This is a genomic window from Azoarcus sp. L1K30, assembly GCF_018122735.1.
GTDB lineage: Bacteria > Pseudomonadota > Gammaproteobacteria > Burkholderiales > Rhodocyclaceae > Parazoarcus.
Genome location: NZ_JAGRRD010000001.1, coordinates 3,143,190 through 3,258,532 on the forward strand (window position 1 = coordinate 3,143,190; position 115,343 = coordinate 3,258,532).

Genomic DNA, 115,343 nt, shown 5'->3' on the forward strand with positions numbered 1-115,343 from the left:
CTACGCGCAGATCAACGGGCGCAGCGTGCTGGTCGAGATCGATGGGCCCCTGCCAAACGGGCCACTGAACGCGCCGGAGGACTCGGACATCACCCAATTGCGGTGGGACACCGAAGCAAACTTCCCCATCGCTGCGGTTTTCCCGGGCGGCATCTCGAGCACGCTGCAGCACGACAGATTCACTGGCCACCTCACCGGGATACGGAATGACGCGGGGAGATCAACTCAGTTCGTCTTCAACCCACGCCAGCAACTCACCCGGATCCAGCGTAACGCCCCCGGTTGGCCCGCCCGGACGACGAAGTCTGCGGTCTACGACGCCCTCGGCAACCCTACCGAACTGAGCGCGGGAGATGGCCTTTCGGGCGCCACTGTTCCTTACCTGCGCCAGGCCTTCGATGTGCAGGGCCATCTCATCTGGCAAGCCAGGGCATTGGGCATCGCACACCAGTTCCGGTACGACACCGAAGGACGGCTTGCGGAGACGGTTCGGTCCGACGCGCGCATGCAAAGGCTGACGCGTTACCGCTATGACGACATCGGCCACCTCACCGACGTCAGCGACAACAGCGGCCGGCAGCAGCGTCTCCCGCCACCTTCCGCATTGCCGAGCCGGCGTATGCGCGACATGGCGCAAACACCCCGCCGCCTCACCCGGCAGGACGATTTCGGCCGCGTCGTCTTGACGGTCGATGCCGATCGCGGTGCAGAGCGACGTCAGTTCGATGCGGCCGACCGGCTCATCTCGATGCGCGATGCGCGCATCAACCTCGCCCAGTATGCCTACGATGTGCGCGGCCGGATCCGCCAACAGGACATCGTCGACGCCGGGACCGCTCAGAGCACCGCCACTCACTGGCACTACGACGGCGCGCACCTGGTCGAGATCGAATCCCCCACTCAGCGCGAGCGCTACACCTACGACACCCACGGCTGGCCCCAATCCCGCGCCGTCACACTGCAGACCGCCAAGAGTGCGCTCACTGCCGTGACACGTTATGAGCATGACGCAAGCGGCCAGCTCACCGCCACGTCGCTGCCCGATGGCAGCCGCATCGAGTATCGGCGCAACGGCCAGGGGCAGGTGGTGGCCGTCGAGCGCACGCTTGTGCAAACCCCCTGGCTGCGCTGGCTTTCACCCACTCAAGTCATAGTGGAGGACCTGTCCAGAGACCTGATCGGACTCGAACGCTACGTCACCGGTAATGGCATCGAAGCTCGCTATCAACGCAGCAGACAGGGCGATCTGGCACGCATTCTCTACCGCCGCACCGACCGCCGATATTCACGCTGGACGATGTTCGGCGCGCCTTTGCCCGGCCCGGGCGATTCCGCTCAGGCGCTGGTCGAGCGGATATTGGGCATTGGGTCCGCGCGGGCCGGCACAAGCGCGCAGATCGAAACCGCAGTGCCCGAACCGGCCTTGCCCGGTGCGCTGGGGCTGCCGCGAGACCCCGGCGCCATCGTCGATAATCGCTATCTGTGGGATGCGCGCGGCAACCTGCTCTACCAGCGCCACGAAACCGACTTCGGCACGCACCGAAGCCAGGCCTTTGACGCACGCGACCGCCTCATCGTCTCGGTTCGCACACCGACACAGGCAAACGAACACGAACAGTTCTGGCGCTACGCCTATGACGCCCAGGACCGGCGTGTGCTGCACCAGGCTGCGACTTCGCCTCAGACAGACCTCGTAACCGGCACCCACTCCGACGATTTCACCCCGCTGACGCATCGGCTTGCGACAGCCGGATACAGCGCCAGTGGCCAGGCACAAGAGACGACCGCGTTCCGCTTCGCGTGGGACGCCTTTGGCCGTCTGTCGCAAGCGACCCACACCTCGGGACGACACACCAGCTATCAATACGACCACCGGGGGCTGCGCAATCGCAAGACCGTCGACGGGCAGACGACCTACTTCATCCACGACGCCCAACGCCAGCCGCTGGCCGAGCTGGATCACGCGGGAAGGATCACCCGTCAGTACCTGTATCTCGCCGACCTGCCCATCGCCGTCATCGATACGCCTGATGGCATCCCGCCCGCGCCGGCCGAGCGCAGCGCGCTGGCCCGCATCGGCCATGACGTGGCGCGCATCGTCGAGGCCTGGCTGGGCCATCGCGACACGCTGGTCTGGCTCCATGCCAACCACCTGGGTGCCCCCGAAGCGGCGACCGACGCAAGTGGAAAGGTGATCTGGCGTGCCGACTACGCCCCCTTCGGTGCCGCCACCGTCGCCACCCGAGACGGCTTCGCCCTGCACTTGCGTCTGCCCGGCCAGTACTTCGACGCCGAGACTGGCCTGCACTACAACCGACAACGCTACTACGACCCGGAACAGGGGCAGTACCTCAGCCCTGACCCCCTCGGCACCCCCGACGGCCCGAACCCCTATGCCTACGCCAGACATAACCCGCTCACTTTCATCGACCCGGACGGGCTCATCCTGTTTGCGTTCGATGGCACGGAGAACAGCGACCCGGTGCTCAACCCCGGCATCGACACGCTGTCGAACGTCGTGCGTTTCCGCGACCTTTATGCTAGCGGAAGCTACCGCTATATCACCGGCGTCGGCACCGTCGACCGTAGCGACCCTGAGCATCCTATTGAAGCCCCGAACAGGAAGATCGGACCCGTCCCACGTCCGGACAAAGGCTTCAACTGGAGTGGGCCCGCTCGCATTGAACGCATGGTCAAGTATTTTGAAGACGAGGCTGAAAAGTTCGATGATGACCAAGCGCTCATGGATGTCGACATCATCGGCTTCAGCCGTGGCGCCGCTCAGGCGCGTGATTTTGCGAACATCATTGCGGGCAGCACGAACAATGGCTGGTTCAACTACACGTTGAAAGGAAGCAACATACAGCGATGCCAGCGGGTCAACCTGCGCTTTCTGGGCCTCTGGGACACCGTGCTGAGCACGAACTACTCGGGTTACGACTACCGACTCGGCATTCCAGCCGAATTCAAGTATGTCGCCCAGGCAGTGGCCCTCAATGAGTTTCGCGACAACACGCTGCCCGGCCTTCGCCCCGACCCGACCAATCTCGACACCTGGGGCGCCTTTCCCTTCGAGTCCATCATGGGCGGGCCGATTCCGGCGGAACAAACGCGCATCGAGAGAGGTTTCCTTGGCTCACACAGCGATATCGGCGGCGGTTTCACCGAGAACGAACTGTCCAAGGTGGCGTTGAGCTGGATGATCGCTCAAGCACAGAAGGCAGGGATAACCATGAAACCAGGGCCTGACTCGATCATTCGAAATCCAGTCCTTCACGACAAGAGCAACAATATTCAGCTTGGACAACCGACAAGAGCTTTCTGGTCGGAAGACCGCGACGTCCGCTATCTCGACGGGACGAAAGGCAAACAGCAAACCAGCCACTTTGATGGAATGAGCTATGCCGACACGCTCGACTTCATCGAATACTTCGACCGGTCGGCACTCGAACGTTCGGACGCTCCGGGCCGGGAAGGAGACATCATGACGAACCGTACTGGCACGGTGAACATGGCCGCCTATCTTGATTGGTTGAATGAACACGACTACGACATCAACCTCATTGTGGACTAGGCATTGGTAAATGAATCCCTTCATGAAGGCAAATCCACTTGACAGGCGATGTTTCCTGATTGCGACCTCAGCGGCGCTATTGGCCGGTTGCATGACCACGCCGAGGGAAAATGCCTCCCCGCAATCCGATGAGGCGCGGCGAATGATGGAGAAGTTCCGAGGCCTTTCGGGAATCGTTCTCAGGCTTGACGCTTTGACACCGCGATCAAACGTTTCAATCAAGGCAAGCGACGGTTTCTTCGTTGACTGCCCTGCATCGCTATCGCTGAGGACTGTTCATAACCTCACGTACACTCGAGATGATTACCCGATACCCAAGGCGATCGAAGTCACTTGGAGAGATGACGCAACAAGGTACCAAGGGCAGTGCAAGTATAAAAACGACAAGGTACTCGGAACGGCGACGGTTCCGGTCGCCGACCGTATCCCCGACGCCGTCCTCGACGAGATCCGCATCAATGGCGGCACCTTGCGGATCAAGATCCGTCTTGTCGATGATGGTGTGCTGATCGGGTGGGATATCGAGCGAATCATTACCAAGGAGAACTGGCGCCCTGGCATGTACGGTGTCATCGACTATCCAATGGCGGGCGGCGATTTCAAGGAGCGCCGGCGCGATGAGAACGGCAATTACACCGGCTGGTACATCGACAAGAACGGCCGCAAGATCGAAACAGACTATTGACGCGTCCCGGTACGGCCCGCTTTGGACATTCACTTGAAGCATCGCAGCGGACCACGCCTGCTTCACAGAACGAGCGGCGCTCAGTGGTCACCGCCCCATCAACCCTGGCCACCGAGTCAAGCTCAGGTTAGCGCAGATACATGCCCATAAAATTCGTTCGCAGGACAACTCAAGCCAGTCGGCGCCGCTTCCTGATCACGATCTCCAGCGCGCTATTGGTCGGCTGCATGAACACTCCAGAAAAGAATGCACCACCGTTATCCAGCGAGGAACGGAGAATCATGGAGAAATTCAAAGGCATTGGCGGTATCGTCCTTCGCCTGGATGCGGCAACGACCAAAGAGAACATCACGATGCAGGCAGACAATGGCATATTCATTGGGTGCCCGTCGCAGCTATCACCGACGAGTGTGGGAAACCAAACCTATTCCCCCGGCTACGTGCCCGTGCCCAGAACTGTTCGTGTCATCTGGCGCGATGTGACAGCGAAATACAAGGACCATTGTCAATACGAAGGTGGGGCAATCCTGGGCGACTACACCGTCCCCATCGCCGACCGAATCCCAGACGCAGTACTCGATGAGATCCGCAACAACGGCGGCGCCCTGCGGATCAAGATCCGCCTTGCCGATGATGGCGTGCTGATCGGGTGGGATATCGAGCGAATCATTACCAAGGAGAACTGGCGCCCCGGCATGTACGGTGTCATCGACTATCGAATGGCGGGCGGCGATTTCAAGGAGCGGCGGCGCGATGAGAACGGCAATTACACCGGCTGGTACATCGACAAGAACGGCCGCAAGATCGAAACAGACTATTGACGCATTCGTTCGCAATCAGCCCGGCGCGAGCCCGCCATACAGTCTCCATGCGTAGCGACAACCACCCTTGGTCGGCCCAACCGGAACGGCTACGACATCACCTTGAGCATTCGGTGGGCGCCCCGCCCATGACACGGAGGGCTACGGTTTCGACTGCCCTGCTTTCGAGCACGCTCGCCGCTTGCGTCAGCTTCCCGAGGTCTTGCGTGCTTCGAGCATGGCGATCAGATTGGCTGCGCGGGCGCGGCCTTCCTCGTTCGATACCGGCCCGCTCTTCTTGCGGTCGTTGATGCGGATATCGCCGCCCATCTCGGCGATGAAGCGCGAGGGTTCGCACACGCGCACCTCCTTGCCGGCTTTGCGCCGTTCGCACCAGGTGATGTTGAGACTGCGCTGGGCGCGGGTGATGCCGACGTACATCAGGCGCCGCTCTTCGTCGACCTTGTCCTCGTCGATGCTGCTCTGGTGCGGCAGGAAGCCCTCTTCCACACCGATCAGGAACACGTGCGGAAACTCCAGGCCCTTGGACGCATGCAGGGTGGCGAGCTGGACGCCGTCGAAATCCGGGTCTTCCTTGTCCAGCATCGAGATCAGCGCAATGGTCTGGGTCAGTTCGATCAGGTTCTTGCCATCTTCCGCGCCCTTGCGACCGAGCCAGTCGACGAAATCGCGTACATTGCTCCACTTGGTTTCCGCCTCGCGGGTGGTGCAGTGCTCGAACAGCCAGGCCTCGTAGCGGATTGCCGTCAGCAGATCCTCGAGCAGCTGCGCCGCGGGTTCGCGCGTCGCCCGATACTGCATGCGATTGATGAAGCCGGCGAACTGCTGCACGCCTTCGAGTTGCTTCGGACTCAAGTGCTGCGCGGCCCCCTCTTCGAATACCGCCGCAAACAGGCTGATGTGACGATGACCGGCGTAATTGCCCAGTGCCTCGATCGTGGCGGCGCCGACGCCGCGGCGGGGCACGGTGACTGCACGGATGAAGGCGAGATCGTCGTCCTCGTTCATCAACAGGCGCAAATAGGAGATCAGGTCGCGGATCTCCGGCTTGTCGAAGAAGCTCTGCCCGCCGGAGATCACATAAGGTATGTGCTGGTTGCGCAACTGCTGCTCGATGACCCGTGCCTGATGGTTGCCGCGGTACAGGATGGCGTAGTCCTTGAAGCGGGTGCGATGCTCGAACTTGTGTGCGGTGATCTTCATCGCCACGGTTTCGGCCTCGCGCTCGGGGTCGGGGCAGTTGGTGACGACGATCTGCTCGCCAATGCCGTGCTCCGACCACAGCCGCTTTTCGAACAGCTTCTGGTTGTTGGCGATGACCGTGTTGGCGGCTTCGAGGATGCGACGCGATGACCGGTAGTTCTGCTCGAGCTTGATCACCTTGAGCTTGGGGTAATCGACCTGCAGCAGTTTCAGATTCTCGACATCGGCGCCTCGCCAGGCGTAGATGGCCTGGTCGTCGTCGCCCACCGCGGTAAATGCGCCGCGCACGCCTGAGAGCAGGCGCAGCAGACGGTACTGGGCGCGGTTGGTATCCTGATATTCATCCACCAACAGATAGCGCAGACGATTCTGCCAACGCTCACGCACGTCCGGATTCTCGTCGAACAGGCGCACCGGCAAGGAGATGAGATCGTCGAAATCCACCGCCTGATACGCCCGCAGTGTGCGTTCGTATTCCTTGTACAGCAGCGCCGCCGTCGAGGCGATTTCGTTGTCCGCCAGTTGGGCAGCCTCTTCCGGCGTGATCATCGCGTTCTTCCACGACGAGATCTGCCACTGCATCTGCTTGGCGATGCCTTTGTCGTTGTCGCCGGAGACGTCGGACACGATCTGCACCGTATCCGATGCGTCGAGAATGGAGAACTGCGGCTTCAGCCCGCAATGCTGGGCTTCCTGACGAATGATGCGCACGCCGAGCGCATGAAAGGTGCACACGGTGAGGCCACCCGGCACCCGCCCGCCCATCAGGTGGGCGACACGCTCCTGCATCTCCTTTGCGGCCTTGTTGGTGAAGGTGATGGCAGCAATGTTCTGCGGACTGATGCCGCACTCGTTGATCAGGTGCGCGATCTTCTGCGTGATGACCCGCGTCTTGCCGCTGCCGGCGCCGGCCAGCACCAGACAGGGGCCATCCAGGTAGCGGATTGCTTCACGTTGCGGGGCGTTGAGAAGGGCTGACATCTGGGCGGAAACCGAAAAAGCAATGCCGCCCGGACAGGCGGCATGGCGCGAGTGTACCCGAAGCGGCGGCCATGTGCGGTCTCACGCGACCGCATTGCCGCCCGCGTCGATTACGCGGACCGCAGCGCACGCATCGAGCGGCGCTCAGAGCGCACCAAAGACCTTCTTCGCCAGGCCGCCGGCCGCACCCAGCGGATTCTTGCGGATGGCGCGCTCCTCTTCGGCAATCATCAGGTACAGGCCGTCGAGTGCCTTGCGCGTCACGTATTGCTCGATCTGCGCGTCCTCGCTCTTGACCAGGCCGGCACCCGCCGCCTTGCCCGCAAGCTTGTTGTACTGTTTGGAGAGCGCCAGCTTGTCGGTACTCTGCTTGACCGAAGGCAGGAACAGGGTCATCAGCTGATCCTGGGTCTTGTCGCGAAAATAGGCCGTCACCGAGTCATCGCCCCCGGTCAGGATGTTCTTCGCATCGGTGACGCTCATCTCTTTCACCGCCGCTGCCAGCAGTTCGCGCGCGGCGGGCACGGCGGCCTCGGCGGCCTGGTTCATCGTCGTCACCAGCTTGTCCAGGTCCTTGCCACGGCCCGCCATGCGCAGCAGAGGCTCGGCCTGGGCCAGTCCGTCGGGCAGGGGAATCTTCACCTTGGGATTCTTCAGGAAGCCACCGTCCCGCCCGAGCATGGCGACGGCCTGGCTCGCCCCCTGACGCAAGGCCTCCTTCAAGCCTCCGGACGCTTCCGTATCGGTAAGGGCCGCCAGTCCGCCGGCGGCCCAAACCGGTACGCTGACGAGCAGGAATACGATCGTTCTCAACATGTTTCGCACGGCATTCTCCAGAATCAATGTCGGACCAGTATGGAACGCCGATCGATCGCGACAAATTGCGGTTCTCATCCAGCCGCGACCTTGCGGGTGAAATTGAGGTATTTTGACGGGCGCCGCAAACCATTCGGGTGCCAGATACTCCAAAATCCTGACCTGCCCCCGGACCAACAATACAAAATGCCCAAATCGATCCGCATTCTGCTTCTTGCCCTTGCCGCCAGCTGCACGGCTCATGCCCAGAACATGCCCAGCGTGGCGGGCTGCGATATCCGCCGCGGCACGCTGTGCACAAGCCTGAACCTGAATGGCGCCAGCCTCGAGGGCGTCAATCTGATGAATTCGCAGTTCACGCGCAGCACGCTGGTTGATGCCAGGCTGCAAAAGGCCAACCTGAGCGAAGCCAACTTCTCCAGTACCGACTTGCGCAATGCCGACCTGCGCGAAGCGGCCATGGTCAGGATCAATCTGCGCAGTGCCCGCCTCAATGGCGCCAATCTCTCAGGAGCCAACCTGAGCAATGCCGTCCTGCAAAATGCAGACCTGACCGGTGCAGACCTGAGCGACGCGATCCTCACCGGGGCTGACTTCACCAATGCCAGACTCAACGGCGCAAAAATGAACAAGGTCGATCTGCAACGCGCCAACCTGCGCGCCGCACATCTGAAGGGCGCCTCGCTGGTGGGCGCCAACCTTCAGGGTGCGAACTTCACCCGCGCGTCGCTGATCGATGTCGATCTCACCGGTGCAAAACTGGAAGGCGCAATATTCCTGAGTGCGCAGACCACGGGCTGCATCGGTTGTCCGGACTGACATCCGACGCCCGCCCCTGGAGGTTGTTGGCGATCGTCAGCGGAGTGCGAACTCGAAGGTACTGACGACGCGAAGGCGCTTGCCGATGGTCCCCGATGAGTCCATATCGCTGCCATCATCATCGAGTACGCGAATGACGCCCTGATTGGCATTCTTCAGTGCTCCCAGCGTGGCCCCTGCGTCGGCCGCAAATTTCTTCGCCTGCTCGCGCGCGTTGAGCGTGGCCTCCTCAAGCAGTCTCGGCTTGACGTCGTTGAAGCCGCGTAACTGAAAACGCGGACCGCTCACCCCTTCGTTGCTGCCGGCCAACTGAACACCAGCCTGTATCAACGGATCCACCTTGTTCGCTGCTGCGGCCACGAGATCGACCCGCGCCGATTTCACCACCACCTTGCCGACGCCGTTGAATCGCAGTGCAACATTGGTAGCTCCCCACTCGCGTGCCAGCAGATCCTGCACCTCGAGCGGGCGAACCTCGACTTCATCGTCATTGAAGCCCTGCGCACGCAGGAAGTCGAGCACCTTGTCACGATCGGCCGCTAGCGCCTGCTGCACCTGCCCGAACTCGTTACCGGCGCGGCGAAATGCCAGCGTCCATGACGCGAAGTCGCTCTTTACATCGAGCTCCGCCAGCCCCTTGACGGTCACGGAACGGTCGGCACTGCGAAAAGCCTCCAGCCCCTTTCCGATCGACCAACCAGCAAGAACCAGCGCGCCCGAGAGCATCAACGCCGGAATGAAGCCGATGCGTCCGTCTGCCATGCCGACGGCCGCTCAGGCGACGCCCGCACCATGCGCCTGCTGATCCGCCCAGTAACTCGAGCGCACCATCGGGCCGCAGGCCGCGTTCTTGAAGCCCATCTTAAGCGCTTCGGTCTCGAACATCTTGAAGGTGTCGGGGTGTACATAGCGCAGCACCGGCAGATGGCCACCCGATGGCTGCAGGTACTGGCCGATGGTGAGCATGTCGACATCGTGCGCGCGCAGATCGCGCAGGACCTCGAGGATCTCATCGTCGGTCTCGCCCAGCCCCACCATCAAGCCGGACTTGGTCAGCACTTCGGGGTGACGCGCCTTGAACTGCTTGAGCAGTTCGAGCGAATAGGTGTAGTCGGAACCCGGCCGTGCCTGCTTGTAGAGGCGCGGTACGGTTTCAAGGTTGTGGTTCATGACGTCGGGCGGCGCCTGATCGAAAATGTCGAGCGCGATGTCCATCCGCCCGCGGAAATCGGGCACCAGCACCTCGATGGTGGTCTTGGGCGAGGCGCCGCGTGTCTCGCGAATGCACTCGACGAAGTGCTGCGCACCACCATCGCGCAGATCGTCGCGGTCGACCGAGGTAATCACCACATAGTTGAGGCGCATCGCAGCGATCGTCTTGGCCAGATCGACCGGCTCGTTGGCGTTGAGCGGGTCGGGGCGGCCGTGGCCGACGTCGCAGAACGGACAGCGGCGGGTGCAGATGTCGCCCATGATCATGAAGGTGGCCGTGCCCTTGCCGAAACACTCGTGGATGTTGGGGCAGGACGCCTCTTCGCACACGGTATGCAGCTTGTGCTCGCGCAGCGTGTCCTTGATCTCGTTGAAGCGCTCGGCCTCGGCACCTGCGCCGAGCTTGATGCGAATCCACTCGGGCTTCTTCAGGCGCTCGGCGGGCACGATCTTGATCGGAATACGGGCGGTCTTGTCTGCGCCACGCTGTTTGCGAACGGGGGTTTCCATGGTCTCTGTCTCTATTGTTGGAGTCGGTTTGATGTCGCCATTGTGCCCTTCAGGGCGCCGTGCTCATAGTGGGAACAGCCGCGGGCGGACGCTCGCCCGACGACAGCAGGCGCTGCAGGTTCTGCAGCACGCGCTCGCCGGCCCCGGCGACCGTTTCCGCCACGCCGAAGTCGCGCAACTGCACGGTCTTGAGGCCTTCATATCCGCAGGGATTGATCCAGCTGAAGGGGGTCAGGTCCATGTCCACATTCAGGCTGAGACCGTGATAGCTGCAGCCATTGCGTACCCGCAGGCCGAGCGCGGCAACCTTTGCGCCGTCGATATACACACCCGGCGCACCCTCCTTGCGCACACCATCGAGGCCATAGTCGGCAAGGGTGTCGATGAGCGCCTGCTCCATCAGTGACACCAGTTCGCGGACCTTGAGCCGGCGCCGGTGCAGGTCGAGCAGCAGATAGACGACGAGCTGCCCGGGGCCGTGGTACGTGATCTGACCACCGCGGTCGATCCTGACCAGCGGAATGCCTGCATCGTTGCGCAGCAGGTGCTCGGGCCGGCCGGCCTGGCCGAGGGTGTAGACCGGCGGATGTTCGAGCAGCCAGATCTCGTCGGCCGTGTCGGCGTTGCGCTCGGCGGTAAACACCCGCATGGCCTCGAGCGCGGGCTCGTAGTCCACGCACCCGAGGTGCTTGATGATCACAGCACCACCTTCACCATCGGATGCGAGGTGAGTTCGCGGTACATCGCGTCGACCTGCAGTTGCGACACGGCGCGGAAGGTGCAGGTGATAGCAAGATAATTGCCCTTGCTCGAAGGCCGCATCTCGACCGTCGCCGCGTCGAAGTCGGGCGCGTGGGTCAACACCACGTCGAGCACGGCCTGCGCGAAGCCATCGACCCGCGCCCCCATGATCTTGATCGGAAAATCGCAGGGAAACTCGAGCAGGGTCTGCCTGGCCTCGGGATTGTTCTGTTCACTCACTTCGCATCACCGTATTCTTGAAATCCTGATACCACGCGTGCATCTGCCGCCCCACCGGGCCTGGGCGGCCCGTCCCTACCGGTTTGTCGTCCAGACGGGTGATCGGCAGCACCTCCTTGGTTGAAGAACTCATCCACAACTCGTCGGCGTGGCGCACTTCGTCCTCAAGGATCTCGCGCACTTCGTGCTTCAGCCCATGCTTCACCGCCAACTCGAGAACAACGTCGTAAGTGATGCCGGGCAACATCAGGTGGCTCTTGGGCGGCGCCAGCATCACCCCGTCGCGAACCACGAAGATATTCGACGCCGAACCCTCGGTGAGGAAACCGTCGCGGAACAGGATGGTTTCGACACAGTCCTGATCCACCGCGTGCTGGCGCAACAGGCAATTCGCCAGCATCGACACGGTCTTGAGGTCGCAGCGCAACCAGCGGAAATCGGCGGCGCTGACACCCGCCACCCCCTCTTCGCGCTGGTGCGCAGGCGGGGTGACGAGCGCTTCGCTCATCAGGAACACCGTGGGGCGGATGACCTTGGGAAAGGCATGGTTGCGCTTGTCGTCTACACCGCGCGACACCTGCAGGTACACCGACTGATCCTGCCACGGGTTGCGATCGATCACCTCGCCAATGATCTCCCGCCATTCATCGGGCCGGTGCGGATCGGGCAGTCGTATGGAGGCCAACGTCCGTCCCAGCCGGGCAATGTGCTCATCAAGGCGGAATGGTCGCCGCGAATAGACAGGAATCACTTCGTAAGCACCATCGCCGAACAGGAAGCCGCGATCCATCGGCGACACCCGCGCTTCGTCCAGTGGCAGATAGCGTCCGTTGAGATAACACAGGCTCACGGCGTCCTCCCCGATTTTCTGGTCAGAGACTCTTGATCCACAACACCAGTGCGTCCCAGAAGCGGCCGAAGAAGCCCGCCACCGGCACGTCCTGCAAGGCCACGACAGGGTACTCGCCGAGCGCCTTGCCATCGATGCTCAGCTTGAGCGTGCCGATCTGCTGACCCTTCTGCAGCGGGGCCAGCACCGGCTGCAGGCTTTCGAGCTTGGCCTCGATCTTGTCGGCCTGGCCCTTGGGCAGCGACAGCACGAAATCGCTGGTGAAACCGGCAGCCACTTCGTTCTCCTGCCCCTTCCACACGCGGAACTGCGACAGCGCCTGATCGGCGGAATACAGCTTGACCGTGTCAAAGAACTGGAAGCCGAAATTGAGCAGCTTGAGCGATTCCTGTGCCCTCACGCTGTCGGACGCTGTGCCCAGCACCACCGAAATCAGGCGACGCGGACCGCGTAGCGCGGTGGACACCAAGCAGTAGCCCGCCGCACTGGTGTGGCCGGTCTTCATGCCATCCACGGTGCCGTCGAGCCACAGCAGGCGGTTGCGATTGGGCTGCGTGATGTTGTTGTAGGTGTACTCCTTCATGGAGTAGAGCGGAAAGTACTCCGGAAATTCACGGATGATCGCCGAGGCCAGCAGCGCGAGATCGTTTGCCGTCGTGTACAAGGCCGGATCGGGCAGACCGGTGGAGTTGGTGAAATGGGTGTTCGTCATGCCGAGGCGCTTGGCCTCGCGATTCATCATCGCGGCAAACGCCTCTTCGCTGCCAGCTATGAGCTCGGACAGCGCCATGCATGCATCGTTGCCCGACTGTACGATCACGCCACGGATCAGCTCCTGCACCGTCACCGGCTTGTTCGGCTCGATGAACATGCGCGATCCTTCCTGCCGCCATGCAGCCTCCGATACCGGCACAGGCTGATCGAGCGCAATGGTGCCGGCCTTGAGCGCGGTGAAGGTGAGGTAGGCCGTCATCAGCTTGGTCAGCGATGCCGGCTCGATACGCATGTCGGGATCCTTGCTGGCAAGCACCTGGCCGGTGCCGTGATCCACCAGCACCCAGGCGTTGGCGGCAAGCGCCGGCGCGGGAATGGTCTGGGCAGTTGCCGTCAGTGAGAGAAGCGAAAACAGGAAGGCAAGGAAAAAACGCATTGAGATAACCAGGAAATTGGAAGGAGAAAAGGCGGGCGAGGTGAAATTATAGGACGCCACCGCATGGCTGACCGCAACCGACAGTTTTTGTTTCAAGCCGATGCGAAATCAGCGCAACACGACAAAGGGTTTCACTTTCATCGTCGAGGCAATCCGGTCTGCCACCCGGCGCGCCTCGTCGACCGAGGCGTAGGGACCTGCATGCAGGCGAACACGATCGCCGTCGGCCAACAATTCCAGTCGTTCGGCGAACGCGCTCATTTCGCGCTCGATCGCGGCACGAAACCCTTCAGCGTTGTCCACCGACGAGAATGCGCCCAGCTGCAGGAACACGCCGCTCGTTGCCGCCGCCAGCGGTGTCAGGGGCTGCGTCTGGCGCACGACAGCCACGTCAGCCGCTGGATTCACTGCTGACGGTATCGACTTGCGCACGACGGGCGCGGCCGGTCCATCGCCACGCTTGGCCATGGAAGACGAATCGAATGCGCCAGGCAGGATCTGCTCGATCTCGACCTCCGCACTGCCACGGTTGATGTAGCCGAGCTTGAACGCCGCGGTATAGGACAAGTCCATCACCCGGTCGTCGTGAAAGGGCCCGCGGTCATTGATGCGCACGACGACCGACTGCCGGGTGGCCACGTTCGTGACGCGCGCATAGCTTGGAATCGGCAGCGTCGGATGTGCCGCAGTCATCGCGTACATGTCGTATGGCTCGCCGCTCGAGGTCGGCTGGCCGTGAAAGCGCCGCCCGTACCAGCTGGCCAGACCACGCTCCCGATACGGCGCAAGCTCGGTCGCCGGTACGTATTCCTTGCCGAACACCGAGTACGGCCGATTGGCAAACCGGTGCAGCGGCTCGAGCCGCGGCACGGCGTCGGGCACCAGCGCCAGATTGTCGGGCGGGACGTCGTCGGGTCCGTCATCCTTGTAATAGGCACCGCCACGACGCGTCGACTTTGCCGCCGACGATGCCGCCTGACCCGTCGTCGGCGACTGCGCGCCGGTCGCGTCCGGACGCACTGATGACTGCCCGCAGGCAGACAGCAATGCGCTTGCCGCAATCAGCGCCGCTACGCGCACGATACCCGTTTCGAATGTGATCGGCCGGAGATTCAATTCTTGTTCGCCAGTCTGCTGCGTTGCACGCTCATCAGGATACCGATACCGAGACACAAGGTCACCAGTGCCGTTCCCCCATAGCTGATAAATGGCAAGGGTACGCCGACGACGGGCAGGATGCCGGATACCATGCCCATATTCACAAAGGCATAGGTGAAGAAGATCATGGTCACCGCCCCGGCAAGCAGTCGCGTGCCCAGTGTGGGCGCACGCGCGGCAATGGTGAAGCCGCGTGCGAACAGGGCCAGGTAGATGAGCAGCAGTACGAGCGCACCGATCAATCCGAACTCCTCTGCCAGCACCGCAAAAATGAAGTCGGTATGGCGCTCGGGGAGAAAGGACAAGTGCGTCTGGGTACCATCCATCCAGCCCTTGCCGGCAATGCCACCGGAGCCGATGGCGATGGTGGACTGGATGATGTGGAAACCCTTGCCCAGCGGATCCTGCGTCGGGTCGAGCAGTGTGCACACACGGTGCTTCTGGTAATCCCGCATGCCCACCCATTCGACGTCGGGCTGACACAGCGCATCGCCAAACGCCACGATCGAGCCAATGCCGACAATGCCGACCACCGCCACCGGCACGATCAGCTTCCACGACAGCCCGGCAAAGAAGATGACGTAGAAGCCCGCCGCCGCAACCAGCAGGCTGGTGCCCAGGTCGGGCTGCTTGACGATCAGCCCCACCGGTATCGCCAGCAGGATCCCTGCCATGACGAATTCGCGCCAGCCGATTCGCCCCTCGCGTTGCTGGAAGAACCATGCAAGCATCAAGGGCATGGCGATTTTCATCAGTTCGGACGGCTGGATACGCGTCACGCCGATATCGAGCCAGCGTTGTGCGCCCTTCGACACCTCGCCGAACAGGGCCACACCAACCAGCAGGACAACCCCAAGCACATACAGCGGCAGCGCCAGCGACAACAGGCGCTGGCTCGGCAAGGACGCGGCACACCACATCACGCCGACGGCGACGGCCATGTGCGTCAGCTGCGAATCGAGTCGTTCCGGCGACGCACTCGACATCAGGATGAAGGCGTAGCCGAACAGCAGTGCCAGTATCAGCAGCAGCGCGGGATCGATCGGGCGCACCAACGCCTGCAGCAGGCGCAGCGGATGAAACCTGTTCTCGCTCAATCCGAACTCTCCACTGCGTCCGCATCCTCCGGCGCGGGCTGGTTGGGCCGCTTTCCGAGCAGGTGATAGTCAATCACCTGGCGCGCGATCGGCGCCGCCGACTGCGAGCCGAAACCGCCGTTCTCCACCAGCACCGCCAACGCGATTTTCGGATTGTCCGCGGGGGCATAGGCGATGAACCAGGAGTGGTCACGCAGGCGCTCCCGCACCTGGCCTTCGACGTACCTGCTACCCTTGAGCGAGTACACCTGCGCCGTACCGGTCTTGCCGCCGACCTCGTAAGGCGCGCCGGCAAACGCGCGGGCGCCGGTGCCCGACTTGTTGACCTCGACCATCGCGCGGCGCACGGCCGCCACATGCTCGGGCTTGAGCGCGATCTGCCGTACCGGCTCGGGCTCGATCATGCGTTTATTTCCCGTACGTGTGTCGACTACATAACGCACCACATGCGGCCGGAACACCTTGCCATCATTGACCAGGGCAGCCACCGCGTTGGCCATCTGCAAGGGCGTGTAGGCGTTGTATCCCTGCCCGATCCCCACCGATATGGTTTCGCCACCGAACCAGCGCTGCTGTTCAGGCCGGCGAAAGCGCTTCTTCTTCCATGCCGGCGACGGCAGCACTCCTTCGGCTTCTCCGGGAAGATCCAGCCCGGTTCTGGCGCCGAGACCGAACTGCGCCATGAAATTGGCAATGCCATCGATGCCGAGATCGTTGGCGAGTTGGTAGTAGTAAGTGTTGCACGACACCACGATCGACTTGTGCAGGTCCACGACGCCATGGCCTCCGACCTTGTCGTCCATGAAGCGGTGGCCAGCGAAATTGAAATACCCCGGATCAGCGATCGTCTGCGCTGCCGTGCGCTTGCCCGTCGTGAGACCGGCAAGCCCCATGAAGGGCTTGAAGGTGGAGCCCGGCGGATAAGCGCTGTAGATCGCGCGGTTGAGCAGCGGGTGATCCGGCGAGTCGTTGAGCTCCTTCCAGTCCTGGGTGGAGATGCCGTCGACGAAGAGATTGGGATCGAAGGTCGGCGTCGACACCAGTGCCAGCACCCCACCAGTGGTCGGCTCGATCGCCACCAGGGCGCCGCGACGGTTACCGAACGCGGTTTCGGCGATCTTCTGCAGTTCCATGTCGAGCGTCAGCTCCAGATCACTCCCGGTGACCGCCGGCGTGCTCGACAGCCGGCGCACCGCCCGACCGCCAGCATTGACCTCGACCTGCTCGAACCCGGTCTTGCCATGCAGTTCGGTTTCGTAGGAGAGTTCGAGCCCGCTCTTGCCGATATAGTCCGAACCACGATAGTTGGCCGCGTCTTCGCCCTCGTCGATGCGCTCGAGGTCGCGCTGGTTGATGCGCCCGATATAGCCCACCACATGCGATGCGCTGGCACCCAGCGGATAGTCCCGGAACAGCCGGGCCTGCACATCGACTCCCGGAAAGCGGTAACGCTGGGCGATGAAGCGGGCCACCTCTTCGTCACTCAGCCGATTGCGGATCGGAACACTCTCGAAGCTGCGACTCTCCTCGAGCAACTTGCGAAAACGACGGCGGTCACGGGCGTCGATGGTGAGCACTTCGCTCAGGGCGTCGATCGTCTGTTCGAGGCCATTGGTGCGTGCCGGCGTGATCTCCAGCGTGTACGCCGCATAGTTGCGCGCCAACACCACACCGTTGCGATCGACGATCATGCCGCGATTGGGCACGATCGGCAGGAGCGCGATCCGGTTGTCCTCGGCCCGCGTGTGGTAGTACTCGAACTGCCGCACCTGCAGATAATAGAAGCGCGCCGCCAGCAGCATGAAGCACACCAGCGCAAACGCGCCGCCGGCCACTACGCGGTGACGGAAACGGGACGTCTCCTGCTCGGGCGCATGAAAGGCAATCATGTCGCCGGACGTCAGATCGGCCGGTTGTCATCGCGCTCGACCGGCTGATACTGCGGCAGCAGCAACAGGTAAGTCATCGGCAACCACAACAGGACGCTGGTGAAACTCGACAGAAAATACGACCACCCCGGAAACTCCGCGCCCGCGATCAGACGCACGACCACCATCAGGGTCTGGGCCACCAGGAACATCGGCAAGACATGCAGCGCTTGCTGCAGCGCGGTGAACCACATCAAACGCCGCGCCAGACCATTGGCCAGATAGGCCAGCACGACGTAGGCCAGGGCATGCTGCCCCATCGCCGCACCCTGCCCGATATCGACCAGAAGGCCAAAGAAAAATCCCGCACCCATGCCGATTCGCAAGGGTTCGCGAATGCACCAGAACGCCAGCACCAGCGCCAGCCAGTCGGGCACGCCTGGCAAACGGCCGGTCGGCACATAGACCAGCCCGAGCGCCACCAGCAGGCTCAGATGGATGAACCACAGCCTCGCGGGCAACAGGATTCGGCTCGAACGATTGGTCGGTTGCATGATCAGCGCTTGGTCCGGGTACTGGGTGCCGCCACTTCCTGCTCCGCCGTCGGACGCGGCGGCGGCAGCGCCAGACGCCCCAGCACGAGCACCTGGGTACTGCGCTCGACGCCCGCGAGCGGACGGCACAGGATGCGCGCAAAGGCATCGGTATCGCGATCGACCGATTCAATCTCGGCCACCGGCAGGCCAGGCACGAAAACGCCGTCCAGCCCCGACGTGACGAGCGTATCGCCAGGCTGGATATCCGCCGTGGCAATGATGAACCTCACCTCCAGCCGCCCCTGGCCGGTACCGAAGAGCACGCCGCGCAAACCATTGCGCACCACCTGTACCGGAATCGCCTGCTCGCGGTCGGTCAGCAAAGTCACTTCGGCCTGGATCGGATAGACGCGGGTCACCTGCCCCAGCAGACCGGCCGCATCCACCACCGCCAATCCGGTTTCAACCCCCTGCTGTGCGCCACGGTCGAGGATGACCTTGCGCGAGAACGGATCGGGCGCATCGTAGAGCACGTCCGCCGCAATACTGCGCACGCCGACGCGCTGCGACATTTCCAGCAAACTGCGCAACTGGGCATTTTCACGTTCGAGCTGCGCATACCGCAGCAAACGATCGCCGGTGCCCAGCTGCTGCCGACGCAACTCGGCGTTCTCGAGTTGCACCTTCACCAGCGTGGCAAAGTACACCGAGGCATTGCGAACGAAGTCGGCAGGCGTCGCCGCAGCCATCTGCAAGGGGTAGGTCGCAACCGACAGCCCCTGGCGCAGGACTTCGAGATAGCGGAAACGCAGGTCGGCCACCAGGATCGCCAGGCATAGCGATACGAACACCAGCAGGCGAACCAGCGGTGCAGGGCCTCGATTGAAAATCGGGGGTGCTTGATGGCCGGCCAGGGTCATCGCGGAAATCCTGATTCAGGCGCGGCCTGACGACAAAGCCGCCAGGCGGTGCCGGTCAATCCGAGGTGAAGATGGAGCCGAGCTTGTCCATCTTGTCCAGCGCCATGCCGCAGCCCCGCGCGACGCAGGTCAGCGGCTCCTCGGCAACAATCACGGGGAGACCGGTCTCTTCCATCAGCAGCCGGTCCAGATCCCGCAGCAACGCGCCACCGCCGGTGAGCACCATGCCGCGGTCGGCAATATCGGCGCCCAGTTCGGGCGGAGTCTGCTCGAGGGCAATCTTGACGGCAGAGACGATCTGGTTGAGCGGCTCGGTCAGTGCTTCGAGAATTTCGTTCGATGAAATGGTGAAGCTGCGGGGAATGCCCTCGGCGAGGTTGCGCCCCTTGACTTCCATCTCGCGCACTTCGGAGCCGGGGAAAGCCGAACCGATCTCCTTCTTGATGTTCTCGGCGGTGGTGTCGCCGATGAGCATGCCGTAGTTGCGCCGGATGTAGTTGACGATCGAATCGTCGAACTTGTCGCCACCGACACGCACGCTGCCGGCATAGACCATGCCACCGAGAGAGATCACGCCGACTTCGGTCGTACCACCACCGATATCGACCACCATCGAGCCGAGCGCATCCGACACCGGCAGGCCGGCACCGATCGCTGCGGCCATCGGCTCTTCGATCAGGTAGACCTGCGAGGCACCGGCGGCGAGGGCGGCATCGCGAATGGCGCGACGTTCGACCTGGGTCGACCCGCAGGGTACGCAGACGATGATGCGCGGACTGGGCGAAAGCAGGCGCGAATCGTGCACCTTCTTGATGAATTGCTTGATCATCTGCTCGGTGACGACGAAGTCGGCAATCACGCCATCCTTCATCGGACGAATGGCAGTGATGTTGCCAGGCGTCTTGCCGAGCATCTGCTTGGCCGCATGGCCGACCGCCTGGATAGTGCGCTTGGCGTTGGGGCCGCCTTCGGTGCGGATGGCCACCACCGAGGGCTCGTCAAGCACGATACCCTTGCCACGCACGTAGATCAGGGTATTGGCGGTGCCAAGATCGATGGCTAGATCGCTGGAAAAATAGGAACGCAGAAAACCGAACATTGGGGATTCCGAAACCGGTGAGAAGATGCGCCACAGGGGGCAGGCCCCGAGCAAGGCCAAAGACGAATATGATAACCTACAAACCTTTGTGGATTCAGCAGGTTTTGTTACTTCATGTCGTTATCAAATGAACAGGTCGGGCGTCTCGCCCGTCTCGCCCGTCTCGAGATTTCCGCGACCGAGATCGATGCGACGCGTACCAAGCTGGACGGCATTTTCGCACTGATCGAGCAGATGCAGGCAGTTGATACCACAGGTATCGAGCCAATGAGTCATCCGCAAGACCTGGCGACGCGCCTGCGCGACGACGTCGTCACCGAAACCGACCGCCGGGCCGCCTTCCAGTCGGTTGCGCCGCAGACCGAGGCCGGGCTTTACCTCGTCCCCAAAGTCATCGAATGAACCTTCACGGCAGGGCAGCGCAGGCACGCTGCGTGCGCAGGCCCTCCCCGTGCCCCTCTTTCCAGCAAGCAGCCACGACATGATCAATGCTTCACTCCCCGCCCTGCGCCAGGCGCTGGACGCCAGGCAGATTTCCAGCGTCGAACTCGCCGGACTCTTCCTCGACCGCATCGAGGCCAGCAATCCGGCGCTGAACGCCTTCATCACCGTCGACCGCGACGGCGCCCTTGCCGCCGCTGCCGCCGCGGACTCGCGCATCGCACGCGGCGAGGCCGGCCCGCTGACCGGCATTCCGCTCGCCCACAAGGACGTGTTCTGCACCGAAGGCGTGCTCACGACCTGTGGCTCGAAGATGCTGTCGAATTTCGTCAGCCCCTACGACGCGCACGTGGTGTCGCTGCTGAAGCAGGCCGGCGCGGTCAGCCTGGGCAAGACCAACATGGACGAATTCGCCATGGGGTCGTCGAACGAGAACTCCTACTACGGCCCGGCACGCAATCCGTGGAATACCGCGCACGTCACCGGCGGCTCCTCGGGCGGCTCGGCGGCTGCGGTTGCGGCCCGCCTGGTGCCGATCGCCACGGGCACCGACACCGGTGGCTCGGTACGACAACCTGCCGCGTTCACCGGCGTGACCGGCATCAAGCCGACCTACGGCCTGGTCAGCCGCTTCGGCATGATCGCCTACGCCTCGTCGCTGGACCAGGGCGGCGCCTTTGGCGCATCCGCGGAAGATTGCGCGCTGCTGCTCGCGGCCATGACCGGCTTCGATGCGCGCGATTCCACCAGCCTCGAACGTGCGCCCCAGGACTACACTGCGGCGCTGGCGCAGGTCACTGCCGACAGGCCGCTTGCCGGGCTGCGCATCGGCCTGCCGCGCGAGTTCTTTGCCGAAGGCATGAGCGATGACGTACGTGCGGCCGTCGAAGCAGCCCTCGAACAATACCGCGCGCTCGGCGCCACGACGGTCGAGGTCAGCCTGCCCAACGCGAAGCTGGCCATTCCCGCCTATTACGTGATTGCGCCGGCCGAAGCGTCGAGCAACCTGAGCCGTTTCGACGGCGTGCGCTTCGGCCACCGCGCCGCCGACTATGGCGATCTCAACGACATGTACTGCAAGAGCCGGGCGCAAGGCTTCGGCGCCGAGGTCAAGCGCCGCATTCTCGTCGGCACCTACGTGCTGTCGCACGGCTACTACGACGCCTACTACCTGCAAGCGCAGAAGCTGCGTCGCCTGATCGCCGAGGATTTTCGCCGGGCCCTCACCGAATGCGACGTCATCGCCGGTCCGACCACGCCGACCACCGCGTGGGCACTGGGCGCGATGGGCGACGATCCGGTACAGATGTACCTTGCCGACATCTACACCATCGCCGTCAACCTGGCCGGGCTGCCGGGCCTGTCGCACCCCTGCGGTTTCGGGGCAGGCGCATTGCCCGTCGGACTGCAGCTGATCGGAGACTATTTTGCCGAATCCACGCTGCTGGCGACCGCACATGGCTACCAGCAGCACACCGACTGGCATCGGCAGCATCCTGCGGCATTCGTGTGAGACGGGCATGAAACATCGCATTTTCGCCCGTCGTCGCGGGGCGCTCGGTGCCCTTGCTGGCGCTTTGCTGCTGGCCGCCTGCGCCACACCATCGATTTTCGTTCCCGAGACCGCACCGGCGCCGAGCGACGAGACCCAGGCCGGCGGCCGTCTGAAGCCAATGCCGATCCGCCCGCTCAACGTGCAGGCCGACTGCCGCTTCAAGGACGAAGCCGGTTACGGCGCCAGTGCGCTGCTCGATGTCAGCTATTCGGAAGTGCACCGCTTCTCCGCGTCGGTCAGCGTGCCCAAGCGCGGCAGCTGCCACTTCGATCTCGCCGACTTCGAGCAGGTGCGCAAGGAGCCCCACGTCGAACTGCGGGCGCGTGACGGCTGCGTGGTGCGCATGTGGGAACAGGGCGATCAGGTCACCGTCGCCTTTGCCCAGTGTGCCAGCCGCTGCGACCGCGGCACCTTTGACTATGTATGGCCCATCCTGGTGGATCGGCCGAGCGGTCGCTGCAACTGACCGCCAGCACTCACGGATACAGACATGAGCAGATCGGATTGGGAAGTCGTCATCGGACTGGAAGTTCACGCCCAGCTCAACACCGCTTCCAAGATATTTTCCGGCGCCAGCACCGCCTTCGGCGCCGAACCCAACGTACAGGCCAGTGCGGTGGATGTCGCCCTGCCGGGCGTGCTGCCGGTCCTCAATCGCGGCGCGGTCGAGCGCGCGATCCGGCTCGGACTCGCGCTCGGTTCGCACATCGCCCCCAAGAGCGTGTTCGCGCGCAAGAACTACTTCTACCCCGACCTGCCGAAAGGTTACCAGATCAGCCAGTTCGAGCTGCCGGTGGTGCAGGGCGGCACCCTCACCATCCGTGTCGGCGAAGGCGATTCCGCCTACGAAAAGACCGTGCAGCTGACCCGCGCCCACCTCGAGGAAGACGCCGGCAAGAGCCTGCATGAAGACTTCCACGGCATGAGCGGGATCGACCTCAACCGCGCCGGCACGCCCCTGCTCGAGATCGTCTCTGAGCCCGACATGCGCTCGTCGGCGGAGGCCGTGGCCTATGCCCGCGCGCTGCACGCGCTGGTGCGCTGGATCGACATCTGCGACGGCAACATGCAGGAGGGCTCCTTCCGCTGCGATGCCAACGTGTCGGTGCGCAAATGGGGTGCCGAGCAGTTCGGTACCCGGCGTGAAATCAAGAACCTCAACTCCTTCCGCTTCCTGCAGCAGGCGATCGACTACGAGGTGCAGTGGCAGATCGACACCATCGAGGACGGCGGCACCATCCAGCAGGCCACCGTGCTGTTCGACCCCGAAACGGGCGAGACGCGGATGATGCGCTCGAAGGAGGATGCCCACGACTACCGCTACTTCCCCGATCCCGACCTGCTGCCGCTGGTCATCGACGAGGCCTGGATCGCCCGCGTGCGCGGCGAGATGCCGGAGCTCCCTGCGGCGATGAAGGACCGCTTCGTCGCCGAACTCGGCCTTTCGGCTTACGACGCCGCGGCGCTGACCGCCGCCAAGGAAATCGCCACCTACTTCCAGGCGGCGGTGGATGCCGCAGGCAGCAACATCGCCAAACTGTGTGCCAACTGGGTCATGGGCGAGCTGGCTGCCCGTCTGAACAAGGCCGACCTCGATATCAGCGCGTCGCCGGTGACGCCCGCCCAGCTTGCCGGGCTGGTGTCCCGCATCGCCGACAGCACGATCTCCAACGCCATTGCACGCAAGGTGTTCGATGCGCTATGGAATGGCGAGGGTGCGACCGCCGACGAGATCATCGACAAGCAGGGCCTCAGGCAGGTTACCGACAGCAGCGCCATCGAGGCCATGATCGACGAGGTGCTGGCGGCCAACCAGAAGTCGGTCGAGGAATTCCGCGCAGGCAAGGAAAAGGCCTTCAATGCGCTGGTGGGACAGGTCATGAAGGCGAGCAAGGGAAAGGCCAGCCCGGCCCAGGTCAACGAACTGCTGCGCCAGAAATTGGCGGGCTGAACCCGGCTTCGAACAGTTTGATCACCGGCGGCATGCCGTTGCCGTCGGTGATCTGCCCCTTCCCTTTCATCAGCTGCGGCTGCCGGGCCGATTCCATTTCGGGCCCGGCCTGACTATGCTTGGCCTACCTCGATCAATTCCGGAGTCATGGCCATGCGCATCCCTTCCCTTCCCCTTGCCTGTTTCCTGCTGTCGGTAGCAAGCGTAGGCCCCTGTCTGGCAGAGACGCCATCTGATCTGCCCAAGCGCAAACCGGGCCTGTGGGAAATGAAGACCACCATGGTCGAGATGGGCGGCATGGGGCAAACCTTGAGCATGTGCGTCGGTGCCCAGACCGATGATCTCCTCGTGCAGCAAGGTGACGAACAGTGCTCGCAGAAATCCTACCGCCGCAATGGAGACCGCATCGTGTTCAATGCGGTATGCCAGACCGAAGGCAGCACGGCGAAGATCGAGGGCAGCTTTTCCGGCGATTTCGTCAACCGCTACAGCGGCGAAGTCCGCAGCACCTACACACCGCCGCTGCAGGGCATGAAGACAATGACGCTGAAGCAGGAAGCGCGCTGGACGGGCGCCTGCAAACCCGGGCAAAAGCCTGGCGACGTGGTCATGCAGGGCATGAACGGCATCAACATCGAAGAGATGATGAAGAACATGCCGCAAGCCCCGCGGCGTTGAGACTGCGGGAGATGGCGGCAGACTTCCTGCGCTGAACGCCATCAGCCGACCGCCGTCGCCACGGTCTGGCGCGCCCGCCTACCGCCCGCTGTTCGCCATTCCACTCCCCTCGTGCGCGATGCTTGAGCCGCGTCAATGCAGAACCCGGATGTTCGGAACATGCTTATATGCTTCAATACTGACAAGACCGGAGAATCCCGGCCCAAAGTCATGTGGTGGAGACAAACATGCCGAACCTGCTGCAACTCATCGACTGGATGGGCGAGGATCGCAGCCTCGCATTCGGCGGTCTGCTGATCGGCGCCCTGTTCGGCGCCTGTGCCCAACGCTCGCGGTTCTGCCTGCGTGCGGCGGTGGTGGAAGTCGCACGCGGTCAGCTCGGCGCCAAGCTGTCGATCTGGTTGCTTGCATTCTCGGCAGCGATCATCGCCACCCAGTCGCTGCAGCTGGCGGGCATGTTCGACACCGCCAACGTGCGCCAGCTCTCGAATCGCGGCAGCTTGTCGGGCGCCCTGGTGGGCGGACTGCTGTTCGGCGCGGGCATGATCCTCGCCCGTGGCTGCTCCAGCCGCCTGCTGGTACTGGCGGCCAACGGCAATCTGCGCGCGTTGCTGTCGGGGCTGATCTTCGCGGTGACGGCGCAGGCCTCGATGACGGGCATCCTGTCGCCCCTGCGCGAGAGCATCGGCGCGTGGTGGACGATCAGTGGCGGTGGTGCCCGCGATCTGTTGGCCCTGTCCGGTCTCGGCCATGGTGGCGGTCTTGTGTTCGGCCTGCTGTGGCTGCTCGCGGGCGCGTGGTTCGGCGCCCGTCACCGAATCGGCGGCTGGGCCTGGGCAGGTGGCATCGGCGCCGGTGTGGCGGTGGCATTCGCATGGTGGTTCACCTTCGAGATGTCCGCACGCACCTTCGACCCCACACCGATCAAGAGCCTGTCCTTCACCGGGCCTTCGGCCGATGTCCTGATGCGGGTGCTGTCCCCGCCGGGCAAGTCGCTCGATTTCGACCTGGGGATGGTGCCGGGTGTCGTCCTGGGTTCCTTCCTCGCCGCGCTGAGCAAGCGGGAACTGAAGCTGGAGGGCTTTCAGGGCGGCCATGCGATGCGGCGCTACATTGCGGGCGCCGTGCTGATGGGGTTTGGCGGCATGCTGGCCGGAGGCTGTGCCGTCGGCGCTGGCATATCGGGTGCCTCGGTCTTTGCGCTCACCGCCTGGATCACCCTGTCAGGCATGTGGGCTGGCGCGAGTCTCACCGACTGGATCATCGACCGCAAGCTCGCCTCGCCGAGCGTTGCCACAATGGGTATCAGTCCCTGACGCAGGCACGATATCGGCGCGGCGCTATAATCGACTTCGTACAACGCAATTGCGAAGCCCATCATGTGCCAGCTGCTCGGAATGAACTGCAATGTGCCGACCGACATCTGTTTTTCGTTTGCCGGTTTTCGAGCGCGCGGCGGACTGACCGATCACCATCGTGACGGCTGGGGCATTGCCTTCTTCGAGGGCCGGGGCGTGCGCGCCTTTCTGGAGCCTTGCGCCAGCGCGGATTCTCCGCTGTCGGACCTGGTACAACGCTACCCGATTCATTCGCTCAACGTGATCGCGCACATCCGCAAGGCAACGCAGGGTGCCGTTCGTCTGGAGAATACGCATCCGTTTCAGCGCGAACTGTGGGGACGTTACTGGATTTTCGCCCACAACGGCAACCTGTGCGACTATCGCCCCGAGCTATCCGGCCGGTTTCGGCCGGTCGGCTCGACCGATTCGGAACACGCGTTCTGTCACATCCTCAACGTGCTGGCACGGCGCTTTCCCGAGGCCGCCCCGGCACCACGCGACCTGTATGCCGCACTGCGCGAACTGGCGATCGAGATTGGCAGCCATGGCGAGTTCAACTTCCTGCTCTCGGATGGCGATCGTCTCTACGCACATTGTTCTTCGCGCCTGGTCTATGTCATCCGGCAAACGCCCTTCCCGGTGGCGCATCTAGCTGATGAAGACATTGCCATCGATTTCAACCGGCTCACCACGCCCGATGATCGTGTGGCCGTCATCGCCACCACGCCACTGACCGACAACGAGACCTGGACGTCGCTGACGCCGGGCACGCTGCAGGCCTTCCATCTCGGCGCCCCCGAGAATCTGGGCGAATCCACCACAGTATCCGCGGCAATCGGCACCGGACTGCCGCATTGTGCGTAAATCTCCCTTATCCGGGCCATGCATACGCGCTAAAGTAACGGCTTGCGAGCCCCTTGCCGTATCGAGGTTGCCATGGATTGCCCACTTTGTAGCGACAGCGCCGACAACATCATCTGGCACGATGCGCTTTGTCGCATCATCGTGGTCGATGATCCGGACTACCCAGGCTTCTGCCGGGTCATCTGGAATGCCCATGTCGCCGAGATGACCGACCTGCCCCAAGTGGACAGGCAGCACCTCCTGAACGTGGTGATGGCGACCGAGGAGGCGCTGCGCGCCACGATGCGGCCGACGAAGATCAATCTTGCCAGTCTCGGCAACATGGTGCCGCACCTGCACTGGCACGTCATTCCGCGCTTTGCCGACGATCGGCACTTCCCCGAGCCGATCTGGGGCACGTCGCAACGCGCGGGACAACGCCGTTTACCGCCCGCACCGGTCGAGCTGAAGACGCATGTCGAACGCGTCTTGCTCGCGCGCAGCACTGCCTGATCAACGCCGACATCCGAATCCGGAGCTTTCATGGACTACCGCAATCCTGCCGAGTGTCTGAGTCTGTTGCAGAACGCCCACGTCAGCAAGACCGACGACACGCACGCCTTGCTGTCGAAAATCGTGCGCGGTCTGCTCGATGCACTGCCGGCGCCAAATCAGCACCTCGAAGTGCTCGAAACCGCCAGACCGATCATCGCCCGCGTCCAGACCGACATGAGCAGTCGCTATGCCGATCATCCTTTGCCACCGGACAGCGAGGAAAACGGGACTTTGCTCAACGTCGTCGATCTCTGGCACAACCTCGCGCGCTCCTACGCGCGCATCGCGCGTCACGATGCGCAGATGGGCACGCTGGAAGACCAGCACGCGCTGCTGGCACAGCGGCGGGTGCATTGTGCCGGCAAGATGCTGATGGAGTATTTTCGAGCGCATCGCGCCGTACCCGAGGGACTCTGGGCGGAGGTCCATGAGAGCTTTGCGGCCGCCGAAAATGCCAACGTGGCGCGCGCCAGGGTATCGGACCCGCTCAACGCGCTTTGGAAGGCACAGAGCGCAATGGAGGCCTATATCGCCGTCCTGCTCGTCGATCTGGCCAACCCTTTCGGGCGCACGGGGCACGAACTGAACTGGATTCAGCGCTGGGCGCAGCGCTTCGCTCCCTATTGCAGCCTGGAACCCGAAGTCGAAGGCCTCAAACCGACGTTGTACGGCCTCGACCTCGGCGCCGACCATGGTCTTCGTCCGCTTGGCCTGCTCAGCAAGACCGTGCGTTTGCGAAGTTTCGACGGCAACAAGCTGGCAGGCCAGATCAAGGCCGTGTTCAACCAGCTCAAACAAGGCGTCACCCCGGCCTCGCTCGGGCTTGGCGACGACTGTTCGCTCGAAGCCTGCGCACGCCTGCTGGTGTCGCTCTATCGGCCGTGGGGTCTGGCGTCGGCCGGGCGTCGCTTCCCTCGTAGGGGCAGCCGTGGAACCCTGGAACTGTGCGGCGACTGGCTGGCAATCGGCTTCCACGTCCAGGGCCGGCTTTTCGAGCAGCCCCGCAGCTATGGCACGGGTCACAATTTCAAGAGCGACATGAGCCTGCTCACCTTTGGCGAACGTGCACCAGAAGTGGCCGACTCGGCAAGGCAGAAGGCACGACAGGTCGACGCGGAGCGGCTCGGGTTGCTATGCGAACACTGGGAACTGATCGACCAGTCCGTGGGTGGCTTCCGGCTGCAACAGAGGCCTCACGCCGAGCGCCTCGTTCACCACCAGTTGGTCGGTATCAAGCCGCCAGACGGCGAGTATTTCCTGCTGGGACAGCTGAGCTGGCTGATGTATCGCGAGAGCGGTCTGCTCGAAATTGGCGTCTACGTGCTGCCCGGCATCCCCCGCGTCATCGCTGCACGTCCGGTCGCTTCGCGGCCGGGCCAACGCGAGCCGTATCAGCAGGCATTTCTGATCCCCGCCAACAAGGGTCTGAAGATCGACAACTCGATCATCCTCCCTGCGGGCTGGTACCGGCAGAATCGTGTGATCGAGGTTTTCAGCGAAGGTCAGACAACCCAGTTACGCCTGACCCGGGATCTGATCAAGGGCTCCAATTTCGAACAGGCGACCTTCGACGCTATCGCACCGGAAGCTTCGTGATCCGGGCACGCGGCAGGCGCACGCTGAATACACTGCCTTCACCAGGCGTGCTGCTGACCTTGAGTTCGGCCTGATGCCGGGTCAGGATGTGCTTGACGATGGCCAGTCCCAACCCGGTGCCGCCGGTTTCGCGCGAGCGCCCTCGATCGACACGGTAGAAGCGCTCGGTCAGGCGTGGAATGTGTTCGGCGGCGACGCCGATCCCCGTATCCCGGACTGAGAATTCGGCACCGTCATCGTCAATACGCCAGACGAGCTCGATTTTTCCACCTGCGGGCGTGTAGCGCACGGCATTGCTTGCCAGATTGGCAAAAGCGCTGTGGATCTCCTTGCCGCTGCCAAGCAATGCGCCTTCGCCGGACATACTTAGCGTCACGGTGTGGCGTCCGGCAGACAACAGCTCGGTGTCTTCCCGGATCTCGTGCATCAGCGCGACCGGATCGATCCGCTCCTCGGCCGGCGCCGGGGCGCCGGTCTCCAGCGCCGATAGCGTCAACAAGTCGTCGATCAGGCGCCCCATGCGGCTGGATTGATCCTGCGCCAGGCGCAGGAAGCGAATGACGTCTTCACGCGCAAAGTCGTCCAGTCCGTCAATCAGCGTCTCCAAGAAGCCGCCCACCACGGTCAGCGGCGTACGCAGTTCGTGCGACACGTTGGCCACGAAGTCCCTGCGCATCGTCTCCAGACGCTCGAGCTGGGAGATGTCGCGCGACAGCACCATCTTCTGGTCGTCGCCAAAGGGAATGATCTGCACCTGCAGGGTGAGGCCGTTGCGGCGTCCGGAATGCAGAATCAGCGGATCCTCGTGGTAACCGGACTGCAGGTAGTGCACGAACTCGGGCTGACGCACGAGGTTGGTCACAGGCGCTCCGAGATCCTGCTTGTGGTTCAGGCCGAAATGCTGCTCGGCCTTGAGGTTGATCCACTCGATGGTGTCACTGTCGGAGAGATACAGCACACCGTCCGGCATGGCCTGGCTGGCATCGTGAAACCGCTCAAGTGCAGAGGACATGCGTTCGCGCATATCGTATGACATCCGAGAACGCCGGTTCAATTCGGCAAAGACATGGCCCCAGCTGCCCGCAGCACGCGGCACCGGCGTTCCGATGGGCTCGCGCGACCACATCACGAGGCGGATGAGATTGCGGATATTCCACGCCAGAATGGCCAGCAATCCGACAATGATCACCACCAGACCAGCGATGACACCGCCGAAAATGGCCACCACCGCAGCGATCAGGCCCAACAGGATCAGTGCGGTAAGCGCACCGGTCCATAGGTATCGGACGGGTCGAATGAGATGCCTCCTGTTGGATCTAGCGCGCGAATTATCGCACGGCGGGCGACTGGTCCGGCTGTGCGGAGAAACGGTAGCCGCTGCCTCTCACCGTCTGCACCAGGGCATCGTGCATGCTGGGTTCGAGTGCACAGCGCAGGCGTCTGATGTGCACATCGACGGTGCGCTCCTCGACGAAAACATGATCGCCCCAGACCTGATCGAGCAGTTGGGCACGCGAATGCACGCGCTCCGGATGCGTCATGAGAAAGTGCAGCAGGCGGAATTCAGTCGGCCCCAGTGAAAGCGCCTGCTCACCGGCAGTGACGCGATGGGTTTCGGGGTCGAGCCTCAGCCCGCCAAGCTCAACCGGGTCCTCAGTCGCCTGCGGGGCGCGCCGGCGCAGCACCGCCTTGATGCGCGCTACCAGCTCACGCGGGCTGAAAGGCTTGGTGATGTAGTCGTCCGCACCGGTTTCCAGCCCATGCACCTTGTCCTGCTCCTCACCGCGCGCGGTCAGCATGATGATGGGTATGGCGCGCGTGCGCTCGTCCGCCCGCAGACGGCGGGCAAAGTCGATGCCAGAGGCGCCCGGCAGCATCCAGTCGAGCAGGACGAGGTCCGGTAGCGCATCGCGCACGATACGCTGAGCCGTTTCGGCGTCCGACGCACGAACGACATGATGACCCGCGCGCGCAAGATTGGCCGCAATCAATTCCTGAATGGCGGGCTCGTCTTCAACCAGCAGAATATTTGCAGGCATTGTGTTCACTCCCTTCGATCACGCGAGTGTATTTCAGCTGTTTGAAGTTTTGATGACACGTCATCCCCGTGAAACAGTGCAGGACCGCGCACGCGACTTTGGCTCCGGCCGAATCAGGTATCATTGACCCCCCACATTGAGGCATTGCGCAATGGCCGGACTGGACAAGGACACCCCGCTTCCCACCGCGATCACCCTGCATCGCAAGTCCCGCAAACTCGAGATCGCGTTCGACGACGGCAGTCTTTTCGAACTTCCCTTCGAATTCCTGCGCGTCTATTCGCCGTCGGCCGAGGTGCGAGGACACGGCCCAGGACAGGAAACCCTGCAACAGGGCAAACGCGACGTCACCATCGACACGATCGAGCCCGTCGGAAATTACGCGATCAAACCGGTCTTTTCCGACGGTCACGACAGCGGTCTTTACTCGTGGGACTACCTCTACATGCTTGGCCGCAATCATGCCGAGATGTGGCAGGACTACCTCGAGCGCCTCGAGCACGAAAACGGCACGCGCGACCCTGCCCTCGTAACGCCGCCGGCGCCCAAGAGCGGCTGCGGCAGCCACCACCATTGATACGTCCATGACACAAAACACCACCCACTTCGGCTTCGAGACGGTCGCCGAGGAACTCAAGCAGAAGAAGGTCGCCGAGGTGTTCTCGTCGGTGGCGCAGAAATACGATGTAATGAATGACCTGATGTCTTTCGGGCTGCATCGGATCTGGAAAGCCTTCACCATCCAGATCTCCGGCGTGCGCGCGGGCGACCGTGTGCTCGACGTCGCCGGTGGAACGGCCGATCTATCCCTGGCGTTCGCGCGCAAGGTCGGCGAACGCGGCCAGGTGTGGCTGACCGACATCAACCACGCCATGCTCTCGCGTGGACGCGACCGCGTCACCGACAAGGGCTACGCCCTGCCCGTTGCCCAGTGCAATGCCGAGAAACTTCCGTTTCCGGACGACTGGTTCGATTGCGTCACCGTCGCGTTCGGTCTACGCAACATGACGCACAAGGATGTTGCGCTCGCCGAAATGCGCCGTGTCCTGCGGCCGGGCGGGCGTCTGCTGGTCCTCGAGTTTTCCAAGGTGTGGAAACCCCTTGCGCCTGCCTACGACCTCTATTCCTTCAAACTGCTGCCATGGATGGGCGAAAAGGTGGCGAATGACGCCGACAGCTACCGCTATCTCGCCGAGTCGATTCGCATGCATCCCGGCCAGGAAGAATTGAAGGGAATGATGGAACAAGCAGGCCTTGCCCGTGTCGACTACTTCAACCTGAGTGCGGGCGTGGTTGCGCTCCACCGTGGTTACAAGCTTTGATCAATGGAGACATGCGCACAATGAAGCAATTTCTTTTTTCTCTCGCGCTGGCGGTGCTGACCTTCGGCTTCATCGCACCTGAGGCGGAAGCAAAGCGCCTTGGTGGCGGCAGCAGTTTCGGCATGAAGCGCTCGACGCCCCCGGCCGCCGTGCCACAGCAGAATCTCAGCCGTCCGGCTGCCGCGCCTGCCCCGGCAACGGCGCAGCCGCGGCGTTCGTGGATGGGGCCGATTGCCGGTCTGGCCGCGGGGCTTGGTCTGGCCGCGCTGTTTTCGCACCTAGGCATGGGCGAAGACATGGCCAATTTCGTCATGATCCTGCTGCTGGTGATGGGCGCCGTCATGCTGTTCAAGTTCCTGTTCCGGCGCAGTCAGCCGCAAGCATCGCACGGCATGCAGTATGCCGGCGCCACCCACGGTGGGGCACAGATCAGTCCCGCACCGGCTGCACACGCCTCCCCCAGCGGTGTCGCGCACGGGGCATCGGCCGCTGCGTCGGACTTAGATGCTGAAGCCTTTGCACGCCAGGCAAAGCTCAACTTCATCCGCCTGCAGACCGCCAACGACGCCGGCAATCTGGACGACCTGCGCGAATTCACCACGCCGGAAGTGTTCGCCGAGATCAGCATGCAGATTGCCGAGCGCAAGGGCGTGCCCCAGCACACCGCAGTCGTCGACCTCAACGCTGAAGTCATCGAGGTGGCCGAGGAGGACAGCCGTTACATCGTCAGCGTTCGCTTCAGCGGACTGGTGCGCGAAGAGGACGACGCAGCACCGGTGGCACTCGATGAAATCTGGCACCTGATCAAGCCCGTCAGCGGCGATTCGGGTTGGCGCGTTGCCGGGATCCAGCAGCGCAATTGAGCCATTCAGACGCGGGGGCACTCGCCCCCGTTCGCCCATGATCGACAGCATTTTCCTCTCCGCCACCAACCACCTTCTGGCCCAATCGGGCTGGGCGCGGATGCGCCTGCAACCGCATGCCGGCAAGCGGGCGCGACTGGATATCGCGCCGGTATCGATTGCGTTTTCGGTATCGTCCGATGGCCATCTGGCGAGTTGCAGCAGCGACGAAGAGCCCGACGTGTGTCTGCAGCTTCCGCTCAGTGAAACGTCGCGTGCGCTGACCGGCGGTATCGAGGCGCTGATGTCTAAGGTCAGGATTTCCGGCAACGCTGAATTCGCCGATGCGCTCGGTTTCGTCTTTCGCCATCTGCGCTGGGACCTGGAAGAAGATCTTTCCCACATGATCGGTGACATCGCCGCGCACCGGGTCGTGAATACCGGTATTGCGCTTGGTGCTGCGCAGAAACGGTTGGCAACGAATCTGTCCGGAAACCTGGTCGAATACCTGACCGAAGAAGTGCCCATGCTGACCACCCGGGCAATGCTTCCACGCTTTGACGAGGACATTCGGGCACTGCGCGACGCGGTGGCGCGACTGGAGAAAAGGGTAGACCGCCTGGCACCGGCAGGCAAGCGCTAGGCACCCCGGCAGCACAGGACAAAAAAAGAGGCAGCTTGCGCTGCCTCTTTTGTTTCATCCTGCCGCAGTGCGCGACCCGACGACGATCAGTGACGCTTGCGCAGTTTCTGGATCGCTGCGATCTGAGCGATCGCTTCCGTCAGTTCAGCCTGGGCCTTGGCGTAGTCAAGCTGGGCACTCTGGTTGGACAGTACTTCTTCTGCCCTTCGCTTCGCATCCAGCGCCTTCGCTTCGTCGAGATCCTTGCCGCGAATCGCGGTATCTGCCAGCACGGTCACCAGACCCGGCTGCACTTCAAGAATACCGCCGGCAACGAAGACCAACTCTTCTTCCGCCTGATTCGGAACCTTCACCCGGACCGCACCCGGTTTGATCCGGGTCATCAGCGGCATGTGACCGGGCAGGATGCCGAGTTCACCCGCCTCGCCAGGCAGCGCGACGAACTCCGCCAGCCCGGAAAAAATCTGCTCTTCCGCACTAACGATGTCTACGTGAACCGTCATAGCCATGGTATGTCCTCTTCAAAACCGCGCGACAACCCGTGCCGCGCGGGTAAGCGAATTACTGCAGCTTCTTCGCCTTCTCGATGGCCTCTTCGATACCGCCGACCATGTAGAAAGCCTGTTCCGGCAGGGAATCGCACTCGCCGCTGACGATCATCTTGAAGCCCTTGATCGTGTCGCTGAGCGAAACGTACTTGCCGGGGGAGCCGGTGAAGACTTCCGCAACGTGGAAAGGCTGCGACAGGAAACGCTGGATCTTACGCGCACGGGCCACGGCGAGCTTGTCGTCAGGCGACAGTTCGTCCATACCCAGAATCGCGATGATGTCACGCAGTTCCTTGTACTTCTGCAGCGTCTGCTGCACCTGACGCGCCACGTTGTAGTGCTCTTCGCCAACAACCAGCGGATCGAGCTGGCGGCTGGTGGAGTCGAGCGGATCGACGGCAGGGTAGATACCCAGCGCGGCGATGTCACGCGACAGCACGACGGTGGAGTCGAGGTGGAGGAAGGTGGTGGCCGGCGACGGGTCGGTCAAGTCATCCGCAGGCACATACACGGCCTGGATGGAGGTGATCGAGCCCACCTTGGTCGAGGTAATGCGCTCCTGCAGACGGCCCATTTCTTCAGCCAACGTCGGCTGGTAACCCACCGCGGAAGGCATACGGCCCAGCAGTGCGGACACTTCGGTACCGGCCAGCGTGTAGCGGTAGATGTTATCCACGAAGAACAGGATGTCACGACCTTCGTCACGGAACTTCTCGGCCATCGTCAGGCCGGTCAGTGCCACGCGCAGACGGTTGCCCGGGGGTTCGTTCATCTGACCGAACACCATCGCAACCTTGTCGAGAACGTTGGAGTCCTTCATCTCGTGGTAGAAGTCGTTACCCTCACGAGTACGCTCACCCACACCGGCAAACACCGACAGACCCGAGTGCTGCTTGGCGATGTTGTTGATGAGTTCCATCATGTTCACCGTCTTGCCCACACCGGCACCGCCGAACAGGCCGACCTTGCCGCCCTTTGCGAACGGGCAGATCAGATCGATCACCTTGATGCCGGTTTCGAGCAGTTCAACGGAAGGCGACAGTTCGTCGAACTTCGGCGCCTTCTGGTGAATCTGACGCAGCTCGTCCGATTCGATCGGACCGGCTTCGTCGATCGGGCGACCCAGCACGTCCATGATGCGACCCAGGGTACCGTGGCCAACCGGCACCGAGATGCCGGCACCGGTGGAACCCACCTTCATGCCACGGCGCAGGCCGTCGGACGAGCCCATCGCAATGGTACGCACCACGCCGTCGCCGAGCTGCTGCTGGACCTCGAAGGTCAAGCCGTCTTCGGCAAAGGAGTTGGCAGCGTCTTCGAGCTTCAGAGCCTCATAAATCTTGGGCATCGCGTCGCGCGGGAACTGAATGTCCACCACCGCGCCGATGCACTGAACGATCGTACCAGTACTCATCGTTTTTCCTTAATTCAATAATCCGTTAGACCGCCGCGGCGCCACCGACGATTTCCGACAGCTCTTTGGTAATGGCGGCCTGGCGGGTCTTGTTGTAGACCAGCTGAAGCTCACCAATCACGTTCTTCGCATTGTCGGAAGCCGCCTTCATCGCCACCATACGTGCGCTCTGCTCGGAAGCCATGCTTTCGGCCACGGCCTGATACACCAGCGCTTCGACGTAACGCACCAGCATTTCGTCGATCACGACCTGGGGATCGGGCTCGTAGAGGTAGTCCCACGAACTGTCGGGGGTTCCCAGCTTTTCACCGCTCAGGGGCAGCAACTGCTCAAGCATGGGTTCCTGCTTCATCGTGTTGATGAAACGGGTGTAAACCACATAGACCGCGTCGAGCTCGTCGTTCTGGAACGCATCGAGCATGACCTTGACCGGGCCGATGAGCTTTTCGAGGTGCGGCGTGTCGCCTAACTGCACGACATGCGATGCAACCTTGGCGCCCACCCTCTGCATGAAACCGAAACCCTTGTTGCCGATGCAGCAGGCACGGATCTCGGTTGCACCGGCAGCTTCCCATTCCTTCATCGCAGTCACGGCTACGCGCTGGACGTTGGTGTTCATGCCGCCACAAAGGCCCTTGTCGGTCGTCACCAGAATCAAGCCCACCCGCTTGACCTGATCCTTGCGGACCAGGAAGGGGTGTTGGTATTCAGTTACGTTGGCCTGAGACAGGTTCGCGGCGAGTCGGCGGATCTTTTCGGCATAGGGTCTGGCAGCACGCATCCGCTCCTGCGCCTTGCGCATCTTGGATGCAGCCACCATTTCCATGGCCTTGGTGATCTTGCGCGTGTTTTGCACGCTCTTGATCTTGGTACGGATTTCCTTACCGCTTGCCATATTCCGTCTCCGTCCGCAGCGTTAAGCCCAGCTCTTCTTGAACTCGGCGATTGCAGCGACCAGAGCCTTCTCGCCTTCGGCGTCGAGTTCCTTGGTATCGGCAATCTTCTTCACGAGATCAGCGTTCTTGGTCTTGACGAACTGCTGCAGGCCGGATTCGAAGGCCAGCAAGCGCGGCACCTCGACATCGTCGAAATAACCGTTGTTCACCGCGTACAGCGTGACGGCCATGTCCGAGATCGACAGCGGCGAGTACTGAGCCTGCTTCATCAGCTCGGTCACGCGACGACCGCGCTCGAGCTGCTTGCGGGTCGCATCGTCGAGGTCGGAAGCAAACTGCGCAAATGCAGCCAGTTCGCGGTACTGCGCAAGGTCGGTACGGATACCGCCGGAAAGCTTCTTGATGACCTTGGTCTGCGCTGCACCACCGACGCGGGACACCGAGATACCTGCGTTGATTGCGGGGCGGATACCGGCGTTGAAGAGGTCGGTTTCAAGGAAGATCTGACCGTCGGTGATCGAAATCACGTTGGTCGGAACGAACGCGGAAACGTCACCTGCCTGCGTTTCGATGATCGGCAGCGCAGTCAGCGAACCGGTCTTGCCCTTCACTTCGCCGTTGGTGAACTTCTCGACGTAGTCGGCGTTCACGCGAGCGGCACGCTCGAGCAGGCGGGAGTGCAGGTAGAACACGTCACCGGGGTAGGCTTCACGACCGGGCGGACGGCGCAGCAGCAACGATACCTGACGGTAGGCCCAGGCCTGCTTGGTCAGATCGTCATACACGATCAGCGCGTCCATGCCGCGGTCGCGGAAGTACTCGCCCATGGTGCAGCCGGCGTAGGCCGACAGGTACTGCATGGCAGCAGATTCGGAAGCAGTCGCGGCCACGACGATGGTGTATTCCATCGCGCCGTTCTCTTCCAGCTTGCGCACCACGTTGGCGACGGTCGAAGCCTTCTGACCGATTGCCACGTAGACGCAGAACATGTTCTGGCCTTTCTGGTTGATGATCGCATCCACCGCGACAGCGGTCTTGCCGGTCTGGCGGTCGCCGATGATCAGCTCGCGCTGGCCACGGCCGATCGGCACCATGGAGTCGACAGACTTGAGACCGGTCTGGACCGGCTGCGAAACGGACTGACGGTCGATCACACCCGGCGCGACCTTTTCGATCTTGTCGGTCAGCTTGGCGTTGATCGGGCCCTTGCCGTCGATCGGCTGGCCGAGTGCGTTCACCACGCGACCGATCAGCTCGGGGCCGACCGGCACTTCGAGAATGCGGCCGGTAGCCTTGACGGTGTCGCCTTCGGTGATGTGCTCGTATTCGCCGAGCACAACAGCACCGACGGAGTCACGCTCGAGGTTGAGCGCGAGGCCGAAGGTGTTGCCGGGGAATTCCAGCATTTCGCCCTGCATGACGTCGGTGAGGCCGTGAACACGGGTGATGCCGTCGGTGACGGAGACCACCGTGCCCTCGTTCCGCGACGTAGCGGCGAGCTGCAGGTTCTGGATCCGGCTCTTAATCAGATCACTGATTTCAGAGGGGTTGAGTTGCATAGATGTATGCTCCTAGTTCTTAAGCGCAGCGGCCATGTTCGCGAGCTTGCCGCGGACCGAGGCGTCGATCACTTCGTCGCCAATGGCGATACGGACCCCACCGATGAGCTCGGGGTCGATGCTGACACTCACGTCGAGCTTGGCCTTGAAGCGGGCTTCAAGGTCGGCTTTGAGCGAGGCCAGGGTCGCATCGTCTAGCGGGAAGGCGGAGGCGATTCGTGCCTCCATGACGCCCTCTTGTTCGTTCTTCAGTGCAACGAACAGGTCACGGATCTCCGGAAGCACTTGCAGACGTTCACTTTCCACGAGTACGCGGATGAAGTTCTGCTGTTCGGCGTTCAATTCACCCGCTACCTCGAGCATCAGCTTGTTGAGCTGATCCGCCGACATCTTGGGATCGTTGAAACACGCCTGCATGTCGGAATCGGCCGCCACGGAGGCGAGCCGATCCAGCACTTCCGACCAAGGCCCCAGCGCACCTGCCCCCCGAGCCAGCTCGAAGGCGGCATCGGCATAGGGTCGCGCGATGGTGACATTCTCGGCCATGACTTATTGCAGTTCCTGTTTCAGGTTGGCAAGCAGTTCTGCATGCACCTGGGTGTTGATCTCGCGACGCAGGATCTTCTCTGCACCGGCAACAGCCAGATGTGCGACCTGGTCGCGCAGGGCTTCCTTGGCACGCTGCGCGGCGACGCCGGCTTCGGCCTCGGCTGCTTCACGTGCTGCATTGATGATGCGGGCGGCTTCGCTACGGGCTTCGTCGACCAGTTGGCTCGCCTGCTTTTCAGCAGAGGCACGCACATCACCCGCAGATTCGCGAGCCTTGCGCAATTCCTCGACGACCTTCTTCTCGGCAAGCGCCAGATCCGCTTTTGCCTTATCCGCAGCTGTCAGCCCGTCAGCGATCTTCTTCGCACGGTCGTCCAGTGCCTTCACGATGGGCGGCCACACGAATTTCATCGTGAACCACGCCAGAATGAAGAACACAACGAGCTGGGCTATCAGGGTTGCGTTCAAATTCACTGTTCTTGGCCCTCAGGTATGTTGAGAGGAACTCGAACCGATTAAAGCTGGAACGGGTTGGCGAAGGCGAACATCATCGCGATACCGACACCGATCAGGAATGCGGCGTCGATCAGACCGGCAAGCAGGAACATCTTGGTTTGCAGCGCGTTCATCAGCTCGGGCTGACGGGCCGATGCTTCGAGGTACTTGGAGCCCATGATGCCGATACCGATACAAGCACCGATTGCACCCAGACCAATGATCAGACCAGCGGCCAGCGCGACGAAACCCAGAACGTTTTCCATGACAACTCCTTACTAAAGGTGATTAAGTTCAAAAACAGGTACTGCAATAAAAACCGGATTAGTGACCTTCGTGCGCCTGACCGATATAGACCAGCGTCAGCATCATGAAGATGAATGCCTGCAGGGTGATGATCAGGATATGGAAGACCGCCCAGATCGACCCGGCGATGACGTGACCGACAAAACCGAAGACGGTCGCGGTGGAACCAAGCAGGGCAATCAGGATGAAGATGAGTTCACCAGCATACATGTTGCCGAACAGTCGCATGCCGTGAGAGACGGTCTTGGCGACAAATTCGATGATCTGCATGGCGAAATTGATCGGATAGAGCAGCGGGTGGCTGCCGAAAGGCGCGGTGAAAAGCTCGTGGATCCAGCCTCCCAGCCCCTTGATCTTGATGTTGTAGTAGAGACACAGCAGCAGCACGCCGGAGGACATGCCCAACGTCGCGGAGAGATCGGCCGTCGGCACGATACGCATGTAGGCGTGATGCGGATCGCCGCCAGCGGAAGCGTAGACACCCTCCCAGATGCGCGGCAGCAGATCGACCGGCAGAAGGTCCATCGCGTTCATCAGGAAGATCCACACGAACACGGTCAGCGCGAGCGGCGCCACGAACTTGCGCGACTCCGCGCTGTGGATGATGCCCTTGGCCTGATCGGCCACCATTTCGACCATCAGCTCGACAAAACCCTGGAAACGCCCCGGCACGCCGGAGGTCGCCTTGCGCGCGGCAAGCCACAACAGGAACACTGTCAGCAGGCCGAGCGTGATCGAATAGAACATCGAATCGAGATTGATGACGCTCCAGTCAACGATGTTTTCTTGAGCGTGACCAGTGGAATTGAGGTGCGTCAGGTGATGAACGACGTACTCGGATGCGGTGGGTGCGTTGCCAGCCATAGTCAGGTCTTTACCAAAAATGCAAATAAATTCGCTTTCAGTGCCAGTACCAGCCCGATCAGGAGAGCGCCCCAATGGACGTCCCGATAAAGCACGAGTACTAACCCCAGTAATCCGACAATCGAGGCGAGCTTAATGAACTCGCCCGCAACAAAGGCAGTCACAGTGGCCGTGCCATTGCGACGCGTCGTCAGCATCAGCCGCCAGGCGAAGAACCAGCTGGGCAACACACAGGCCAGCCCGCCGGACGCAGCAGAAATCGCACCGCGCAGCCCGAAAAAAACGGCCGCAATGGCCGTTGCCAGAAGGGTTGCACCGAGCTGCAGCAATACTGCCTTGAGCATCCGTTCCTCACCGGCGAACCACACGTGGTGCGACCGCCCAAAATCCCGACAAGTCTAGGGGTTAACCGCAGTAAAGTCAAACCGAGCTTGCCTCGCAACAGCGCACGAACATGACTCGAAAGTCGCGCAGAATGGGCGTCTTGTGACTTATATAAGAGTTCTTGATTCAAGTATTGAAAAGAACGATATGATCACAGGCGAGCATTCTTCGGGAGGCCGGTCGCACGCCCCACCCCGCGGTGCTCGCTCACCGCGCCGGGGGCAGGTAGGATGCCGGCATCGGCACACCTTGCCCCGACTCGCGGAGTACTGATTGAGCCACCAGTTCGCGCTAATGCGGCAGCGCCGTTTTCTGCCATTCTTTCTGACCCAGTTCTGCGGCGCATTCAACGACAACGTGTACAAGAACGCGCTGGTCGTGCTGCTGACCTTCCAGGCGATGCGCTATACGACCATGGCGCCGGGCGTACTGGTTAACCTGTGCGCCGGCATCTTCATCCTGCCTTTCTTCCTCTTTTCCGCCACGGCAGGACAGCTTGCCGACAAGTACGAGAAGAGTCGACTGATCCGCGTGACCAAGCTGCTCGAGATCGGCATCATGGTACTGGCTGCGATGGCCTTCTCGCGCGAGTCGCTTGCGCTGATGCTGACCTGCCTGTTCCTGATGGGCGCCCAGTCCGCGCTGTTCGGCCCGGTGAAGTACGCGCTGCTGCCGCAACATCTGCGCGAGGATGAACTCGTCGGCGGCAACGCAATGGTTGAATCCGGCACCTTCGTTGCGATCCTGATTGGGACCCTGACCGGCGGCATCCTGATCAGTCTTGCTGACGGCATGATCTGGGTCTCGGTGGTCACGGTGCTGCTCGCCGGCCTCGGCTACCTCGCCAGCCGGGGCATTCCGCTTGCACCCGCGGCCTCGCCGACGCTACGCATCAACTGGAACCCGTTCACCGAGACCTGGCGCAGCTTCGGCTTCACCCGGCGCAACCGCACCGTCTTCCTCGCCATCCTCGGCGTATCATGGTTCTGGTTCTACGGCGCCGTGTTCCTGTCGCAATTCCCCGCCTACGCCAAGGACGTGCTCGGCGGCAACGAACACGCCGTGGTTCTGCTGCTGGCCGTGTTCTCGATCGGGATCGGCCTCGGCTCGCTATTGTGCGAGCGCCTGTCGGCGGGCAAGGTGGAACTCGGACTGGTTCCCTTCGGCTCCATCGGACTATCGCTGTTTGCCCTCGATCTGTGGTGGAGCAGCCCGCTTCCAGTGGCAACGACCGGGATTCCCATGGCACTGGGCGAACTGCTCCGGCATGCGGGCGTGTGGCGGGTACTCTTCGATCTGATCGCCATCGGCACCTTTGGCGGCTTCTTCATCGTGCCGCTTTACGCGCTGATCCAGAGCCGCAGCGAACGTGAGCATCGCGCACGCATCATCGCCGGCAACAACGTTCTCAACGCCCTGTTCATGGTGGTCGCCGCCGCCATGGGCGCAGGGCTGCTCGCTGCCGGCTTCAGCGTGCCGCAACTCTTCCTGGTCACGGCCATCCTCAACGCGGTCGTGACCCTCTACATCTACTCACTGGTGCCCGAGTTCCTGCTGCGCTTTCTCGTCTGGCTGCTCGTGCACACCGTGTATCGCTTGCGTGCCACGGGCATCGAACATCTCCCAGCAAACGGTCCGGCCGTATTGGTATGCAATCACGTGAGCTTTGTCGATGCACTGATCATCATGGCCGCATGCCCCCGGCCACTGCGCTTCGTCATGGATCACCACATCTTCCGCACACCGCTGCTGTCCTTCGTGTTCCGCGAAAGCCGCGCCATCCCGATCGCATCCGCAAAGGACGGTCCCGACGTGGCGCATGCCGCCTTCGATGCCATTGCCCTGGCGCTCGAGGCGGGAGAGCTGGTCGCGATCTTTCCCGAAGGCCGCATCACCGACAACGGTCAGCTCTACCCTTTCCGCAACGGCATCAGCCGCATTCTCGAACGTACGCCGGTCGACGTCGTGCCGATGGCGCTGCGTGGCCTGTGGGGCAGCTTCTTCTCGCGCAAGGACGGCCCCGCCATGTCGCGCCCGCTACGCCGCGGTATCTACAATCGCATCGAGCTCGTGATCGGGCCGCCCGTTGCCGCCGGTGATGCCACGCCGACCGTGCTACAGCATCGTGTCGAGCACTTGCGCGGCGACTGGCGCTGAAACCCGCCCCCGGAGAATCTCGTGAATAGCCTGATCTGGATACTGGCCGGCGCCATGCTCGGCCTGCTCGACGGCACCGGTGCAGCCGTTGCCGGCGCCATACTGGGGGGCATGATCGCCAGCCTGCGCAAGGAACGCGCCGATACGCTCGCACGCCACGAGGCGCGTATCGCCAGCCTCGAGCGCACGTTGAATGCGTTGAAGACGGAATTGGCCGACGCAGAGAGTGTCACCATCGCCGTGCCATCCGTTGCCCCTTCGCCTGCAGTCCGGATGGCATCCGAAGAAGGGTCCGCCGGCAAGGAAGCCGCACCGATTGAAGCGGTGGCAACCCGACAGCAGCCGGACACGGCCACCAACGCAGCGGTTCTCTCCACGCCTGATCGCGCCCACGCCGAAGGCGCACTCGACATCACGTATCGGTCGGCACCGCAGAGCGACCGGGTGGCCACCCGCGTCGACCTCGACGATCTGTATGCGCGCTGTCGCGACTGGTTCTTCGGCGGCAACACGCTGGTGCGCACCGGCATCCTGGTACTGTTTTTCGGCCTCGCCTTCCTCGTCCGCTATGCGATGGAGAACGCGATGCTGCCGCCCGAACTGCGCCTCGCCGGCATCGCCTGCGTCGGTATCGCGCTCGGGGCAGTCGGCTGGCGCCTGCGCCATCTGCGTCGCGGCTATGCGCTGAGCCTGCAGGGGGGCGGCATCGCCGTGCTCTATCTCACCGCGTTTGCCGCCCTGCGCCTGTACGGGATCATGCCGGCCGGCACCGCCTTCGCAGTGATGCTCGCGCTGGTCGGTGTCGCCGCCTTTCTTGCCATCCGCCAGGATGCCGCCATCCTCGCCATCATCGGTAGCGCCGGCGGTTTTGCCGCACCCATCCTGGCGTCGACCGGCGGCGGCAGCCACGTCCAGCTATTCACCTATTACGCCCTGCTCAATGCCGGCGTGCTGCTGCTGGCCTGGCGCAAGGCATGGCGCGGACTGAACTTGACCGGCTTCGTCTTCACCTTTGCCATCGGCCTGGCCTGGGGCGCGCGCTTCTATCACCCGTGGTATTTCAGCACCACGGAGCCCTTCCTCCTGCTGTACTTCCTGATGTACGTGGCAGCCGCAGTGAGCTACGCCTGGAAGCGGGCGCCGGCCCTGCGCGACCCGGTCGACGGCACCCTGGTGTTCGGGGTCCCGGTGGTCGGCTTCGGCTTGCAGGCTGCGCTGGTGCACGGCATGCCCTACGCGCTGGCCTGGAGCGCCGCCGCCGGGGGTGTCTTCTACCTCGTGCTGGCAGTTGCACTGAGGCGCGTGCGCAAACCCGATCTCGAACTCCTCGTCGCCAGCTTCCTTGCGCTCGGCATCGCCTTTCTCAGCCTCGCCATTCCGCTCGCATTCGACGGGCGCTGGAGCGCTGCGGCCTGGGCACTCGAGGGCGCGGCGCTATGGTGGGTCGGACGACGCCAGCAGCGCCGGCTGGCGGCTGCGAGCGGTCTGCTGTTGCAGGCTGGTGCGGGCGTGCTGTTTGCGGCTGACCTGGCACAGCACGACGGGCTGCGCAACCTGCCCGTCATGAACAGTGCGTTTCTCGGTAGCACGATGATTGCCGGTGCGGGATTCGTCAGCGCGTGGCTCGCGGCGCGCCAGCCACAGATAGCGAAATGCTCGCAGCGAATCACCCATGCATTGCTGGCCTGGGCATGGCTGTGGTGGCTCGGTGGCGCCTGGGCCGAGATCGACACCCATCTTGCGACCGGCTACCAGCCCGCCGCCGCGCTCGCGCTGTTCGCACTCAGCGGCGCACTCGCATGCGCGCTGGCGCCGAGGCTGACCTGGCCAGGCCTGCTCAGCGCCGGCCTGCTGCCGCTGGGCGGCATGATGCTGGCGCTGGGCCAGACCCTTGCATACGGGGTTCCGCCCTCGGGCTTCGGCGGCTGGCTGGCGTGGCCGCTCGGACTCGCGCTTCACGGTTTCGGCCTGCGCGCCCTCGACGGTGGCGGGGTGGATCGTCCGGTGCTCACCCTCGCCCATGCCGCCGGGGTGTGGGTGCTGGCCCTCGCCCTGTCGCAGGAAGCCGGTTTGCGGCTGGCCAGTATGACAGTCGGCAACGGCTGGCAGCTCGCCGCCCATGCGCTTCCCCCCGCACTGTTGCTGGCCGGGCTTGCCCGCATGGCTCGGAATGCAAACTGGCCGATGCGGCTGTGGAATGATGCCTATCAGCTGTGGGCAGCGGGGCCGCTGGCACTCGCGCTGGGCCTGTGGTCGCTGGGCGTCCATGCTTACGGCGACGGCAGTGCAGCCCCTTTCGCCTACCTGCCGCTGCTCAATCCGCTGGACCTGACGCTGGCGGCAGCGCTGGGTGCCGTCGCATGGTGGTTGCGACGGGGCGAGGCCGGGATCACACGCGTCGCCGGCCCCTTGATCCGCCTGCAGGGGGCGCTCGGACTGGTCGCCTTCATCGCCGCCAACGCCGCGCTGCTTCGCGCAATGCATCACATGACGGGCGTCCCGTGGGCGCTGTCACAGCTTCTGGGCGACGACACCACCCAGGCTGCGATGTCGCTGTTCTGGGCCATTCTTGGGCTGGGGCTGATGCTGTTTGCCAACCGCCGCGCAAGTCGCGCGACCTGGCTTGCCGGTGCCGGCCTGATGGCGGCGGTGGTGTGCAAGCTCTTCGTGGTGGACATGGCCGCCAGCGGCACGCTGACGCGCATCGTATCCTTCATTGGCGCAGGCATGCTGTTGCTGGTGGTGGGTTACTTCTCGCCACTGCCACCTAAAGCAGAGGCGGCGGAGCAGGTCGAAGCCGGGGGCTGAACGCCCGCAACGCGCGGAACGGTCCGCATTCGGGCCGCACGCCCTCAGCGCAGACGGCCGAGCAAGCCGTCGAGCTGGTCGAGACTGCCGAAGCGGATGGTAACCTCGCCCGCGCCTTTCTTGTTGGCCTTGATCTTCACCGTGGCGCCGATGGTGTCGGCGATTTCCTCTTCGAGGCGAACGAGGTCGCGGTCCAGCGGCTGTGCCGCCTTCTTCTGCCGCGGGTTCAGCGTGTGCTGCACCATGCGCTCGGTATCGCGCACCGACAGCTGTCTGGCGGCGACCAGATTGGCCAGTTGAATCTGGCTTGCACCGTCGAGTGGCAACAGGGCACGGGCGTGCCCCATGTCGATGTCGCCCGCCATCAGCAGCTCCTGCACCGGCTTGGCCAGATTGAGCAGACGCAGCAGGTTGGAGGCCGCCGGGCGCGAACGCCCTACCGCATCGGCCGCCTGCTGGTGGGTCATGGCGAACTCGTCGATCAGGCGCTGGATGCCACCTGCCTCTTCGAGCGGATTGAGGTCTTCACGCTGGATGTTCTCGATCAGCGACATCGCCAGGGCGGCTTCGTCGGGGATCTCGCGCACCAGGCACGGCACCTCGTCCAGTCCGGCAATCTGCGCGGCGCGCCAACGCCGCTCACCGGCGATGATCTCGTACGCATCCTCGCCGATCGGGCGGACGAGGATGGGTTGCATCACCCCCTGGGCCTTGATCGAGGCCGCCAGCTCTTCCAGCGAACCCGGGTCCATGCGCGTACGCGGCTGGTATTTGCCGGGCTGCAGCGCAGAAGTGGGTAGCGTCTGCAACTCGCCCTTGGCGGAATCGTCTTCGCGGTTGGCGGCCAGCAATGCATCGAGGCCGCGGCCAAGGCCTTTGAGTTTGGGTGGGCTCATGCGGTCGTCTTCGGTTTGGAGTGGCACATTGAATGAAGGGCGGCGTCTCTCACAGCGTCTTTACGCGCTCGATCATCTCGGCGGCAAAAGCCATGTAGGCCTGCGCGCCCTTGGCAGACTTGTCGAACACGACGCCGGGAATACCGTGGCTGGGTGCCTCGGCGAGGCGCACATTGCGCGGCACGATGGCAGAAAACACCTTGTCGCCGAAGTGCCCCTCGAGCTGCGCCGACACCTGTTGCTGCAGAGTCACGCGCGGATCGAACATGACCCGTAGCAGGCCAATGATCTTGAGGTCGCGATTGAGGTTGGCGTGGACCTTCTTGATCGAGCTGACCAGGTCGGACAGCCCCTCGAGCGCGTAGTACTCGCACTGCATCGGAATGATCACCCCATGCGCGGCGCACAGACCGTTGAGGGTGAGCAGCGATAGCGAGGGCGGGCAGTCGATGAGGATGAAGTCATAATCGGCATCGAAGGGCGCGAGTGCCTCGCGCAGGCGCTTTTCACGCTTGTCGAGATTGACCAATTCCACCTCTGCCCCCGCGAGATCACGATTCGCGGGAAGCACGTCATACCCCCCGGTGGACGAGGTGACCCGCACCTCGGCAAGCCCCGACAGGCCCACCAACAGGTGATAGACCGAGGTCGTGAGGCTGCGCTTCTCCACCCCGCTGCCCATCGTCGCATTGCCCTGCGGGTCGAGATCGATCAGCAGGGTGCGCTGACCGGCCTGATGCAGGGCAGCAGCGAGATTGACGCAGGTGGTGGTCTTGCCCACCCCGCCCTTCTGGTTGGCCACACAAAAAATACGCGCCATGGTCGAGTTCAATAACTTCCGGTTGAGGGACGCACACACGGTGTGCACGCCCCCAAGTGTAGTTCAATGCGGCAGCGCAGCACGCGCGCCGCAGGCAATTTAAGCAGCATGTCCTGCAGGGGTGCGACGAATAATCAGCAGGTGGCGCTCGGCATCCAGCCCCGGCACCGTAAGCGGATGCACCTCGCTCAGCATCCAGCCACCAGGTAGCGCCGCAAGCTCATCGGCCGGATGCACACCCTTCATCGCGTACAGCGCCCCACCCTCGGCCAAAAGATGTCCGGAGAGATTGACGAAATCGGCGAGGCTGGAGAAGGCGCGCGAAATCACGCCATCCGCCGCGCCGCCTGGCAGGCGTTCCGGCTGCACCTGCTCGACCCGCGCGTTGATCACGTTGAAGTTGGGGAGCTTCAGTTCGATTTTGGCCTGCTGCTGAAACGTCGCCTTCTTATTGACCGTTTCCACCGAGCTCACCACCAGTCCGCTGCGCACGATGGCGAGCGGAATACCTGGCAGGCCGCCGCCCGAACCGATATCGGCGAGTTTGCCCAGCTCACCCACCCAAGGCAGCACGGCAAGCGAATCGAGCAGGTGATGGGTCACCACGTCACGCGGATCGCGCAAGGCCGTGAGGTTGTAGACCTTGTTCCATTTCAGCAACAGCTCGCCGAACGCAAGCAGACGATCGACGGCGTCCTGCGGCAGCTCAAGGCCCAGCGCCGCAATGCCCTCATTCAGTTCGCGGGCGTGGGAAGCAAGCGCCCCGCTCATGCCAGCTTCCGTCCTGCATCCGCACGCGCAGCCAGATCGCGGCGCTTGAGCCACACCAGCAGCAGCGAGATCGCCGCCGGCGTGATGCCCTGGATACGACCGGCCTGGCCGATGGTTTCCGGCTTGTTGAGGTTGAGCTTCTGCTGCACTTCCTTCGACAGACCACGCACTTCCGCATAGTCGAGATCGGGCGGCAACCGGGTTGACTCGGCCTGCAGCTGACGGGCGACTTCGTCGTCCTGGCGATCGATGTAACCCTGGTACTTGGCTGCAATCTCGAGCTGCTCGACCACCTGCGGATCGGCCTCCGGGTGTTCCGGCGCGCCCGGCAGGCTCATCAGCGCCGCATAACTGGTTTCCGGGCGGCGCAACAGTTCGAAGTAGCGATATTCGCGCTCCAGCGGTTTGCCCAGCACCCGCATCTGCTCTTCGGCGGGAATCGCATCCGGTCGCGCCCAGCTCGACTTGAGGCGGGCCGATTCGCGCTCGATCGCCTCGCGCTTGGCGCAGAAGGCCGCCCAGCGCACATCGTCGACCAAGCCAAGTTCGCGACCCTGCTCGGTGAGGCGCAGATCCGCGTTGTCCTCGCGCAGCTTCAGGCGGTACTCGGCCCGTGAGGTAAACATCCGGTACGGCTCGGCCACACCCCGGGTGATGAGATCGTCGACCAGCACGCCGAGGTAGGCCTCGTCGCGGCGCGGGCACCAGGGCTCGCGCCCCTGCACCTGCAGCGCGGCATTGGCGCCGGCCAGCAAGCCCTGCGCCGCGGCTTCCTCGTAGCCGGTGGTGCCGTTGATCTGACCGGCGAAGAACAGCCCGCCGATGGACTTGGTCTCGAGACTGCTCTTCAGATTGCGCGGATCGAAGTAGTCGTATTCGATCGCATAGCCCGGGCGCAGGATGTTGGCATTCTCCAGGCCGCGGATGCTGCGTACGATGTCGAGCTGGACGTCGAACGGCAGCGAGGTCGAAATCCCGTTGGGGTAGATCTCGTGTGTCGTCAGCCCTTCCGGCTCGAGAAAGATGTTGTGGCTGTCCTTGTCGGCGAAACGATGGATCTTGTCCTCGATCGACGGACAATAGCGCGGGCCGACACCCTCGATCACGCCGGAATACATCGGCGAGCGGTCGAGGTTGGCGCGGATAATGTCGTGGGTGCGGGCGTTGGTGCTGGTCATCCAGCACGGCAGCTGCGCCGGGTGCTGGCTGACCGCGCCGAGAAAGCTGAACACCGGCACCGGACTGTCACCCGGCTGCTCGCTCATCACCGAAAAATCGATGGTCCGTGCATCGAGCCGTGGCGGCGTGCCGGTCTTGAGACGGCCCTGCGGCAGCGCGAGCTCTTTCAGGCGCTGGCCCAGCGATACTGCAGGAGGGTCGCCCGCGCGGCCCGCCGAATAGTGCTGCATGCCGACGTGGATCAAGCCGTTGAGGAAAGTGCCGGCGGTCAACACCACGGTAGGCGCCTCGAAGCGCAGGCCGATCTGGGTGACGACGCCGGTGACGCGGTCGCCGACCACGGTAAGGTCATCCACCGCCTGCTGGAACAACATCAGATTGGACTGGTTTTCCAGCCGCTTGCGGATCGCCGCCTTGTACAGCACACGGTCGGCCTGGGCACGGGTTGCGCGCACCGCAGGTCCCTTCGACGCATTGAGAATGCGGAACTGGATACCGCCCTCGTCGGTGGCCTGCGCCATCGCCCCGCCTAGCGCATCGACTTCCTTCACCAGATGGCCCTTGCCGATGCCGCCAATCGACGGGTTGCAGCTCATCGCTCCCAGGGTCTCGATATTGTGGGTCAGCAGCAAGGTCTGCGCCCCCATGCGCGCCGCGGCCAGGGCAGCCTCGGTCCCGGCGTGACCGCCGCCGACCACGATGACATCGAAACGGGTGGGATAGAGCATGGCGCGCTCCGCGCAGTAAACCTTTGGGGAAGGGGCGGAATTCTACGCTTTCATACCGCAAAAACCTAGTGCCTGCACTGCCTGTTTCACGAAATAACCATTCTTAAACATGGTTTTATACACTTCATCAAGCCGGGATTCACGAAATCGCTCACCGCAATCGTGTGCTCAGTCCAGGCTTGACATGTCATCTGAAAACTCATTTGCAATGCGCTCGAATTCGCCCTCCAAGACAAGAAATGCATCCACGATTGCAGGATCGAAGTGCGTTCCCCGGCCGTCCCTGATGATCTCCGCGGCACGACGATGGGAAAACGCGGGTTTGTACACCCGCCGGCTGATCAATGCATCATAGACATCGGCCACCGCCATCAAGCGCCCGGGCAAGGGTATCTGGTCACCCCGCAGACCGTGAGGATAGCCCGCTCCATCCCAGCGCTCGTGGTGGCTCAGGATCAGTTCGCGTGCAATGGCAAGAAAGGAGCTGGAGCCAAGACGCTCTTCGGCCACCTCAAGCGCCTTGCTGCCGTACAGGACATGGCGCTTCATCTCCTCGAACTCTGCAGGGGTCAACGCGCCCGGCTTGAGGAGAATCACATCGCGCACGGCAACCTTGCCGATATCATGCAAGGGCGCGCAGCGAAAGAGCAGATCGATGGACTCCTCGTCGAGGACTGTGCGATAGCCCTCCAATTGACTCAAGTATTCGGCGAGCGCCCGGACGTAGCGCTGTGTCCGCTTGATATGACCACCGGTTTCCGAATCGCGGTACTCGGCCAGCGTCGCAAGCGCTTCGATCGTGACTTGCTGAGTCAGCTCCAGCTCTGCGGTGCGCTCCCGAACGAGCGCCTCCAGCCCCTGTTCGTAGCGCTTGAGCGCGAGATGGTTGCGGACCCTCGCTTTCACCACCACCGGCTCGAACGGTTTGCGGATGTAATCCACCGCGCCCAGCTCGAGGCCATTGGCCTCGTCGCCCGTCTGATCCAGCGCAGTAATGAAAACCACGGGAATATGCGCAGTCGCCGAATCATGTTTTAGCCTTCGGCAGACCTCGTAGCCGTCCATCTCGGGCATCATGACATCCAGCAGAATAATGTCCGGTTGGGGCGAGGCACGAGCGATTTCCAATCCTTTCCTGCCCGACACGGCGGCCTGCACGACATAATCCGCACGTAACAGCTGACGCAGCAGTTCGATGTTCTCGGGGGTATCGTCGACAACAAGAACGCTCTGCTTGTCCATGATTTTATTTGTCATTTAATGTGCTCTCTAGCCTGGCCTGCTGACGTGACTTGACACGCTGACCCAGAGCGTCCACCAGCTCGTCGAGCGCGGCTAGGGCGCCTTCGAAGTCGAACCCGCGAACGCACTTGTCCAGTTGTGCCATGGGCCCGATGCCAAACCCGAGTCCCGCCTGCAAAGCATCGAACTCTTCGACCGCATCAGTATTGTTGGTCGCCAGCAGCTGACGCAAGCACTCGAGATGCATCTGCAGCGAGTCCGGGTCGAGCAGCGCTGCAGGCGCACCCGATACCCGCGCAAGCCTGTCCAAACCGTCGATGACTGTTGACAGGGTGTGTTCAACCGCATCAACGCAACGCTCGATGACATCCGTCTGCTCCGCACGCCTGCAGGCCAACTCGAGCGCCATCGCATCTGTGGCGAGCGCGGTCGCGCCGATCGAGGCCGAGACACTTTTCAAGGTATGAGCCAGACGCGTCGCCGTCTCGGAATCCCGGTCGGCAAGCGCCGCGCGGAATCGCGCAACGAAGTCCTTCTGCCCCCGCAGGAAGAGCACCAGCAGCTTGCGATATCTGCGCTCGTCGCCATTCGATACGGCCAATCCCGCCGCTGTGTCGATACCCGGCAAGGTCGCAGGCAAGCCAGCGCCGTCCCCGCCGCCAGGCCTGACATCTCTACACTCATCGACATGAACTTGAGGATGAATCCATCTGGCCATCGTCATGAACATCTTTTCCACATCGAGTGGCTTGTCGATCTGGTCGTTCATCCCCACGCCGATCGCCTTTTCCCGATCACCAGCCATAACGTCGGCAGTCATCGCAATGACGGGGAGGTTCTTCCATCGCGGATCAGACCGGATGGCGCGGGTCGCTTCGAAACCATCCATCACCGGCATCTGCAAATCCATCAACACGCCATCGAAGGCCTCTCGCGCCAGCCAATCCAGAGCCTCACGCCCATTGTTGGCGATGCGGGTCGAGATCCGCGCATTGGACAAGAGGTCGGTTGCAAGCTCCTGATTGAGCTCGTTGTCTTCCACTACCAGCACATGCGCGCCCCGCAGACGTTCGATCACCGCCTTGTTCTCGGCGTCGCGCATCGCCCGATGCGCTCGTATCGGCACCGTATGTCCATGAACCCGCTGAATGGCATCGAGCAGAGATGACTGCGTGACCGGCTTTGCGATCACCTCGTCCACTGCGCTACCCGCCGGCACCTCGCCAGGATCTCGCGCAGTGATCATGATCACTTTCGGCTGCTGTTCATGGGCCCATTCAGCACGGATACGGCGCGTACATTCCAACCCGTCCATGCCAGGCATCACCCAGTCCATGAGTACCAGACGATATGGCGCTCCGCCCCGGTACGCGGCGTCCATCTCCGCAAGAGCCTGTTCGCCGCTCGCAGCGGTGCAGACCCTGAAGCCCAGAAGCGTAAGCATGACAGTCAGAATATCCCGCGCGCTGCTGTTGTCATCGACGATCAGGACCCGCATGCCCTTGAAGTCGTCTTCCGGCTGCAAACGCTCATCCACGGCATCTGCTCGGCAAGGCAACGAAATGCTGAACTGGAACTCACTCCCCTGCCCCAGCACGCTGTGCACACCGATATGCCCCCCCATCATCTCGACCAGGTTCTTCGAGATCGCCAGGCCCAGCCCGGTTCCACCGAATCGGCGTGTCGTGGAACTGTCAGCCTGCGTAAAGTGCTTGAACAGCAGAGCCTGCTGCTCCGGGCTGATGCCTATCCCCGTATCGCGGACCGAAAACCTGAAAGTCGACCTCTGCGCTTGTGGTGCTGCTCCGGTCTCGCCGATTTCCGGCTGCGCAGGCTCACGCTCGAGCACTTCGACCTTGAGCACCACCTCGCCACGCTCGGTAAACTTCACCGCGTTATAGCCCAGATTGGTCAGCACCTGGCCGATACGCAGCGGGTCACCGACCAGTTGCTGCGGCACATCGGGCCGAACGTCCAGCAACAGTTCCAGGCCCTTCTGTTCGGCCTTCAGGCCGACCACGCTGGCGAAATCGGCGAGCACGTCCTGCAGGCTGAACGGCACCTCCTCGAGCACAAGTCTGCGTGCCTCGATCTTGGAAAAATCGAGAATGTCATTGATCAGGCCCAGCAGCGATTCTGCGGAACGCTGCACCTTGGTCAGATAATTGCGCTGCCGCGGCGAGAGCTCGGATTCGAGCACCAGATGCACCATGCCGATGACGACATTCAATGGAGTACGGATCTCATGGCTCATATTGGCCAGGAAGTCGGACTTGGCCGCGTTCGCCGCATCTGCCGCCTGCCGGGCCTTCTCAAGCTCGATTTCACCGAGCTTTCGATCGGTAATGTCAAGCACCGCACCCAGCATGCGAACAGGCCTGCCTGCATCGTCGGGCATGACCTGCACGATCTGGTCGACATACCGGCGCCCTTCTATCCCCGACTGCACGATCCGGTATTCGAACTGCAGCCGTCGTGACGAGTCATGCCACGCGTTCTCGAGCGCTGAACGGACCATTTCCCTGTCGTCCGGATCCACCGCATCTAGGAAATGTTGCCAGCTCGGAGCAACTGCATCCGGTTCAAAGCCGAAAAGGCGGAACAGCTCATCCGACCACTGCTGGCGATCATCCTTCCGCGTCCACACCCAGCTCCCCAGATGCGTCATCTCCTGCGCGCGCTCGAGGATGGTCCTGCTCTCGGCAAGTGCCTCGGTCGTAGCAGACAGTTCTGCCGTGCGCTCAACGACTCTCGTCTCGAGTTCGCTCTGTATCTTGCTCAACTCGGCTGTGCGGTCAGCAAATCCACGCGCCAGCGCCTCAAGCTCGTCACCCGTGCCCAATGGTTCCCCAAGCGCCTCAGCCGCATCGTTCGAGGTCACACGCCGGTAGAGCTCAAGAATAGGGCGAGCAATGGAGTTTCCAATCCACGCCGAAACGAAGACCGCGATCAGGCTCAGCACGGTTCCCAGCAGCAACAGGCGCTGCGTTACGGCCCAAACCGCCGCGTTGCGGACGGATTCGGGCACACCGATCTCTACCTCCAGCCCCAGGTCAAGAAGCAGGGGAGTACGTGCGTCCGGACGAAAGCGCTGGCTGATGTAAGACGGACCTTCGACGTGATTGAATGCAATCAGCTCACGCTCGCCATCAATCAGGCGAAAATACGCTTGCGGAAGATCTACCTGATTGCGCCTGCCGATTGCACCAAGATCGAACTCGACAACGACCGCGCCCTGCACGGTCTTGTAGAAGTAGATGGGTACTGCAACCACCAGACGGTCTGCTTCCGGCCGTATGAACAAGGCCCGGCTTCCGAGTGCCAATGCGCTGCGCAATTCGCGCGATGCGTTGTAATCGACCACGCCGCCGTCGGTCTGGAACACCGGCCTGCCATCGAAATCGACCAGCGAGAACACCGCGACATCGCGCCCCTCGGCAAAGTTCTGCGTCAGTTTAGGCAGGTAGGTGCTGCGCCCCTGGGCATCGACAAGGCCATTAACAACCAGCTGGTTATCGGCAAGACGCTCGGTGTTCTCGACCAGATAGGCAATCCGCTGCTCGAGCAAAGCCTGCGTCGACCTTCCCGCGCCCTGAAGCGTTTGCTGCATCTGATGTTCGATGTTGCTGTCGAGCAGTACCGCGACGAGCGCAGTCGCCAGAATCATGGTCGCGGCCACAAAGCCAGCCACCTGAAGCACCAGGCGGCGCTTGAGACTGCGCCCCTGATGTGGCCCGGAAAACCTGGCGGATCGTTGAGTATCCATTGCGGCGCTTGCCTGGATCAGTGCTCGGCTCGCACGATCGCACCGTTGCTCGCGTAACGTGCCATGTGAAAGTTCTCAACCCCCAACGCATCATGGCGCCGGGGAGAAAACGCCGGTGCGTACGTACGCACTGCGCCCTCGAACGGTGGCAGGGATTCGAGCGCGCGTTGAACCGCAGCACGCTCGGTTGTGCCCGCCTGCCGTATCGCCAGCGCAAGAAGATGAACGCTGTCATACGCCTGTGCAAGCGCTTGCGGCACCGGCACATCCAGGTTCTCGTCCATTGCATATCTGGCACGGTAGCGCCGCTCCAGCGCCCGGCTCGCCACTCTGTCGTTGCCGACAAAGGTGAAGGTCTGGAAGAAACTGAGATCCACCTTCGCCAACGCCTCGCTATTGTCACCCCAGAAATCGCCACAGCTGATGCCCCAGTGCGAGACCACGCGAGTCAACACGCCACGTTCGGCCAGGCGCTTCACGATCTGCCCTCCCTCATAGGGCGCCGCGATCATCATCAATACGTCCGCGCCGCCCTGCTCCGCGCGAGACACCGGCAACTCGAAATTGGTCTCGCCCCGGTTGAAGCTCTCCGCCACCGTGAAGTCCAGCCCCCGCTTCCTGAGCTGCGCACGCATCGCCTCAAGGTTGCCGCGCCCCCACAACGAATTCTCGAACAGAATGGCCGGCCGCCGTCCACGGCGAAGCAGATGCTCGATCACAAAAGGCGCAACAAGCGTATCGGAAGCAGACACGCGGAATACCGGATCGGCGGTGCGATCCTGAGCGACCACCTCCGAGGCAGCCGCCCAAGCCACGATGAAAGGCAATCCGAGCCTGCGCACGACATCGGCTTGTGCCACGACGACGCTGGACTGTACCCCTCCAAGCACGCCGACCACGTCCGAACGAGAGCCGAAATACTCCATGTCGCTCACGCCCAGACTCGGCAGCCCCTTGTGATCGCGCGCAATCAGTTTCAGCTGCTTGCCCAACACGCCACCGGACGCATTGATCTCGTCTATCGCAAGTGTCGCGCCACGCCTGAAGCCCAGACCGGAACGCCGACACTCCTGCGAGAGGTCGACATCGAGACCAACGACGATTTCTTCACCCCCCCCATATTTTCGATCGAGCAACTCCTCGGAAATGGCCAGCACATCGGCACCGATCACCTCCTCGAAAATACCCGGAATGTGCGCCGTCGCAGTCGCGAACTGCGCGCGCTCTCCCGGCGTCAGCTGATGGATCGAGACGCCCGACTGCCTGATCATCTCGAGCAACGCCGCCTCACGCCGACTGGTTTCCGAGCGCTCCCACGGCGTCAGCTCGCGCGCGGTGTCGATCAACAACTTCTGGTCATTCGCGCCCAGGCGGTCAAACGCCTGCGCACTGATCATGAAGATGTATCCCAGATACCCGTGACTGCTCAGGGTGAGGTGCGACTGCACCTCGTGCAGCCCCATACTGACGATCGCCACCAGCGGATTCTCCTGACCATCAACAACCCGATCGGCGAGTGCCTGGCGTGTCGCGTGAAAATCGATGGGAATCGTATGCGCGCCAAAGGAGTGGAACTGCTCCATCAGCAGGCGGCTTTTCATCGTGCGGATATTCATGCCCGCGAAATCGGCCGGGTTACGCAACGGCCTGTTGCCGGTGAAATGCTTGAATCCGTTTTCCCAGAAGGTCACCCCGACCAAGTCGATCTCGCGCAATTTTCCCAGCAGAATTCGACCGGGCTCGCCATCGAGCATGTCGTACAAATCCTCGCGCGCAGGGAAATAGAAAGGCAGGTCCGCATACTGCATGGCAGGTACCGACACGCTCACCTTGGCAGTGGGAATCAGCACGACGTCGAGTTCGCCACGACGCGCCATCTCCAGCATCTTGTCGTCCGTACCAAGCTGCTGGGCCGGAAAAACCTCGACTTGCAATCGCCCACCGCTACGCTCGGCAACAAGTGCTGCAAAGCGCACGGCGGCCTGATGCAAGGCGCTGTCTTCGGGAATATTGTGTCCAAGACGCAGCACGGTGGTCTTGGCGGGCACCCCCTCATTGCTCAGGACAGGTTCCGGCCCGTTGCGATACACCAGCGACGTCGCCAGGAGCAAGGCAATCACCAGGATCAATCCGATGACGACAGCGACAGGATTCTTGAACATGCCACCACTCCAGCTTGAACGACAAACACGAGCCGCCTCTCACCCAACCAAATCCTTATCGAGATAAAGGTTATCAGCTTATGCATGCCCCCGCGGAAAGAGTCTCACGCAGTGCCCATGATCATCCCGAGCATTGCGGTCGAACGCGAACTGCCGTCACCACCCCCACTACCAGCAAGGCAATACCAACCAGCGTCAGCGGCGCTGGCCAGACGCCACGCAGAATGAAGGCGTAGCTCAGCGCCGCGAGGGTCTCGAACACGATCAACTGACCCACCATCGCCGTTGGCAGGCGCTGGCTGGCCTGATTCCAGCACAGCGTGCCGAGCCAGGAGGCGAGCAGCGCAATCGCAAGCATCAGACTGAGAAAGAAGCCCGGCCGCGGCCCGAGCGGCATCGGAAAGCCGCTGTCGGACAGCGTCATTCCACCCCACAACAATGCGTAGCCCATCAGCGCCAGCGGCAAGGTCGCCAGGCCCTGAGCCGTCGCCCATACGCGCGGGCTTCGCCCGGGATGGCTGCGCAACCAGTCGGCATTGCGGATCGGATACCAGGTCCAGCACACCACCGCGCCCAGGGCGAGCGTGCCGCCCACGATGTAGCGCCAGAGATCCGCCTCGGCATCCGCCCGCAAGGCACTCAACTCGACCTGATTGACGCATGCAATACCCGCAGCGATCATCAGCAGGGGCAAGGCCAGTCGGGCCCATGGCAAGCGCCCGTCACGATCTCCGTCACGCAGATTCGATACGATGGCGATAACCACCGGAAGCGTGCCGATCATCATCGTCGGCAACGGACCACCGGCACGCTGAATCGCACTCGACAAGAACAGGTAGTAGAGGAGATTGCCGATCGCTGCCAGCTTGAGCGCATCGATCCAGTCGGCACGGGTCAGCCGCGCCAGCCCGCGGCGATCCATCCATGCCAGCGGCAGCGCAATCAAGCCAAAAGCAAGATAGCGCCCCACCACCTGCAAGGCCGGCGGGTATTCCGCCAGCAACAGCGGGCCGACAAAGACCAGCCCCCACATCAAACCCGCGCCAAGCGCGTACCCGACACCAATCCACATGGGGAACATACCGCTTCTATGAACTGCTGGAGTGTCCCGCTTTTCAATCCATGCGTCTTGTACCGGATTGCGGTTCGCTCATCGCCGCACCTGACGCTGATATCGCGCAGGCGTCACTCCGTAGCGGCGCGAGAATGCGCGTGTCAGATGCGCCTGATCGGACAGGCCGACCGTCGACGCCACCTCGGCCGCCGCCTTGCCGGTTGCCAGCAGGCGCTTGGCCTCGGCGAGCCGCAGCGCCATCAACATCTGATGCGGACTGACGTGATAGCAGGTCTGGAAGCTTCGCAGAAAATGATAAGGGCTCAGATCGGCCACCGCAGCAAGCGCTGCGAGCGAGACCCGGACATCCAGGTTCGCGTGCAGAAAGTCGATCACGCTGGCAAAACGTGGGAGACCTTCAGCAGGCAATGGCTGCGATACCCTTGCGTGGCGCCGGAATGCCCCCAGTAACTCGAGCGTCAGTCCGTCCGCTTCGAGCGCCTCGTCCGCGCACCACAGGGCATCGAGCAGTGTTCCAACCCGGGCAGCCGTCGCAGCGTCCTGGCAGACCGCATCGGGAAACCACCATCCCGTATCCCCTGTGATCGTCTCCACGACAGCCGCATCGACATAGATCATCCGGTAACGCCATCCGTCCTCGGTTTCGGCACGGCCCGTATGCAGCTCTCCCGGGTTCATCAGCACCAGTGAACCCGGTGACGCCAGATGCTCACCACCACGGTAACGGAAACGCTCCACGCCGGATTCGATCGCGCCCAGGCCAAACCCTTCATGCGCATGCGGCTCAAAGGCGTGGCGCACGATGTGCGCGCGATAACACTCGACGCCGCCGAACCGCGTCGGACGCCGGAACTCTGCGGCATCGCGCAGATCATCGAATCCGCCTGGCACACCTTCCATCACCGAAACATAGCACGGCTGCGCGAACGCAGACTCAAGTCACGCCGGACCCCAGTGGCAGCGCGGTCTTGTCGATTACCCGGCGCAGAACGAAGCTCGAGTGCACGCCCGTCACACCGGCAATGCGGGTCAGGCGGTTGAGCAGCAGCTCCTGATAGGCATCCATGTCGGCCACCACCACCTTGAGCTGATAGTCGGCGTCCTGACCGGTAATCAGCAGGCACTCGAGCACCTCTGGAATAGCGGCAACCTGCGAGTCGAAATTGACGAAGCGTTCAGGGGTATGGCGGTCCATCGAGATGTAGATCAGCGCCATCAGTGACAGGCCGAGCTTGCGTGCGTCAAGCATGGCGCGGTAGCCCGTCACCAGGCCGGACTCCTCCAGCGTGCGCACGCGGCGCAGGCAAGACGATGGCGACAGGCTGATGCGGTCGGCCAAATCCTGGTTGCTGATGCGGCCTTCAGTCTGGAGAACCTCGAGGATCTGGCGGTCGTAGCGGTCGAGCTGCACGCAGTTTCTCCGATCTGAATTCGAGCCGCAGATTCTTGCATCAAACGCGCGTTCGATGCACGATTTTCCTCAACAGAATCGTGTGCGATGGCCTGCTGGCGAGCAATGTCGGGCACCACCAGACCTGATCACGGGCGGGCCGAACTCCCTGACCGACGGCAATGGCAGTAGACAAACTGCTGGATGTTTCCACCCGGCGTGGTGTGCGACTCCCGCTCGTGCGCAAGCAGCTCAAAAGGCGCGCCGAAGGTTGAATGCAGTGCGCCGGCGCTGTAACGCATCACCGGCAAGCCGCTGCACCTGGTGGGGCCATCTTCGTCGAAAGTCGCCACGATCACATGACCATCCGGCTTAACGACCCGCAGCACGGTATCGATGTAGGCCTGGCGATCCACGTCCGAGGTGAGAAAATGAAATACCGCACGGTCGTGCCAGATATCGACCGAATGATCGGGCATCCCGGCATGCGTGATGTCTGCCACGATCCAGATGACCCTTTGCGCATGATCGCCGAGCCTCGCCTTGGCGATTGAGAGCGCCACCTCGGATAGATCGAGCACTGCGAGTGAGGAATAGCCCTCGCGCAACAAGTCGTCGACCAGCGTCGATGCTCCGCCGCCCACGTCCAGAATTGAAGCAGACAAGGGCAGGCCGGTTTCGCGAATGAGGCGCAGCGACCGCAGTGCTCGGTGCTGAAACCAGCTGACGTCTTCGGCAGGCACCGCGGAATAGACGTTTTCCCAGTGCGTCCGGGGCGGCATGGATCGAGCCATCATCTACCCATGTTCGTCACATCAGGTCGAGCGGAATCTTGAGGTAGCGCACCCCGTTGCGCCCCGGGCGCGGCAGACTGCCTGCGCGGATGTTCACCTGTATCGATGGCAACATGAGTCGTGGCAGATCCAGGGTGGCGTCGCGCTGCGCCCTGAGCGCTACGAACGCTGATTCGGTGATGCCGTCCCTGACATGGATATTCTGTGCACGCTGCTGCGCCACGGTGGTCTGGCTGCACACGTCGCGATCTGTTGCCGGATAGTCATGGCACAGGTACAGGCGCGTCTCGGCGGGCAGATCAAGCAGGCGCCGAATGGAGCGATACAGCATCCCGGCGTCACCGCCCGGAAAGTCGCAACGCGCCGTGCCGACATCGGGCATGAAGAGCGTATCGCCGACGAACACTGCGTCGTCGCCAACCCGATAGGCGATGTCCGCCGGCGTATGACCCGGCACGTGCAGGGCCTGCGCCGTCAATGGGCCGATGCTGAACGATTCATCGGCGGCAAAGAGGTGGTCGAACTGCGAGCCATCGCAAACGAAACCACGCTCCAGGTCGTACACTTCGCGAAAGAACCGTTGCACCTCGCAAATCTGCGCGCTGATCGCCACCCTGCCGCCAAGTTCGCGGCGCAGATAGGCCGCAGCCGACAGGTGATCCGCGTGCGCATGCGTCTCCAGCAGCCATTCCACGTTCAGCGCATGCGCCCTGACGAAATCGATGATCTCGTCCGCGCCGGCAGTCGAAGTGCGGCCCGAAATGGCATCGTAGCGCAGCACCGGATCGATGATTGCGCATTCGCTGCCGTGCGCGGAGTACACCACGTGGCTGAACGTAGCCGATGACGGATCGAAGAATGACGCGACCAAGGTCTTCACAAAGGCTGTTCCCGTTTTCTTGAACGGACCGGCGACCGCAGAGGCCGCGACGCCGGTCGATACTCAACACCCGATCAGTAGGTCTTGTAGGGCAGGAACTTGCCCGACATGGTAATGCTGACGCGGTCGCCTGCGGGATTGGGTTCGCGCTGCAGATCCATCTTGAAGTCGATGGCGGACATGATGCCGTCGCCGAACTCTTCGTGAATGAGCTCCTTGAAGGTCGTGCCGTACACGCTGATGAGTTCGTAGAAGCGATAGATCAGCGGATCGGTCGGCACCGCGGTCGGCAGCGACCCCTTGTAGGGCACGGCCTGCAGCACCGGTATGGCTTCGGCCGGCAGGGCAAAGGTGTCTGCGACGATTGCCGCCTGCTCGGCGCTCAGGGCCATCTGCCCAAGGCAGGCCGAGGTCACCCACTCCTTGGACAGACCGATCTTTTCGGCCACATCCGCCCACTTGATGCCTTTGGCAATTTTGGCTGCCACGATCATTTCGGTTACGTCATTGCGGTTCATGTGATCTCTCCTTGAGGAAACTACTGATTAACAACTTTCTTGAGCTGCGTAAGCGGGCGGACGGCATCGGGCGCCAATGCCGCATCGGATGTGTCGACGAGTCCGGGGCGCACAACGGGCGGACGCTTCGGGTCGTACTGTTCAAACTCGCCACCACCGGCATAGGTCTTCGACCGATTGACGAGAAAATCGACAAGGTGATTGCGGATTCGGTAGTACTGCGGGTCGTGGTGCATCCCGGCCCGGGTGCGGTCGCGCGGCATCGTGATGTCGACGATCTCGGCAACCTTCGCGAGCGGACCGTTGCTCATCAGGATCACCTTGTCGGCGAGCAGAATCGCCTCGTCCACATCGTGGGTGATCATGAATACGGTCTGATGCGTGGCCTGCACCACCTTCAGCAATTCGTCCTGAATGGTGCCGCGAGTCAGTGCGTCGAGTGCGCCGAAGGGCTCGTCGAGCAACAGCATCTTGGGCTGGATGGCGAATGCCCGGGCAATGCCGACACGCTGTTTCATGCCGCCGGACAACTCCGCCGGCTGCTTGTGAATGGCATGCCCCAGCCCGACCATCTCGAGGTATTCGGTGCAGTGCGCCGCGATTTTCGCTTTCGACCAGTCCGGCCACTTCGATTTCACCGCGAACGCGACATTGCCGAGCACCGACATCCACGGCATCAGAGCATGACTCTGGAACACCACGCCGCGGTCCAGGCTCGGCCCCTTGACCTCGCGGCCGTTCATGATGACTACACCGCCAGTCGCCTCCTCGAGGCCTGCCAGCACATTCAGGATCGTCGTCTTGCCGCAACCGGAATGCCCGATGATGCAGACGAACTCCCCCTTCTCGATCGAGAAGTGAATGTCCTCGAAGACGGGCGTGCCAGCTTTGCCGTCACGGGTTGGATAAGCCTTCTTCAGGCCCTCTACGCTGAGATAGTGATTGGTCATGGCATCAGTCCCGGTAGGTGACCATCTTCTGTAATACCCCGAAGGCGAAGTCGAGCAACATGCCGACCAGACCGATCATGGTGATGGCGAAGATCACGTTGGGCAGGGCGAGGTTGTTCCACTCGTTCCACACGAAGTAGCCGACCCCCGTTCCGCCGACCAGCATCTCGGCGGCGACAATCACGATCCAGGCAATACCCATCGAAATGCGCATGCCGGTCAGGATGGTCGGCGCGGCGGCTGGCAGGATGACCCGGAAGGCCTTGCGCACAGGTCCCACCTCGAGCGTGCGCGCCACGTTGATCCAGTCACGTCGGACCGAGGCGACGCCGAACGCGGTGTTGAGCAGCATCGGCCACATCGAACAGATGAAAATGACAAAGATGCCCGATACGTCGGAGTCCTTCAGCACGTAGAGCGCCAGCGGCATCCATGCCAGCGGCGAGATCGGCTTGAGGACCTGAATGAAGGGATTCAGCGCCCGCGTCATCAACGGCGACATGCCGATGAGGAAACCCAGCGGCAGCGCCACCAGCGTGGCCAGCAGGAAGCCCGCGCCGACACGCAGCAGCGAATAGGCAATCTGGATGCCGATGCCCTTGTCGTTGGGTCCGTTGTCGTAAAACGGGTCCGACAGGAAATGCACGAAGGTGCGACCGACCGCCGCCGGCGTCGGGAAGCCCTCGGCCTTGCCCGCACCCTGCCCCATCAGGGCGGCGTACTCGGCATCGGCGGCCGATACTGCCCCGCCGTCGGCCGGAAGCGTCGCCAGGTGCCAGATACCGATAAAGCAGGCAAAGAGCAGTACCGACAGCAAGGCTGCACGGAATGACAGGTTCGTGCTCATGAGCGGCACTCCTTGCAGCAACCGGGAACGGTGCCCGCGCGCAGCGAATGGCGGCACGCCCCGAAGGCAAGCGGGCGGGGTTGTGCTCGACGCAATTGGATTGACATGATGTTCTCTCCGTTTCGGGACTGGCTTCGCATCACGCCGCGGCGGGAAGCCCCTTGAGGTAGGCCTCCGGCTGCGCAGGATCGAACTCCTTGCCCAGAATCATGTGCTTTCTGTAGGTCTGCGCCGGTGCGTCCAGCCCAAGCTCGGCCATGCGCTTTTTCGCATCAGTGGCGAGATAGACACGTTCGGCGATGTCCTTGTAGTTGACCTCGCCCTTGATGTAGCCCCAACGCTTCATCTGCGTCAGCATCCATACGCCCATCGAATGCCAGGGGAAGGGATCGAAGGCGATCCGGTCGGGTGCATTGAGCACCTGCCCCAACCCGTCGGCATAGCGTCCGACCAGCACCTGCTCGACGACCGTCTGCGGCTGGTTGAGATAGTTCGCGGGTGCAATCATCTCGGCCACGCCCTTGCGGTTCTCGGCCTTGTTGACGTAGGCGGTTGCCCGGATGATCGATCGCACCAGCGCGGCAAAGGTATTCGGATGCTGGTTGACGAAATCCTCGGTCGCCGCGAAGGCGCAGCACGGATGGTTGTCCCAGATCTGGCTGGTCAGCAGGTGAATGAAGCCGACCTTCTCATAGACCGCGCGCTGGTTGAAGGGCTCGGCGACGATGAAACCGTCGATGTTGCCGGAGCGCATGTTCGCCACCATGTCGGGCGGTGCCATCACGCGCAGCTGCACATCCTTGTCAGGGTCGATGCCATGGGCTGCCAGGTAGTGGCGCAGCAGGAAGTTGTGCATCGAGTAGTCGAACGGAATCGCGAACTTCATGCCCTTCCAGTTTCGCGGATCGCGATTGTTCTTGTGCTTCAGGTGAAGGGTGATGGCATTGCCATTGATGTTTTCCATCACCGGCATCACCATCGGCGCCGCCGTCGAGCCCGCACCGAGCGAGATCGCCAGCGGCATCGGTGACAGCATGTGGGACGCGTCGAATTCCTTCGCCAGCACCTTGTCGCGCACGATCGCCCAGCCAGCCGTCTTCTGCAGCGTGACGTTCAACCCCTCACGTCCATAGAAGTCCGCCGCGCCGGCAAAGATGATCGGCGTGGCGCAGGTGATGGGCAGGAAGCCTACCGTCAGATCCTTCTTCTCCAGCGGCCCGGCCTTGTCCAGCGTCATGGCCTGGAGATCCGAGATCGGCATCATGCTGGCGATCGCGGCCATCGCCGCATTGGCGCCAACCGCCTTCAGAAACAGGCGACGGGTCGCGTCCTGGGGGAAGATCGCACGCACCAGTGCCGCTTCGACGAAATCGGTGGAGAGGCTTTCGGCCTTTTCGCCGCGCAGACTGCGGGCGCGTGCCGCCTCGGCATCGTGTTCGTGCTGACTGCCATGCTGACCACAGGAACAGCGACCAAGTGCAACATCGGCCGCATAGGGACGGTAGAGGTTTTCATCTTTCATGGCTGGGCACCTATTCTCTGGAAGGGAAAAACTTGTGTTGTTCGAATGCTGTCCGGTTCGTCAGGCCGCAAGTCGGTGGCGTGGGCTGCCGACTTCCAGCCTTGCCACCAGCTCACCATTGCGTCGCTGTTGCATGCACAGCATGTCTGCGGAATCCTCGATCACCACCCACTCCCCATCCGGGCAGGGCAGGCCATGTACGACGATGGGCAGCGACTTCGTCTTCAGCCGTATTACCGGCTGGACGTGCGCATAGCCCGCATGTGGCCGGCCAAGCAGGTGATGGGCGATGGCCGCGGCCTGCTTTGCGATCGGCTCGATGAAGCGGCAGGGCATGCCGGAAATGCTGACGCAGTCACCCAACGCATACACGCCGCTTGCGCTGGTCTGCATGCTGACCGGGTCGACCACGATACCGCGCTCGAACGCGAGCCCGGCACTGCGCGCAATCCGGCTCGCGGTGACCAGCCCGGTGGCCGCCACGACTTCATCGACGACGATCTGCAGGCCATTCGCGGTGGTCACCGTCTTGCAGCCATCATCGCCACATGTGACAGCGGCGACTTGCGTGTCGCCGATGAAATCGACCCCCAGCGTCTCCAGGCTCGAACGCAGGCGTTCTCCCGCCTGCGCGGGCAACAACGCGGCCAGCGGTGCCGATTGCAGGTCGAGCAGCGTCACCGAATGGCCCGCCCGGGCAAAGTCCTCGGCGAGTTCGCAACCCACCATGCCGGCGCCGACGATCGCCACACGACGCGCGCCACGCTTGAGCTTGCCATGCAGACCGGACCAGCCCGCAAGATCGTTGACCCGCCAGCACAGGTCCGGCGACAACGCCGCCGGCAGCGCCGGCCGTGCCCCCTGGGCCAGCACCAGCTTGGTGAAGCTGAGGGTGCCACGGGAGGTGCGCAACTGACGCAGGCTCGGCGACAAGCCCACCGCGAAGGTGTCGGTGAGCAAACGCACGCCGAGGCGCCTGGCCGCGTCAGCCGCGCCTTCGCGCACCAGCGCTTCGGGCGCGAGGCCGCGACCGAGCGCGATCGACAGCTCCGGCTTGTGATAGCGATCGGCATGACAGGCGCTGACCAGTGTGATCCCGACGTCGGAATCGAGCGCACGCACCGCTTCTGCAACCGCCCAGCCGGCGATGCCGCCCCCGACGATGACGACACCGTCGGCGCGGGACGCCGGAACCGATGCACACGTCGTGCCGTCCGGGTCGAACCCGACATAGGGCTCGAAGTCGCTCTTCATGACCCCGCACAACGGGCATTCCCAATCGTCGGGGATGTCCTCGAAGCGCGTCCCGGCAGCCAGGCCGCTATCGGGGTCACCTTTTTCCTCGTCATAGATCAAACCGCAAGCGCGGCAGATGAATGACCTCCAGTTCGTTGCCGATACGTTCATGCCGGCATCTCCTCACGCGACAGTCGATCCATCTCCCAGCGCAGATGCTTGATCGCCGGCGTGACGATGGCCACGAAATGCGCCTCGCGGATGCGGCGCTGGGGCGCCGAACTCATCAAGTAACCGCGTGCGCCCTGGTGCATCAGCGCCGACTGCGAGGCACGCAGTGCGAACTCCGCGCCCTGGGTGCGGGCATCGAGCACATCGAGCAGGTAGTCCTTGCTGCCATCGAAAGGCGTCTGCGCCAGTTTCGCCACCCGGGCGCCGAGTTCGTCGAACTCGGCCTGAAGCTCGTCCGGGCGGTCATGCAGGAAGCGATTCACGTGACCGAGCAGCGGCTCCACTTCCCTGATCGAGTCGATGCTGCCCTGCGCCACGCCCACTGCAATGCCGGCCTGGAGCAGCACGAACGCCGCTCGGATGCGGGCAATGAAGGGCTGCGCCGGGTCGGCGATCATGTCGTCCTCGCCAACAAAGAGGTTGTCGAGGCGGACGCCCCAGGTACTGGTGCCCTCCATGCCAGAGAATTCCGGGCATGGACGCAACACGACTTCCTCAGTGCATCGCAGCAGGAACATGATCTCGTGCGAACGGCTGCCATCGTCGCGATACACGCCGGCAATCGCACCACAATACTGCCCCGGCGCAATGTGGCTGACCCAAGGCAGCGCGCCGCTGACGCGATACCCACCGGCCACCTTGGTCGCCCGTAGCAGCATCTTCTCGATGCCGGCCAGCGCTTTCATCGGATTCGACAATGCCGTACCACCAAAGGTCTGGCCAAGTGTGTGCGTACGCAACAAGTCGCCGTTGAGCGCAGGATTGCCCGACTGCTCCATGTACAGGCCGCAGACGTCATGCGCCCAGGTCAGGAATCCGGTCGATCCGCAGCTGCGACTGATCGCACGCATGGCATCGATCGCAAGACCGTAGCGACTGCCGCTCGCTTCGAGATGGGCGCCGAAGGCACCGGCCCGACCGAGAGCGGCCATGATCTCAAGCGGATAATGACCTTCATGATCGATACGATAGGCCGCATCGGACAAAGGACCGTTGGCAACCGCGGTCACGCGCTCCATCACTTGAGCGTCAGTCCATGACGGTTCGAACACGGACGGGCTTGCGTGGGCAAGGCTCATGGCATTTTTCTCCGCTTGAGGATGCAGGTCGAGGCCATCGGCCCTCAGTCGGCAAGCCCGATGGTGAAAGGAATCGGATTGCGCATCGTGTTCGCAACCGGCGAGTAGTAGTTGGCGTGCTTGACGATGTCGTCGAGTGCCTCGCGGCTGGCTTCACCCTCGATCAGGACCTTGACCCGGATATCCTGGAAACCCATTTGTTCGGGCTTGCGCTCGGCGCCACCTGCGCCCCACGCCGCGGTGTTGCCGATGTCGGCTTCCATGAAGACCTCGAGCCGGGACAGCTTGACCCCGCGCTCGGTCGCGACCGCGGTGATTCCAACGCTCAGACAGCCGCCGAGCGCGGAAAGCACGATCTCGCCCGGCGCGGGCGCGGTGTTCTCGCCAAACAGATGCAGGGGTTCATCCACCACTACCGGGTTGTGAATGCCGACGAAGCTCCACGAGCGGAACTGGCCTTGCATCACGGTATGCACCTTGTTGGTGCCACGGCGCTCGGGGTTCTCGCGGCCGGCAGCGGCAAACTTGAGCAAGCCTTCGCGATCGATGGGGCGAAGATAGGTTTCAGCGGTCTGGGGGGTCGTGGTCGTCAAAGCATTCTCCTGGGGTGTTGGACGGCGGAATCGGCTACCGCACTCGGTTCATCGCATTCGATGGACTCGAGATCCCTTTTGCAACGACCGTGCCAGGAGATGAAGGAAACGACTAATTTATTGATTTACATCAATACAAAGGAATCTGGAATGTGATTGTCATTAGTTGACCGCCAAGGAAAGACGATCGACATTGTCGACAATGTGAACATTTTGTTCACAATTCAAGCCCACGCTGTCCTGGAGTACTGCATCACTCTTCCGCTGCCAGCTTCTGCCAGCGGTAAGCAAACTGCCGCGCCGTCATGCCAAGCACCTGGGCGGCACGGGACTTGTTGCCCCCGCACTGCGCCAGCGCCTGACGCAGCTCGGCAGCCGAATGCGATCCTGCCGGGGCGTAGGGCCGAACGCCGGCAAAAGCGCTCGCCATCGCGGTACCGCCGGACGGCGACGCCGGCTCCGCCAACGCTTTCCGCGCCGACACGGCGTCACCGCCTGGCATGAACTTCTCGATGTCGGCAGGGCCCAGAACCGGTTTCTCGGCGAGCAGCACGACTCGCTCGATCAGGTTCGACAGTTCGCGGATATTGCCGGGCCATGCATGCGCTTCAAGGCGGGCGATCGCCTCCTGGGTCAGGTTCACGCTGCGCTGGTTCGACTGATTGGCCCGGCTCAGGAAATTGAGTGCCAGCGCGTGGATGTCACCTTTGCGTTCTGCCAGCGAAGGCAAGCGGATGGGAATCACGTTGAGGCGGTAGTAGAGGTCCTGCCTGAACAGCCCCCGCGCCACCTCCATTTCGAGATCGCGGTTGGTCGCCACCACCAAACGCACGTCGATACAGATCTCACGCTTGCCGCCGAGGTGGGTGATCGTACCCTCCTGCAATGTACGCAGCAGTTTGCCCTGCATCGTCAGCGGCAACTCGCCGATCTCGTCGAGAAAGATCGTGCCGCGATTGGCCTGCTCGAACAAACCCTCGCGGTTCGTGCTCGCACCGGAGAACGCGCCGCGTTCGTAACCGAACAGTTCGGACTCGAAGAGCGTGTCGGGGATCGCGGCACAATTGACCTTGATGAAGGGCGCATCGCGGCGCGGACTCGCGAGGTGCAGGGCACGCGCAAACAACTCCTTGCCGGTTCCGGATTCGCCCAGCAGCAGCACGCTCGCGGTCGAATCGGACACCCGCTCGAGCTCGGAGATCGCCCGCAGCAACGGCGGCGATGTGCCGATGATGCCGTAGCGCGCCGTCTCATGTTCTAGGGCGTACTTGAGGATCTGGTTGTGCTGTTCGAGCTCGCGGGTCTTGGCCTCCAGCATCGACTGCAGTTGCAGCAACTGGCCGGCCAGGGTGGACAGGATGCGCAGGATCGACAGGTCGTCCGCAAGCGCCCGGCTACGGGTGCGGATGCGGTGACAGGCCAGCACGCCGATCGTCTTCTGCTCGATGCGGATGGGCAAGGCGATGAAGGACACCGGTCCAGTGGGCAGGCTTTCGCGCGCCACCGCACGCGCAAGAAAATTCTCATCCAGGTCGATGTCCTGCACGATGATGAGTTGTCCATGCGCCAGCACCGCGCCAGTCACGCCCTCGCCTGGCAGGTAACGCCCGCGCTCGACCTCCTGCCGGGTCAGGCCGTAGGCGTAGCGGATGCGGCTGGCCTTGCCGTCCTCGTCGAGCAGCACGATACGTCCGCGGTTCAGACCGAGCAGTTCGGAGAGCAGGTGCAGCGTCTCGCGCAGCACGACGTCGGGCGACAGACTCTTGCCGACAAGTCCCATGATCTGCTGCATCAGCAGCATCTCCTGCTCGCGCCAGAACGAGGGGGAGCTGTCCAGATCGGATTCGGTTGGCTGTGCTTGTTCCATCGTCGATTTCTAACACGGCAGCACCCTTCGAGCCAATCCGCAGCCGACCGGACAGAACCGCCTCCCGGCACCCGGGGAAGCTCAGATCTCGAGAAGTCGACACTGACGAAATCAGGCTCGCTAACTCGACCAGGTACATGGAAAAGCATGAGTTCGTTAATTTATGAACGAATCTGCCGACAATCATATTTTCCATGCAATTTTGTTCTCACAACCGTGAGATTCACTACGTAACTTGCAATCGTCTGCGCCACCGCCCTGCGTAAGATGCTCCTTATCGCCTTCGGGCCCAGAACAGATCGAGGAACACGCCATGATGTTGCACAATCCAGCTGCCAAGTACCGTCCCTTTGCACCGATCCGGCTCGCCGACCGGCAATGGCCGAACCGTGTCATCGACAAAGCGCCGATCTGGATGAGCACCGACCTGCGCGACGGCAACCAGGCCTTGTTCGAGCCGATGAACGCCGAGCGCAAGATGCGCATGTTCCGCACCGTGTGCGATATCGGCTTCAAGGAAATCGAGGTCGGCTTTCCTTCGGCCTCGCAGACCGATTTCGATTTCGTGCGCCAGCTCATCGAAGGCAATCACGTTCCGGGCGATGTCACCATCGAAGTCCTCACCCAGGCACGTGAAGACCTCATCCGCCGTACCATGGAATCGGTGCGCGGTGCGCGCCGGGCCATCATCCACGTCTATAACGCGACGTCGCCGACTTTCCGCGAAGTCGTGTTCGGCATGAGCAAATCCGAAGTGGTCGCGCTTGCGGTATCGGCCGTGCGCCTGATCAAACAGCTTGCCGCCGAACAGCCCGACACCGAATTCGTGCTCGAGTACAGCCCGGAAACCTTCTCCGCCACCGAGATCGATTTCGCCGTCGAGGTGTGTGATGCGGTGACCGCCGAATGGGGCGCGACGCCGGACAACAAGGTGATCCTCAATCTTCCCGCCACGGTCGAAGTCGCGACGCCCAACATCTATGCCGACCAGATCGAGTGGATGCACCGCAATCTCGCCCGTCGCGACAGCGTCATCCTCAGTTTGCACCCGCACAACGACCGCGGCACCGGCGTTGCCGCCGCCGAGCTCGGCCTCATGGCCGGTGCCGACCGTGTCGAAGGCTGCCTGTTCGGCAACGGCGAGCGCACCGGCAACGTGGACATCGTCACCCTCGCGCTCAATATGTACACGCAAGGGATCAATCCCGGCCTCGACTTCTCCGATATCAACGCGGTTGCACGCACCGTAGAGTACTGCAACCAGCTCCCCATTCACCCACGCCACCCCTATGTGGGGGATCTCGTATTCACGGCCTTCTCCGGCTCCCACCAGGACGCCATTAAGAAGGGATTCGCTGCTCAAAAGGCCGGCGCACCGTGGAACGTACCCTATCTTCCGATCGACCCGGCCGACGTCGGGCGCAGCTACGACTCGGTGATCCGGGTCAACAGCCAGTCGGGCAAGGGCGGCATCGCCTACCTGCTCGAAACCGAGTACGGCATCGCGATGCCGCGCCGCTTGCAAGTGGAGTTCTCACGCGAAGTGCAGAAAGTCACCGATGCGAGTGGCGGCGAGATGGCCGCAGCGGACATCTGGGCGCTGTTCTCTCGCACCTACCTCGATACAGTGAGCCCGGTGCGGTACTGCGAACACCACCTGTTCGAGCACGGAGCCGCACAGGGCATCCGCCTCGTGGTCGAGATCGGAGGCACGCAGCATGTGCTGGCCGGTGAGGGCAACGGCCCGATCGACGCCGCGGTTCATGCCTTGCGCACTGTCGGCATCGATGTCCAGGTACGCAGCTTCGAGGAGCGCTCGATCGCGCCCAGCGACGACGGCGGCAATGCGCAAGCCTGCGCCTTCGTCGAGTTAACAGGCAGCGACGGTGGCAAGGATTGCTACGGCGTGGGCGTCGATAACAACATCGTCACAGCGTCTGTCCGTGCCATCGTCAGTGGCATCAACCGCCTGGATCCGGTCGCAGCTGGCGAACCGGTGGCGCGTGCCGCCTGAGGACGCAGCACCATCGGGCAAGGAAGCACACGACGTTCCGACACTGCACTGAAATGCGGCTGCCGCGAAGAATCTCGGCAGCCGCATTTTGCGTCATCCATCACGCACGGCTTCAATTGTGAAGGCGTCCGGACATCACATGCGGCCCTTGCATGCGCATTTGTGAAAGAATCGGCTCTGCACTGCATATTGAAAGGGAAGCAGGATGGATTCATTCCAGTGGGACGAACACTTCGTCACCGGTATCGATGAAGTCGACACCCAACATATGGAACTGGTGCGAATCATCAACCGCATCGGCGAAGTATTGTCGAACTCGGCGGCGCCCGGCCTCGGCTCGCTCAGCGTATTGATCGACGAGCTCGACGCCTATACCCGCTTTCACTTTGCCGCCGAAGAGTCGATGATGGCCGCGCAGGGTATCGACCCGCAGCACCTGGAATCGCAATCGCGCGAGCACGAGAACTTCGTGGACGAGATCGCACGCCTTGCGCAGGCCACGATGACGCCCGAAGTATCGAATCGCCTGCTCAATTTTCTCATCCACTGGCTGGCTTACCACATCCTCGGATCGGACCTGTCGATGGCGAGGCAGTTGAGGCTGATCAGCCAGGGACTCAGCCCGGCCGAAGCCTTGAAGGAAGATGCCCGGCTCGGCACACGCGCCACGGAACCGCTGCTCGCCGCACTGAGCGGTCTGTTCTCGCAGGTGTCGCAACAAAACCGCGAGCTGCACGAGTTGAACCAGACGCTCGAAGCAAAGGTCGCAGAACGCACGCGCGAACTGGCCATCGCCAACCGCAATCTCGAAGCGCTGTCGCTGACCGACGTACTGACCGGCCTGCCCAACCGTCGCCACGCGATGCGCCGCCTCGGTCTGGAATGGCACGACGGGGATGACACGCTCTCGGTGATGATGATCGACGCCGACGGCTTCAAGACCGTCAACGACAGCTGGGGCCACGATGCGGGGGATATCGTGCTGACCGCGCTTGCACGCACGCTGGCCGATTCGGTGCGTACCGACGACCTGGTGTGCCGCCTCGGCGGCGACGAGTTCCTCGTCATCTGTCCCGACACACCACTCAGCGGTGCCATGCAACTGGCTGAATCGATGCGGTCGAGGGTCAACGCGATGCGGGTCGCGGCCGGCGCAGGCGAATGGCCCGGCAGCGTGAGCATCGGCGTCGCATCGCGCACGGCGATGATGCACGCGCCCGACGATCTGATGCGCCGCGCCGATGAAGGGGTCTATCTGGCCAAGCGGCGCGGACGCAACTGCGTCGCCAGCGCCGACCTCGCAGGAGACCAAGCGTGACGACACTGACTGTCAGCGCACTGTACCGCTATCCGGTCAAGTCCCTGCGCGGGGACGCCCACGCAGCACTCGAGATCGATGCCAGGGGTTTTCGCTTCGACCGCCACTGGATGGTCGTCGACGAGCGCGGCCACTTTCTCACCCAGCGCCAGTTGCCGCGAATGGCGCTGGTGGATGCCTCGGTCGGCGACGATGGCGGGCTGACGCTGCGCGCGCCGGGTATGCCCGATATCGCCATTGCCCCGGCCGCAGACACGCGGCTGCCGGTCACGGTGTGGAAGGACAGCGTCGATGCAAGCCTTGCCGGCCCGGAAGCGGCAGACTGGCTTGGTCGCTTTCTCGAACGCCCCTGCCGGCTGGTACAATTTGCGCCGGATGTGGTGCGTGCCGTCGATCCCGCTTTCGCCACCCCCGCCGACCAGACCGGCTTTTCCGACGGTTTTCCCTTCCTGCTGATTTCGCAGGCCTCGCTCGACGCGCTCAACGCCCGCCTCGAACACCCGTTGCCGATGCTGCGTTTCCGGCCCAACATCGTGGTGACGGGGTGTGCGCCCCATGCCGAAGACGATTGGCGCGTCATCCGCATCGGCGAGGTGGTGTTCCGCGTGGTAAAGCCGTGCTCGCGCTGCGCCATTCCCACCATTGACCCGGCCACCGGGCTACGTGGTCCCGAGCCCCTACGCACACTGACCACCTACCGCCGACACGGCAACATGGTGTTCTTCGGCCAGAACCTCATTCATGATGGCCCGGGCAGGCTCGAGACCGGCATGCGCGTCGAGGTGCTCGAATAGCCCCTGTCGGCGCGAATCCGCCGCCAAACCGGCACGGCAAGCGCGCATCTGAAAATGCCGGGGATACGCCCGACATTTGCCAAGCCGGGCCGGTCGGCAGTACGCTGCGTGCCGGTATCGATACGCCGAGACGTTTTTCTTCGCCCGCTGCGGACAGAATGTTACGGTACCCGACGCCGGCGATACTCCCTACTTACCTTCATCCCGAATTCAATCAATGACCCGACCAACCCTTATCGCACTGGGCCTTGCGCTCATCACTGCCACCTCACACGCTGCCGACATGACCGAAGACCAGAAGACCCTTTACGCACTTGGCCAACTCGTTGCCCGCCAGACGGCCGTCTTTCAACTCACCGCAAGCGAGCTCGAGTCCGTTCAGAAGGGTTGGCAGGATGCCACCGTCGGGGCGAAGAGCGCGGTCGATCTGCAAGTCTACGGACCCAAGGTCAACGCGCTCGGCCAGGCTCGCCAGGCCGCTGCCGCCGAGAAGAGCGCAGCGAAGGGCAAGGAATTGCTCGCCAAGGCCGCGACCGAAAAGGGCGCGGTCAAGGCGCCGAGCGGCTTCGTGTACCAGTCGATCACTGAAGGCACTGGGGCGCAGCCGGCCGCAACCGACACCGTCAAGGTCCACTACCGTGGCACGCTGCCCGACGGGACCGAATTCGACAGCTCCTACAAGCGCAACGAACCCACCGAGTTTCCGCTCAACGGCGTGATCAAGTGCTGGACCGAAGGGGTGGCGATGATGAAGGTCGGTGGCAAGGCCCGCCTCACCTGCCCGCCCGACACCGCTTATGGCGACCGCGGCGCCGGCGGCGTGATCCCGCCGGGTGCCACCCTGGTGTTCGATATCGAGCTGCTGGAAGTCAAGACCAAGTAATGCCCGCGCCCGACCGGCAAGTCCTCCCGGTCGGGCCTCTTCCGGGCGCCCCGGCGTCACACCGCCATGGCCTGACGCAATCTGCGCACCAGCCCGTCGATCTGCGCCTCGTCGATATTGCCATAGCCCAGCACCAGGCCATTGCATCGCACCGGCGCCTGCGCATAGCGGGACAGCGCTCGTACCCCGAGCCCGAGCCGATTGGCACGCGCCTCCACCTCCACATCGGCACGTTCCTGCGGCAGCCACAGCACCAGATGCAAGCCGGCCTCGCCGCCACTGACCCGCACCTCAGCGCCCGGATGCGCAGCCAGTGCCGCACGCAAGGCGCGCTGACGCAGCGCGTAGCGCTTGCGCATGCGACGCAAATGCGTCGTGTAGTGTCCGCGGCGAATGAAATCGGCCAGTGCGGCCTGCTCGATGCCCTGTCCGGGCCGCGTCGCCTGGCCGGCGGCACGGACGAAATCGTCGGCCACTGCTGACGGCAGCACCAGATAGCCGATACGCAGCCCCGGATAGAGGGTCTTGCTGAAGGTGCCGGCATACACCACCGGCGCATCGTGCTGCACACCATAGATTGCCGGCAGCGCCGGGCCGCCGCGGCGGAACTCACTGTCGTAGTCGTCTTCGATGATCCATGCCCCCTCCGCCCGCGCGCGCTCGATCAGCGTCAGCCGGCGCGCCAGCGACATCACCTGTCCGGTGGGATACTGATGTGAGGGCGTCACCATGATCAGGCGCGGCGGATGCGCCTGCCAATCGCCTTCCCCCGGCGCGAGTCCCTCGCCATCCACCGCCACCGCGTGCACTTTCAACCCGGCCAGGTTCAGCGCCGCACGGGCTGCGAGATAACCAGGATTTTCCACCCACGCGGTATCGCCACTGTCCGCGAGCAAGCGTGCGCACAGATCCAGCCCGGACTGCGTGCCACCGGTAATCACGATCTGTTCCGGCTTCACCGCGAAGCCCCGGACCGTAGACAGTTGCCCGGCAAGCGCGGCACGCAGCGCAGGTTCGCCGCCATACGGCGTATGGCCGAGCTGACGGGTGCTGGCCTCGCGCCAGGCGCGATCCAGGCTTGCCCGCCAACTGCGAAACGGAAAACCCGCGAGATCGGGCACGCCCGGCGCAAACGGCAGCGTTTCGGCGTCGCGCCCGACTTCGGGCTGCATCGCGGCCGCTGCGCGCTGCGACAGGCCGGGCAAGGTCCGGTCGTGTGTCCGCCCCGAATCCGCGGCCAGCGCAGGCAGCGCCGCGACCCGGGTGCCGTGGCGATCGGCCACGAGGCAGGCCTCGGCCACCAACTGTTCGTAGGCGAACATCACCGAATTGCGCGCAATGCCGAGTTCGGCCGCCAAACGGCGGCTGGCGGGCAAGCGCGTCCCGGCCGCGATGCGACCGCACAAGATGGCATCGCGCAAACGCTGATACAGCAGACGCTGGCGCGGTACGGCCGGCGGTAGCGGGGCGGCAAGCAGCCAGTCCAGCGCCATGGTGGCTCCAGTCAGATCTCGGTTTGTGGCGCTATCGATGGTGCCACAAGCAACATAAAGTGATAACCGGATTCACCAACACATTCGCGAGCACACCCCATGAACGGTCACCCTGCCCCCTCCGCCCGGACCCGCGTCCGCCGCCTGCCGGACCGCGGTCATTACGATGCCGGTACCATTGCCGCCATTGTCGATGCAGCGTCGGTATGCACCGTCGCCTTTCAACACGAAGGCGCGGTGCATGCCCTGCCCACCATCCACTGGCGCGACGGCGAGCATCTCTACATCCATGGCGCAAAGGCGTCACGGATGCTCAAGGCCCTGACCGCGGGCGACGCCTGCGTCACCCTGTGCATGGTCGATGGCCTCGTCTATGCACGCTCGGCGTTTCACCACTCGATGAATTACCGTTCGGTCGTCATCTATGGCCGCTTTGAAATCATCGACGATCCCGACGAGAAGACTCGCCGTCTGCGCCCGCTGATCGAAAAGTTCGCCACCGGTCGCTGGGACGAACTGCGCCCGATGACGCTCAAGGAGCTCAATGCGACGTCAGTGCTGCGCATCCCGCTGTCCGAAGCGTCGGCGAAGATCCGCAATGCCGGGGTCAAGGACGACGACGAGGACATGCAGTGGCCGGTGTGGGCGGGGGTCGTGCCGATCGAGAGCAAGCGCGGCACCCCGCTGACCGATCCCGACAGCGTGGTGCGCGAGATTCCGTATCAACAGCTGAAGTAAGCGTTCCCGGCGCGACTGAAGCAGTCGACGCTTCAGTCGCCGAGGGCCGCGCCAAGATCCGCCACGCGGTCAACATCACGGACCACACCTGCTTCTCCGCATTCAAGCAGGCGAACCTCTGCGTTGCGCAGCAGATCGCGAGCGCCGCCATCTCCGGTCAGCGCCCCGAGGCGCGCACCCCAGGCCCGTCCGAAACCCACTGGATGACCGCGCCGGCCTTCGAACAAGGGGGCAGCCACCCGCGTCGGCTCATCGATAGCCCGCGCAACATGGCGCACGATTTCCGACGGCAACCAGGGCATGTCCGCCAGCGCCACCACCCAGCCCTCGGCATGGCGACTTGCGCCGACGGCAACCGCCAATGCGGCACCCATGCCCTGCTCAGCCAGCACGCTTTCGACGATCTCGCATCCCGCCATCCGCAGCCAGCGCACGCGCTCGGCCTGACCGGGGCGCACCACGGCGAGACTTCCGGGAAGCGTCAGGCACAGGGCGCGGGCACTGTGCCACAGCACCGGGCGGCCGTCCGCAAGTGGTGCGAGCAGCTTGTCATGCCTGCCTTCGGGGTCGAAGCGTCGACCGTAGCCGGCCGCGAGCAGAATACCTTGCATCAGCTACGGGCGCAGGCGGACAAGGTGTTCCCGGCCAGCTCCAGCGCCGCCTTGGCCTCCGCCACCGGCAAGACACGCTCGGGCACCACGCCGTTCTTCACCGCGACCAGTTCCGCTGCGATCGATACCGCAATCTCACCCGGTGTGCGGCTGCCAATGTAGAGCCCGGCCGGCCCGCGCAACGCCGCCACCTGCGTGGCGTCGAGATCGAACTCGCGCAGGCGGTCGCGACGTGCGGCGTTGTTGCGCCGCGAGCCCAATGCGGCCACGTAGAACGCCGGGGAGCGCAATGCCTCCATCAGTGCAAGATCGTCGAGTTTGGGATCGTGGGTAAGCGCAACAATTGCAGTGCGCGCGTCCGCCCGCATGCCGATCACGACATCGTCGGGCATCTCGCGGGTGAGCACGGTACCGGGCACGCTCCATTCCTCGAACCACTCCTCGCGCGGATCGCAGACGGTGACCGCAAAGTCCAGCGCGAGCGCCATTCGTGCCAGACTGGCGGACAACTGGCCGGCGCCGATCAGCAACAGGCGATAGCGCGGGCCGAATACGCTGACCAGGGTTTCGCCGTCGAAACTCAGGCCCTGCTCGGGATGTGCCGGCGCCAGCGTGCTGCTGCCGCTGGGCAGATGCAACCGGCGCTCCACCAGTTCCCCCGCCACCAGTCTTGCCAGCAGGGCATCGAGCGGCGCAGGCTCCGCGAGCGGCTCGAGCACGAGTTCCATCGTTCCACCGCAGGGCAGACCAAAACGCCGCGCCTCCTCGGCACCGACGCCATAGCTCACCATGCGCGCGGTTTGCGGCATGCCTTCAGCACGCAGGCGGTACATCAGATCGTCCTCGATGCAGCCACCCGACACCGAACCCACCGCACGTCCGTCCTCGCGCAAAGCCAGCAGTGCCCCCGGCGGACGTGGCGACGAACCCCATGTCCGTACGACGGTGGCCAACAGCACCCGCTTTCCGTCGGTGAGCCACTGCCGCGCGCGTTGCAGGACCTCCAGGTCGAGACTGTCCACGATGAGCGCTCCTCAGGCCTTGAGTTGTTCGCCAATCGGCAGTTTGCGGATGCGCTTGCCGGTGGCCGCATGCAGCGCGTTGACCAGCGCCGGAGCGAGCGGTGGCACGCCGGGCTCGCCGACCCCCGAGGGCTTTGCCGCCGATGGCATGATATGCACTTCGACGACCGGCATTTCGTTGATCCGCAGCACGGTGTAGTCGTGGAAGTTGGACTGCTCGACCTGACCGTCCTTCAGCGTGATTTCGCCGCTCAATGCCGCCGCCAGGGCGAAACCGATGCCGCCTTCCATCTGCGCGCGAATGACATCCGGATTGACCGCGATGCCGCAGTCCACCGCGCAGACCACGCGGTCCACCTTGAAGTTGCCATCGGCGGCGACCGTGACTTCCACGACCTGGGCAACAAAGCTGTTGAAGGATTCATGCACCGCGACACCGCGACCACGCCTGCCGCCCTTGCTCGCGTCCGCGAGCGGCCTGGACCAGCCGGCCTTGTCCGCAGCGAGCCGAAGCACTCCGGCGTGGCGCGGATGTGCGCCGAGCAACTTGAGCCGGTACGATACCGGATCCTCGCCAGCGGCCAAGGCCAGTTCATCGAGGAACACCTCGGTCGCAAATGCGGTGTGGGTCGAGCCGACGGAACGCCACCATTGCACCGGCACCTTGGTCAGCGCATTGGTGGTATGGGAATCCACCATCAGGTTGGGGATGGCATAAGGCAGGTTGGCCGCGCCTTCCACCGTCGTGGCATCCACTCCATCCTTTATCATCATCGACTCGAAGGGCGAACCGAGCACAATGGACTGACCGACGATGCGCTGCGACCACGCCATTGGCATCCCCTTGGCATCGAGCGCCGCACGCAGACGATGCAGGTAGAGCGGGCGGTAATACCCTCCGCGCATGTCGTCTTCGCGCGACCACACGAGCTTTACCGGCGCACGTCCGCCGATGGCCTTGACGATGTGCGCGGTCTCCACCAGATAGTCGGACTGCGGGTTGGCACGACGCCCGAAACTGCCGCCGGCAAAGAGCATGTTGAGCTTTACCTGTTCCGGCTTGAGCCCAAGGACGGCTGCCACCGTGGCCTGGTCGACGGTCTGGAACTGCTCGCCATTCCACACTTCGCAGCCATTTGCATCCAGCTTCATCACGCAGTTGAGGGGCTCCATCGCCGCGTGCGCGAGATAGGGAAAATCGAACTCGGCTTCGATGAGCTTTTCAGCCTTGCCCAGCACGCCCTCGGCATCGCCATCCTTGCGCGCGATCGCACCCGGGGTGGCCGCAAGCTTGCGGTAGTCTTCAAACAGTTGTACCGAACTCCCCCGCCAGGCAGCACTTTCGTTCCACTCGATGCGCAACGCCTCGCGCCCCTTCCTTGCCGTCCAGTAGTCACCGGCCAGCACCGCAACGCCCGACGAAATACGCACCACATCGACCACGCCGGCCACGGCCCGCGCCGCCTTGTCATCGACGCCGCGCACGGTGGCACCGAAACGCGGTGGATGCGCCACCACGGCGACCAGCATGCCGGGCAGCTTCACGTCCTGGGTAAACACCGCGCGGCCGGTGGTCTTAGCCGCACTGTCCTTGCGTGGCACATGCTTGCCGATGAGGGTGAAATCCTTCGGGTCCTTGAGCATGACCGTCGCCGGCATCGGCAGGCCCGAAGCAGCCTCGGCGAGTTCGCCGAAGCGCGCGCTGCGCCCACTCGGTGCATGGCTCAACACACCCGCGCGGACGACGATCGAATCCGCTGCGACTTTCCACCGCGCGGCCGCAGCCTGCACCAGCATGGCCCGCGCCACCGCGCCGGCATGGCGCATCTGCTCGAAGGAATTGGCGATCGCGGTGCTGCCTCCCGTGCCCTGCGCCGGCCCCCACAACAGGTTGTTGTAGCGTGCGACGTCGGCAGGTGCGCCCTCGACCACGACCTGTTCCCAGCCGGCATCAAGCTCTTCGGCAAGCAGCGTCGCAAGCCCCGTGTAGGTGCCCTGCCCCATTTCCAGGTGCTTGGCGAATACCCTCACTGTGTTGTCGGTGCCAATGCGGACGAAGGCATTGGGTTCGAAACCAGCTGCGGCCACCGGCACCGCCCCGGCGATGCCGGGGCCGCCAACCCTGGCGGCGGCACCCCGCGCGGCCGGTAACACGAGCGCCAGAGTCAGCCCTGCGCCAGCCTTGAAGAAATCACGACGGGAAACGTTCTCGATTCGGTTTTTCATGTTGCGCTCCTTTACGCCAGGGCAGAGGACGCTTCGTGGATGGCTGCGCGGATGCGCACGTAGGTCGCGCAGCGACAGATATTGCCGCCCATCGCGGCATCGATCTCCTCATCACTGGGCTTGGGATTGGCGACCAGCAGCGCGGTGGCCGACATGATCTGTCCGGACTGACAGTAGCCACATTGCACCACGTCGAACTTCTGCCACGCGGCCTGCACGGCCTTGCCCGCGCGGACGGCATCGACGCCTTCGATGGTGGTGATCTTCTTGCCCGCAGCCGCAGACAGCGGAGTGGAGCACGACCGCACAGGTTCGCCATCGAGATGTACGGTACATGCACCGCACAGCCCCATGCCGCAACCGAACTTGGTCCCGGTCAGGTCGAGGCCGTCGCGCAAGACCCACAGCAAGGGGGTGTCGTCGGACAGGTCGGTATCGACACGCTGTCCGTTCAGGATAAAAGTGGTCATCGGGCGGCTCCTCGCGGAAAGGGGATGATCTGCAATCGGGTGGCAGGATTCGACGCTGCCTTGATCGATAAAGATTAGACTGTTTGGCTATGAAGATCGACGCAGCAATGCTGAAAGAGCAATGAAGCCAGACTTACAAATCGACCCCGCACTCCTGCCCGCCCTGGCCACCTTCGAGTGCGTTGCCCGTCACGCGAACTTCAGCCGCGCGGCTGCAGAAATGGGCTTCTCGCCGTCTGCGCTCTCGCAGTCGCTTCGTGCCCTGGAAAAACGCCTGGGCGTGCGTCTGCTGGCGCGCACCACACGACGTGTGAGCCTCACCGAAGAGGGTGCACTCATCCTCGATAGTGTCCGCCGCGGCCTGGCCGAGCTCGGCGGTGCGCTGAGCGCGCTTGGCGATGTGCGTGGCCAGCCCGCGGGAACGGTCCGGATTGCATTGTCGAGAATCGCCTATGCCGAATTGTTTTCACCGCATATTGTCGACTTTTCTGCGCGCTATCCAGCTATAGGCCTCGAGTTCTACCTCGATGACGGTCTCACCGACATCGTCGCCGGACGCTTCGACATCGGGGTCCGCCTGGGCAGTTGCATCGAGGCCGACATGGTCGCCGTGGCGCTCAGCCGTCCATCACGAATGCGCATCGTCGGCACGCCCGATTATTTTCGGCGCAATCCGCCGCCGCACACGCCTGAAGACCTCGCAGCACATGACTGCGTCCGCTTTCGCTTCACCACCAGCGGTCGCATCGCACGCTGGGACCTCGAGCACAACGGACAGCGGCTGGAGATCGAAGTCAACGGTCGCTTTGTCGTCAACGATTTCGTCGCCGAGATCGACCTCGCCCGCCGCGGACTGGCGCTTGCGCAAGTGGTCGAATCAAGCGCGATGGACGATATCGAGACCGGGCGCCTGGTCACGACACTGGATGAATACGCACCGACACTTGGGGCGGCGCACCTCTACTTTCCTGGCACGACCCATATGCCGGCGAGACTGCGGGTATTCATAGACTATTTCCAGGCCGCCAACTCAGCGCGGAAAGCAACGAATTGAGCAATCTGCGCACGCAAGGCCATCGGCAAGGAACACAACGTGGAAACAGCTGAAAGCGTCTGCACCTTCTGGTTCGGCACTACCGCCGCCGATGTGACGAAGTCGATGCCACGATACAGGCACGCTTCGAGCCACTTGTCATCGAGGCTGGAGACGGCCATCTCGATGCATGGCTGCAGACACCCATTGGCCATCTCGGCCAGATCCTGCTGGAGGACCAGTTTTCGCGCTACATCCACCGCAACGAAGTGCGCGCCTTTGCGTTCGATCCGTGCGGCGCATCCAGCTGTCCGAAGCATCGGCGAAGATCCGCAACGCCGGGGGCAAGGACGACGACGAGGACATGCAGTGGCCGGCGGGTGCCGTACCGATCGAGACCCGGTGCGGCACCCCGCTGTCCGATCCCGACAGCGTGGTACGTAAGAGTCCGTATCAACAGCTGTCGTGATCAGGTGGCCGTGAACCCGATGTACATCGGCCAACCCGTTTCGGCCAACACCGGAAGCTCAATACCGGAATCTGGAGATGAGTGTCTTGAGGTCGAGGGCGATCTTCTCGAGCGATTTCGCCGAATCGGCCGTGCTCCCCACGGTGGCGCTGGTCTCCTCGACCATCTGCGCGATGTTCTCGACCTGCCCCGCAATGGCGGTGCTTGCCGTGCTCTGTTCGCGTGTAGCCAATGCGACCTCTTGCGCACGTGAGAGTGTTTCGTTGGCGCCTCCGCGAATTGCATTCAACGCGTCTGCGGCCTTCCGCGTCAGGGTCACCCCGCGCTCGACCTGGGGCAGGGTCTCGTCCATCGACTTCACTGCCGAAGCAGTTTCACCCTGAATGGCACCGACCATTTCCTCGATCTTCAGTGTTGCCGAAGCGGTACGTTCGGCAAGCCCCCGCACCTCGTCCGCAACCACTGCAAATCCGCGCCCCTGCTCGCCGGCCCTGGCCGCCTCGATCGCGGCATTGAGCGCAAGCAGATTGGTCTGGGCCGCAATCTCCTTGATCACGTTCGCGATGGTGGAGATTTCGTCTGCACGCACGCCGAGCGAACGAATTCGCTCTGCGGCCCCGGTCACGCTCCGGGCAATTTCACCGATCTCACGCGCAGCATCCAGGACGGTTCCTTCGCCCACACCGGCCTGCTCCGCAGCCCTTGCAGAGTTGGACTCGGTCTCGCTTGCGCTATCGGAGATATGGGTAACGCTGACTGTCAATTCCTCGATGGCGGCGGCCATGTTGGCCGTCGCATCCGACTGATTACGTGCCGCGATTGCAACCTGATTGGACGCGTTCGCAATATGCTCGGCATTGCCAACCAGACTGTGCGCGTTTTCGCCCAACTGCCGCATCATGCCGCGCAGGCTATCGACCATCGCGCCCAACGACGCCAGCATGCTGCCCGCCGGCGCATGACCGACATCCACTGTGAGATCACCTGCACTTGCCTTCCCCATGAGCTGCATCACCGTGAGCGGTTCGCCGCCAATCTGGCGGGCGATGGAGCGGGCAATCGTCCATGCGACGGCACCAACGAGCACCAACGCAAGCGCGGCACCTATCAACACACCACGCGCCACCTTGAAGAACTTGGCGTCGAGGTCATCCACATAAGAACCGGTACCGATCACCCAGCCCCAAGGTTTGAAGAGCTTGAGATGCTGCAATTTCTCGATCTGGATGTCGCTACCCGGCTTGGGCGTGAGCGAACTGGTGAAGCCATCTCCATCCACCGCAGCCGCCACGAGGTTACGAACCGTGTACGTCCCCTCCTTGTCCTTACGGTCCCAATGACTGGCTCCCTCATATTCGGGACGCACGGGGTGGGCGACCCCCATCCCCTTGGTGTCATACGCGTAGAAATACTGATCGTCGAGATAGCGCATGCTTCGCAAGACGCTGCGCGCCTGTTCCTGGGCTGCCTCACGCGACAACTCTCCCCGGCTCTCACGCGCCTCGAATCCAGACACCGCAGACATGGCTGAATCGACGGCCGCGCGCAGCATCACCTTGCGGTCCTCGAGCATCTGCGCACGCAGATGAAACAGCTGAAACGACGCCAACCCGAGCATGCCAAGCATGGCCACAAGCACCGTAAGCACCAACCTGCTTCGCAACGTCATCGATCGGAACATATAACCTCCCTCGCACCACGCCAATCCGTTTGGTCTTGAAATACGCTCTCGCAGAGGCTTGCAACGTCTGCAAGCCAGTCCCGGACTGCGGCATCGTGCAACACAAACATACGGACTTAGATCGCTAACGGTTGCGATCTCCTGAACTTTAGCAAGCTTGTTGAGTCACTTCGCCTGCAGCGTAAATCAGCGCGATTCACGGCCACCTCCTGTGGCCACCGCATGACCGGCAGCCCTCCGCGTGATACCGAGCCACCAAATGGAAACAGCCGAAACCATCTGCACCTTCTGGTTCGGAACCACTACCGACGATGCGACGACCATCGCCGAGCAATCCGCGCTATGGTGGAGCAAGCGCGACGAGGTCGATGCCGCGATACGGGCACGCTTCGAGCCACTGGTCATCCAGGCTGGAGACGGGCATCTCGATGCATGGCTGCACACACCCATTGGCCACCTCGCCCTGATCCTGCTGACGGACCAGTTTCCGCGCAATATCTACCGCAACGATGCGCGCGCCTTTGCGTTCGACGAACGCGCGCTGGGCTGGAGCAATGCCGCAATCAGCCGAGGTATCGATCGCCGATGCCGCCCCATCGAGCGCGTCTTCTTCTATCTCCCGCTGGAACATTCCGAGAACCGCGACGACCAGGCGGAAGCCGTTCGACTATTCGAAGCCCTCGCCACCGAAGTCCCTCCTCACGTCCGTCCCGCGTTTGACGGTTTTGCGGACTTTGCCCGCCGCCATCGTGAAATCGTGGACCGCTTCGGCCGTTTTCCGCATCGCAATGCCGCACTCGGGCGCGTGTCGACAGCCGAAGAGGCGGCCTTCCTCCGCCAACCCGGCTCAGGCTTCTAACGCCCATTTTCCTCAACACGGGCTGCAGACGGACTGGGCAAAGGTTCAATGGCATGGCGCTTCGCCACCGTTGCCTGCACCACCGCCTTTGGGCGGCAAGGGGCCACGTGGCGTGGTGCAGCCGATGCTTCCGCAATCCGGCGGTGGCGTGTCGACAACGGGAGGCTCCCCTGGGTCCGAGGGGGTACCGCTATTTCCCAAACCGGGGCTGGAAACCGGATCCTCGGGTTCGAGCGGATCGCTGTGCATCTGTACGGTGACGTGCGACACCATTGGGATGCGCCCCGCGGCGATGAGCCGGGTATTAAAGGCATCCCCACCGGTATCGAGCCAAGCGAGGTAACGACTGTAGATCGGGCCCATCAGCGGGACGGTCGGCTTATAGCCATACGTCACCCGCAGCTTGAGCAGGTTCGCGTCCTGCAGACTCTGTCCGGAACGGGGGCCGATCGCCTCCGGATTCTTCGCGATCAGCTGGCCGTTCGGGATGGCGCGCTTGCCGTACTTGTCCTCGAGCGCCGCGGAGTTCCAGTCATCGAAGGACTCCCGCGTCGGGTTCAGGATCTCGATGCGGCTGAACGCACTGACATCGGCTTGGGCACGCCCATAGGATGTTGCCAGCTCGGCCGTGCTGGACCCACCGCCGTATACCGGGATCAGCGCACGGGCCAAGGCGGTCTGGATGGGACCGGCTTCGCCATGCTGCACGCTGCCAGCCCGCGCCGCCATGAAGGTGGCGTGATTGAGGTGATTCTTGTTGAAAAAGAGCAGGCCGTATTGCAGGCTCGCCAATCCGAGCAGCGTCAGCACCGGCCCGACCACGACGAACTCGACCATGGCCGCGCCGCGGTGGCGCAAGCGGTGCAAGGTACACGTCATCTGGCGTCCCGGGCCTCGAAGACGACGTGCGCGATTTGATCCCCAACGCCGATACCCAGACTTTCGATGTCTCCGGCCTTGAACTCGAGCGTATGCAGCGTGCCGCGCGGACCGAAGCTAACCCGCCAGGGCTCGAGTCCGCTTACGCAGTGCAGCACGCGCCCGGTCTGGTCGAGGTAGGCGACGTCAAGCGCATAGCGCATGAAGCCGGTATGCACGCTGGCACAGCGCCACAGCAGCAGGCCAACTGTCTCCTGCGGCGAGGCGCGCAACATGAGGCCACGAAATCGCGCCCAAAATCCGGCGGCGACCTCCAGCGCAAAGCGACGTTCACCACTGCGACCCACGACACTTGCGTCCGCAGGGTGACACATGATCACACCAGCCTTCATGTGCCCGGACTGCCAACCAGCAGTTTGTCGATCCAGCCCTCGCCCTCGGCTGTCGTCACGCGATAGAAGCCATTGCGCTCTTCACCCATGTAGACCGCATTATCCGATCGTTCGAGCGCACCGAGCTCCCTGGCGCTGCGGTCGGGCGCCACACGGACCGCGATCGTCTTCAACTTCACCCGCAACAGGTCGCCCGCCTGCAAACCCGCAGGCCCGGTCGCGGGGGCTGCCCTGGATGGCATCGCCGCATAGTGCCTGTCGAAGGCCGCTGGGCTGAAGCCGCTCATCGTTTCGGTACCGAATACGATGAGCGGAACACCGCCGTTACCGCCATAGGCTCGGTATTCCTCATAGTAGGCTTTGTCCCTGTTGATATCCCGTTCCACGAAGGGGATGTTTCGGGTGCGCATGTAGGCCGCAGCCTGTTTGCAGTACCCGCAGGTCGCATTGCGGTAGAGGATGACTTTGCCCTCGGTGTCGGCCGGTCGCAAAGTGCCGTCGAGGATGCGCCCAATGGACACCGTGGTGATGGAGCGCAATGCCTTGCTTGCAGCATCGCCGAAGGTTCGCCCGACGACGCCGCTCAGGATTGAGCCCAGATCCTGGGCCGGTGCCAGTGCAGGCATCGCAACGACGAGCACGACGATCATTCTCAGACAATTGAGTGGTCTCATTTCAGATACCCGCCTCCATGAATTTGACGACAATGGGAAAGAACAGCACGATGAAGGTGCACGGAAAGATGAACGCGATGAGGGGGAAGAGCATCTTGACCGGCGCTTCCATGGCGAGCTTCTCCGCACGCAGGAAGCGTTCGATGCGCTGCTGATCGGCCTGCGCTCGAAGGACCGGTCCCAGGTTCATGCCCAGACGTTCGGCCTGAATGACGGAAGCCACGAAATTGGTGACCGGTGTTTCGTTGAGGCGCTGAGCCAGCGCACGCAAGGCCTCTGCACGCGGCTTGCCGGCGCGGATGTCGCGCATGACGCGCTGGAACTCGTCGCGCATCACGCCCTTCGGGCCCTTGAGCACGGCCTGATGCAGGGCGCCCTGGAAGTTGAGCCCGGCCTCGACACACAAGGTGACGATATCCAGAAAGAAGGGCAGCGCCTTGAGCAGTGCCCGGCGCCTGTCCTGGATGGTGTCGCGCAACCAGATCGCCGGATAGGCCCATCCGAACAAGGCACCGAACAGGGCGGCCTGCCAGTACAGTGCTTCGGCAAAGCGCGGGCCGCCACTGCGGCTCTGATCAAAGGAATCGAGCAGCCAGTCGCACAACACGCCCACCAGCACGGCTCCGATGAGCCTGGACGCGACAAACTGGGCTGGACGCAGCGAATAGTCGAGCCCCGCCTTTCTCAGTTTGCCCATGATCGCCGCAGCGCGTTTGTCAGACAGCAAAGGCTCGATATAGAAGCTGATCCACTGAATCGGCCACCATGCCAGGCGGAAGCCGACGGGCGGCGGATCCTTGTACGCTCGATCTTCCTCCGGCACGTCAGCGACAGCGCGGCCAAGCGTCCATGCAACAAGCGCAATCGATAGGCCGGTCATGACGGCGAGCACGACAATGATCAGGGTGTCCTCGTCCATGGCCATTTACACGTCGATAGCGACAATGCGTCGAATGACATGGATGCCGAGAATCTCGAAGATCGCGATCACGACGAGGGTGGCCCACCCTTCACGGGTGTGCCAGAGGTGCGCCATGGCCTCGGGCTCCATCTTGTTGAGCACCCCCATCAGCAGCAGCGGCAAGGCGCCGACGACCCAGGCCTGAAGCTTGCCCTGCGCGGTCAGCGCACGGATCTTTCCTTCCAGCTGTAGACGGCTGCGAACGGTGTGGGCAGTACGCTCGAGGGTCTCGGCGAGTCCGCCGCCGGTTTCCGACGCGATGCGCATGGCGGAGACCGTGAGCGTGGTCGATGGCGTGGGAATGCGCCGACTCAGGTTGCCGAGACTCTGTTCCAGCGTGACCCCCATGCGTTGTTCGCGCAGCATCAGGCCGAACTCCTGCGAGATCGGCGGGGCGGTCTCGGCCACCAGTTGCCCCAGCGCGGAACTCAGCCCCAGGCCCGCGCGCAGCGCGCCGGAGATCATCATCAGCGCGTCGGGAAGCTGCTGCTCGAAGCGCTCCAGGCGGCGCGCGCGCAACACCGAATACAGCCAGCGCGGCAACAACCCCAGCGCCAGAAAGATTGGAACTGCAAGCACCGCGGCACCGGTCACGACCCAGACAAGGATGCCGCCCAGTGCCATGATCGCCAGATTGGCAACGAACAATTTGCGTGGATCAATGAATAGAAAGAACTCCTGGGCCTGGAAATGAGCGCGCTCAGTGAAGCTGGCCCGGTAGCGCGCCATCGTGACGGTGCCAAGGTCGATGACGAACCAGGCGATCAGGACTGCGCTGATGGCAATGACAGCGGTCACCAGGGAAAGCACGTCGGTCGGCATCATCAGACCAGATCCTCACCCAGCGCTTCGAGCCCGACGTCGGCAGTCATGAAGATCTCGATGTCGAGCTCACGCCCCGTTGCACGCAGTTCATCGTAGAAACTCGGTACGATGCCACAGCCGGTAAACAGACCCTTGACCTTGCCATCGGCGGCACCATAGCCCTCGTTGTGGAAGCGGAACAGTTCCTGCATCTGGATCTTGCCGCTTTCGATACCGGTAATCTCGGCGACACTGGTGACAATGCGGCTACCGCAGGCAAACCGGCTTTGCTGGATGACAATGTCCACGGCCGAGGCAATCTGCTCGCGGATGGCGGACAGGGGCAGGTCCATGCCGGCCATCAGCACCATGGTCTCTAGCCGGGCAAGCGCATCGCGCACGGTATTGGCGTGGAGCGTGGTCAGCGAACCCTCGTGGCCGGTGTTCATCGCCTGCAGCATGTCGAGCGCTTCGGCCCCCCGGCACTCACCGACAACGATCCGGTCCGGACGCATACGCAAGGTGTTGCGCACGAGATCGCGGATCTGCACCGCACCCTTGCCCTCGACGTTGGACGGCCGTGCCTCGAGACTGATCAGGTGCGCATGGTGCAGCTTCAGCTCTGCTGCGTCCTCGACGGTGATCACGCGCTCACCCGGCGGGATGAAGTTCGACAGGATATTCAGCAGTGTGGTCTTGCCCGAGCCCGTGCCACCGGAAACGATGATGTTCTTGCGCGCCTCGACGCAAACCTGGAGGAAGGTCGCCATGGCCCCGTCCAGCGAACCATGGCGGACGAGATCGCTGGCCTCAAGCTTGCGCCTGGCAAACTTGCGGATGGTCACGCACGGACCCTTGAGGGCAAGCGGCGGAATGACCGCATTGACTCGGGAACCGTCCTTGAGGCGCGCATCCACCATCGGAGACGATTCGTCGATACGGCGCCCGAGCGGCGTGACGATGCGCTCGATCACGCCGATGACTGCGCGATGTCCGGTAAACGCGAGAGGATGGCGGATCAGGCGCCCGGCACGCTCGACGTAGATTTCATCGTAGCGATTGACCATGATTTCGGTCACCGAATCGTCCGCGAGCAACTCCTCAAGCGGACCAAGCCCAATGGCTTCGTCGAGCACCTGGCTGCTAAGGTGCGCGCGGTCGAGCTCGGCGGGAATCTCCGCGTCGAGCTCGGCAAGCAACGCGGCAATGAGTCGCCCGGTTTCCGAGCGCAAGCGATCGTCGGACATGTGATGCACGTCCTGTCGGCGCAGATCCATGGCCTCAAGCAGTCGGCCATGGAGCAGTTTGCGCCACTCGAACTCAAGTTCGCGCCTCGCCGTATCGGCATGCGGCACTGGCAATTCGGCCACGGTCGAAGTGGAAGCAGGTATGCCCGCCACCACGGAGTGGGTCGGCGCAGCTCCCGTCGCCTGTGCGGGAAACTCGGCGTGCAACGGTCTGCGCGCTCCATGCGCCGCATCCTGCGTTGTATCCGGCCCATGCTCCCTTACCGTAAGCTTGAAGGGACCGATGCCGACGACATCGTTCTGCTTGAGTGGGCCGAACTGCCCGTTGATGCGCTGTCCGTTGATCTGAACGCCGCCGAATGCGCCGACGTCTTCAATCAGGATGCCCGCCGGCGTACGGAACAGATGGGCGTGCTCTTTGCCAATACGCCAGCTATCGAGACGAATTTCGCATTGCGCGCCCTTGCCGATCACCGAATCCGCTGGCACATGCAGTGTTCTGGTGCTGCCATCCGGATGAGTCACTTCAACCTGCAGCATCAGGGAACCTCCGCGCGGACCGGTTCGAGCAATCCCGCCCAGGCCCAGCCGCTGTGCGGACCCGACTGCACGGGAAGCCATCCATCCACTGGCGACCGGGACAGCGCCTGCACCTCGCTGCCGATCTCCAGCCACGCCAGGCGCTGTGCATTCCGATCGGGACTGACCCGAAGCGCCAGCTTCAAGCCAGTGACGCGATACCACGCCATCGGCGCCCCTCCCGCGTCAGGCAAGGCGGTGACCGGCCGCGATGCGATACGAGCAGCCGGTAAACGATCGGTGAAGGCCTTCATCAGCCATTCGGCGTCCGTGGTCGGCTCGATGGCATGGTCGGCAATCCAGCCCGTATTGCCATCGGGAAGCCGCACCTGCCGCCAGCCGCCAAGCTTTTCCGGACTCACCGAGCCCACCACCGCGCCCTTGCCGAGGCGTACGAGTACTTCGCTGGCACGGTTGGGCAGGGCGTGTACGGCCACACCGTCACGAATGACGCGTTGATTGATCTCGATGACGGAAGCACTTCGGGCATCGCCGCGCGCGCCTCCAACGTCATCGCGAAGCGATTCATCACCCGGTGGCATCAACGGCGCCTCGGGATCGCCAGGTCGAATCGACTTCGTCGGGTCAGCGGCCCGCCGTTCATCGGGCTCGTTCAAGTAGGGCGGCTTGCCAAGTCCGTCCTCGAGGCGCCTGCTTGCACGATCGATGCGGTCCACCAGACCGGGACTGCGACTATCGACGATATGCGGCGTAACGAAGACGACGAGCTCGGTTTCGTCGTTCTGGAAACGCCTGGAGCGAAAAAGCGCGCCAATGACGGGCAGGTCGCCGAGGAAGGGCACCTTGTCGATACTGCTGCTGTCACTGCGCTTGAGCAAGCCCGCCAGTACAAGTGTCTCGCCGTCACGGACATTGAATTCGGTCTGGGTCATGCGCTTTGACAGCGCGGGACCAGCCACGGTGGACACCGACGTATCGATGTTGCTGACCTCGCTGGTAATCTTGGCGCGGATATTGCCGCTGTTCGACACCGTCGGCTCAATATCGAGCGCCACCCCGTACGGTTTGAAGTTCACCGTGGTGCCATTGATCGTGGATACCGTGTAAGGAAACTCGCCGCCGGCGAGAAAATGTGCCGCGGAACCGCTGCGTGCCGACAGTTGTGGCTGTGCCAGAATCGAGGCCTTGCCTTCCTGGGCGAGCAGCGCGAGCTGCGCGTTCAGGCCCATATTGACGACGCTGAGGATATTCACCCCGGTATGCAGCGGCATGGAACTGCCGCCTCCTACCGCCGTGATCGGCGCCGGATTGGATGTTCCAGTGGCAAGGTTGATCTGATAGGCGTCGTTGCCATGGACGATGGGTGCCCACACGCCGCCGATCGCCGCACCGCCCGTCGGCCCCCACTTGAGACCGATCTCCTTCAGCTCATTGGTGGGAAACTCGACCACCTTGACGTCCATCAGGACCATCTTCTCCCAACCGTCGGGGTTGGTGAAATTGACAATCTGAGGATAGCGCTTGGCCAACTCTTCGATCTTGCCCAGGTCGCGGTCGGACAGTTCTTCCCCTTCGACGATGACCTTGTCGCCAATGACCGAGGCCCTGGCATGCGGAATGCCGGCGAGAAAGGCGGCAATTTCGCGCGCAAAGCGCGAGGTGTCGCCGGGTGCGATATTGATCTTGACGCGCTGGTATTTGCCGTCTTCGTTCCAGATGAAGAGAGAGGAAGTGCCGACCGCATTGGCAAATACGATGACCTCCTTGTCGTCGAGCGAGGCGGCATTCATGATCTGGCCGTTCCCCACCGCAATGCGGGCGACACCCGGCGCCGGAAAAACCCGTGTTTCGCCGACGAACATGTCGATTTCGGGAATGAGTCCCTGGTCGTTTGTCGCCTTGATCGGCGCATAGGCCGTTTTCGATGTCCTCGCGTTGCCGCCGGAATGCCAGGTCTCCACAAACTTGCCCACAGGCGCCAGCGACGCGGAACCTGGCGCACTGTCCGGCACACCTTGTTGGGCGCACACCACCGCGGGAAGCACGCATGATGAGAAAATGAGACAGGCCGCCAGGCGCAGGCTAATCGATGCAGGGTCACTGCGCATTTTTTGCATGATTTGAATCCGTGAAGCGCGAATGAAATGGAGCCGTCAGCGCACCTGCGGCGCGCGCAGAACGGGGGCGGCGGGACGATCTGACGCGGATATCAGCGCGTCGGAGATCAACCGATCGGACGAGGTCGGCTGGGCTAAGTCGGCTGGGCTCGCGTAGTGCCCCAAATGCAGACCTTCCGGCGGCAGCCTGCCGTCACGGCCTCCATACAGCACGGGCACCTGGGCAAGCTCGCCGGTCATGTCCCGGAGAAAATTCGCGGCCAGCTCGCCGCCGTCGCGTTCGTCTTCGTCCGCGGGATTGCGCAACAAGGCGGTCAACTTGCCTTCCTCACGCGCGCGGATGATGTTGCGAGCCTGGTCCGGCGTGGTATCGAGGGTCACAGTGGAATACTGCCTTCGCTCTCCGTTCCTCGGATCTTCTGTCGAACGCTGGCCCGTTGCCAGCACAGGCACCTTTTGCTGCATGACGAAGCTGTACTTCTTGCCACCCTGCTCCAGAGTCAACACGAGATCGACCACATCACCCGGTTCGAGCAGACCAGAGATCGAGTTGATCTCGTCCACCGGCACGGTAATCGCGCGCCGTCCCTCGGCGACGCGACTGGAGAACGTCGGCGCCTTCCTGCCTTCGAGCAGTCCCCACAACACCATCTCACCGGACTTCAGCGGATAGGCCAGCGTCTGGCCTGAGACGCGATCGAAATTCTCGGGGAGAATGGCTTGGGAATGCGCGAAGTCGACCGGCACCGACCGAATCGCGACGGTCTCTTCAGAGATACGCTCACCTTGTTTCAAAGCACGCTTGGCCACGACGACACCAATGGTGTCGCCCCGGCTACGCGCCTCGATCTCGGCCATTCGCCTGGCCAGATAGGATTGCGCGGCATAGGCTGCGAGCCCACCGATCACAAGTGCCGCCATCAGTACGAGCCATGTCCTGTTATGGCGAAGTTTGGACAGATCTTGAAGTTTCATTGTCGGTATTGGAAATGGGCGGGATCGAGTGCCGATCAGGTTGGCAGGGAGAGGGCAAAACTGAAGTGCTGGTAACCGTGACGGAAGTTCTGGATCATCTGCCACAGTGCGCTGTCGTCATCGGTCAGCCCCACACCGAGCGCAAGCGCGAGTGCCGCGCAGACCACGACGTACTCGATCATGGCCTGACCAGGTTGACGTGAAAGCGATGCCCGGGCGCAACGGTTCATGGCAATCTGCCCAGCGTGGAAACGGTATTGATGACGATCGTCGTTTTGCGCTGCGTATCGCGCGAAATGGTGACAATGGCTTCCTTGTCTGCCCCTTTGAAGTAGAGCGTCCGCCCCTGCCCCGAGCGCCAACTGGGGCCATCTGGCATGTCTGCAGCGGAAGATTCGTTCTCGAGGACGAATCCTTCGGCCGCCATGAGCGCCTGAGTGCGTTCGCTGTTGATCTGTGCATCCACCGTGTTTTCGAATACGGCATGCCAGGCGCGCCTGCCGCGATCCGCCGACACCATGTCACTCCGAACCGCGGATCCGGACGGTAGTCCAAAGAGCCAGCGATCAAGCTGCTCCTGGCGCAGGAGGCGCATTTCAGCGGCCGCCTCGAAGTCGCTCTCCGCCACCACACCGCGGACGCCGTTGGCATCGCGCTCGAGCTGGACGCTGAGGTATCGATGTCCCACAGCTTTGCCCAGTACAGTAGTCTTTCCGAGGTGGTTTTCTACCAGCGGGGAACCGAGCTCACGGGAAAACCATGCAAGCAGATCATCGACCGACTCGCTGGAGCGAAACCCGCGCATATGCATCGGCACGCCATTAAGCACGATCTTCTCGCCAACGGAGAACACCCGCGCGGAGTCCGGAAGCGCAATCGAACCTTCAACGGAATATGCCTTTGCCATTATCAGAATACAGGCGAGTCCGATCGGAATGCGGGTCATTGCGTTTACTTCGCCTTCAGACGATCCGCTGGCACCACGTCCCGCCAGAAATCGATCCTGCCCAGTTTTGGACCTTGAAGACCTGCGGGTGCTTCGATGATCGACACGTAGCCGTCGACTTCGCCGGAAATACTCGCGAGACTTGCAGCCGGAAAGATTGCAGCGCTGCCTAGAATCCGGCTTTCGACCTCTGCTGCATGCTTTGCCGCCCACGGCTCGAGCAGCAGGCTGGTGTGTCGCGTCATCGTCAATTCGGTCGTATCGAATGGGCGGTAGAAAGCCAGCGCAGTTGGCAGCGGCGCAAGCTTTACACTGATGTTGGCACGGTAGATGCCTTTTGACGCCAGACCAAGTCCGGATGCGATCATTCCAAAGCTGTCCATGTCGCTTGCTGCCTCGAAGCCGTCCGCGTGCGAACTGCCAGCGCCGGGGCCGAAACTGACGGCCACATCGGAAAAGCGATTCAGCAGTGGCCGGGCGTCGGGCCCCCGCCAGAACAGGTTGCGATGCGCGTTGAATTCGCCGGCGACGTCACCCGTCTTGATCGGCGCGTCCGAATTGCCAAAGAAGCGGCGTCGCACTTCGTCCGCCAGCTGGCCCTCAGGCTTCCATGACCCTGTCGCACGGTCGTTCCGGATCGTCGCGTCAAACGCAGCGTAACGCGCAGCCATCTGTGTGGAATGGTTGATATCCTGATATTTGGCGATCATCGGAATCAGCAGAAACAGCGGCATCATCGTCAGTGCAACGACGAGGAACTCGGTCAGCGCCTGACCGCACTGCGCAGATCCGCGCGCGCGATTGCGATGTGCGCTCATGACGTGAGCGACAGGAGCCACCGGTAAGACTCTCATTTCAAGAATGGCCGCGGTGCGTTCCGCAAGATCACCGCCCCATCCGGATGCCGAAAGATCTCGCTACTGACCTGCAGATCCAGGACAACCTCTCTTGCGGTAAAGGTGTGGAACTTGTCAAAGGTCGCTTGCAACAAGAGGCCCGGCCTTTCCAGGTGGTACGCGGACCGCTGATGCGGCAAGTCGCTCTTGGGTGTTGCCATGCACTTTTGCATCAGCGGCGGCGAGCCGAATACCTCGCAGCGCATTCCGGCAATCGTTTTGAAGCTTCCGGTGGGCGCCAGGAGCGCCATCGTGCCGCCACCAACGCCGCGCAAGACCGCGAGCGTTTCAGGCGACAGTGCGTCTACTTCGTTCGATGGCAGTCGAACCACGTTGCGGCAGGACGGTGGCGACTTCCCCTTCTCTGCACGCAGCGTTTCCTCGCAGTGCAGACTTCCATCGATGAGACGACGCGTCTTTCCGCTCGCGCGTCTGAGACCACAATTGCCGACATACCCCTGATCCCGGTGGATGTCCCTGCGCGAGTCGATCTCCAATTTTGTCGCCGAACGGATTGCAACCGACTTTCCCGCCGCATAGTAGATTTCAAGGTCCTCAAACCAGGTCTTCTCGGGTATGCCGCCTGTCGGCAAGGGCTGGTATGGCCCTGGATCGTCACCGAGGTCTATGCCCAATTTGCATAATTCGTGCAATTGCTGCAGATTTTCGCGCTGGTGCTTCTGAAATTCTGGATCAAGCTCCATCGTCAGATGAACGTAGTGCGCAGACACCGTCGCGCCGCCGAACTCGGAGTGATACGGTCTCCAGCCCTCGTCGGCATGCAATGCACTGCTGACGAAGAGCAAAGCGAAACTGAACAGCGCAAGACCGCTGAATCCGATTTTCATGGCATTTCCACTCCCTGCAGGCCTTGCGCAAAGCGGACCTCGGCATCAGCGGACACCAATCGTGGCTGCCAGAACGGATTGAACAGGCTGCCGATCTCCCTGGGTTTTCCCATTCCAGTGCCGTACGCGTTCGCGTCCTGACGCGCGAAGAAGACCTCAGCGGCCGAAACTGCAACAAGCTCGTCACCGCCCGCGGGCATGGCGCTGAAGTTGTTCAGCGACTGTCCGAGCCGCGTGCCGCTACCGCTGCCACGAATCTCTGCGCGACCTTCCGAGGTCCGCGTCTGCGCGACAACGCGGCGCAGACGCACTGCCAGCCGGAGGCGCGGATCGTCCCCGGCAAGCGCACTGTCGGAAAGGTCGTAGAAATCCGGCAATCCCGAGTAGTCCCAGGTGGACGATGAGGCAGCGCCGTAGGCCATCCCGCCCGAGGTCGGATTGACCAGTCTGGCGGCACCGTAGCGGGAGAGATCGGTGTCGCTGCCCGGCACGTCGGCAGCACCACGTCCGCCAAAGCCCACTGGATACTCATTGATGTAGCAGTCACCGTACTTGTCTGTCTTCCAGCGGAATTCGGACATGGCATCAAGCGCCTTCCATTCGTCAAAACCGATCAGATCGGTGCCGCCACGGCGGCTGATCCAGTCCCACATATAGACACAGCCCTCCGGATACAGGGCAGGCATTGTCCAGTTGCGCCGGGGAACAAATGCGTCCCTGCTTGCAGCGGTTTTCGACACCTCGGCAAACCGCGTACGCTCGTCATCGGCATATCTGGACACGAAGCTGGTGATGTCGGACGCGCTGAGCGACAAGGGGTCGACCGCGATATCGCCATCGTCTCGGTAGTTCGATTCGGCGACCTCGCGCATGACCTTGAGACGGGCCGGAATCAGCCCCATATAGGCGACCTGCTGCGCCTTCATCAAACGCATCCTGATGATCTTGTCCGATGCGAGCGCCAGCCCCTCGAGGGCACTGACGTCACCGTATTCGTCGTTCAGGTGGCCGAGAGAATCTCCGCTGGTCTCCGCAATGAGATAGGACGGGTAGTATCCGATGTACTTCATCCAGTTCACGCCAGCCCCCATTGTTCCCATGGTCTCGACATACTGAATCCACGAGGAAAGGCTCACCAGCTGCGCGATCGCTACCGTATTCGCGAGCATGGCGCGATTGGCATAGGCCTCGTAGTTCAAGGTGCGCGCATTCATGACCGCACCGCTGTAGACCACGGCATCGCTGGTATTCACGAGCCGGGTCTTCTCGGCCGACAACTGTCCGGTGTTGAACAGAAAGAACAATGCAACGACCGAACCGACGATTACGAACAAACCGTAGATTGCGGCCTGCCCATCCTGTCTAGATCGACTCACGACAATGCGGCGTCGCTGCGACGAGAGAAGTTCTTCATTCCAGCACCGGCTCGCAGTACGTCCGACAGTCTCACTGACTCGGTCAGCGCGAATTGTCGTTGGTGTATGCGTTCAAGCCTTTCTTGGTCGTGCCTTCGGCCTCGGCGTTGTCGGCAGACGACTGCGCGGATGAGATCGCAGCACTTGCCGACTTGCCCGACACCTCGAGCGCAATGCCCGCGGTCTGGCTGCGAACGGTCTCGCCGAAGAACTGATACACCGCAATGGCCGCAACGGCAATCAACGCAACGATGACGATGTATTCGGTCATCCCTTGCCCGGACTGGTTGATCGATTCCCTCATTGCACCACTCTCCATGACAATGTATTTTGCAATGGTGCAAATGTACGCTGCGACAACATGCTTTGCAACATGCTTTTGGCATTTTTTCTGTAAATTCATACACGCCTCCGACATTCATGGCACTTCCGTCTCCACTTGCCCGGCTTCTTCTCGTTCTTGCGCTTGGCCTCGTCAGCGAATTTGCCTGGGCCCCGTACTCGATGTCGTGGGCCATGCTGCCGATCCTCGGTGCGGTTTATCTGTGCCTGGCCGCGACGCGCCAGCCGGCCTTGGTCGGCGGCTTGGCACTGGCGTTCGGCATTGCCCAGCATGCGTCGGGTCATGCCTGGATCTACGCTGCACTTGTCGACAAGGCCGGTTTGCCCGTGCCCTTCGCCGTCCTTGCCACCGCCATCTTCGTGCTCTACCTGGCGCTATTCATGGCACTGCCGAGCGTTCTCTGGGCACGTTTTCTGCTGCGGGCTCCACCAGTCGGTGCGTCCTGCGACATGGTCTCCGCGGTCGCGCTTGCCGCCCTGTGGGCCTTTGGCGAGTGGATGCGCAGTGCGTGCCTCGGCGGCGTCAGTTCGCTGGCGCTGGCCTACGCCTGGCTGGATACACCACTCGAAGGACTGATTCCCCTCGGCGGCATGCATGGTACGGGCCTGTTCGTCTACCTGATCGGCTTCGGGGCCGGTCCAGCCCTGAGCCGGCTCAAGGCGAGGCAGCCGCGACAGGCAACGGCGCTCGGCATGCTGCTCGTTTGCGCGCTTGCACTGGGTCAGTGGGGCAGATCGATGCCCTGGATCGACGCCGAGGGCGCAACGATGGACTTTCGACTCGTTCAGACCGGTATCCCACAGCGCGACAAGTTCGACCCGGATAGCGCGGGCCGCATCGTCAGGCAGGTCACCACCACGATGGCATCATCGCCCGCAGCGCTCGTGGTCGCACCGGAAACGGCATTTCCGATGTTCTTTCACCAGTTGCCGATGGGCATTGTCGATACCCTCGTGCAATTCGCGAGACGCAGCGGAAGCCATCTCTTCGTCGGGGTCGCGCACATGGGCAGCCAGCTCCGCGGACACAACAGCCTGCTCCATGTCGCGCCGGGAAGCGCACCACTTTCTTTCCACCACAAGGTGCTGTTGATGCCATTTGGCGAATACGGGCCAAGGGGTTTCGACTGGTTTTCCAGGCGACTGAACATGGCGTTCAAGGATCTTGTCCCGGGCCCCGTCGACCAGCCCGCATTCGACGTCGGCGACCACCGGATCGGTACCATGATCTGCCACGAAGACTCCGTTGGCTGGTTCGTGCGCCAGCGCGCGCTCGACGCCTCGGTATTGTTGAATCCGAGCAACCTGGCGTGGTTCGACCACAGCAAGGCCATACCACAGGGGCTGGCGATGGTCAGGGTCAGGGCGCTGGAGAATGGTCGTCCGGTCCTGCGCGTCGCCAACACCGGCATTACCGCCCACGTCGATCATCGCGGGAGGCTGATCGGCAGTTTACCTCCGTATATGGCTGCGGAACTGAAGGGCGAGGTGCAGCCCACGAAAGGCACAACACCTTATGCGCGAACCGGGGATTGGCCCTTTGTCGTGGCGTGCCTCACGATGTTGCTGGCGATCGGGCTACGGCGGCAAAAATGCCAGCGCGTATAGCGCGGCGCAAGAGAGATTGCCGTGGTTACGCGGTCGCCTCAGCGGAAGAAGCGACTGAGCCAGCCTCGATCCTTCTTTCTTTCCTTCTCGGCGATGAGGTCAACCATATTTGCCTTGACCGCCGCCACATAGTCAGCGTCGTCGCGTCTGATGTGATTGATCAACCAGGCGCTCAACAGCGTGTGCAGTTCGCTCGCAATGTCCTCACCGGCGCGAAAGCGACCAACGTATTCATTGATGCGCCGGATGAACAGTTCGTGAACCTTGCGATGAGGCTTGCAGAACTGATAGCCTGCCTCTTCCTGCAGGCTCTCCTCAAACGCGAAGTGCGACACGGTATAGTCGACCAACTCGTCGAGCGTCCGCCCGACGACGTCCTTGATGCCGCCGATGTTGGCCGACTCGAGCGTATTGATGTAGTCGACGATGCGCATGTGTTGCTGATCGATCACCGTAATGCCGGTGTCGAGGTCGGGGGTCCAGGTGATGGGCAAGGCCCTTCTCCGAAGAATCAGTCGGATTCAGCTTGCCAGGCGGGTGGCAGCGCTCAAGAACTGTGCATTCTATTCCAGGATCATTTCCTCAGGCTTGATCAAGGTCAACCCTGGTGCGATCACGGCAAGAAGGACAGTCCCGGACAGGCACGGTAACGGCCTCGAGTAAGGAAATCCCGACCTTCCCTCCCCGGCCCGCCGCACTTCGCCTGCGAGGCGCCGGCGGGCATCGTGCCCGGTGAAGTGCGCTTCGGGCATTCCTATACAATCGTGTCCGCTCGACTGCCCAATCCGGCGACACTCACTCTCGGTCATACAGGAGACTCATTTTGGGCGAACATGTGATGCTCACCATCGCAGCCATCACCTTGCTGGGTGGATTGTGCCAATGGCTCGCCTGGCGCTTGCGCCTGCCCGCCATTCTGTTCCTGCTCCTGACCGGCATCCTGGTCGGGCCGGGCACAGGCTGGCTCGTTCCCGACGACTTGATGGGAAACCTGTTGTTTCCGTTTGTCTCGCTGTCGGTGGCGGTGATTCTGTTCGAAGGCGCCCTGACGCTCAAATTCTCCGAAATCAGGGGTTTGCAGCACGTGGTGCGGCGCTTTGCCACGAGCGGCGTGCTGGTCACATGGACCGTCGCAGCGCTGGCCGCGCGGCTGATTGCGGGCTTCGACTGGGAGCTGGCCACCCTGTTTGGCGCGATCATGGTGGTGACCGGCCCCACGGTCATCGTACCCATGCTCCGTACCGTACGTCCGACGGCGCGAATCGCGAACATCCTGCGCTGGGAAGGCATCATCGTCGATCCGATCGGGGCTTTGCTGGCGGTGCTGGTGTTCGAATTCGTGGTGTCCACCGAAGCGGGCGGCGCACTCAGCGCGACGATCCTGCTTTTTCTCGGCATCATCGCCATCGGTGCGCTCACCGGCCTCATCGGCGGTTACGTGATGGGGGAGGCCCTGCGTCGCGACTGGCTGCCCAATTACCTGTTCAATGTCGCCACACTTGGCGCGGTCTTCTGCTGTTTCGCCTTTTCCAACGCCGTGGCCGAAGAATCCGGGCTGCTTGCGGTGACGGTGATGGGAATCTACCTAGGCAACCGCAAAGGGGTGCCGATCGAGGAGATCCTGGCGTTCAAGGAAAGCCTGTCACTGCTGTTGATCACCGTGCTCTTCATCCTCCTCGCCGCGCGCCTGGACTTCACCCAGCTCGAGGCGCTGGGCTGGGTGGTGGTGGGCGTGTTTCTCGCCATCCAGTTCATCGCCCGCCCGCTCAAGGTCCTTTACTGCACCTGGGGATCGAGCATTACCTGGCAGGAACGCACACTGCTTGCCTGGATCGCCCCGCGCGGCATCGTTGCCGCCGCGGTCAGTGCCCTATTCGCACTCAAACTCGAACAGCGCGGCGTCCATCAGGCGGCGCTACTGGTGCCCCTGACCTTCGTCGTCATCATCGGCACCGTCGTGCTGCAGAGCCTGACCGCCGGGAAACTCGCCAGGATACTCAAGGTCGCCGAACCCGAGCCCGCGGGCTTCCTGATCCTCGGCGCCAATCCGCTGGCGCGCAAGTTGGCGCAGGCACTCGAACAGCAGAAGATTCGGGTACTGCTGTGCGACACGCTGTGGGACAACGTCAGCCGTGCCCGCATGGCCGGGCTCAAGGCCTATTACGGCAACCCATTGTCCGAACATGCGGAAGTCTATCTCGACACCACCGGGCTCGGGCGCATGCTGGCAGTCACCGCTGATGCGCATCTGAACGCACTGGCGTGCAACCGCTACAAAGGCGTGTTCGGCTCGAAATCGGTCTTTGCGCTGCGCGTGGGCGGCTCCACCACCGCCAACGGCCGCAGCGACACGGCACGCGAAGGTCGAACGGCCTTCAACGAGCATGTCGGCTATGTTGACCTTTCACGCCGTCTCTACCGTGGAGCGGAAGTACGCCGCACGACCTTGTCGGAAGCCTTCACCATGGAGCATTTCCGCGCCATGCACGGCGACCACGCGACGCTGCTCTTCGCGATCGACCCCAAGGGCAACCTGGAAGTGTTCACAGCGGAAAACGCACTCGAACCCGCCCCCGGCTGGTCGGTGATGGCACTGGTCGATGCGGCACCGGTCGATGCGACACCGGACGAGGATTCCGACTCCCTGATCGATACGGAAATCGGCAAGGCTCAGACCACTTCCGCGTGACAGCCGCGCGAAGACTCGTCGTGGCACATCGGCCATGGGCCATCTACACTGATCTGGGCATTCTGCGAATTGCTCACAGTGTCTTGCCCATCCGGAGAAGGAGTAGTCATGACCCACTCTTCCGCACAGGTAGAGCCCGTACTGACGACACTACCGGCTCTGCTGCAGACGATCGAGGGCACGCTTGCCGTACCGACCGCGGACAACGCACTGGCCACACTTGCCTTCGACGGCTTCCGCTATTTGAGCACAATGGCGTTTGCGCACTCGCAGCCTGCGCTGGCACTGCTCTATGACCTCGAAATCGTCCTTGTCGGCATACGTCCGGGCAGCCAGCTGCTCGATTTCAAGATCTACGTCAGGCTCAGGGAGAGCGTCAGAACACAACTCGAAAAGGCCGGCGCCGAGACCCTGATCGGAGAAACACTGTCACTGGCCGGCGCGATCAGCGGGTCCGTAGCGCTGTGGGCCACGACCTTCCCGGAGGTGCAGGCCCGGATGCGGCTGGACATGCCTCAGTGCCCGCCCTCCATCAGTTTCGTCGTGCATCCGGCACCTGAAAAGCCGAACCCGTTTCATGGCGGCGGACATTCGTTCAGCCTCTAGGAATGTCCCTGAAGGGCCGCCGCCGGCAGACACCGCAGTACGGGTTCATTCGCGCCAGAATGGCTTGTCTGCACCGAAATTGGCCTCGGCGCGGCTGATACCAACGTCGCGCAGGATTGCATCATCGAGTTCGCGCAATTCGCGCCGCTGGCGGGCACGCAGACGCCAGATGCTCACGATGGATGCAGCGCGACCGATCCACTCGATCACGGAAGCACGCGGCGCCGACCGACGCTGAACGGGATCGCTGATGCATTGGCTTGCCTGGCTCATGACGCACTCCTTGAACGGGATTGGGATGACTCAAGCTTGGCCTCCGGGGGCAATACGATCCAATCGTTTTTCGGGATTTCCCCGTTCAGGAAATGTGATGGCGTGACGCCCGCAACTGCGCTTTACTACTATCCGGACACACTGCCAGCGGAGACCGCATCGTGGAGCTCTATCACCTCAGAACCTTCGTCACGGTTGCCGAAGAACAGCATCTGACGCGCGCGGCCGAGCGCCTGTTTACCAGCCAGCCCGCCATCAGCGCGCATATCAAGGCACTTGAAGAAGAACTTGGGCTCAACCTCTTCGACCGCACGCCCAAAGGCATGCAACTCACGGCCGCAGGCGAACTCCTGCTCGATCATGCGCAACGCGCACTGACAGCTGCCGGCGACTTCCTTCACCTTGCCAAGGGCATGCAGCGCGAACTGCTGGGCAGCATTCGTATCGGTCTCAACACCGACGCTGAATTTCTGCGACTGGTCGAATTGCAGGCTGGCCTGAGCGCGCACTACCCCCGGCTCGGGATCGAGTTCATGTCGGGCCGCACCGGTGCCAACATTCCCGCCCTGCGTATCGGCCGTCTCGATGCCGCCTTCATCAGCGGTGATTGCGATGAGCCGCTGCTCGAGTCCCACATCCTGCGCGAAGAGGAAATGGCAGTCGCCGTGCCGCACGCATTGCGCGACCAGATCGCCTCGCCGGACATCGCCGCGCTGGCGCGTCTGCCATGGGTCTATACCTCGCCCGACTGCGCCTACTATCAGTTGATGCAGCCATTGTTCGAAGCGCACGGCTGCAAACCGGTGAAGACCATGCTGGCTGACCAGGAAGATGCGATGAAGGCGATGGTGGCCGCCGGGGTCGGGCTCGGCATCATGCGCAAGAGCGAAGTCGAACAGGCCGAACGTTCCGGCACGATGCACGTATTGCCGATGGACTTGCCCACGATCAGCCTGCGCTTCGCCTATCTCAGGACGCGCGCCAACGACCCCGTCATTCGTGCCGTCGTTTCAGAACTTTCGGCCATCTGGGCGCTGGAACCCGAACAGCAGCGCAAAGCAGTCTGAGTGACTGCTCACCGCCCGTTCAGTTCCAGCTATCCGCCCAGCCGTCGAAGCTGCCGCGTACATGAAAGCGGCTGGCCACTTCCACGAGCGCCGCGGTCATCGGTGCGTCAAACGGGCTGTGCCCGGCGGCGTCGATGAAGCGTAGCCGGCTGCCCGGCAGCGCATGTTGCAGCTTGCGTGCGTTGGCAGGGCGGCAAACGAAGTCGAGGCGACCGTGCAGAATGGCCACCGGCATCCCCGCCATTGCCGCCGCACAACGCAGCGCCTCGGCTTCGCCGATGAAGCAATCATTGGCAAGGTAATGCGCCTGGATACGGTACTTGTCGAGCGCCAGGTCCAGCGCATCGGCCGATAGCGGCGCCTCCGCCGGCGGCAGGCGGCCGGGGCTGGACAGCGCCGCTTCCCATTGCATCCAGCGCTGCAAGGCGCGCGCGGCAGTCAGACGGTCTGGTGAGCGCAAGGCATCGAGATAGTGTTGCGCAATGTTCGCCTGCCCGCTTTCGTCGAGGTAGTCGGCGAGGCGCTCCCACGCCACGGGCAGCAAAGCGGAAGCGCCGCGAAAGAACCAGTCGAGATCGTCCTGCCCGGTGAGGAAGATCCCGCGCAGGATGGCACCGCTGCAGGCCTCGGGATGACGGGCACAGTAGGCCAGCGCCAGGCTCGCCCCCCACGAGCCGCCGAACACCAGCCAGCGCTCGATGCCGAGATGGCTGCGCAGTCTCTCGATATCGGCGACAAGGTGATCCGTGGTGTTTGCTGCAATCTCGCCACGCGGCGTACTGCGCCCGCAACCACGTTGATCGAACAGTACGATGCGGAAGAGGGCGGGGTCGAGCAGCTGCCGATGACGTTCGCTGCAGCCGCTGCCCGGTCCGCCATGCAGGAAAATCACCGGCATGCCGTCCGCAACGCCACATTCCTCGAAATAGAGGTGATGGCCATCGCCCACGTCCAGATGGCCGTGGCTGAAGGGCTCGATCGGATCGAACAGGACGCCGGCAGCAGCACGGTCGGGCGTCGAATTGGGGGCTTGGGTCATTTCCTGATCATAGCCCGCCCGCGTACGGATTTTCGACGCCCGACCGAAGCCGTCTTCCCGCGCACGCAATCTACAGAAAATCGCTATCGACCTTTCAAGGCTTGTGCGACGCGCCCCGCCAACCGACGGCGCACCATGCAGTCGTGCGCTGCCGAGTTGGCGGCCACCATTCGACAACCATCGGAGACGAACCATGAAATGGGAAACCCCTGCAGCCTGCGATTTTCGTTTTGGATTTGAAATCACGATGTACATCGCCACGCGTTGATGTATGCCGGTGAAGCGGCCATCCGGTCGCTTCACCCACGAATGAACGGGGGGAAGCGTGAGAATACGTGTACTGGGCGCAGGCGCCGGCGGTGGATTCCCGCAATGGAACTGCAACTGCCCGAATTGCGACGGACTGCGCAAAGGCCACATCCGCGCCACGGCCCGGACCCAGTCGTCGATTGCAGTCAGCGGTGACAGCGAGCACTGGGTACTGTTCAACGCCTCGCCCGACGTGCTGCAGCAGTTGCGCAACTTTCCCGAGCTGCAACCCGCCCGCGCCCTGCGCGATACCGCCATCGTGGCCATCGCGCTCATCGACGCGCAGATCGACCACACGACGGGTCTCTACATGCTGCGCGAACATCGCCAACCGTGGCCGGTCTGGTGCACCGCCGAAGTGCGCGAGGACCTGTCGGTGGGCAATCCCCTGTTCGGCGTGCTGGGCCACTACGCCGGCATCGGCTGGAACGAGATCCCGCTGGCGGGCAGCTTCGCCATCGCCGGCGCGCCGGGCCTTGAGTTCGAGGCACTGCCACTGACCAGCAATGCACCGCCGTACTCGCCTCATCGCGATCACCCCCGCCCCGGTGACAATATCGGCGTCAGCCTGATCAACACCACCAACGGCAAGCGCCTGTTCTACGCCCCCGGCCTGGGCGAGATGGAGCGCCACGTGTGGGCCGCGATGGAGCAGGCCGACTGCGTACTGGTCGATGGCACCTTATGGACCGATGACGAGATGATCCGCCTCGGCGCCTCGCAGAAGACCTCGCGGGCCATGGGCCACCTGCCCCAGAGCGGCGCCGGCGGCATGCTCGAATGGCTGGATCGTCTGCCCGCCACCACGCGCAAGGTACTGATCCACATCAACAACACCAACCCGATCCTCGACGAAGACAGCCCCCAGCGCGCCACGCTGACGGCACACGGCATCGAGGTCGCTTTCGACGGCATGGAGATCGAACTGTGATCGCTTTCGACACCGACAATACCATCGAGCATATCGCCGACATCAGCCTCGCCGACGAGCAGGACGCCCCCTGGCGTACCGACGAGTTCGAAGCCCTGCTGCGCGAAAAGGGCACCAGCTACCATATTCACCACCCGTTCCACCGCATGATGGCGGCCGGCACGCTGACCCCGGCGCAACTGCGCGGCTGGGTGGCCAACCGCTTCTATTACCAGATCGCCATCCCGGTCAAGGACGCGGCGATACTGTCCAACTGCCCGGATCGCGAAATCCGTCGCGAATGGATACAGCGCATCCTCGACCACGACGGCTGCCACATCGGCGACGTCGACGACGCCGGCGGGATCGAAGCCTGGATCCGCCTCGGAGAGGCCGTCGGCCTCAGTCGCGATGATGTGACCTCGCTGCGCTTTGTCGCACCTGCTGCGCGCTTCGCGGTCGACGCCTACATCAACTTCGCGCGCCAGCGCCCATGGCAGGAGGCGGTCGCGTCCAGCCTGACCGAGCTCTTCGCACCCCATATCCACCAGCAGCGCATCGACACCTGGCCCACGCAGTACCCGTGGGTCGATCCCGCCGGACTGCAGTACTTCAAGAACAGGCTCACCCAGGCCCGACGCGATGTCGCCCACGGCCTGCGCTTCACGCTGGCGTACTTCAGCCAAAGCCGGGCGATGCAGCAGCGCGCCCTCGACATCCTGCAATTCAAGCTCGACGTGCTGTGGGCGCTGGCCGACGCGATCATGCTCGACCAGTGCGAGATCGAGATCGTGGGGCCGAAATCATGACCGCCACCGTGACCGAACCGGTCGTCGCGCCGCGTCTGTCGAAGAAATTCCGCCTGCAGTGGGAAGACGCGCAACACGCCTGGGTGCTCCTTTACCCCGAAGGCATGGTGAAACTCAACCAGAGCGCGGGCGAGATTCTCAGCCGCTGCAACGGCGAAAGGACGCTGACCGAGCTGGTTGCGGACCTCGAGCAGACTTTCGACACCACCGGCCTTCAGGCCGACGTTGTCGCCTTTCTGCGCATGGCGCGGCAGCAACTCTGGATCGAGTACTGAGAAATGAACGACACCACGTCCCTGCTGCTCCAGCCTGCCGCGCAGGTCGGTCCGCCGCTGTGGCTGCTGGCCGAACTTACCTACCGGTGCCCGCTGCATTGCGTGTTCTGCTACAACCCCGTGGATTTCGCCCACCACCCGGACGAACTCTCCACCGAAGACTGGCTGCGGGTGTTGCGCGAGGCGCGCGCAGCAGGCAGCGTGCAGTGTGGCTTCTCGGGCGGCGAACCGCTACTGCGCGACGACCTCGAGATACTCGTGGCCGAAGCGCACAGGCTGGGCTTCTACACCAATCTGCTCACCTCCGGCGTCGGCCTCACCGAAGATCGTGCCGCGGCGCTCAAAGCTGCCGGGCTGGACCACATCCAGCTCTCGTTTCAGGATTCCACCCGCGAGCTCAACGATTTCCTGTCGCATACCCGCACCTTCGAGCTCAAGCAGAAGGTGGCCGCCATCATCAAGGCCAACGGCTGGCCAATGGTGATGAACTGCGTCGTGCATCGCCTCAATATCGACTACATCGACCGCATCATCGACATGGCGGTGGCGCTGGATGCCGAATACCTCGAACTCGCCAACAGCCAGTACTACTCATGGGCGCTGCTCAACCGCGACCAGCTGTTGCCCTCACGCGAGCAAATCGAGCGCGCCGAACGCATCACCAACGAACGCCGGGCACAGTACGGCGAGCGCATCCGAATCTTCTTCGTCGTGCCCGACTATTACGAAAACCGGCCCAAGAAATGCATGAACGGCTGGGGCAATGTCTTTCTCACGGTGACGCCTGACGGCACCGCGCTGCCCTGCCACACCGCGGGCATGCTGCCGGGTCTGAGCTTTCCCAATGTCCGCGACATGGATGTCAAGGCCATCTGGTACGACTCCGAGGGTTTCAACCGCTACCGTGGTGACGCCTGGATGAAGGACAGCTGCCGCAGCTGCCCCGACAAGGAGAAAGACCTCGGCGGCTGCCGCTGCCAGGCCTTCATGCTCACTGGCGACCCGGCCGCCGCCGATCCGGTGTGCGACAAGTCGCCCCATCGCCACGTCGTGACGGCAGCCGTCGACCGCGCACAGGGACAGCTGCCGGCCGTTCACGAGGCGCCGCTGGTGTTTCGCAGCCCCGAAGAATCGAGGCGCAGGCGCGCCATCACGGCATCCGTTCGCTAGCGTATTGAGTGCTTTAGATGACCCTTGTCTCGAGTGGCGGTTGTCGACGCGCTCCTCGCCCGTGAACGCTCGGGGAAATGGCGGAAGCGGAGGCCTCCCTTTCTAAGAGGACGTGGCAGAGGTTTCAGGGAGCACTGCCTGCACCCCATCCCCTAGCCCTCCCCTTGAAGGGGCGGGCGCTTGGTCAGGCATGCGCGCTCGAACACCTCCACTTCTACCGGCCGCCCGAACAGGTAGCCCTGAAACGCATGGCAACCGTTCGCGACAAGAAATTGCCGCTGCGCATCGCTCTCGACACCTTCGGCGATCACGCTCAGTCCCATGCTCTCGCCCAGCGCGACCACCATCTTCGCAATCGCAGCATCGTTGTGATCGGTCAGGATGTCACGAACGAAGCCCTGATCGATCTTGAGCTGGTCAAGTGGCAGGCGCTTGAGGTACACGAGCGACGAGAACCCGGTACCGAAGTCGTCCAGCGAGAACCCCACACCGCGCGCCTTCAGCGCACTCATCTTGGCACTGACGTCATCGACCTTGTCCACCAGCAGGCTTTCGGTCAGCTCGAGCTTGAGCAGCTCTGGCCGCGCACCCGTTTCGTCGATGATCGCCAACACCTCATCGACGAAGCCAGCCTGACGGAACTGGACCACGCTGACATTGACCGCGATCGACAGTCCAGCCAATGCCGGATGCCGTGCCCATGCCGCGAGACGGGTACAGGCGGTCCGCAGCACCCACCGCCCGAGCGGTACGATGAGCCCCGTCTCCTCGGCCAGCGAGATGAACTGCTCGGGCCCGACGATGCCGCGCTCGGGATGCAGCCAGCGCAGCAGTGCCTCGGCACCGGTCACGCGGCCGTCCTCGACGACCTGCGGCTGGTAGAACAGACAGAACTGCTCCCGGGTCAGCGCCTCGTGCAGGCTCGCTTCCAGTTCAGCGCGATTCGCGATTGCCGCCTGCACCACCGGATCGAAGAAGCTCAGGGTATTGCGCCCTTCGGCCTTGGCCTGGTACATCGCCAGATCCGCGCGCTTGAGGAGCTCTTCGACGCTTTCCCGCTCGCGCCCGAACAATGCCACGCCGATGCTCGGGGTACTGTGGTGCTTGTTGTTGCCGAGCTGATAGGGTTCGCGCAGGACGGTAAGGATCTTCTCGGCAATCTGCCGTGCCTGTACCGCGGCCTGGGTGTGCTCCTCGCCGAGATCTTCGAGCATGACGACAAACTCGTCGCCCCCGAGGCGCGCCACGGAGTCGGTCTCGCGCACGCATACCTGCAACCTTTGCCCCACCTGCAGCAGCAGTTGATCGCCGGTATCGTGCCCGAGGGTATCGTTGAGGGTCTTGAAGTTGTCGAGGTCGATGAACAGCAAGGCGCCTTCGCAATGTCGTCGACTGCCGCTGGCAATCGCCTGCTGCAGACGATCGATCAGCATCCGGCGATTGGGCAACCCGGTGAGCGGATCATAGAAGGCCAGCCTGATGACCTTTTCCTCGGCCGCCTTTCGCGCCGTAATGTCTTCCTTGACCGCGACGTAATTCGTCACCTGCCCATGGGCGTCGCATATCGGCGCAATCAGCACGTTCTCGATGTAGGTGCTGCCATCCTTGCGCCGATTGTGGAATTCGCCCTTCCACAGCGCCGCCTGGCTCAGGGTGCTCCACATCGCGGTGTAGGTTGCGGCCGGCGTTTCGCCGGACTGCAGGAATCGCGGATTGCGTCCAACAACCTCTTCCAGCGTGTAGCCGGCGTTCTGCATGAAGGCCTGATTGACGTACTCGATCCTCGCCTCGGTGTCGGTGATCATGATGCTGGCCGGACTCTGCTCGACCGCCATCGACAGCTTGCGCAACTGGGTTTCGGCGGCCTTGCGGGCGGAAATGTCGCGCGTTACAGAAAGGATGCATTGCTCACCGTCGACCTCGATCAGGTGAGCGGACATCAGCGCCGGAATGATCCTGCCATCGCGCGCAAGGAAGTCGGCCTCCAGATTCTCGCAATACCCCTTTTCCTCCAGGATATCGCGTAGACGGCGTCTATCCTCGACATTGCGCCAGACATTGAGCTCGAGCGAACTGCGCCCGACCGCCTCCTCCCGCGTCCACCCGGTGAGGCGGGTAAAGCCTTCGTTCACGTCCAGGTAGCATCCATCGACCAGCCGATTGATATTGATGGCATCCGGACTGGTGACGAAAGCGGTGTGATAGCGCTCCTCACTCTGTCGCAGCGACGCCTCCTTGTCCGCCAATGCCTCAAGCACGTGGTTGAATGCGCGCACCAGTTGGCCGATCTCGTCCTTTCCGGGCGGCAGCCTGAGCGGCCCGGTATCGGACTTGCTGGCCAGTTCGTCGATGGTCCCGAGTATTGGCGAGAGTTGCCGTGCAAGCATCCACCAGATCGCACCGGCCGCCAGCGCGGTCATCAACAGCGACGCGACGATTACCCGCTCATGCATGTCACCAATAGGCGCAAAGGCGTCGGCCGCGGACAGGGAGAGGGCAAGATGCCAGCCTGATGCCGGTATGCGCTTCATCGCCACCAGTTGCTCCTCACCATGCGAATCGACCAGCACGCTGACCCCTTCGTAACCGGCGAGCGCGCGCCGCCGATAAGCGTCGCCTTTGGCCGCATCCAGGTGCTGCATGATGCGGCGCTTGTCGGTGGCGGTCACGATCAGGCCGCTGTCCGGCGTAAAGACCAGATACTGCCCTGCGTTTACCGAGGACAATTCGGGGACTCGATCCAGAAAGCTGCCTGCGTCGAGATTGGTCACCCCGACCAGCACGCCACGTATGGTGCCATTGTCGTCATGGATCGGCGCCGCAATACCGAAGGCCGGCGCGACCGGCCGCTTGCCGATGACGGGATGACCGATCACCGGTTCCCGCTGGCGCAGTGCCTCGCGCACGTAATCGCTGTCGATATAGTTCAAGCCCAGACGCCCGGCGGTCACAGGCAGTTCGGCGATGACCGTCCCCGCAGCATCGAGCACGATCACGCCATCATTGAAGGCCCCATCCAAGATCAGCCGCTGATCCAGAAAATTCTGCAGCGCGGTGGCGTCGTGCAGGAGATCCGGCGTAATCAGCGCCGAGACCCTGTGCAGCATATTCACCTGGCCGACGAGGTGCCGATCGAGCGCGCTCGCCGCGACGGTCGCGGCGGACAGGAGTTGCTGACCCAGCAGCGCCTGAACATCGTGGCGCAACGTGCGATGGGCGTAAATCGTCAGAGACCAGATGCTGACCACGAAAATCACCAGCGTGAATGCGGTGATCCGGGTCCTGAGCGAATGTCTGTGAAAGGTATGCAGGACGCTCATCACCACACCGGTACGATGGCTTGCCGCCTGCAATGCATGCAAGGGGCCGCTGGTGAAATTTCGATCCCGACCGTCTCACCCGTGCCAGGGCTGAGGCGGAACCTCCCTTTCCAGTCGCGGAACAAAGGCCCGTGTACTGGCCGGCCGGACTCACGCACACGGCAGATTGCCCGCCTGTTTGCCGAGTTCAGCACCAGTCATGAGGATACACGCGTGTGCCAATTACCCACAAAGCAATAATGGATTAAGGCAGGAATTAATTGTGTGTCCGGCGCATCCGGGCATGCGTGATATCAGGAACGAGTCCGGTCCTATACCGGAGCAGATGCCTTCTCGAGCAACAACGGCCCGACCTGCGCCAGCCAGGTATCGATGCGCTCATCGGTAAACATGCCTTGTGTGCGCGCATCGATGACCAGACCGACGAAACGGCCGTCCACGACGGCCGCCGAGTGGTCGAAAGTATAGCCATCGGTGGGCCAGCTCCCGACAATCTCTGCGCCGAAGCCCTTGAACACCTCGTACAGGCGCAACAGCGAACTGGCGAAACGGTCGGCATAGCGTTCCTGTGCGCCGAGCCCGAACAGTGCAACGCGCTTGCCGGAGAAATCGGCGTGTTCGAACTGCGCCAGAAACTCTTCCCAGTTGGGCTCGAGGCAACCCGCACTGCGACCGGGGATGTCGCCGATGCCGTAGCTTGGCGTGCCCAGGATCAACGCGTCGTACTGCAGCATCTCGTCGAGCGCGATGCGATTGACGTTCACGGGTTTGGCGGCCAGTTCGTCACCGAGCTTCTTGTGAATCTTCTTCGCAATCAGACGGGTGGTGCCGGTTTCGGTGCCGAAGAATATGCCGATCTTGTTCATGATGGTGGTGTACAGACGATGGGATAGAAAATCGCGGATATCGACATGCGGCGCTCAGGCCAGGGCGTCGCGCATCAGTTGCGCCACATGGGCTGGCCGTCGCGCCACGCCCTCGATAATCTGGTGGCGACAGGAGAATCCATTGGCCAGCAGCGGCGCATCAGGTGCCGCGCGCAGGGCCGGCAGCAGATCGAGTTCGGCCATCTTCATCGAGATCTGCGCATGCTCGGCATCGAGGCCGAAGCTGCCGGCCATGCCGCAACAGCTCGATTCGACAAACTCGAAATCCAGCTGCGGTATCAGCCGCAGGACCTTGCGCAGTGACTTCATCGCACCCACCGCCTTCTGGTGGCAATGACCATGCACCAGCATCTTTGCCGTTCCCAGTGGCTTGAGGTCGAGTTGAAGGCGCTTGCGGTCATGCTCGCGGGCGATGAACTCCTCGAACAGATACACCTGCTTCGCCAGCGCCTCGGCCTCCGGCCCCAGGCCGAGTTTGAGGTGATCGTCGCGCAAGGACAGGATGCAGGACGGCTCCAGCCCGATCACCGGCACGCCGTCGGCCAGTGCCGGACGCAGCGCGGCCTGCATGCGCCGCGCTTCGCGACGGGCCGCCTCGACCTGCCCGAGCGACAGCCAGGTGCGGCCACAGCAGAGTGCTCGATCTGGCTCGGGATCGTCCGCCGCAGGTCCGAGCACGCTGACCTGATAGCCGGCAGCACGGAGCACCGCATGCGCGGCATCGGCAATATCCGGCTCGAAATGACGTGCGAAGGTATCGACGAAGAGATGAACGCGGCGTGCCGTGTCGACCGCTGCATCGCCATCCGACGCAGGGGCGGCATAAGGACGTCTGACGGGCTCGGGCAAGGTACGACTGGCAGAGATCCCGAGCGTGCGCTCGAGCAGGCGCGCCAGCAGCGGCACACGGTTGCGCAACCGGACCAAGCCACGCAACAGCCGCGAATAGCCGAGCCAGCGCGGCAGTCCACCGAACAGGCGGTCGCGCATCGACACCCCCGATATTGCGTTGCGCTGGGCCTGCCATTCGATCTTGATCGCCGCCATGTCGACCTGGTTGGCACACTCGCGCTTGCATCCCTTGCACCCCACGCACAGATCCATCGCCTCGGCCAGGCGCGGG

Annotated in this window: 107 protein-coding genes and 2 pseudogenes (1 of these 109 only partly in view); 37 read left to right on the forward strand and 72 right to left on the reverse strand. The window is 62.8% G+C overall.

The window, feature by feature from the left end:
* Window positions 1–25 precede the first annotated feature (25 nt).
* The 3 genes from J5J83_RS14520 to J5J83_RS14530 all read left to right on the forward strand — a co-directional run bounded on the left by J5J83_RS14520 (window position 26) and on the right by J5J83_RS14530 (window position 5,080).
* A complete protein-coding gene (locus J5J83_RS14520) occupies window positions 26–3,574 on the forward strand; it encodes an RHS repeat-associated core domain-containing protein (RefSeq protein ID WP_212350310.1) in 3,549 nt (1,182 codons plus the stop codon).
* 10 nt (window positions 3,575–3,584) lie between these two features.
* Window positions 3,585–4,259: a hypothetical protein gene (locus tag J5J83_RS14525; RefSeq protein ID WP_212350312.1), complete on the forward strand. Its 675-nt coding sequence runs from the start codon at window positions 3,585–3,587 to the stop codon at window positions 4,257–4,259.
* A 281-nt stretch (window positions 4,260–4,540) separates the two neighbouring features.
* Complete coding sequence (locus J5J83_RS14530; RefSeq protein ID WP_212350314.1) at window positions 4,541–5,080, forward strand: hypothetical protein; 540 nt, start codon at window positions 4,541–4,543, stop codon at window positions 5,078–5,080.
* 186 nt (window positions 5,081–5,266) lie between these two features.
* On the opposite strand, the gene J5J83_RS14535 is transcribed toward J5J83_RS14530, so the two are convergent.
* Window positions 5,267–7,264: a UvrD-helicase domain-containing protein gene (locus J5J83_RS14535; RefSeq protein ID WP_212350316.1), complete on the reverse strand. Its 1,998-nt coding sequence runs from the start codon at window positions 7,262–7,264 to the stop codon at window positions 5,267–5,269.
* 144 nt (window positions 7,265–7,408) lie between these two features.
* Window positions 7,409–8,080 (reverse strand): DUF4197 domain-containing protein, encoded by a 672-nt coding sequence (locus J5J83_RS14540; protein ID WP_249115729.1) that lies wholly within the window; start codon window positions 8,078–8,080, stop codon window positions 7,409–7,411.
* Window positions 8,081–8,266: 186 nt separating this feature from the next.
* Between J5J83_RS14540 and J5J83_RS14545 the strand changes: the two genes are divergently transcribed.
* Entirely contained in the window at window positions 8,267–8,899 is a 633-nt protein-coding gene (locus tag J5J83_RS14545; protein WP_212350320.1) for a pentapeptide repeat-containing protein, read from the forward strand.
* A gap of 36 nt (window positions 8,900–8,935) precedes the next feature.
* On the opposite strand, the gene J5J83_RS14550 is transcribed toward J5J83_RS14545, so the two are convergent.
* The 12 genes from J5J83_RS14550 to J5J83_RS14605 all read right to left on the reverse strand — a co-directional run bounded on the left by J5J83_RS14550 (window position 8,936) and on the right by J5J83_RS14605 (window position 20,280).
* Window positions 8,936–9,661 (reverse strand): SIMPL domain-containing protein, encoded by a 726-nt coding sequence (locus J5J83_RS14550; RefSeq protein ID WP_212350321.1) that lies wholly within the window; start codon window positions 9,659–9,661, stop codon window positions 8,936–8,938.
* Between the two features lie 12 nt (window positions 9,662–9,673).
* Window positions 9,674–10,621: a lipoyl synthase gene (gene lipA / locus J5J83_RS14555; RefSeq protein ID WP_212350323.1), complete on the reverse strand. Its 948-nt coding sequence runs from the start codon at window positions 10,619–10,621 to the stop codon at window positions 9,674–9,676.
* A 49-nt stretch (window positions 10,622–10,670) separates the two neighbouring features.
* Window positions 10,671–11,321: a lipoyl(octanoyl) transferase LipB gene (gene lipB, locus J5J83_RS14560; protein WP_212350325.1), complete on the reverse strand. Its 651-nt coding sequence runs from the start codon at window positions 11,319–11,321 to the stop codon at window positions 10,671–10,673.
* Window positions 11,318–11,602 carry a DUF493 domain-containing protein gene (locus J5J83_RS14565; RefSeq protein ID WP_212350326.1) on the reverse strand — a complete coding sequence of 95 codons (285 nt, stop codon included), beginning with the start codon at window positions 11,600–11,602 and terminating at the stop codon, window positions 11,318–11,320. The genes lipB and J5J83_RS14565 overlap by 4 nt, the downstream gene beginning before the upstream one ends.
* Window positions 11,595–12,452 (reverse strand): D-amino acid aminotransferase, encoded by an 858-nt coding sequence (locus J5J83_RS14570; protein ID WP_212350328.1) that lies wholly within the window; start codon window positions 12,450–12,452, stop codon window positions 11,595–11,597. Before J5J83_RS14570 ends, J5J83_RS14565 begins: the two co-directional genes overlap by 8 nt.
* Before the next feature lie 22 nt (window positions 12,453–12,474).
* A complete protein-coding gene (locus J5J83_RS14575; RefSeq protein WP_212350330.1) occupies window positions 12,475–13,602 on the reverse strand; it encodes a D-alanyl-D-alanine carboxypeptidase family protein in 1,128 nt (375 codons plus the stop codon).
* Window positions 13,603–13,710: 108 nt separating this feature from the next.
* Window positions 13,711–14,718, reverse strand: a complete 1,008-nt coding sequence (locus J5J83_RS14580) for a septal ring lytic transglycosylase RlpA family protein (RefSeq protein WP_249115730.1) — start codon at window positions 14,716–14,718, stop codon at window positions 13,711–13,713.
* The gene (rodA, locus tag J5J83_RS14585) at window positions 14,715–15,857 is read right to left on the reverse strand and encodes a rod shape-determining protein RodA (protein ID WP_212350332.1); all 1,143 of its coding nucleotides are present in this window, start codon (window positions 15,855–15,857) and stop codon (window positions 14,715–14,717) included. Before rodA ends, J5J83_RS14580 begins: the two co-directional genes overlap by 4 nt.
* Window positions 15,854–17,746: a penicillin-binding protein 2 gene (gene mrdA / locus J5J83_RS14590; RefSeq protein WP_212350334.1), complete on the reverse strand. Its 1,893-nt coding sequence runs from the start codon at window positions 17,744–17,746 to the stop codon at window positions 15,854–15,856. Before mrdA ends, rodA begins: the two co-directional genes overlap by 4 nt.
* Window positions 17,747–17,757: 11 nt before the next feature.
* Window positions 17,758–18,279 carry a rod shape-determining protein MreD gene (gene mreD, locus J5J83_RS14595; protein WP_212350336.1) on the reverse strand — a complete coding sequence of 174 codons (522 nt, stop codon included), beginning with the start codon at window positions 18,277–18,279 and terminating at the stop codon, window positions 17,758–17,760.
* Window positions 18,280–18,281: 2 nt separating this feature from the next.
* Complete coding sequence (gene mreC / locus J5J83_RS14600; protein ID WP_212350338.1) at window positions 18,282–19,181, reverse strand: rod shape-determining protein MreC; 900 nt, start codon at window positions 19,179–19,181, stop codon at window positions 18,282–18,284.
* 55 nt (window positions 19,182–19,236) lie between these two features.
* Complete coding sequence (locus J5J83_RS14605; RefSeq protein ID WP_212350340.1) at window positions 19,237–20,280, reverse strand: rod shape-determining protein; 1,044 nt, start codon at window positions 20,278–20,280, stop codon at window positions 19,237–19,239.
* Between the two features lie 114 nt (window positions 20,281–20,394).
* On the opposite strand from J5J83_RS14605, the gene gatC reads away from it, so the two are divergent.
* The 9 genes from gatC to J5J83_RS14650 all read left to right on the forward strand — a co-directional run bounded on the left by gatC (window position 20,395) and on the right by J5J83_RS14650 (window position 29,239).
* The gene (gatC, locus tag J5J83_RS14610; protein ID WP_212350342.1) at window positions 20,395–20,682 is read left to right on the forward strand and encodes an Asp-tRNA(Asn)/Glu-tRNA(Gln) amidotransferase subunit GatC; all 288 of its coding nucleotides are present in this window, start codon (window positions 20,395–20,397) and stop codon (window positions 20,680–20,682) included.
* 79 nt (window positions 20,683–20,761) lie between these two features.
* Window positions 20,762–22,234: an Asp-tRNA(Asn)/Glu-tRNA(Gln) amidotransferase subunit GatA gene (gatA, locus tag J5J83_RS14615; RefSeq protein WP_212350344.1), complete on the forward strand. Its 1,473-nt coding sequence runs from the start codon at window positions 20,762–20,764 to the stop codon at window positions 22,232–22,234.
* A 7-nt stretch (window positions 22,235–22,241) separates the two neighbouring features.
* Entirely contained in the window at window positions 22,242–22,742 is a 501-nt protein-coding gene (locus J5J83_RS14620) for a hypothetical protein (protein WP_212350346.1), read from the forward strand.
* 24 nt (window positions 22,743–22,766) lie between these two features.
* Complete coding sequence (gene gatB, locus J5J83_RS14625; RefSeq protein WP_212350348.1) at window positions 22,767–24,227, forward strand: Asp-tRNA(Asn)/Glu-tRNA(Gln) amidotransferase subunit GatB; 1,461 nt, start codon at window positions 22,767–22,769, stop codon at window positions 24,225–24,227.
* 153 nt (window positions 24,228–24,380) lie between these two features.
* Entirely contained in the window at window positions 24,381–24,905 is a 525-nt protein-coding gene (locus J5J83_RS14630) for a DUF3617 family protein (protein ID WP_212350350.1), read from the forward strand.
* 227 nt (window positions 24,906–25,132) lie between these two features.
* Window positions 25,133–26,221 (forward strand): YeeE/YedE family protein, encoded by a 1,089-nt coding sequence (locus J5J83_RS14635; protein WP_212350352.1) that lies wholly within the window; start codon window positions 25,133–25,135, stop codon window positions 26,219–26,221.
* A 63-nt stretch (window positions 26,222–26,284) separates the two neighbouring features.
* The gene (locus J5J83_RS14640; protein WP_212350354.1) at window positions 26,285–27,109 is read left to right on the forward strand and encodes a class II glutamine amidotransferase; all 825 of its coding nucleotides are present in this window, start codon (window positions 26,285–26,287) and stop codon (window positions 27,107–27,109) included.
* 72 nt (window positions 27,110–27,181) lie between these two features.
* A complete protein-coding gene (locus J5J83_RS14645; RefSeq protein ID WP_212350356.1) occupies window positions 27,182–27,601 on the forward strand; it encodes an HIT family protein in 420 nt (139 codons plus the stop codon).
* A 30-nt stretch (window positions 27,602–27,631) separates the two neighbouring features.
* On the forward strand, window positions 27,632–29,239 hold the full coding sequence (locus J5J83_RS14650) for a hypothetical protein (RefSeq protein ID WP_212350358.1): 1,608 nt from the start codon (window positions 27,632–27,634) through the stop codon (window positions 29,237–29,239).
* Here the strand turns inward: J5J83_RS14650 and phoR are convergent.
* Window positions 29,217–30,536, reverse strand: a complete 1,320-nt coding sequence (gene phoR, locus J5J83_RS14655; RefSeq protein WP_212353192.1) for a phosphate regulon sensor histidine kinase PhoR — start codon at window positions 30,534–30,536, stop codon at window positions 29,217–29,219. The two genes, J5J83_RS14650 and phoR, sit on opposite strands and share 23 nt — an antisense overlap.
* A gap of 31 nt (window positions 30,537–30,567) precedes the next feature.
* A complete protein-coding gene (phoB, locus tag J5J83_RS14660) occupies window positions 30,568–31,278 on the reverse strand; it encodes a phosphate regulon transcriptional regulator PhoB (protein ID WP_212350360.1) in 711 nt (236 codons plus the stop codon).
* A 151-nt stretch (window positions 31,279–31,429) separates the two neighbouring features.
* Here phoB and J5J83_RS14665 point away from each other — a divergent pair, with 151 nt between their 5' ends.
* The 4 genes from J5J83_RS14665 to J5J83_RS14680 are packed head-to-tail and all read left to right on the forward strand — an operon-like array spanning window position 31,430 to window position 34,085.
* The gene (locus J5J83_RS14665) at window positions 31,430–31,855 is read left to right on the forward strand and encodes a DUF971 domain-containing protein (protein ID WP_212350362.1); all 426 of its coding nucleotides are present in this window, start codon (window positions 31,430–31,432) and stop codon (window positions 31,853–31,855) included.
* Window positions 31,856–31,862: 7 nt separating this feature from the next.
* Complete coding sequence (gene ubiE, locus J5J83_RS14670) at window positions 31,863–32,600, forward strand: bifunctional demethylmenaquinone methyltransferase/2-methoxy-6-polyprenyl-1,4-benzoquinol methylase UbiE (RefSeq protein WP_212350364.1); 738 nt, start codon at window positions 31,863–31,865, stop codon at window positions 32,598–32,600.
* Between the two features lie 20 nt (window positions 32,601–32,620).
* Complete coding sequence (locus J5J83_RS14675; RefSeq protein WP_212350365.1) at window positions 32,621–33,463, forward strand: TIM44-like domain-containing protein; 843 nt, start codon at window positions 32,621–32,623, stop codon at window positions 33,461–33,463.
* A gap of 37 nt (window positions 33,464–33,500) precedes the next feature.
* Window positions 33,501–34,085 carry an SCP2 sterol-binding domain-containing protein gene (locus J5J83_RS14680; protein WP_212350367.1) on the forward strand — a complete coding sequence of 195 codons (585 nt, stop codon included), beginning with the start codon at window positions 33,501–33,503 and terminating at the stop codon, window positions 34,083–34,085.
* 86 nt (window positions 34,086–34,171) lie between these two features.
* Here the strand turns inward: J5J83_RS14680 and J5J83_RS14685 are convergent, their stop codons facing one another.
* The 9 genes from J5J83_RS14685 to J5J83_RS14725 are packed head-to-tail and all read right to left on the reverse strand — an operon-like array spanning window position 34,172 to window position 41,060.
* Entirely contained in the window at window positions 34,172–34,594 is a 423-nt protein-coding gene (locus J5J83_RS14685) for a F0F1 ATP synthase subunit epsilon (RefSeq protein WP_212350369.1), read from the reverse strand.
* 52 nt (window positions 34,595–34,646) lie between these two features.
* Window positions 34,647–36,047: a F0F1 ATP synthase subunit beta gene (atpD, locus tag J5J83_RS14690; protein WP_212350371.1), complete on the reverse strand. Its 1,401-nt coding sequence runs from the start codon at window positions 36,045–36,047 to the stop codon at window positions 34,647–34,649.
* A gap of 25 nt (window positions 36,048–36,072) precedes the next feature.
* A complete protein-coding gene (gene atpG, locus J5J83_RS14695) occupies window positions 36,073–36,942 on the reverse strand; it encodes a F0F1 ATP synthase subunit gamma (RefSeq protein WP_212350373.1) in 870 nt (289 codons plus the stop codon).
* A 21-nt stretch (window positions 36,943–36,963) separates the two neighbouring features.
* The gene (gene atpA / locus J5J83_RS14700; protein WP_212350375.1) at window positions 36,964–38,502 is read right to left on the reverse strand and encodes a F0F1 ATP synthase subunit alpha; all 1,539 of its coding nucleotides are present in this window, start codon (window positions 38,500–38,502) and stop codon (window positions 36,964–36,966) included.
* 12 nt (window positions 38,503–38,514) lie between these two features.
* Window positions 38,515–39,048 (reverse strand): F0F1 ATP synthase subunit delta, encoded by a 534-nt coding sequence (locus J5J83_RS14705; protein ID WP_212350377.1) that lies wholly within the window; start codon window positions 39,046–39,048, stop codon window positions 38,515–38,517.
* A 3-nt stretch (window positions 39,049–39,051) separates the two neighbouring features.
* Window positions 39,052–39,525, reverse strand: coding sequence for a F0F1 ATP synthase subunit B (locus J5J83_RS14710; RefSeq protein WP_212350379.1), 474 nt, complete (start codon window positions 39,523–39,525; stop codon window positions 39,052–39,054).
* Window positions 39,526–39,566: 41 nt separating this feature from the next.
* Complete coding sequence (atpE, locus tag J5J83_RS14715) at window positions 39,567–39,812, reverse strand: F0F1 ATP synthase subunit C (RefSeq protein WP_002925444.1); 246 nt, start codon at window positions 39,810–39,812, stop codon at window positions 39,567–39,569.
* 58 nt (window positions 39,813–39,870) lie between these two features.
* On the reverse strand, window positions 39,871–40,716 hold the full coding sequence (gene atpB / locus J5J83_RS14720; protein WP_212350381.1) for a F0F1 ATP synthase subunit A: 846 nt from the start codon (window positions 40,714–40,716) through the stop codon (window positions 39,871–39,873).
* Between the two features lie 2 nt (window positions 40,717–40,718).
* Window positions 40,719–41,060, reverse strand: coding sequence for an ATP synthase subunit I (locus J5J83_RS14725; protein ID WP_212350383.1), 342 nt, complete (start codon window positions 41,058–41,060; stop codon window positions 40,719–40,721).
* 313 nt (window positions 41,061–41,373) lie between these two features.
* On the opposite strand from J5J83_RS14725, the gene J5J83_RS14730 reads away from it, so the two are divergent.
* Both J5J83_RS14730 and J5J83_RS14735 read left to right on the forward strand, forming a co-directional pair.
* Window positions 41,374–43,257 carry an MFS transporter gene (locus J5J83_RS14730; protein WP_212350385.1) on the forward strand — a complete coding sequence of 628 codons (1,884 nt, stop codon included), beginning with the start codon at window positions 41,374–41,376 and terminating at the stop codon, window positions 43,255–43,257.
* A gap of 21 nt (window positions 43,258–43,278) precedes the next feature.
* Entirely contained in the window at window positions 43,279–46,065 is a 2,787-nt protein-coding gene (locus J5J83_RS14735) for a DUF2339 domain-containing protein (RefSeq protein WP_212350387.1), read from the forward strand.
* A 44-nt stretch (window positions 46,066–46,109) separates the two neighbouring features.
* Here the strand turns inward: J5J83_RS14735 and J5J83_RS14740 are convergent, their stop codons facing one another.
* From J5J83_RS14740 to J5J83_RS14835, 21 genes and pseudogenes are all read right to left on the reverse strand, one after another.
* On the reverse strand, window positions 46,110–46,961 hold the full coding sequence (locus J5J83_RS14740; RefSeq protein ID WP_212350389.1) for a ParB/RepB/Spo0J family partition protein: 852 nt from the start codon (window positions 46,959–46,961) through the stop codon (window positions 46,110–46,112).
* A 49-nt stretch (window positions 46,962–47,010) separates the two neighbouring features.
* A complete protein-coding gene (locus tag J5J83_RS14745) occupies window positions 47,011–47,781 on the reverse strand; it encodes a ParA family protein (protein ID WP_212350391.1) in 771 nt (256 codons plus the stop codon).
* Window positions 47,782–47,880: 99 nt separating this feature from the next.
* Window positions 47,881–48,552, reverse strand: coding sequence for a 16S rRNA (guanine(527)-N(7))-methyltransferase RsmG (rsmG, locus tag J5J83_RS14750; protein ID WP_212350393.1), 672 nt, complete (start codon window positions 48,550–48,552; stop codon window positions 47,881–47,883).
* The gene (gene mnmG / locus J5J83_RS14755; RefSeq protein ID WP_212350395.1) at window positions 48,549–50,459 is read right to left on the reverse strand and encodes a tRNA uridine-5-carboxymethylaminomethyl(34) synthesis enzyme MnmG; all 1,911 of its coding nucleotides are present in this window, start codon (window positions 50,457–50,459) and stop codon (window positions 48,549–48,551) included. The genes rsmG and mnmG overlap by 4 nt, the downstream gene beginning before the upstream one ends.
* Before the next feature lie 168 nt (window positions 50,460–50,627).
* Window positions 50,628–51,701 (reverse strand): two-component system response regulator, encoded by a 1,074-nt coding sequence (locus tag J5J83_RS14760; RefSeq protein WP_249115732.1) that lies wholly within the window; start codon window positions 51,699–51,701, stop codon window positions 50,628–50,630.
* Between the two features lie 4 nt (window positions 51,702–51,705).
* Window positions 51,706–55,467 (reverse strand): response regulator, encoded by a 3,762-nt coding sequence (locus J5J83_RS14765; protein ID WP_212350399.1) that lies wholly within the window; start codon window positions 55,465–55,467, stop codon window positions 51,706–51,708.
* Between the two features lie 17 nt (window positions 55,468–55,484).
* Window positions 55,485–57,629 (reverse strand): DctP family TRAP transporter solute-binding subunit, encoded by a 2,145-nt coding sequence (locus J5J83_RS14770; RefSeq protein WP_212350401.1) that lies wholly within the window; start codon window positions 57,627–57,629, stop codon window positions 55,485–55,487.
* Window positions 57,630–57,750: 121 nt separating this feature from the next.
* Window positions 57,751–58,701, reverse strand: a complete 951-nt coding sequence (locus J5J83_RS14775) for a DMT family transporter (protein ID WP_212350403.1) — start codon at window positions 58,699–58,701, stop codon at window positions 57,751–57,753.
* Between the two features lie 78 nt (window positions 58,702–58,779).
* Window positions 58,780–59,604: an AraC family transcriptional regulator gene (locus J5J83_RS14780; protein WP_212350405.1), complete on the reverse strand. Its 825-nt coding sequence runs from the start codon at window positions 59,602–59,604 to the stop codon at window positions 58,780–58,782.
* A 34-nt stretch (window positions 59,605–59,638) separates the two neighbouring features.
* Window positions 59,639–60,115, reverse strand: a complete 477-nt coding sequence (locus J5J83_RS14785) for an Lrp/AsnC family transcriptional regulator (RefSeq protein WP_212350406.1) — start codon at window positions 60,113–60,115, stop codon at window positions 59,639–59,641.
* A 128-nt stretch (window positions 60,116–60,243) separates the two neighbouring features.
* A complete protein-coding gene (locus J5J83_RS14790) occupies window positions 60,244–60,891 on the reverse strand; it encodes a class I SAM-dependent methyltransferase (protein WP_249115733.1) in 648 nt (215 codons plus the stop codon).
* A gap of 13 nt (window positions 60,892–60,904) precedes the next feature.
* Window positions 60,905–61,768: an MBL fold metallo-hydrolase gene (locus J5J83_RS14795; RefSeq protein ID WP_212350408.1), complete on the reverse strand. Its 864-nt coding sequence runs from the start codon at window positions 61,766–61,768 to the stop codon at window positions 60,905–60,907.
* Between the two features lie 74 nt (window positions 61,769–61,842).
* Complete coding sequence (gene cynS, locus J5J83_RS14800; protein ID WP_212350410.1) at window positions 61,843–62,286, reverse strand: cyanase; 444 nt, start codon at window positions 62,284–62,286, stop codon at window positions 61,843–61,845.
* Between the two features lie 20 nt (window positions 62,287–62,306).
* Window positions 62,307–63,236, reverse strand: coding sequence for an ABC transporter ATP-binding protein (locus J5J83_RS14805; RefSeq protein ID WP_212350412.1), 930 nt, complete (start codon window positions 63,234–63,236; stop codon window positions 62,307–62,309).
* Window positions 63,237–63,240: 4 nt separating this feature from the next.
* Window positions 63,241–64,083, reverse strand: coding sequence for a nitrate ABC transporter permease (gene ntrB / locus J5J83_RS14810; RefSeq protein ID WP_212350414.1), 843 nt, complete (start codon window positions 64,081–64,083; stop codon window positions 63,241–63,243).
* A gap of 139 nt (window positions 64,084–64,222) precedes the next feature.
* Window positions 64,223–65,605, reverse strand: a complete 1,383-nt coding sequence (locus tag J5J83_RS14815; protein WP_212350416.1) for a CmpA/NrtA family ABC transporter substrate-binding protein — start codon at window positions 65,603–65,605, stop codon at window positions 64,223–64,225.
* 60 nt (window positions 65,606–65,665) lie between these two features.
* Window positions 65,666–66,859, reverse strand: coding sequence for an FAD-dependent oxidoreductase (locus tag J5J83_RS14820; protein ID WP_249116014.1), 1,194 nt, complete (start codon window positions 66,857–66,859; stop codon window positions 65,666–65,668).
* A pseudogene (locus J5J83_RS23015) lies at window positions 66,842–67,012 on the reverse strand (rubredoxin); the annotation flags it as partial. The gene J5J83_RS14820 and the pseudogene J5J83_RS23015, both read right to left, overlap by 18 nt.
* The gene (locus J5J83_RS14825) at window positions 67,009–68,151 is read right to left on the reverse strand and encodes an acyl-CoA dehydrogenase family protein (RefSeq protein WP_212350420.1); all 1,143 of its coding nucleotides are present in this window, start codon (window positions 68,149–68,151) and stop codon (window positions 67,009–67,011) included. The pseudogene J5J83_RS23015 and the gene J5J83_RS14825, both read right to left, overlap by 4 nt.
* A 44-nt stretch (window positions 68,152–68,195) precedes the next feature.
* Window positions 68,196–68,744, reverse strand: a complete 549-nt coding sequence (locus J5J83_RS14830; RefSeq protein WP_212350422.1) for an OsmC family protein — start codon at window positions 68,742–68,744, stop codon at window positions 68,196–68,198.
* 253 nt (window positions 68,745–68,997) lie between these two features.
* Complete coding sequence (locus J5J83_RS14835; protein WP_212350424.1) at window positions 68,998–70,611, reverse strand: sigma 54-interacting transcriptional regulator; 1,614 nt, start codon at window positions 70,609–70,611, stop codon at window positions 68,998–69,000.
* Between the two features lie 313 nt (window positions 70,612–70,924).
* On the opposite strand from J5J83_RS14835, the gene leuA reads away from it, so the two are divergent.
* From leuA to J5J83_RS14855, 4 genes are all read left to right on the forward strand, one after another.
* On the forward strand, window positions 70,925–72,625 hold the full coding sequence (gene leuA / locus J5J83_RS14840; protein WP_212350426.1) for a 2-isopropylmalate synthase: 1,701 nt from the start codon (window positions 70,925–70,927) through the stop codon (window positions 72,623–72,625).
* A 205-nt stretch (window positions 72,626–72,830) separates the two neighbouring features.
* Entirely contained in the window at window positions 72,831–73,943 is a 1,113-nt protein-coding gene (locus tag J5J83_RS14845; protein WP_212350428.1) for a GGDEF domain-containing protein, read from the forward strand.
* Window positions 73,940–74,737: an MOSC domain-containing protein gene (locus tag J5J83_RS14850; protein WP_212350430.1), complete on the forward strand. Its 798-nt coding sequence runs from the start codon at window positions 73,940–73,942 to the stop codon at window positions 74,735–74,737. Before J5J83_RS14845 ends, J5J83_RS14850 begins: the two co-directional genes overlap by 4 nt.
* A 217-nt stretch (window positions 74,738–74,954) precedes the next feature.
* Window positions 74,955–75,620 (forward strand): FKBP-type peptidyl-prolyl cis-trans isomerase, encoded by a 666-nt coding sequence (locus tag J5J83_RS14855; protein ID WP_249115734.1) that lies wholly within the window; start codon window positions 74,955–74,957, stop codon window positions 75,618–75,620.
* 56 nt (window positions 75,621–75,676) lie between these two features.
* Here J5J83_RS14855 and J5J83_RS14860 read toward each other — a convergent pair whose 3' ends face one another.
* A complete protein-coding gene (locus J5J83_RS14860; RefSeq protein ID WP_212350432.1) occupies window positions 75,677–77,113 on the reverse strand; it encodes a PLP-dependent aminotransferase family protein in 1,437 nt (478 codons plus the stop codon).
* Window positions 77,114–77,212: 99 nt separating this feature from the next.
* Between J5J83_RS14860 and J5J83_RS14865 the strand changes: the two genes are divergently transcribed.
* On the forward strand, window positions 77,213–77,851 hold the full coding sequence (locus tag J5J83_RS14865) for a pyridoxamine 5'-phosphate oxidase family protein (protein WP_212350434.1): 639 nt from the start codon (window positions 77,213–77,215) through the stop codon (window positions 77,849–77,851).
* A 32-nt stretch (window positions 77,852–77,883) separates the two neighbouring features.
* Here the strand turns inward: J5J83_RS14865 and J5J83_RS14870 are convergent, their stop codons facing one another.
* Genes J5J83_RS14870 through J5J83_RS14885 form a run of 4 tightly spaced genes read right to left on the reverse strand, consistent with a single transcriptional unit; the run spans window position 77,884 to window position 82,180 of the window.
* Window positions 77,884–78,462, reverse strand: coding sequence for a nucleotidyltransferase family protein (locus J5J83_RS14870; RefSeq protein WP_249115735.1), 579 nt, complete (start codon window positions 78,460–78,462; stop codon window positions 77,884–77,886).
* Window positions 78,462–79,484: an XdhC family protein gene (locus J5J83_RS14875; RefSeq protein ID WP_212350436.1), complete on the reverse strand. Its 1,023-nt coding sequence runs from the start codon at window positions 79,482–79,484 to the stop codon at window positions 78,462–78,464. The genes J5J83_RS14870 and J5J83_RS14875 overlap by 1 nt, the downstream gene beginning before the upstream one ends.
* Window positions 79,485–79,496: 12 nt before the next feature.
* A complete protein-coding gene (locus J5J83_RS14880) occupies window positions 79,497–81,710 on the reverse strand; it encodes a xanthine dehydrogenase family protein molybdopterin-binding subunit (RefSeq protein ID WP_212350438.1) in 2,214 nt (737 codons plus the stop codon).
* Window positions 81,711–81,721: 11 nt separating this feature from the next.
* Complete coding sequence (locus J5J83_RS14885; RefSeq protein WP_212350440.1) at window positions 81,722–82,180, reverse strand: (2Fe-2S)-binding protein; 459 nt, start codon at window positions 82,178–82,180, stop codon at window positions 81,722–81,724.
* 121 nt (window positions 82,181–82,301) lie between these two features.
* Between J5J83_RS14885 and J5J83_RS14890 the strand changes: the two genes are divergently transcribed.
* The 3 genes and pseudogenes from J5J83_RS14890 to J5J83_RS14900 all read left to right on the forward strand — a co-directional run bounded on the left by J5J83_RS14890 (window position 82,302) and on the right by J5J83_RS14900 (window position 83,682).
* Window positions 82,302–83,234 carry a LysR substrate-binding domain-containing protein gene (locus tag J5J83_RS14890; protein WP_212350442.1) on the forward strand — a complete coding sequence of 311 codons (933 nt, stop codon included), beginning with the start codon at window positions 82,302–82,304 and terminating at the stop codon, window positions 83,232–83,234.
* Window positions 83,235–83,374: 140 nt separating this feature from the next.
* Window positions 83,375–83,464: pseudogene (locus J5J83_RS23255) on the forward strand (DUF924 domain-containing protein); the annotation flags it as partial.
* 41 nt (window positions 83,465–83,505) lie between these two features.
* Window positions 83,506–83,682 (forward strand): hypothetical protein, encoded by a 177-nt coding sequence (locus J5J83_RS14900; protein ID WP_212350444.1) that lies wholly within the window; start codon window positions 83,506–83,508, stop codon window positions 83,680–83,682.
* 58 nt (window positions 83,683–83,740) lie between these two features.
* Here the strand turns inward: J5J83_RS14900 and J5J83_RS14905 are convergent, their stop codons facing one another.
* Window positions 83,741–85,330 carry a methyl-accepting chemotaxis protein gene (locus J5J83_RS14905; RefSeq protein ID WP_349251900.1) on the reverse strand — a complete coding sequence of 530 codons (1,590 nt, stop codon included), beginning with the start codon at window positions 85,328–85,330 and terminating at the stop codon, window positions 83,741–83,743.
* A gap of 292 nt (window positions 85,331–85,622) precedes the next feature.
* Between J5J83_RS14905 and J5J83_RS14910 the strand changes: the two genes are divergently transcribed.
* Window positions 85,623–86,222: a DUF924 family protein gene (locus tag J5J83_RS14910; RefSeq protein WP_212350448.1), complete on the forward strand. Its 600-nt coding sequence runs from the start codon at window positions 85,623–85,625 to the stop codon at window positions 86,220–86,222.
* A 45-nt stretch (window positions 86,223–86,267) separates the two neighbouring features.
* Here J5J83_RS14910 and J5J83_RS14915 read toward each other — a convergent pair whose 3' ends face one another.
* The 14 genes from J5J83_RS14915 to J5J83_RS14980 form a co-directional block, all read right to left on the reverse strand.
* The gene (locus J5J83_RS14915; RefSeq protein WP_212350450.1) at window positions 86,268–87,101 is read right to left on the reverse strand and encodes a TadE/TadG family type IV pilus assembly protein; all 834 of its coding nucleotides are present in this window, start codon (window positions 87,099–87,101) and stop codon (window positions 86,268–86,270) included.
* Window positions 87,098–87,475 carry a DUF192 domain-containing protein gene (locus tag J5J83_RS14920; protein ID WP_212350452.1) on the reverse strand — a complete coding sequence of 126 codons (378 nt, stop codon included), beginning with the start codon at window positions 87,473–87,475 and terminating at the stop codon, window positions 87,098–87,100. Before J5J83_RS14920 ends, J5J83_RS14915 begins: the two co-directional genes overlap by 4 nt.
* Window positions 87,476–87,489: 14 nt before the next feature.
* Window positions 87,490–88,167, reverse strand: coding sequence for a glutaredoxin domain-containing protein (locus J5J83_RS14925; RefSeq protein ID WP_212350454.1), 678 nt, complete (start codon window positions 88,165–88,167; stop codon window positions 87,490–87,492).
* A gap of 1 nt (window position 88,168) precedes the next feature.
* On the reverse strand, window positions 88,169–89,086 hold the full coding sequence (locus tag J5J83_RS14930) for a type II secretion system F family protein (RefSeq protein WP_249115736.1): 918 nt from the start codon (window positions 89,084–89,086) through the stop codon (window positions 88,169–88,171).
* 6 nt (window positions 89,087–89,092) lie between these two features.
* The gene (locus J5J83_RS14935; RefSeq protein WP_249115737.1) at window positions 89,093–89,953 is read right to left on the reverse strand and encodes a type II secretion system F family protein; all 861 of its coding nucleotides are present in this window, start codon (window positions 89,951–89,953) and stop codon (window positions 89,093–89,095) included.
* Entirely contained in the window at window positions 89,953–91,719 is a 1,767-nt protein-coding gene (locus J5J83_RS14940; protein WP_212350458.1) for an ATPase, T2SS/T4P/T4SS family, read from the reverse strand. Before J5J83_RS14940 ends, J5J83_RS14935 begins: the two co-directional genes overlap by 1 nt.
* The gene (locus tag J5J83_RS14945; RefSeq protein ID WP_212350461.1) at window positions 91,719–93,836 is read right to left on the reverse strand and encodes a pilus assembly protein N-terminal domain-containing protein; all 2,118 of its coding nucleotides are present in this window, start codon (window positions 93,834–93,836) and stop codon (window positions 91,719–91,721) included. The genes J5J83_RS14940 and J5J83_RS14945 overlap by 1 nt, the downstream gene beginning before the upstream one ends.
* A 36-nt stretch (window positions 93,837–93,872) precedes the next feature.
* A complete protein-coding gene (cpaB, locus tag J5J83_RS14950; RefSeq protein ID WP_212350462.1) occupies window positions 93,873–94,811 on the reverse strand; it encodes a Flp pilus assembly protein CpaB in 939 nt (312 codons plus the stop codon).
* 35 nt (window positions 94,812–94,846) lie between these two features.
* Complete coding sequence (locus J5J83_RS14955) at window positions 94,847–95,041, reverse strand: hypothetical protein (RefSeq protein ID WP_212350464.1); 195 nt, start codon at window positions 95,039–95,041, stop codon at window positions 94,847–94,849.
* Window positions 95,038–95,757 (reverse strand): hypothetical protein, encoded by a 720-nt coding sequence (locus J5J83_RS14960; RefSeq protein ID WP_212350466.1) that lies wholly within the window; start codon window positions 95,755–95,757, stop codon window positions 95,038–95,040. The genes J5J83_RS14955 and J5J83_RS14960 overlap by 4 nt, the downstream gene beginning before the upstream one ends.
* Before the next feature lie 5 nt (window positions 95,758–95,762).
* Entirely contained in the window at window positions 95,763–96,575 is an 813-nt protein-coding gene (locus J5J83_RS14965; protein ID WP_212350467.1) for a hypothetical protein, read from the reverse strand.
* A gap of 32 nt (window positions 96,576–96,607) precedes the next feature.
* Window positions 96,608–97,501 (reverse strand): hypothetical protein, encoded by an 894-nt coding sequence (locus J5J83_RS14970; protein WP_212350469.1) that lies wholly within the window; start codon window positions 97,499–97,501, stop codon window positions 96,608–96,610.
* Window positions 97,498–98,877, reverse strand: coding sequence for a pilus assembly protein TadG-related protein (locus J5J83_RS14975; protein WP_212350471.1), 1,380 nt, complete (start codon window positions 98,875–98,877; stop codon window positions 97,498–97,500). Before J5J83_RS14975 ends, J5J83_RS14970 begins: the two co-directional genes overlap by 4 nt.
* Window positions 98,878–98,959: 82 nt before the next feature.
* The gene (locus J5J83_RS14980; protein WP_249115738.1) at window positions 98,960–99,220 is read right to left on the reverse strand and encodes a hypothetical protein; all 261 of its coding nucleotides are present in this window, start codon (window positions 99,218–99,220) and stop codon (window positions 98,960–98,962) included.
* A 116-nt stretch (window positions 99,221–99,336) separates the two neighbouring features.
* Between J5J83_RS14980 and lnt the strand changes: the two genes are divergently transcribed.
* Complete coding sequence (lnt, locus tag J5J83_RS14985; RefSeq protein WP_212350473.1) at window positions 99,337–100,866, forward strand: apolipoprotein N-acyltransferase; 1,530 nt, start codon at window positions 99,337–99,339, stop codon at window positions 100,864–100,866.
* Window positions 100,867–100,904: 38 nt separating this feature from the next.
* On the opposite strand, the gene J5J83_RS14990 is transcribed toward lnt, so the two are convergent.
* Window positions 100,905–101,360, reverse strand: coding sequence for a bacteriohemerythrin (locus J5J83_RS14990; RefSeq protein WP_212350474.1), 456 nt, complete (start codon window positions 101,358–101,360; stop codon window positions 100,905–100,907).
* A 344-nt stretch (window positions 101,361–101,704) separates the two neighbouring features.
* Between J5J83_RS14990 and J5J83_RS14995 the strand changes: the two genes are divergently transcribed.
* Window positions 101,705–103,555 (forward strand): sodium:proton antiporter, encoded by a 1,851-nt coding sequence (locus tag J5J83_RS14995; protein ID WP_212350477.1) that lies wholly within the window; start codon window positions 101,705–101,707, stop codon window positions 103,553–103,555.
* Between the two features lie 108 nt (window positions 103,556–103,663).
* Window positions 103,664–104,161, forward strand: coding sequence for a hypothetical protein (locus J5J83_RS15000; protein WP_212350479.1), 498 nt, complete (start codon window positions 103,664–103,666; stop codon window positions 104,159–104,161).
* 45 nt (window positions 104,162–104,206) lie between these two features.
* On the opposite strand, the gene J5J83_RS15005 is transcribed toward J5J83_RS15000, so the two are convergent.
* Window positions 104,207–104,434 (reverse strand): DUF1127 domain-containing protein, encoded by a 228-nt coding sequence (locus J5J83_RS15005; RefSeq protein WP_212350481.1) that lies wholly within the window; start codon window positions 104,432–104,434, stop codon window positions 104,207–104,209.
* A 161-nt stretch (window positions 104,435–104,595) separates the two neighbouring features.
* On the opposite strand from J5J83_RS15005, the gene J5J83_RS15010 reads away from it, so the two are divergent.
* Entirely contained in the window at window positions 104,596–105,501 is a 906-nt protein-coding gene (locus J5J83_RS15010; protein WP_212350482.1) for a LysR family transcriptional regulator, read from the forward strand.
* 19 nt (window positions 105,502–105,520) lie between these two features.
* On the opposite strand, the gene pip is transcribed toward J5J83_RS15010, so the two are convergent.
* Entirely contained in the window at window positions 105,521–106,540 is a 1,020-nt protein-coding gene (gene pip / locus J5J83_RS15015) for a prolyl aminopeptidase (protein ID WP_212350484.1), read from the reverse strand.
* A gap of 193 nt (window positions 106,541–106,733) precedes the next feature.
* Between pip and pqqA the strand changes: the two genes are divergently transcribed.
* From pqqA to pqqE, 5 genes are read left to right on the forward strand one after another with little or no spacing between them, the layout of a single operon-like run.
* Window positions 106,734–106,808: a pyrroloquinoline quinone precursor peptide PqqA gene (gene pqqA / locus J5J83_RS15020; RefSeq protein WP_108951310.1), complete on the forward strand. Its 75-nt coding sequence runs from the start codon at window positions 106,734–106,736 to the stop codon at window positions 106,806–106,808.
* Between the two features lie 57 nt (window positions 106,809–106,865).
* A complete protein-coding gene (gene pqqB / locus J5J83_RS15025; RefSeq protein WP_212350486.1) occupies window positions 106,866–107,780 on the forward strand; it encodes a pyrroloquinoline quinone biosynthesis protein PqqB in 915 nt (304 codons plus the stop codon).
* Window positions 107,781–107,803: 23 nt separating this feature from the next.
* The gene (pqqC, locus tag J5J83_RS15030) at window positions 107,804–108,568 is read left to right on the forward strand and encodes a pyrroloquinoline-quinone synthase PqqC (protein ID WP_349251952.1); all 765 of its coding nucleotides are present in this window, start codon (window positions 107,804–107,806) and stop codon (window positions 108,566–108,568) included.
* Window positions 108,565–108,843 (forward strand): pyrroloquinoline quinone biosynthesis peptide chaperone PqqD, encoded by a 279-nt coding sequence (pqqD, locus tag J5J83_RS15035; RefSeq protein ID WP_212350488.1) that lies wholly within the window; start codon window positions 108,565–108,567, stop codon window positions 108,841–108,843. Before pqqC ends, pqqD begins: the two co-directional genes overlap by 4 nt.
* Window positions 108,844–108,846: 3 nt before the next feature.
* Window positions 108,847–110,013, forward strand: coding sequence for a pyrroloquinoline quinone biosynthesis protein PqqE (gene pqqE / locus J5J83_RS15040; protein ID WP_212350490.1), 1,167 nt, complete (start codon window positions 108,847–108,849; stop codon window positions 110,011–110,013).
* A gap of 152 nt (window positions 110,014–110,165) precedes the next feature.
* On the opposite strand, the gene J5J83_RS15045 is transcribed toward pqqE, so the two are convergent.
* The 3 genes from J5J83_RS15045 to J5J83_RS15055 all read right to left on the reverse strand — a co-directional run.
* Window positions 110,166–113,333 carry an EAL domain-containing protein gene (locus J5J83_RS15045; protein ID WP_212350492.1) on the reverse strand — a complete coding sequence of 1,056 codons (3,168 nt, stop codon included), beginning with the start codon at window positions 113,331–113,333 and terminating at the stop codon, window positions 110,166–110,168.
* A 311-nt stretch (window positions 113,334–113,644) separates the two neighbouring features.
* Window positions 113,645–114,199, reverse strand: a complete 555-nt coding sequence (locus J5J83_RS15050; protein ID WP_212350494.1) for a flavodoxin — start codon at window positions 114,197–114,199, stop codon at window positions 113,645–113,647.
* Window positions 114,200–114,253: 54 nt separating this feature from the next.
* Window positions 114,254–115,343 carry the 3' portion of a (Fe-S)-binding protein gene (locus J5J83_RS15055; RefSeq protein ID WP_212350496.1) on the reverse strand. 257 nt of this gene lie beyond the right edge of the window, so the window shows 1,090 of its 1,347 coding nt (coding positions 258–1,347); its start codon lies beyond the right edge, outside the window; its stop codon occupies window positions 114,254–114,256.

Excerpts from the sequence above, each read along its gene's own strand:
- J5J83_RS14525 (WP_212350312.1), top strand. The coding sequence starts at position 3,585 with ATGAATCCCTTCATGAAGGCAAATCCACTTGACAGGCGATGTTTCCTG.
- J5J83_RS14530 (WP_212350314.1), top strand. The coding sequence starts at position 4,541 with ATGGAGAAATTCAAAGGCATTGGCGGTATCGTCCTTCGCCTGGATGCG.
- J5J83_RS14535 (WP_212350316.1), bottom strand. The coding sequence starts at position 7,264 with ATGTCAGCCCTTCTCAACGCCCCGCAACGTGAAGCAATCCGCTACCTG.
- J5J83_RS14540 (WP_249115729.1), bottom strand. The coding sequence starts at position 8,080 with ATGTTGAGAACGATCGTATTCCTGCTCGTCAGCGTACCGGTTTGGGCC.
- J5J83_RS14545 (WP_212350320.1), top strand. The coding sequence starts at position 8,267 with ATGCCCAAATCGATCCGCATTCTGCTTCTTGCCCTTGCCGCCAGCTGC.
- J5J83_RS14550 (WP_212350321.1), bottom strand. The coding sequence starts at position 9,661 with ATGGCAGACGGACGCATCGGCTTCATTCCGGCGTTGATGCTCTCGGGC.
- lipA (WP_212350323.1), bottom strand. The coding sequence starts at position 10,621 with ATGGAAACCCCCGTTCGCAAACAGCGTGGCGCAGACAAGACCGCCCGT.
- J5J83_RS14575 (WP_212350330.1), bottom strand. The coding sequence starts at position 13,602 with ATGCGTTTTTTCCTTGCCTTCCTGTTTTCGCTTCTCTCACTGACGGCA.
- mrdA (WP_212350334.1), bottom strand. The coding sequence starts at position 17,746 with ATGATTGCCTTTCATGCGCCCGAGCAGGAGACGTCCCGTTTCCGTCAC.
- mreD (WP_212350336.1), bottom strand. The coding sequence starts at position 18,279 with ATGCAACCGACCAATCGTTCGAGCCGAATCCTGTTGCCCGCGAGGCTG.
- mreC (WP_212350338.1), bottom strand. The coding sequence starts at position 19,181 with ATGACCCTGGCCGGCCATCAAGCACCCCCGATTTTCAATCGAGGCCCT.
- J5J83_RS14605 (WP_212350340.1), bottom strand. The coding sequence starts at position 20,280 with ATGTTCGGTTTTCTGCGTTCCTATTTTTCCAGCGATCTAGCCATCGAT.
- gatC (WP_212350342.1), top strand. The coding sequence starts at position 20,395 with ATGTCGTTATCAAATGAACAGGTCGGGCGTCTCGCCCGTCTCGCCCGT.
- gatA (WP_212350344.1), top strand. The coding sequence starts at position 20,762 with ATGATCAATGCTTCACTCCCCGCCCTGCGCCAGGCGCTGGACGCCAGG.
- J5J83_RS14620 (WP_212350346.1), top strand. The coding sequence starts at position 22,242 with ATGAAACATCGCATTTTCGCCCGTCGTCGCGGGGCGCTCGGTGCCCTT.
- gatB (WP_212350348.1), top strand. The coding sequence starts at position 22,767 with ATGAGCAGATCGGATTGGGAAGTCGTCATCGGACTGGAAGTTCACGCC.
- J5J83_RS14630 (WP_212350350.1), top strand. The coding sequence starts at position 24,381 with ATGCGCATCCCTTCCCTTCCCCTTGCCTGTTTCCTGCTGTCGGTAGCA.
- J5J83_RS14635 (WP_212350352.1), top strand. The coding sequence starts at position 25,133 with ATGCCGAACCTGCTGCAACTCATCGACTGGATGGGCGAGGATCGCAGC.
- J5J83_RS14640 (WP_212350354.1), top strand. The coding sequence starts at position 26,285 with ATGTGCCAGCTGCTCGGAATGAACTGCAATGTGCCGACCGACATCTGT.
- J5J83_RS14645 (WP_212350356.1), top strand. The coding sequence starts at position 27,182 with ATGGATTGCCCACTTTGTAGCGACAGCGCCGACAACATCATCTGGCAC.
- J5J83_RS14650 (WP_212350358.1), top strand. The coding sequence starts at position 27,632 with ATGGACTACCGCAATCCTGCCGAGTGTCTGAGTCTGTTGCAGAACGCC.
- phoB (WP_212350360.1), bottom strand. The coding sequence starts at position 31,278 with ATGCCTGCAAATATTCTGCTGGTTGAAGACGAGCCCGCCATTCAGGAA.
- J5J83_RS14665 (WP_212350362.1), top strand. The coding sequence starts at position 31,430 with ATGGCCGGACTGGACAAGGACACCCCGCTTCCCACCGCGATCACCCTG.
- ubiE (WP_212350364.1), top strand. The coding sequence starts at position 31,863 with ATGACACAAAACACCACCCACTTCGGCTTCGAGACGGTCGCCGAGGAA.
- J5J83_RS14675 (WP_212350365.1), top strand. The coding sequence starts at position 32,621 with ATGAAGCAATTTCTTTTTTCTCTCGCGCTGGCGGTGCTGACCTTCGGC.
- J5J83_RS14680 (WP_212350367.1), top strand. The coding sequence starts at position 33,501 with ATGATCGACAGCATTTTCCTCTCCGCCACCAACCACCTTCTGGCCCAA.
- J5J83_RS14685 (WP_212350369.1), bottom strand. The coding sequence starts at position 34,594 with ATGGCTATGACGGTTCACGTAGACATCGTTAGTGCGGAAGAGCAGATT.
- atpD (WP_212350371.1), bottom strand. The coding sequence starts at position 36,047 with ATGAGTACTGGTACGATCGTTCAGTGCATCGGCGCGGTGGTGGACATT.
- atpG (WP_212350373.1), bottom strand. The coding sequence starts at position 36,942 with ATGGCAAGCGGTAAGGAAATCCGTACCAAGATCAAGAGCGTGCAAAAC.
- atpA (WP_212350375.1), bottom strand. The coding sequence starts at position 38,502 with ATGCAACTCAACCCCTCTGAAATCAGTGATCTGATTAAGAGCCGGATC.
- J5J83_RS14705 (WP_212350377.1), bottom strand. The coding sequence starts at position 39,048 with ATGGCCGAGAATGTCACCATCGCGCGACCCTATGCCGATGCCGCCTTC.
- atpE (WP_002925444.1), bottom strand. The coding sequence starts at position 39,812 with ATGGAAAACGTTCTGGGTTTCGTCGCGCTGGCCGCTGGTCTGATCATT.
- atpB (WP_212350381.1), bottom strand. The coding sequence starts at position 40,716 with ATGGCTGGCAACGCACCCACCGCATCCGAGTACGTCGTTCATCACCTG.
- J5J83_RS14725 (WP_212350383.1), bottom strand. The coding sequence starts at position 41,060 with ATGCTCAAGGCAGTATTGCTGCAGCTCGGTGCAACCCTTCTGGCAACG.
- J5J83_RS14740 (WP_212350389.1), bottom strand. The coding sequence starts at position 46,961 with ATGAGCCCACCCAAACTCAAAGGCCTTGGCCGCGGCCTCGATGCATTG.
- J5J83_RS14745 (WP_212350391.1), bottom strand. The coding sequence starts at position 47,781 with ATGGCGCGTATTTTTTGTGTGGCCAACCAGAAGGGCGGGGTGGGCAAG.
- rsmG (WP_212350393.1), bottom strand. The coding sequence starts at position 48,552 with ATGAGCGGGGCGCTTGCTTCCCACGCCCGCGAACTGAATGAGGGCATT.
- mnmG (WP_212350395.1), bottom strand. The coding sequence starts at position 50,459 with ATGCTCTATCCCACCCGTTTCGATGTCATCGTGGTCGGCGGCGGTCAC.
- J5J83_RS14760 (WP_249115732.1), bottom strand. The coding sequence starts at position 51,701 with ATGGACAAGCAGAGCGTTCTTGTTGTCGACGATACCCCCGAGAACATC.
- J5J83_RS14765 (WP_212350399.1), bottom strand. The coding sequence starts at position 55,467 with ATGGATACTCAACGATCCGCCAGGTTTTCCGGGCCACATCAGGGGCGC.
- J5J83_RS14770 (WP_212350401.1), bottom strand. The coding sequence starts at position 57,629 with ATGTTCAAGAATCCTGTCGCTGTCGTCATCGGATTGATCCTGGTGATT.
- J5J83_RS14775 (WP_212350403.1), bottom strand. The coding sequence starts at position 58,701 with ATGTGGATTGGTGTCGGGTACGCGCTTGGCGCGGGTTTGATGTGGGGG.
- J5J83_RS14780 (WP_212350405.1), bottom strand. The coding sequence starts at position 59,604 with ATGGAAGGTGTGCCAGGCGGATTCGATGATCTGCGCGATGCCGCAGAG.
- J5J83_RS14790 (WP_249115733.1), bottom strand. The coding sequence starts at position 60,891 with ATGATGGCTCGATCCATGCCGCCCCGGACGCACTGGGAAAACGTCTAT.
- cynS (WP_212350410.1), bottom strand. The coding sequence starts at position 62,286 with ATGAACCGCAATGACGTAACCGAAATGATCGTGGCAGCCAAAATTGCC.
- J5J83_RS14805 (WP_212350412.1), bottom strand. The coding sequence starts at position 63,236 with ATGACCAATCACTATCTCAGCGTAGAGGGCCTGAAGAAGGCTTATCCA.
- ntrB (WP_212350414.1), bottom strand. The coding sequence starts at position 64,083 with ATGAGCACGAACCTGTCATTCCGTGCAGCCTTGCTGTCGGTACTGCTC.
- J5J83_RS14815 (WP_212350416.1), bottom strand. The coding sequence starts at position 65,605 with ATGAAAGATGAAAACCTCTACCGTCCCTATGCGGCCGATGTTGCACTT.
- J5J83_RS14820 (WP_249116014.1), bottom strand. The coding sequence starts at position 66,859 with ATGAAGAGCGACTTCGAGCCCTATGTCGGGTTCGACCCGGACGGCACG.
- J5J83_RS14825 (WP_212350420.1), bottom strand. The coding sequence starts at position 68,151 with ATGAGCCTTGCCCACGCAAGCCCGTCCGTGTTCGAACCGTCATGGACT.
- J5J83_RS14835 (WP_212350424.1), bottom strand. The coding sequence starts at position 70,611 with ATGGAACAAGCACAGCCAACCGAATCCGATCTGGACAGCTCCCCCTCG.
- leuA (WP_212350426.1), top strand. The coding sequence starts at position 70,925 with ATGATGTTGCACAATCCAGCTGCCAAGTACCGTCCCTTTGCACCGATC.
- J5J83_RS14845 (WP_212350428.1), top strand. The coding sequence starts at position 72,831 with ATGGATTCATTCCAGTGGGACGAACACTTCGTCACCGGTATCGATGAA.
- J5J83_RS14855 (WP_249115734.1), top strand. The coding sequence starts at position 74,955 with ATGACCCGACCAACCCTTATCGCACTGGGCCTTGCGCTCATCACTGCC.
- J5J83_RS14860 (WP_212350432.1), bottom strand. The coding sequence starts at position 77,113 with ATGGCGCTGGACTGGCTGCTTGCCGCCCCGCTACCGCCGGCCGTACCG.
- J5J83_RS14865 (WP_212350434.1), top strand. The coding sequence starts at position 77,213 with ATGAACGGTCACCCTGCCCCCTCCGCCCGGACCCGCGTCCGCCGCCTG.
- J5J83_RS14870 (WP_249115735.1), bottom strand. The coding sequence starts at position 78,462 with ATGCAAGGTATTCTGCTCGCGGCCGGCTACGGTCGACGCTTCGACCCC.
- J5J83_RS14880 (WP_212350438.1), bottom strand. The coding sequence starts at position 81,710 with ATGAAAAACCGAATCGAGAACGTTTCCCGTCGTGATTTCTTCAAGGCT.
- J5J83_RS14885 (WP_212350440.1), bottom strand. The coding sequence starts at position 82,180 with ATGACCACTTTTATCCTGAACGGACAGCGTGTCGATACCGACCTGTCC.
- J5J83_RS14890 (WP_212350442.1), top strand. The coding sequence starts at position 82,302 with ATGAAGCCAGACTTACAAATCGACCCCGCACTCCTGCCCGCCCTGGCC.
- J5J83_RS14910 (WP_212350448.1), top strand. The coding sequence starts at position 85,623 with ATGGAAACAGCCGAAACCATCTGCACCTTCTGGTTCGGAACCACTACC.
- J5J83_RS14915 (WP_212350450.1), bottom strand. The coding sequence starts at position 87,101 with ATGACGTGTACCTTGCACCGCTTGCGCCACCGCGGCGCGGCCATGGTC.
- J5J83_RS14920 (WP_212350452.1), bottom strand. The coding sequence starts at position 87,475 with ATGTGTCACCCTGCGGACGCAAGTGTCGTGGGTCGCAGTGGTGAACGT.
- J5J83_RS14925 (WP_212350454.1), bottom strand. The coding sequence starts at position 88,167 with ATGAGACCACTCAATTGTCTGAGAATGATCGTCGTGCTCGTCGTTGCG.
- J5J83_RS14930 (WP_249115736.1), bottom strand. The coding sequence starts at position 89,086 with ATGGACGAGGACACCCTGATCATTGTCGTGCTCGCCGTCATGACCGGC.
- J5J83_RS14935 (WP_249115737.1), bottom strand. The coding sequence starts at position 89,953 with ATGATGCCGACCGACGTGCTTTCCCTGGTGACCGCTGTCATTGCCATC.
- J5J83_RS14940 (WP_212350458.1), bottom strand. The coding sequence starts at position 91,719 with ATGCTGCAGGTTGAAGTGACTCATCCGGATGGCAGCACCAGAACACTG.
- J5J83_RS14945 (WP_212350461.1), bottom strand. The coding sequence starts at position 93,836 with ATGCAAAAAATGCGCAGTGACCCTGCATCGATTAGCCTGCGCCTGGCG.
- cpaB (WP_212350462.1), bottom strand. The coding sequence starts at position 94,811 with ATGAAACTTCAAGATCTGTCCAAACTTCGCCATAACAGGACATGGCTC.
- J5J83_RS14955 (WP_212350464.1), bottom strand. The coding sequence starts at position 95,041 with ATGAACCGTTGCGCCCGGGCATCGCTTTCACGTCAACCTGGTCAGGCC.
- J5J83_RS14960 (WP_212350466.1), bottom strand. The coding sequence starts at position 95,757 with ATGACCCGCATTCCGATCGGACTCGCCTGTATTCTGATAATGGCAAAG.
- J5J83_RS14965 (WP_212350467.1), bottom strand. The coding sequence starts at position 96,575 with ATGAGCGCACATCGCAATCGCGCGCGCGGATCTGCGCAGTGCGGTCAG.
- J5J83_RS14970 (WP_212350469.1), bottom strand. The coding sequence starts at position 97,501 with ATGAAAATCGGATTCAGCGGTCTTGCGCTGTTCAGTTTCGCTTTGCTC.
- J5J83_RS14980 (WP_249115738.1), bottom strand. The coding sequence starts at position 99,220 with ATGAGGGAATCGATCAACCAGTCCGGGCAAGGGATGACCGAATACATC.
- lnt (WP_212350473.1), top strand. The coding sequence starts at position 99,337 with ATGGCACTTCCGTCTCCACTTGCCCGGCTTCTTCTCGTTCTTGCGCTT.
- J5J83_RS14995 (WP_212350477.1), top strand. The coding sequence starts at position 101,705 with ATGCTCACCATCGCAGCCATCACCTTGCTGGGTGGATTGTGCCAATGG.
- J5J83_RS15000 (WP_212350479.1), top strand. The coding sequence starts at position 103,664 with ATGACCCACTCTTCCGCACAGGTAGAGCCCGTACTGACGACACTACCG.
- J5J83_RS15005 (WP_212350481.1), bottom strand. The coding sequence starts at position 104,434 with ATGAGCCAGGCAAGCCAATGCATCAGCGATCCCGTTCAGCGTCGGTCG.
- pip (WP_212350484.1), bottom strand. The coding sequence starts at position 106,540 with ATGACCCAAGCCCCCAATTCGACGCCCGACCGTGCTGCTGCCGGCGTC.
- pqqD (WP_212350488.1), top strand. The coding sequence starts at position 108,565 with ATGACCGCCACCGTGACCGAACCGGTCGTCGCGCCGCGTCTGTCGAAG.
- pqqE (WP_212350490.1), top strand. The coding sequence starts at position 108,847 with ATGAACGACACCACGTCCCTGCTGCTCCAGCCTGCCGCGCAGGTCGGT.
- J5J83_RS15045 (WP_212350492.1), bottom strand. The coding sequence starts at position 113,333 with ATGAGCGTCCTGCATACCTTTCACAGACATTCGCTCAGGACCCGGATC.
- J5J83_RS15050 (WP_212350494.1), bottom strand. The coding sequence starts at position 114,199 with ATGAACAAGATCGGCATATTCTTCGGCACCGAAACCGGCACCACCCGT.